The 115,343-nt window shown below is 62.5% G+C and carries 107 protein-coding genes and 1 pseudogene; 57 read left to right on the top strand and 51 right to left on the bottom strand.

The annotated features are described in order from the left end of the window. Window positions 1–95: 95 nt before the first annotated feature. Window positions 96–296, bottom strand: a complete 201-nt coding sequence (locus KP701_RS05050; RefSeq protein ID WP_215746130.1) for a hypothetical protein — start codon at window positions 294–296, stop codon at window positions 96–98. Window positions 297–504: 208 nt separating this feature from the next. On the opposite strand from KP701_RS05050, the gene KP701_RS16470 reads away from it, so the two are divergent. From KP701_RS16470 to KP701_RS05040, 3 genes are all read left to right on the top strand, one after another. Continuing rightward, complete coding sequence (locus KP701_RS16470; RefSeq protein ID WP_255314064.1) at window positions 505–630, top strand: hypothetical protein; 126 nt, start codon at window positions 505–507, stop codon at window positions 628–630. Between the two features lie 48 nt (window positions 631–678). Continuing rightward, window positions 679–1,266, top strand: a complete 588-nt coding sequence (locus KP701_RS05045) for an HD family hydrolase (protein WP_215746128.1) — start codon at window positions 679–681, stop codon at window positions 1,264–1,266. Window positions 1,267–1,420: 154 nt separating this feature from the next. Then, entirely contained in the window at window positions 1,421–4,075 is a 2,655-nt protein-coding gene (locus KP701_RS05040) for a hypothetical protein (RefSeq protein WP_215746126.1), read from the top strand. Window positions 4,076–4,081: 6 nt separating this feature from the next. On the opposite strand, the gene alr is transcribed toward KP701_RS05040, so the two are convergent. Beyond that, the gene (gene alr, locus KP701_RS05035) at window positions 4,082–5,185 is read right to left on the bottom strand and encodes an alanine racemase (protein ID WP_215746125.1); all 1,104 of its coding nucleotides are present in this window, start codon (window positions 5,183–5,185) and stop codon (window positions 4,082–4,084) included. A 239-nt stretch (window positions 5,186–5,424) separates the two neighbouring features. Here alr and KP701_RS05030 point away from each other — a divergent pair, with 239 nt between their 5' ends. The 5 genes from KP701_RS05030 (at window position 5,425) to spt (ending at window position 11,305) form a co-directional block, all read left to right on the top strand. Beyond that, the gene (locus KP701_RS05030; protein ID WP_215746123.1) at window positions 5,425–6,792 is read left to right on the top strand and encodes a lipopolysaccharide biosynthesis protein; all 1,368 of its coding nucleotides are present in this window, start codon (window positions 5,425–5,427) and stop codon (window positions 6,790–6,792) included. Beyond that, the gene (locus KP701_RS05025; RefSeq protein ID WP_215746121.1) at window positions 6,789–7,919 is read left to right on the top strand and encodes a sensor domain-containing protein; all 1,131 of its coding nucleotides are present in this window, start codon (window positions 6,789–6,791) and stop codon (window positions 7,917–7,919) included. The genes KP701_RS05030 and KP701_RS05025 overlap by 4 nt, the downstream gene beginning before the upstream one ends. Then, window positions 7,919–9,730: a fatty acyl-AMP ligase gene (locus KP701_RS05020; RefSeq protein ID WP_215746119.1), complete on the top strand. Its 1,812-nt coding sequence runs from the start codon at window positions 7,919–7,921 to the stop codon at window positions 9,728–9,730. Before KP701_RS05025 ends, KP701_RS05020 begins: the two co-directional genes overlap by 1 nt. A gap of 130 nt (window positions 9,731–9,860) precedes the next feature. Further along, on the top strand, window positions 9,861–10,115 hold the full coding sequence (locus KP701_RS05015) for an acyl carrier protein (RefSeq protein WP_011253570.1): 255 nt from the start codon (window positions 9,861–9,863) through the stop codon (window positions 10,113–10,115). Continuing rightward, window positions 10,112–11,305, top strand: a complete 1,194-nt coding sequence (spt, locus tag KP701_RS05010) for a serine palmitoyltransferase (RefSeq protein WP_215746117.1) — start codon at window positions 10,112–10,114, stop codon at window positions 11,303–11,305. Before KP701_RS05015 ends, spt begins: the two co-directional genes overlap by 4 nt. Window positions 11,306–11,348: 43 nt before the next feature. On the opposite strand, the gene KP701_RS05005 is transcribed toward spt, so the two are convergent. Both KP701_RS05005 and KP701_RS05000 read right to left on the bottom strand, forming a co-directional pair. After that, on the bottom strand, window positions 11,349–12,287 hold the full coding sequence (locus KP701_RS05005) for a hypothetical protein (RefSeq protein WP_215746116.1): 939 nt from the start codon (window positions 12,285–12,287) through the stop codon (window positions 11,349–11,351). Further along, window positions 12,280–13,227, bottom strand: a complete 948-nt coding sequence (locus KP701_RS05000) for a diacylglycerol kinase family protein (RefSeq protein WP_215746114.1) — start codon at window positions 13,225–13,227, stop codon at window positions 12,280–12,282. Before KP701_RS05000 ends, KP701_RS05005 begins: the two co-directional genes overlap by 8 nt. A gap of 139 nt (window positions 13,228–13,366) precedes the next feature. Between KP701_RS05000 and KP701_RS04995 the strand changes: the two genes are divergently transcribed. From KP701_RS04995 to KP701_RS04970, 6 genes are read left to right on the top strand one after another with little or no spacing between them, the layout of a single operon-like run. After that, window positions 13,367–14,308 (top strand): metallophosphoesterase, encoded by a 942-nt coding sequence (locus KP701_RS04995; protein ID WP_252345408.1) that lies wholly within the window; start codon window positions 13,367–13,369, stop codon window positions 14,306–14,308. Further along, window positions 14,305–15,459: an LptF/LptG family permease gene (locus KP701_RS04990; RefSeq protein WP_215746112.1), complete on the top strand. Its 1,155-nt coding sequence runs from the start codon at window positions 14,305–14,307 to the stop codon at window positions 15,457–15,459. The genes KP701_RS04995 and KP701_RS04990 overlap by 4 nt, the downstream gene beginning before the upstream one ends. Continuing rightward, window positions 15,456–16,565, top strand: coding sequence for an LptF/LptG family permease (locus KP701_RS04985; RefSeq protein ID WP_215746110.1), 1,110 nt, complete (start codon window positions 15,456–15,458; stop codon window positions 16,563–16,565). Before KP701_RS04990 ends, KP701_RS04985 begins: the two co-directional genes overlap by 4 nt. After that, window positions 16,562–17,377: a sterol desaturase family protein gene (locus tag KP701_RS04980; protein WP_215746108.1), complete on the top strand. Its 816-nt coding sequence runs from the start codon at window positions 16,562–16,564 to the stop codon at window positions 17,375–17,377. Before KP701_RS04985 ends, KP701_RS04980 begins: the two co-directional genes overlap by 4 nt. Continuing rightward, window positions 17,374–18,129, top strand: coding sequence for a nucleotidyltransferase family protein (locus tag KP701_RS04975; protein WP_215746106.1), 756 nt, complete (start codon window positions 17,374–17,376; stop codon window positions 18,127–18,129). Before KP701_RS04980 ends, KP701_RS04975 begins: the two co-directional genes overlap by 4 nt. Then, window positions 18,126–19,196: a glycosyltransferase gene (locus KP701_RS04970; protein WP_215746104.1), complete on the top strand. Its 1,071-nt coding sequence runs from the start codon at window positions 18,126–18,128 to the stop codon at window positions 19,194–19,196. Before KP701_RS04975 ends, KP701_RS04970 begins: the two co-directional genes overlap by 4 nt. Before the next feature lie 20 nt (window positions 19,197–19,216). Here the strand turns inward: KP701_RS04970 and KP701_RS04965 are convergent, their stop codons facing one another. Next, window positions 19,217–20,107, bottom strand: coding sequence for a hypothetical protein (locus KP701_RS04965; protein ID WP_215746102.1), 891 nt, complete (start codon window positions 20,105–20,107; stop codon window positions 19,217–19,219). 82 nt (window positions 20,108–20,189) lie between these two features. On the opposite strand from KP701_RS04965, the gene KP701_RS04960 reads away from it, so the two are divergent. The 3 genes from KP701_RS04960 to KP701_RS04950 all read left to right on the top strand — a co-directional run bounded on the left by KP701_RS04960 (window position 20,190) and on the right by KP701_RS04950 (window position 22,498). Next, window positions 20,190–20,729 (top strand): MmcB family DNA repair protein, encoded by a 540-nt coding sequence (locus KP701_RS04960; RefSeq protein ID WP_215746100.1) that lies wholly within the window; start codon window positions 20,190–20,192, stop codon window positions 20,727–20,729. A 9-nt stretch (window positions 20,730–20,738) separates the two neighbouring features. Beyond that, on the top strand, window positions 20,739–21,527 hold the full coding sequence (locus KP701_RS04955) for an inositol monophosphatase family protein (RefSeq protein ID WP_215746098.1): 789 nt from the start codon (window positions 20,739–20,741) through the stop codon (window positions 21,525–21,527). A gap of 86 nt (window positions 21,528–21,613) precedes the next feature. Then, window positions 21,614–22,498, top strand: a complete 885-nt coding sequence (locus KP701_RS04950) for a lipid-binding SYLF domain-containing protein (protein WP_215746097.1) — start codon at window positions 21,614–21,616, stop codon at window positions 22,496–22,498. A 35-nt stretch (window positions 22,499–22,533) separates the two neighbouring features. Here KP701_RS04950 and mltG read toward each other — a convergent pair whose 3' ends face one another. The 7 genes from mltG to KP701_RS04915 all read right to left on the bottom strand — a co-directional run bounded on the left by mltG (window position 22,534) and on the right by KP701_RS04915 (window position 28,908). Further along, window positions 22,534–23,583: an endolytic transglycosylase MltG gene (mltG, locus tag KP701_RS04945; RefSeq protein ID WP_215746095.1), complete on the bottom strand. Its 1,050-nt coding sequence runs from the start codon at window positions 23,581–23,583 to the stop codon at window positions 22,534–22,536. Window positions 23,584–23,600: 17 nt separating this feature from the next. Next, window positions 23,601–24,887, bottom strand: coding sequence for a beta-ketoacyl-ACP synthase II (gene fabF / locus KP701_RS04940; RefSeq protein ID WP_215746093.1), 1,287 nt, complete (start codon window positions 24,885–24,887; stop codon window positions 23,601–23,603). A 124-nt stretch (window positions 24,888–25,011) separates the two neighbouring features. Continuing rightward, window positions 25,012–25,251: an acyl carrier protein gene (locus KP701_RS04935; RefSeq protein ID WP_011253554.1), complete on the bottom strand. Its 240-nt coding sequence runs from the start codon at window positions 25,249–25,251 to the stop codon at window positions 25,012–25,014. 220 nt (window positions 25,252–25,471) lie between these two features. Continuing rightward, window positions 25,472–26,212 carry a 3-oxoacyl-[acyl-carrier-protein] reductase gene (gene fabG, locus KP701_RS04930; RefSeq protein ID WP_215746091.1) on the bottom strand — a complete coding sequence of 247 codons (741 nt, stop codon included), beginning with the start codon at window positions 26,210–26,212 and terminating at the stop codon, window positions 25,472–25,474. Window positions 26,213–26,224: 12 nt separating this feature from the next. Further along, window positions 26,225–27,169 carry an ACP S-malonyltransferase gene (gene fabD, locus KP701_RS04925; protein WP_215746089.1) on the bottom strand — a complete coding sequence of 315 codons (945 nt, stop codon included), beginning with the start codon at window positions 27,167–27,169 and terminating at the stop codon, window positions 26,225–26,227. A 72-nt stretch (window positions 27,170–27,241) separates the two neighbouring features. Continuing rightward, entirely contained in the window at window positions 27,242–27,988 is a 747-nt protein-coding gene (locus tag KP701_RS04920) for a hypothetical protein (RefSeq protein WP_215746087.1), read from the bottom strand. Window positions 27,989–28,029: 41 nt separating this feature from the next. Further along, window positions 28,030–28,908, bottom strand: a complete 879-nt coding sequence (locus tag KP701_RS04915; RefSeq protein ID WP_215746085.1) for a bifunctional 2-polyprenyl-6-hydroxyphenol methylase/3-demethylubiquinol 3-O-methyltransferase UbiG — start codon at window positions 28,906–28,908, stop codon at window positions 28,030–28,032. A gap of 246 nt (window positions 28,909–29,154) precedes the next feature. Between KP701_RS04915 and KP701_RS04910 the strand changes: the two genes are divergently transcribed. Further along, the gene (locus KP701_RS04910; RefSeq protein WP_215746083.1) at window positions 29,155–29,934 is read left to right on the top strand and encodes an acetoin reductase; all 780 of its coding nucleotides are present in this window, start codon (window positions 29,155–29,157) and stop codon (window positions 29,932–29,934) included. Window positions 29,935–29,976: 42 nt separating this feature from the next. Here the strand turns inward: KP701_RS04910 and KP701_RS04905 are convergent, their stop codons facing one another. The 4 genes from KP701_RS04905 to KP701_RS04890 all read right to left on the bottom strand — a co-directional run bounded on the left by KP701_RS04905 (window position 29,977) and on the right by KP701_RS04890 (window position 34,504). After that, a complete protein-coding gene (locus KP701_RS04905; protein ID WP_215746081.1) occupies window positions 29,977–30,702 on the bottom strand; it encodes a glycine betaine ABC transporter substrate-binding protein in 726 nt (241 codons plus the stop codon). Window positions 30,703–30,777: 75 nt separating this feature from the next. Next, the gene (locus KP701_RS04900; RefSeq protein ID WP_215746079.1) at window positions 30,778–32,874 is read right to left on the bottom strand and encodes a M13 family metallopeptidase; all 2,097 of its coding nucleotides are present in this window, start codon (window positions 32,872–32,874) and stop codon (window positions 30,778–30,780) included. A 72-nt stretch (window positions 32,875–32,946) separates the two neighbouring features. Further along, window positions 32,947–33,624 carry a Dabb family protein gene (locus KP701_RS04895; RefSeq protein ID WP_225197760.1) on the bottom strand — a complete coding sequence of 226 codons (678 nt, stop codon included), beginning with the start codon at window positions 33,622–33,624 and terminating at the stop codon, window positions 32,947–32,949. Between the two features lie 58 nt (window positions 33,625–33,682). Next, complete coding sequence (locus KP701_RS04890) at window positions 33,683–34,504, bottom strand: acyl-ACP desaturase (RefSeq protein WP_215746077.1); 822 nt, start codon at window positions 34,502–34,504, stop codon at window positions 33,683–33,685. A 103-nt stretch (window positions 34,505–34,607) separates the two neighbouring features. On the opposite strand from KP701_RS04890, the gene bioB reads away from it, so the two are divergent. The 4 genes and pseudogenes from bioB (at window position 34,608) to KP701_RS04870 (ending at window position 39,365) form a co-directional block, all read left to right on the top strand. Then, a complete protein-coding gene (gene bioB, locus KP701_RS04885) occupies window positions 34,608–35,648 on the top strand; it encodes a biotin synthase BioB (protein ID WP_215746076.1) in 1,041 nt (346 codons plus the stop codon). A 124-nt stretch (window positions 35,649–35,772) separates the two neighbouring features. After that, window positions 35,773–37,074, top strand: a complete 1,302-nt coding sequence (locus tag KP701_RS04880) for an Hsp70 family protein (protein ID WP_215746074.1) — start codon at window positions 35,773–35,775, stop codon at window positions 37,072–37,074. A gap of 275 nt (window positions 37,075–37,349) precedes the next feature. Further along, window positions 37,350–38,926: pseudogene (locus KP701_RS04875) on the top strand (carbohydrate porin). Between the two features lie 157 nt (window positions 38,927–39,083). Then, window positions 39,084–39,365: a hypothetical protein gene (locus KP701_RS04870; RefSeq protein WP_252345406.1), complete on the top strand. Its 282-nt coding sequence runs from the start codon at window positions 39,084–39,086 to the stop codon at window positions 39,363–39,365. 59 nt (window positions 39,366–39,424) lie between these two features. On the opposite strand, the gene KP701_RS04865 is transcribed toward KP701_RS04870, so the two are convergent. Genes KP701_RS04865 through KP701_RS04845 form a run of 5 tightly spaced genes read right to left on the bottom strand, consistent with a single transcriptional unit; the run spans window position 39,425 to window position 45,131 of the window. After that, window positions 39,425–40,327 carry a hypothetical protein gene (locus KP701_RS04865; RefSeq protein ID WP_215746070.1) on the bottom strand — a complete coding sequence of 301 codons (903 nt, stop codon included), beginning with the start codon at window positions 40,325–40,327 and terminating at the stop codon, window positions 39,425–39,427. Then, window positions 40,324–41,280, bottom strand: a complete 957-nt coding sequence (locus KP701_RS04860; protein WP_215746068.1) for an MlaD family protein — start codon at window positions 41,278–41,280, stop codon at window positions 40,324–40,326. Before KP701_RS04860 ends, KP701_RS04865 begins: the two co-directional genes overlap by 4 nt. Further along, the gene (locus KP701_RS04855) at window positions 41,280–41,999 is read right to left on the bottom strand and encodes an ABC transporter ATP-binding protein (RefSeq protein WP_215746066.1); all 720 of its coding nucleotides are present in this window, start codon (window positions 41,997–41,999) and stop codon (window positions 41,280–41,282) included. The genes KP701_RS04860 and KP701_RS04855 overlap by 1 nt, the downstream gene beginning before the upstream one ends. Beyond that, the gene (locus KP701_RS04850; RefSeq protein WP_215746064.1) at window positions 41,992–42,816 is read right to left on the bottom strand and encodes an ABC transporter permease; all 825 of its coding nucleotides are present in this window, start codon (window positions 42,814–42,816) and stop codon (window positions 41,992–41,994) included. Before KP701_RS04850 ends, KP701_RS04855 begins: the two co-directional genes overlap by 8 nt. Then, the gene (locus KP701_RS04845) at window positions 42,813–45,131 is read right to left on the bottom strand and encodes a cache domain-containing protein (protein ID WP_215746062.1); all 2,319 of its coding nucleotides are present in this window, start codon (window positions 45,129–45,131) and stop codon (window positions 42,813–42,815) included. The genes KP701_RS04850 and KP701_RS04845 overlap by 4 nt, the downstream gene beginning before the upstream one ends. Window positions 45,132–45,407: 276 nt before the next feature. Between KP701_RS04845 and KP701_RS04840 the strand changes: the two genes are divergently transcribed. Together KP701_RS04840 and hisI are read left to right on the top strand one after the other, a co-directional pair. After that, window positions 45,408–46,220 carry a folate-binding protein gene (locus tag KP701_RS04840; RefSeq protein WP_215746205.1) on the top strand — a complete coding sequence of 271 codons (813 nt, stop codon included), beginning with the start codon at window positions 45,408–45,410 and terminating at the stop codon, window positions 46,218–46,220. Continuing rightward, on the top strand, window positions 46,217–46,627 hold the full coding sequence (gene hisI / locus KP701_RS04835; RefSeq protein WP_215746061.1) for a phosphoribosyl-AMP cyclohydrolase: 411 nt from the start codon (window positions 46,217–46,219) through the stop codon (window positions 46,625–46,627). The genes KP701_RS04840 and hisI overlap by 4 nt, the downstream gene beginning before the upstream one ends. Here the strand turns inward: hisI and KP701_RS04830 are convergent. The 3 genes from KP701_RS04830 to KP701_RS04820 are packed head-to-tail and all read right to left on the bottom strand — an operon-like array spanning window position 46,615 to window position 49,342. After that, window positions 46,615–47,379 (bottom strand): ribonuclease T2 family protein, encoded by a 765-nt coding sequence (locus KP701_RS04830; protein WP_215746059.1) that lies wholly within the window; start codon window positions 47,377–47,379, stop codon window positions 46,615–46,617. The two genes, hisI and KP701_RS04830, sit on opposite strands and share 13 nt — an antisense overlap. Then, the gene (gene fghA / locus KP701_RS04825) at window positions 47,376–48,224 is read right to left on the bottom strand and encodes an S-formylglutathione hydrolase (RefSeq protein ID WP_215746057.1); all 849 of its coding nucleotides are present in this window, start codon (window positions 48,222–48,224) and stop codon (window positions 47,376–47,378) included. Before fghA ends, KP701_RS04830 begins: the two co-directional genes overlap by 4 nt. Before the next feature lie 2 nt (window positions 48,225–48,226). Next, on the bottom strand, window positions 48,227–49,342 hold the full coding sequence (locus KP701_RS04820; protein ID WP_215746055.1) for an S-(hydroxymethyl)glutathione dehydrogenase/class III alcohol dehydrogenase: 1,116 nt from the start codon (window positions 49,340–49,342) through the stop codon (window positions 48,227–48,229). A 180-nt stretch (window positions 49,343–49,522) separates the two neighbouring features. Here KP701_RS04820 and KP701_RS04815 point away from each other — a divergent pair, with 180 nt between their 5' ends. The 5 genes from KP701_RS04815 (at window position 49,523) to KP701_RS04795 (ending at window position 54,065) form a co-directional block, all read left to right on the top strand. After that, window positions 49,523–50,398 carry a bestrophin family protein gene (locus tag KP701_RS04815; protein WP_215746204.1) on the top strand — a complete coding sequence of 292 codons (876 nt, stop codon included), beginning with the start codon at window positions 49,523–49,525 and terminating at the stop codon, window positions 50,396–50,398. A gap of 80 nt (window positions 50,399–50,478) precedes the next feature. After that, window positions 50,479–51,066 (top strand): CarD family transcriptional regulator, encoded by a 588-nt coding sequence (locus KP701_RS04810; protein ID WP_024716784.1) that lies wholly within the window; start codon window positions 50,479–50,481, stop codon window positions 51,064–51,066. 173 nt (window positions 51,067–51,239) lie between these two features. Next, on the top strand, window positions 51,240–52,040 hold the full coding sequence (locus KP701_RS04805) for an SDR family NAD(P)-dependent oxidoreductase (protein WP_215746054.1): 801 nt from the start codon (window positions 51,240–51,242) through the stop codon (window positions 52,038–52,040). Window positions 52,041–52,046: 6 nt separating this feature from the next. Beyond that, window positions 52,047–52,427 (top strand): response regulator, encoded by a 381-nt coding sequence (locus KP701_RS04800; protein WP_215746052.1) that lies wholly within the window; start codon window positions 52,047–52,049, stop codon window positions 52,425–52,427. Window positions 52,428–52,436: 9 nt separating this feature from the next. Next, window positions 52,437–54,065, top strand: a complete 1,629-nt coding sequence (locus KP701_RS04795) for a tetratricopeptide repeat protein (RefSeq protein WP_215746051.1) — start codon at window positions 52,437–52,439, stop codon at window positions 54,063–54,065. A gap of 3 nt (window positions 54,066–54,068) precedes the next feature. Here KP701_RS04795 and KP701_RS04790 read toward each other — a convergent pair whose 3' ends face one another. Together KP701_RS04790 and KP701_RS04785 are read right to left on the bottom strand one after the other, a co-directional pair. Beyond that, window positions 54,069–58,214, bottom strand: a complete 4,146-nt coding sequence (locus KP701_RS04790) for a translocation/assembly module TamB domain-containing protein (protein ID WP_215746049.1) — start codon at window positions 58,212–58,214, stop codon at window positions 54,069–54,071. Next, window positions 58,214–60,373 (bottom strand): autotransporter assembly complex family protein, encoded by a 2,160-nt coding sequence (locus KP701_RS04785; RefSeq protein WP_252345404.1) that lies wholly within the window; start codon window positions 60,371–60,373, stop codon window positions 58,214–58,216. Before KP701_RS04785 ends, KP701_RS04790 begins: the two co-directional genes overlap by 1 nt. A 305-nt stretch (window positions 60,374–60,678) precedes the next feature. Here KP701_RS04785 and KP701_RS04780 point away from each other — a divergent pair, with 305 nt between their 5' ends. From KP701_RS04780 to KP701_RS04725, 12 genes are all read left to right on the top strand, one after another. Next, entirely contained in the window at window positions 60,679–61,635 is a 957-nt protein-coding gene (locus KP701_RS04780; RefSeq protein ID WP_215746045.1) for a 1-acyl-sn-glycerol-3-phosphate acyltransferase, read from the top strand. A 297-nt stretch (window positions 61,636–61,932) separates the two neighbouring features. Beyond that, the gene (miaB, locus tag KP701_RS04775) at window positions 61,933–63,306 is read left to right on the top strand and encodes a tRNA (N6-isopentenyl adenosine(37)-C2)-methylthiotransferase MiaB (protein ID WP_371818896.1); all 1,374 of its coding nucleotides are present in this window, start codon (window positions 61,933–61,935) and stop codon (window positions 63,304–63,306) included. Next, a complete protein-coding gene (locus KP701_RS04770) occupies window positions 63,300–64,481 on the top strand; it encodes a PhoH family protein (protein ID WP_215746043.1) in 1,182 nt (393 codons plus the stop codon). Before miaB ends, KP701_RS04770 begins: the two co-directional genes overlap by 7 nt. After that, the gene (gene ybeY, locus KP701_RS04765) at window positions 64,450–64,956 is read left to right on the top strand and encodes an rRNA maturation RNase YbeY (protein WP_215746041.1); all 507 of its coding nucleotides are present in this window, start codon (window positions 64,450–64,452) and stop codon (window positions 64,954–64,956) included. The genes KP701_RS04770 and ybeY overlap by 32 nt, the downstream gene beginning before the upstream one ends. Then, a complete protein-coding gene (locus KP701_RS04760) occupies window positions 64,953–65,900 on the top strand; it encodes a hemolysin family protein (RefSeq protein WP_062456716.1) in 948 nt (315 codons plus the stop codon). The genes ybeY and KP701_RS04760 overlap by 4 nt, the downstream gene beginning before the upstream one ends. A 55-nt stretch (window positions 65,901–65,955) precedes the next feature. After that, on the top strand, window positions 65,956–66,591 hold the full coding sequence (locus tag KP701_RS04755) for a thioredoxin domain-containing protein (protein WP_215746040.1): 636 nt from the start codon (window positions 65,956–65,958) through the stop codon (window positions 66,589–66,591). Then, window positions 66,592–67,227 (top strand): thioredoxin domain-containing protein, encoded by a 636-nt coding sequence (locus tag KP701_RS04750; protein WP_215746038.1) that lies wholly within the window; start codon window positions 66,592–66,594, stop codon window positions 67,225–67,227. A 34-nt stretch (window positions 67,228–67,261) separates the two neighbouring features. After that, window positions 67,262–71,797: an AAA family ATPase gene (locus KP701_RS04745; RefSeq protein ID WP_215746036.1), complete on the top strand. Its 4,536-nt coding sequence runs from the start codon at window positions 67,262–67,264 to the stop codon at window positions 71,795–71,797. 112 nt (window positions 71,798–71,909) lie between these two features. Further along, the gene (locus KP701_RS04740; protein ID WP_215746035.1) at window positions 71,910–72,596 is read left to right on the top strand and encodes a metallophosphoesterase; all 687 of its coding nucleotides are present in this window, start codon (window positions 71,910–71,912) and stop codon (window positions 72,594–72,596) included. 10 nt (window positions 72,597–72,606) lie between these two features. Continuing rightward, a complete protein-coding gene (locus tag KP701_RS04735) occupies window positions 72,607–72,942 on the top strand; it encodes a chorismate mutase (protein WP_062456796.1) in 336 nt (111 codons plus the stop codon). Beyond that, the gene (locus KP701_RS04730) at window positions 72,942–73,451 is read left to right on the top strand and encodes a histidine phosphatase family protein (protein WP_215746033.1); all 510 of its coding nucleotides are present in this window, start codon (window positions 72,942–72,944) and stop codon (window positions 73,449–73,451) included. The genes KP701_RS04735 and KP701_RS04730 overlap by 1 nt, the downstream gene beginning before the upstream one ends. A gap of 91 nt (window positions 73,452–73,542) precedes the next feature. Further along, window positions 73,543–74,838 carry a citrate synthase gene (locus tag KP701_RS04725; RefSeq protein WP_215746031.1) on the top strand — a complete coding sequence of 432 codons (1,296 nt, stop codon included), beginning with the start codon at window positions 73,543–73,545 and terminating at the stop codon, window positions 74,836–74,838. A gap of 16 nt (window positions 74,839–74,854) precedes the next feature. On the opposite strand, the gene KP701_RS04720 is transcribed toward KP701_RS04725, so the two are convergent. After that, on the bottom strand, window positions 74,855–75,091 hold the full coding sequence (locus KP701_RS04720) for a hypothetical protein (RefSeq protein ID WP_215746029.1): 237 nt from the start codon (window positions 75,089–75,091) through the stop codon (window positions 74,855–74,857). Between the two features lie 207 nt (window positions 75,092–75,298). Here KP701_RS04720 and KP701_RS04715 point away from each other — a divergent pair, with 207 nt between their 5' ends. Then, a complete protein-coding gene (locus KP701_RS04715) occupies window positions 75,299–76,045 on the top strand; it encodes an orotate phosphoribosyltransferase (RefSeq protein ID WP_153429790.1) in 747 nt (248 codons plus the stop codon). Window positions 76,046–76,107: 62 nt separating this feature from the next. Next, window positions 76,108–76,890: an aspartate/glutamate racemase family protein gene (locus tag KP701_RS04710; RefSeq protein ID WP_252345413.1), complete on the top strand. Its 783-nt coding sequence runs from the start codon at window positions 76,108–76,110 to the stop codon at window positions 76,888–76,890. A gap of 44 nt (window positions 76,891–76,934) precedes the next feature. Here KP701_RS04710 and KP701_RS04705 read toward each other — a convergent pair whose 3' ends face one another. Then, on the bottom strand, window positions 76,935–77,990 hold the full coding sequence (locus KP701_RS04705) for a polyprenyl synthetase family protein (protein ID WP_062456704.1): 1,056 nt from the start codon (window positions 77,988–77,990) through the stop codon (window positions 76,935–76,937). Window positions 77,991–78,140: 150 nt separating this feature from the next. On the opposite strand from KP701_RS04705, the gene KP701_RS04700 reads away from it, so the two are divergent. Next, a complete protein-coding gene (locus KP701_RS04700) occupies window positions 78,141–78,983 on the top strand; it encodes a tRNA1(Val) (adenine(37)-N6)-methyltransferase (RefSeq protein WP_215746026.1) in 843 nt (280 codons plus the stop codon). Between the two features lie 18 nt (window positions 78,984–79,001). On the opposite strand, the gene KP701_RS04695 is transcribed toward KP701_RS04700, so the two are convergent. Continuing rightward, entirely contained in the window at window positions 79,002–80,021 is a 1,020-nt protein-coding gene (locus KP701_RS04695) for a ribonucleotide-diphosphate reductase subunit beta (RefSeq protein ID WP_215746024.1), read from the bottom strand. Between the two features lie 25 nt (window positions 80,022–80,046). Then, window positions 80,047–81,900 carry a ribonucleoside-diphosphate reductase subunit alpha gene (locus KP701_RS04690; RefSeq protein WP_371818895.1) on the bottom strand — a complete coding sequence of 618 codons (1,854 nt, stop codon included), beginning with the start codon at window positions 81,898–81,900 and terminating at the stop codon, window positions 80,047–80,049. Between the two features lie 461 nt (window positions 81,901–82,361). On the opposite strand from KP701_RS04690, the gene KP701_RS04685 reads away from it, so the two are divergent. Continuing rightward, the gene (locus KP701_RS04685) at window positions 82,362–82,793 is read left to right on the top strand and encodes an OsmC family protein (protein WP_215746021.1); all 432 of its coding nucleotides are present in this window, start codon (window positions 82,362–82,364) and stop codon (window positions 82,791–82,793) included. A gap of 24 nt (window positions 82,794–82,817) precedes the next feature. Here KP701_RS04685 and aroC read toward each other — a convergent pair whose 3' ends face one another. Together aroC and fabI are read right to left on the bottom strand one after the other, a co-directional pair. Next, window positions 82,818–83,900 carry a chorismate synthase gene (gene aroC / locus KP701_RS04680; RefSeq protein WP_215746019.1) on the bottom strand — a complete coding sequence of 361 codons (1,083 nt, stop codon included), beginning with the start codon at window positions 83,898–83,900 and terminating at the stop codon, window positions 82,818–82,820. Window position 83,901: 1 nt separating this feature from the next. Then, the gene (fabI, locus tag KP701_RS04675) at window positions 83,902–84,753 is read right to left on the bottom strand and encodes an enoyl-ACP reductase FabI (RefSeq protein ID WP_011253503.1); all 852 of its coding nucleotides are present in this window, start codon (window positions 84,751–84,753) and stop codon (window positions 83,902–83,904) included. A gap of 144 nt (window positions 84,754–84,897) precedes the next feature. On the opposite strand from fabI, the gene KP701_RS04670 reads away from it, so the two are divergent. The 8 genes from KP701_RS04670 (at window position 84,898) to KP701_RS04635 (ending at window position 92,267) form a co-directional block, all read left to right on the top strand. Further along, window positions 84,898–85,440, top strand: a complete 543-nt coding sequence (locus KP701_RS04670; protein ID WP_252345402.1) for a hypothetical protein — start codon at window positions 84,898–84,900, stop codon at window positions 85,438–85,440. A 129-nt stretch (window positions 85,441–85,569) separates the two neighbouring features. Beyond that, on the top strand, window positions 85,570–86,172 hold the full coding sequence (pdxH, locus tag KP701_RS04665; RefSeq protein ID WP_215746017.1) for a pyridoxamine 5'-phosphate oxidase: 603 nt from the start codon (window positions 85,570–85,572) through the stop codon (window positions 86,170–86,172). Window positions 86,173–86,220: 48 nt separating this feature from the next. Continuing rightward, entirely contained in the window at window positions 86,221–87,105 is an 885-nt protein-coding gene (locus KP701_RS04660; protein WP_215746016.1) for a universal stress protein, read from the top strand. 42 nt (window positions 87,106–87,147) lie between these two features. Beyond that, window positions 87,148–87,876, top strand: a complete 729-nt coding sequence (locus KP701_RS04655) for a polysaccharide lyase family 7 protein (protein ID WP_215746014.1) — start codon at window positions 87,148–87,150, stop codon at window positions 87,874–87,876. Between the two features lie 70 nt (window positions 87,877–87,946). Further along, window positions 87,947–89,827 carry a glycosyltransferase N-terminal domain-containing protein gene (locus KP701_RS04650; protein WP_215746012.1) on the top strand — a complete coding sequence of 627 codons (1,881 nt, stop codon included), beginning with the start codon at window positions 87,947–87,949 and terminating at the stop codon, window positions 89,825–89,827. After that, a complete protein-coding gene (gene lpxK, locus KP701_RS04645; protein ID WP_215746010.1) occupies window positions 89,824–90,807 on the top strand; it encodes a tetraacyldisaccharide 4'-kinase in 984 nt (327 codons plus the stop codon). Before KP701_RS04650 ends, lpxK begins: the two co-directional genes overlap by 4 nt. Continuing rightward, a complete protein-coding gene (locus KP701_RS04640) occupies window positions 90,804–91,718 on the top strand; it encodes a lauroyl acyltransferase (protein WP_215746009.1) in 915 nt (304 codons plus the stop codon). Before lpxK ends, KP701_RS04640 begins: the two co-directional genes overlap by 4 nt. 165 nt (window positions 91,719–91,883) lie before the next feature. Next, on the top strand, window positions 91,884–92,267 hold the full coding sequence (locus tag KP701_RS04635) for a hypothetical protein (RefSeq protein WP_024716772.1): 384 nt from the start codon (window positions 91,884–91,886) through the stop codon (window positions 92,265–92,267). Between the two features lie 86 nt (window positions 92,268–92,353). Here the strand turns inward: KP701_RS04635 and KP701_RS04630 are convergent, their stop codons facing one another. After that, window positions 92,354–93,676, bottom strand: a complete 1,323-nt coding sequence (locus tag KP701_RS04630) for a penicillin-binding protein activator (protein ID WP_215746007.1) — start codon at window positions 93,674–93,676, stop codon at window positions 92,354–92,356. A gap of 149 nt (window positions 93,677–93,825) precedes the next feature. On the opposite strand from KP701_RS04630, the gene rsmI reads away from it, so the two are divergent. After that, the gene (gene rsmI, locus KP701_RS04625; RefSeq protein WP_215746201.1) at window positions 93,826–94,659 is read left to right on the top strand and encodes a 16S rRNA (cytidine(1402)-2'-O)-methyltransferase; all 834 of its coding nucleotides are present in this window, start codon (window positions 93,826–93,828) and stop codon (window positions 94,657–94,659) included. 4 nt (window positions 94,660–94,663) lie between these two features. Here the strand turns inward: rsmI and KP701_RS04620 are convergent, their stop codons facing one another. The 4 genes from KP701_RS04620 to KP701_RS04605 all read right to left on the bottom strand — a co-directional run bounded on the left by KP701_RS04620 (window position 94,664) and on the right by KP701_RS04605 (window position 98,469). Then, the gene (locus KP701_RS04620) at window positions 94,664–95,290 is read right to left on the bottom strand and encodes an outer membrane lipoprotein carrier protein LolA (RefSeq protein WP_215746006.1); all 627 of its coding nucleotides are present in this window, start codon (window positions 95,288–95,290) and stop codon (window positions 94,664–94,666) included. Window positions 95,291–95,293: 3 nt separating this feature from the next. After that, window positions 95,294–96,250, bottom strand: coding sequence for an iron exporter MbfA (mbfA, locus tag KP701_RS04615; RefSeq protein ID WP_041112190.1), 957 nt, complete (start codon window positions 96,248–96,250; stop codon window positions 95,294–95,296). A gap of 27 nt (window positions 96,251–96,277) precedes the next feature. Further along, window positions 96,278–97,654, bottom strand: a complete 1,377-nt coding sequence (locus tag KP701_RS04610) for a glutamate--cysteine ligase (protein WP_215746003.1) — start codon at window positions 97,652–97,654, stop codon at window positions 96,278–96,280. A gap of 74 nt (window positions 97,655–97,728) precedes the next feature. Continuing rightward, window positions 97,729–98,469, bottom strand: a complete 741-nt coding sequence (locus tag KP701_RS04605; RefSeq protein WP_215746200.1) for a 16S rRNA (uracil(1498)-N(3))-methyltransferase — start codon at window positions 98,467–98,469, stop codon at window positions 97,729–97,731. 35 nt (window positions 98,470–98,504) lie between these two features. Here KP701_RS04605 and ubiA point away from each other — a divergent pair, with 35 nt between their 5' ends. Further along, window positions 98,505–99,422 carry a 4-hydroxybenzoate octaprenyltransferase gene (gene ubiA, locus KP701_RS04600; protein ID WP_215746002.1) on the top strand — a complete coding sequence of 306 codons (918 nt, stop codon included), beginning with the start codon at window positions 98,505–98,507 and terminating at the stop codon, window positions 99,420–99,422. Next, the gene (locus KP701_RS04595; protein WP_215746000.1) at window positions 99,419–100,087 is read left to right on the top strand and encodes a methyltransferase; all 669 of its coding nucleotides are present in this window, start codon (window positions 99,419–99,421) and stop codon (window positions 100,085–100,087) included. Before ubiA ends, KP701_RS04595 begins: the two co-directional genes overlap by 4 nt. Here the strand turns inward: KP701_RS04595 and KP701_RS04590 are convergent. The 5 genes from KP701_RS04590 to KP701_RS04570 form a co-directional block, all read right to left on the bottom strand. Next, the gene (locus KP701_RS04590; protein ID WP_215745999.1) at window positions 100,056–101,444 is read right to left on the bottom strand and encodes an MFS transporter; all 1,389 of its coding nucleotides are present in this window, start codon (window positions 101,442–101,444) and stop codon (window positions 100,056–100,058) included. The genes KP701_RS04595 and KP701_RS04590 overlap by 32 nt on opposite strands. 4 nt (window positions 101,445–101,448) lie before the next feature. Continuing rightward, entirely contained in the window at window positions 101,449–102,861 is a 1,413-nt protein-coding gene (locus KP701_RS04585; protein WP_215745998.1) for a sugar porter family MFS transporter, read from the bottom strand. Between the two features lie 130 nt (window positions 102,862–102,991). Continuing rightward, entirely contained in the window at window positions 102,992–104,377 is a 1,386-nt protein-coding gene (der, locus tag KP701_RS04580) for a ribosome biogenesis GTPase Der (protein ID WP_215745996.1), read from the bottom strand. Between the two features lie 4 nt (window positions 104,378–104,381). After that, a complete protein-coding gene (locus tag KP701_RS04575) occupies window positions 104,382–105,794 on the bottom strand; it encodes a PQQ-binding-like beta-propeller repeat protein (protein ID WP_215745994.1) in 1,413 nt (470 codons plus the stop codon). After that, window positions 105,794–106,474: a tetratricopeptide repeat protein gene (locus KP701_RS04570; RefSeq protein WP_371818890.1), complete on the bottom strand. Its 681-nt coding sequence runs from the start codon at window positions 106,472–106,474 to the stop codon at window positions 105,794–105,796. The genes KP701_RS04575 and KP701_RS04570 overlap by 1 nt, the downstream gene beginning before the upstream one ends. A gap of 187 nt (window positions 106,475–106,661) precedes the next feature. Here KP701_RS04570 and KP701_RS04565 point away from each other — a divergent pair, with 187 nt between their 5' ends. After that, window positions 106,662–106,964 (top strand): hypothetical protein, encoded by a 303-nt coding sequence (locus tag KP701_RS04565; protein ID WP_215745990.1) that lies wholly within the window; start codon window positions 106,662–106,664, stop codon window positions 106,962–106,964. Between the two features lie 24 nt (window positions 106,965–106,988). On the opposite strand, the gene KP701_RS04560 is transcribed toward KP701_RS04565, so the two are convergent. The 9 genes from KP701_RS04560 to KP701_RS04520 all read right to left on the bottom strand — a co-directional run. Then, window positions 106,989–107,384: a hypothetical protein gene (locus tag KP701_RS04560; protein WP_252345400.1), complete on the bottom strand. Its 396-nt coding sequence runs from the start codon at window positions 107,382–107,384 to the stop codon at window positions 106,989–106,991. A gap of 45 nt (window positions 107,385–107,429) precedes the next feature. Continuing rightward, on the bottom strand, window positions 107,430–108,749 hold the full coding sequence (locus tag KP701_RS04555; RefSeq protein ID WP_215745988.1) for a dihydroorotase: 1,320 nt from the start codon (window positions 108,747–108,749) through the stop codon (window positions 107,430–107,432). Between the two features lie 49 nt (window positions 108,750–108,798). After that, the gene (gene asnB / locus KP701_RS04550; protein WP_215746198.1) at window positions 108,799–110,559 is read right to left on the bottom strand and encodes an asparagine synthase (glutamine-hydrolyzing); all 1,761 of its coding nucleotides are present in this window, start codon (window positions 110,557–110,559) and stop codon (window positions 108,799–108,801) included. Continuing rightward, a complete protein-coding gene (locus KP701_RS04545; RefSeq protein WP_215745987.1) occupies window positions 110,559–111,608 on the bottom strand; it encodes a glycosyltransferase in 1,050 nt (349 codons plus the stop codon). The genes asnB and KP701_RS04545 overlap by 1 nt, the downstream gene beginning before the upstream one ends. A 36-nt stretch (window positions 111,609–111,644) precedes the next feature. Then, window positions 111,645–112,565 carry a glycosyltransferase family 9 protein gene (locus KP701_RS04540; RefSeq protein WP_215746197.1) on the bottom strand — a complete coding sequence of 307 codons (921 nt, stop codon included), beginning with the start codon at window positions 112,563–112,565 and terminating at the stop codon, window positions 111,645–111,647. Then, window positions 112,565–113,251 carry a DNA polymerase III subunit epsilon gene (gene dnaQ / locus KP701_RS04535; RefSeq protein ID WP_215745985.1) on the bottom strand — a complete coding sequence of 229 codons (687 nt, stop codon included), beginning with the start codon at window positions 113,249–113,251 and terminating at the stop codon, window positions 112,565–112,567. Before dnaQ ends, KP701_RS04540 begins: the two co-directional genes overlap by 1 nt. Further along, the gene (gene coaE / locus KP701_RS04530; RefSeq protein WP_215745983.1) at window positions 113,248–113,853 is read right to left on the bottom strand and encodes a dephospho-CoA kinase; all 606 of its coding nucleotides are present in this window, start codon (window positions 113,851–113,853) and stop codon (window positions 113,248–113,250) included. The genes dnaQ and coaE overlap by 4 nt, the downstream gene beginning before the upstream one ends. Continuing rightward, window positions 113,850–114,689 carry a shikimate dehydrogenase gene (locus KP701_RS04525; protein ID WP_215745981.1) on the bottom strand — a complete coding sequence of 280 codons (840 nt, stop codon included), beginning with the start codon at window positions 114,687–114,689 and terminating at the stop codon, window positions 113,850–113,852. The genes coaE and KP701_RS04525 overlap by 4 nt, the downstream gene beginning before the upstream one ends. After that, window positions 114,686–115,343, bottom strand: a 658-nt coding sequence (locus KP701_RS04520) for an N-formylglutamate amidohydrolase (RefSeq protein WP_215745980.1), incomplete at its 5' end; no start/stop codon positions are given. The genes KP701_RS04520 and KP701_RS04525, both read right to left, overlap by 4 nt.

The following is a 115,343-nucleotide window of genomic DNA, read 5'->3' as shown; positions in this document are numbered from 1 at the left end:
ATTCAGCGACAGGCCGGCCGGAAGGTCAAATCCGGCAGTTCCATGCCTTCAGGTGCGGGGACGTGCCTTTGCCCGGCACGTCCCGGAGGACGCTGTTACCAGCCGCCCTGCCGCCCCTGACCGCCGCCCATTCCCTGACCACCCATACCCTGGCCGCCCATGCCACCCTGACCATAACCGCGGTCGTCGCCACGATGATGGTGATGCCCACCGCGGCGGTCATCATAAGGGCCGTAACAGGCGGTCAGCGACAGGGTCAGACCGGCTCCGAGAGCCAGAGCAAGAATCTTTTTCATGAGATGCTCCATCAGCAATGCTTCGGTGCCGAGGATGACCGATGAAATGTGGTATTCTCAAGGACAGGAACGTAACGGACAATGACAGCGCCGGATTTTGCGGGGATATTCCGGCAGACGGATGCTTGGAAATGCTATAACCGTTCGCGAACAGAAGTCCTGTTGACTGGCGCTCCCGGACTGCACTTCTTTTCAGGAAAGAGGTTTCATGGCTCAGTTGATGGTGAAAATCTTCAAGTCCATTCAGGAGGGGCCCGGTTTTCTTGTGTTGCTCGGGCTTCTGGTCGCTGCGGTCTTTGTGGGATATGAAGTCCTGCATGCGCTGGTCGGATAAGGCCTTCGCCACCGCCGCGATGCGCATCGCCACAGACAGGACCCCAGCATGACAAAAGGCGATCTTGAAAAGCGTCTCGACTTTCTCCGGGAAGCGTCGCGCCTCAAGGACATCCTGAGGCGGACCTACACCCATGGTGGCCAGACCGAGAGCACGGCGGAGCATACATGGGCGCTCTGCCTGCTGGTCATGACCTTCGCCGACCAGCTTGAGGGCATCGACCTTCTGAAGCTGCTGAAAATCTGCATCCTGCATGATCTCGGGGAAGCCATTCACGGTGATGTGCCCGCGATTTCGGTACACGCCTCAGCCAACAAAGCCGCGCAGGAGCGCGAGGATCTGCTGACAATCATGGCACCGCTGCCTGACGAGCTTCAGGCCGAGTTTCTGGCGCTGTGGGACGAATATGAAAATGCAGCCTCTCCCGAAGCCCGGCTGGCCAAGGCCTTCGACAAGATCGAGACCATCAGCCAGCACAATGCCGGTCTCAATCCGGATGATTTCGACCATACGTTCAATCTGACCTATGGCCGCAAATATACCGATGCCACGGAACTGACGCGCCGGATCCGTGCCATTCTCGATGAGGAAACGCGACGGAACATGATGCGAAGCCGGAACATGGTTCCGGGCTGAACGGCCCTTTATGCTCGACATCGTAACATAAATCCGCCAGAAACGGCTCCAAATGGCCTTCCACTGTTACGCTATCTTTGCAGATTCGTGACATTCTGCATCGGATGCAGACGTTCCAGGCCCGCACCAGACACAGGAGCCGGCAGACGCGCGCATGCCAGATCATGACCTGAAAACCCCAGCGGCACCGGCACGGCCGGGGCTGCGTCCGGCTCTCGGTCTTGTCTGGGGCCTCGGCAGCCTCCTCTCCGCCCCTTCCGCGCTCGCGCAGACCGCTGCGAACACCCTCGCCACGCCGTCCACCACCCAGAACAGCGCGGCAACCGTGACCACGTCCACGACGTCCATCAATGGCGGCGAGCAAATCGAGGTCAAAGCCCATAAACCCGCCAGCGCCGTGCTGGGGGATGCCAAGCCGATCATGCAGATCCAGGCCGATGAAATCCGCTCTTATGGCGTCGATACCGCAGCGGATCTGCTGACGGCCATTGCGCCGGAAACCCGTTCAGGGCGCGGCGCGACCGGCAACACGCCGGTCGTCCTGCTGAACGGCAAGCGCATTTCGGGGATGCAGGAAGTCAATGACCTTCCCTTCGAAGCCATCGCGCGGGTCGAAATCTTCACCGAGGAAGAGGCCCTGCGCTACGGCTATCCGGCCGACGAGCGCGTGGTGAACATCATCACCGTGAAGAATTTCCGGGCCGTGCGGATGCGGGCCTATGGCAGCACATCCACGGATGGCGGCGGCGATGATGGCGTTCTGGGCGCCAGCTTCACAAAGCTCTCCGGAGACCGGCGGATCAATCTGAGCGCGCGCTATGAAGCACAGGCGCGTCTTCTGGACAGCGACCGCGGCGTCACGCCCCCTTCCGCCAGCAGCCTCTATTCCAATGCCGGCAACGTCACATCCACGGATGGCGGCAGTCTCGATCCGGCGCTTGATGCGCTCGTCGGGCAGAGCGTGACATCCGCGGGTGTGCCATCGCTCGCATCGGGTCAGATCCCGACCCTTCAGGATTTCACGACATATGCCAATGCACCACATGCCAGTTCAGACGCCTCGGATTACAGCCTTCAGCCCAGAACGCATGAACTGAACCTGAACGGTGTCTATGCGGACCAGATCTTCAAGAGCGTCTCGGCCTCCTTCAACGCCAGCTACACCCACAGCAATTCCGAAAGCCTTCAGGGACCGGCGCGTGGCATCCTGACCCTCCCGTCCGGCAGCCTTTACTCGCCGTTCTCGCAGGACACGCTTCTGTACCGGGACTACACCAACGTCTCTGCGCTTCAGCAGAGGTCCCATACGGATTCCGTTCATGCCGGGCTGAATTTCAATGGCGACGTGGGGAACTGGAAGTGGAACAGCACCGGGAGTTTCGACCGCTCCACCACCGTGACCAACAGCCAGACCGGCCTTGATCTGAGCGCGGCCCAGACGGCGCTGACGGAGGGGCTGGTCGGCTTCGACCCGTTCTCGGAAGTGGACCGCAACTGGCTGAACAGCCGGCTGGTCAATCAGGGCCATACCACCGGCACGACCGGCAAGATCAGCGGCCTGGTCTCCGGCTCACTTTTCTCCCTCCCCGCCGGAGATGTCTCGACCAGTATTGCACCCACCGGCACCCTGACCGAACAGAACGCGACCTCCATCAGCCAGGGCAAGCTGCAGCGCACCCATATCAGCCGTGATGTCGGCACCCTTCAGATCAACGGCGACATTCCCATTGCCAGTGCGAAAAAGCATGTCCTGTCATTCCTGGGAAAGCTGGATGCGAACGTCAACGGTGCCGTCAGTCAGGTATCCCATTTCGGAACACTCGGGACGATTGGCGGAGGCGTGACGTGGGAGCCCGTCCCCTGGGTCCAGTTCCCCTTCTCCGTGACGGACCGGACAGAAGCGCCCAGCGCCACCAGTCTGGTCGCCCCGCAGATCGAGACCCCCAACGTCACGACGTATGATTATGTCACGGGGCGCTCCGTACAGGTGACGACCATCTCGGGGGGCAACCGGAACCTGCGCGCGGCGGACCGGCACGAGATCAGCATCGGCACGATCCTTTCCCCGACCTTTCTGGAAGGAGCCCGGCTGCACGTAAATTATGTCCGGGACCGCAACCACAACCCGGTCATAAGCCTGCCGACTGCAACGGCCGCCATTGAGGAAGCCTTCCCGGACCGTTACCAGCGCAATTCGGACGGGATCCTGGATGTCGTCGATATCCGTCCGGTCAATGCGCTTATGGAAAAGCGCAATGAATGGAATGCGACCTTCTCGTTTTCCAGACCACTCGGGAAGAAACCCGAAGGAAAAGGCGGCAAACATGGCGCTGGCGGCCGCTATTACATCGTTCTGACGCAGGTCTGGCGCCTCAAGGACACGGTACAGCTCCGGTCGGGCCTGGCGCCAATCGACCTGCTCAATGGCGGGACGATCGGCGGCACCGGAGGTCAGCCACGCCATGAAGTCGAGCTTCAGGGGGGCGTGTTCAAGAACGGTCTGGGCTTCCGTCTGGTTACCAAATGGCAGTCGGCAACCTCCACCCTCGCCAGCACCCACGCCAACAGCCTGTTCTTCAGCGATCTGGCGACCGTGGATATGACGGCCTTCGCCGATCTGGGAGAAATCCCCCGCTGGCAGAACCGGAACTGGGCCAAGAATTTCCGGATCATGGTCTCGGTCAGCAACCTGTTCAACAGCCGCATCCGCGCCCGCAACGGCTCGGGCATCACACCCGCCGGCTATGAACCAGCCTTTCTCGACCCGCTCGGACGGACCATCTCGTTTTCCATCCGCAAATCGGTCTGACCGGGCTCAGTCATCCGACACATAGACGCGGTGGAAACGGCTTCCCAGCGCCGTCAGGACCTCATAACCGATTGTCCCTGCCGAACGCGCCAGCGCATCCACATCCTGCGCCGGCCCCAGCACCGACAGCACGTCCCCCGCTTTCAGACCGGCAGGAGCATCGCTCAGATCCACGGAAATGCTGTCCATAGAAACGCGCCCAATGACCGGAAGCCGGGTCTGGCCGTACCAGACAGCCCCGTGCCCGGCCTGAGCGCGGAAGAAGCCGTCCGCATAACCAAGCCCCAGGGTAGCGATCCGTGTGGGTTTCGTGGCTGTCCAGCCCAGCCCGTATCCCACACGGTTTCCGGCCTGCACCGTCCGGATCTGCACGATCCGCGCATCGAGCGAGACAACCGGCTTCAGGACACGGTTCCCTTCGAAAGGCGCGATCCCATACAGGGCAGCCCCAGGACGGATCAGCTCGAAATGATAGTCCGGGCCAAGAAAAATCCCCGAAGACGCCGCCAGAGACCGCGGCACGCCCGGAAAGCCAGCGGCCATTTCCACAAAGCGCTTCCGTTGCATCGCGTTGGCAGGATTGTCCGGCGTATCCGCGCAGGCCAGATGGCTCATCACCAGTTGCAGGTTCAGCCCTTCGAAAACCGAACGGTCCTGAAGGTCCTGATCACTCAGACCAAACCGGGACATCCCGGTATCGAACTGGAGTGCCGCAGGAAAGGCACAGCCCTTTTCGCTGCAAAGCCGCTGCCAGCTGTGAACCTGTTCGAGATCGTTGAGAACGGGACTCAGGCCATGGGCCTGCATGCTGTCCTCACAGCCCGGCATGAAACCGTGCAGCACGAAAATGCGGACTTCAGGAAGCGTGGCCCGCAAGGCGATCCCCTCGTCGAGATGCGCCACGAAGAATGTTCCCGCCCCGCGTGCGGCCAGAACGGGCGCCACACGATCCGCGCCCAGCCCATAGGCATCGGCCTTGACGACGGCCGCACATTCCGCGCCGACGCCAAGAGCGGCAACGAAATCGTAATTTTCTGCGATGGCCCGCAGGCTGACACCCAGCCAGGCTCCGGCCCGTGCCGATGCTGCATCCTGGAAAACTGTTTGCATGAGGCTGCCCAAAAGACTGCAATGCTTTCTTATGGCACTCCAGTCCCACGAAGCAATGTCATGCCCCTCTTTTCACACCGGACTTTTCACATCGGGAATTCTGCGCAACAAGACGCCATGCGCTGCATGCGAATGCAATCTTCGGTCACAAAAAGTGAGTTCAGATTTCCGGGGAAACGCCTATTTCTGGTGCCCAACTGAGTTAACGGCAAGACTGTCACGAAAGTTTCCATAAATTGATGTCAGACGACTCATCGTCTTCTCAGGCTGCAAGACCCGGCGGTGTCCAGCGCGTCATAAGCAATCTGGGCGTCCTTCTGGGAGGGCGCGCAGTCAACGCTCCGCTGAGCCTCATCCATATCTGGATGGCGACCCATCTGCTGGGGAGCTACAGCTTCGGACTCGTCGCGATGATGTATGCCTTCGCGCGGACGATGGGCGACATCGTGGATTTCCAGTCTTGGCAGACCGTTCTGCATTATGGTCTGCGCCCCCTAACGCAGGGTGATCGTCGCGGTTTCCAGAAAATCGTCTCCTTCAGTCTGCTGCTGGACAGCGTCGGCGGTCTGCTGGGTTTTGGCGGGGGCGTCCTCATCAGCCTTCTGGCCATGAATCTTCTGGGCTGGCCGCCTGAGATCCACGTCATCGGCGTCGTCTACTGCATCTCCATCCTTTTCATGGCATCTGCCACCGCAACGGGCCTGCTGAGGGTTTTCGACCGATACGACCTGCTGGCCGTACAGGGCACCGTGGCCACCATCGTCCGCGTGATCGGTACGGCCTCGATGGCTCTGGGCTGGGCGTCCGTGACGGCACTTGCCAGTGTCTGGATCGCAGCGGAAGTGGCAGCCTGGGGCACGATCTTTTTCATGGCGGCCCGCGAGATGTATCGCCGGGACCTGATCCGCGGCCTCTTCCATGAAATGCGCGCTATCCTTCCCGAGATCCTGAACGGACAGTTTTTCCGCACCTATCCGGGGATCTGGCGTTTCGCGCTCAATACGAACCTCAATTCCACGCTCGCCCTCGCTTTCGGGCATATCGGCACCCTCGTGGTCGGCGCCTTTGTCGGCCCGACGAGCGCCGGCTATTACCGGATCGCAAGCCAGATCGCGGCAGGGATCGCCAAGCCCGCAACCCTGATCCAGACAACCGTCTATCCCGAAATGGCCCGGCTGTGGCGCGACAGGGCCATGAACCGGCTCTATCGCCTGACAGGCCAGATTGCCCTGATGGCTGGCGGAATCGGAACGGCCCTGCTTCTGCTGACACTGTTTGCCGGACGCCCGCTCCTTCAGCTCTATATCGGCCACAAGGGCGCAACAGAAGCCCTTCCCGTCACGCTGTGGCTGCTGGCCGCTGAGGTGGTCACCGTCTGGGGCCTGCCGCTGGAGCCGCTCCTGTTCACGACCAACCGCTCCGGCGCCGCGATCGGAGCCCGTATTCTGGAATGTACCTTCTTCCTCCCGGCCCTGGTGATGATGGTTCGCCATTACGGTCTGAGCGGCGTCGGGCCGGCGACATTATGTGGCGTCACCCTTCTGATCACGATCCAGCTTGTCTTCGTGATCCGCACGGCCCGCAGTCCGCAGGGGCTTGCGGCATGAAGGTGGCTTTTCCCCTCATCGGCCAGCGTCACCAGACCCTGCACGCCCTGCCGATCGCGCTGGAAGTCTCCGCGCGTCATCCGGACGTTGCGGTCCATGTCTCGTGCCTGACCGTGAGCCATCTGGAACTGGCACGCTCGCTGGCCACGCTCTATCCGGAAGCCCGGGTGCAGTTCGACCTCCTCCCGATCTCTCCCAAGCTCCGTCGCCGGATCGAACTGCACGGGCTTCGGGTGGTGGACCGCCTGATCGGGCTTTTCGCCTCCCGGCATTATTTCCGGACCTTCGATGCGATCATCGTGCCGGAAGCAACGTCCCTGCAGCTCCGCCGCATGGGCGTAGGGCGGCCGAAGATGATCTGGACGGGCCATGGCGCCGGTGACCGGGCGATCGGTTTTGCCCGGCATCTCGGAAAGTTCGATTTCCTGCTGGTTCCCGGACGCAAGGTGGAACAGCGCATGCTGGAAAAGGGCATCATCCGCCCCGGCGCCTACCATCGCGGCACCTACGCCAAGTTTGATCTCGTGCGGCGCATGGATGCGAAACGGCCGAAACTCTTCAACAACAACCGGCCGACGATCCTGTATAATCCGCATTTCCTGCGCCGCCTGTCCTCATGGCCGGAAATGGGACATCAGGTCCTGCAGTTCTTTGCCACGCAGGATCGCTACAACCTTGTTTTCGCACCACATTTCCGTCTCTTCGACAATCACCGCGAAGAGGGGGAAGCCCTGAGGCGCCAGTATGGACATCTGCCGCACATGCTGATCGACCCGGGCAGCCACCGGAGCATCGACATGACCTACACGATGGGGGCAGACCTCTATCTGGGTGATGTCAGCAGCCAGGTGGCCGAGTTCATGATCCGCCCGCGCCCTTGTCTCTTTCTCAACGCCCACCATGTCAAATGGCATGGAAATCCGGACTACCAGTTCTGGACGCTGGGGCCAGTGACGGAAAATGTATCGGATCTGGGCTCCAAGATAGAGAATGCTTTCGAAACGCATCCTCGTTTTCTTGAGGCGCAGCGCCAATATGTATTAGAGACATTCGAAACACTGGGCGATGAGCCCACTGCCCCCGCTGCCGCGGATGCAATTGTCGATTTTCTGAAAAGGGCTGCCTGATGTCAGGTAATCCAAACGGAGCTAGTCCAGGTTTGACCGAGGCCAACCAGAACCCAACCGCCAATCCCGTTCCGACGCCAAGCCGCTCCGGCCTGGAAAGACGTTACGGAGATTTCCCCAGCTTTGCGGCCGCCCTTGATTATGCGGCCCAGGGTGAGAGCGGATTCAACATCTATTCCGGCCGGGGGCAGCTTCTCGAGGCATTGCCATACCGCCTGCTGCGCGAGCAGGCCCGTTCCATGGCCTGCCGCCTGCTGGGTCTTGGTCTGGTCCCAGGCGATCGCGTTGCGATCGTGGCGGAAAGCGATGGCGACTTCGCCCGGATCTTCTTCGGCTGCCAGTATGCCGGTCTGGTCCCGGCGCCGCTCCCTCTGCCGGTCGCTTTCGGCGGACGCGAGGGCTATGTGACGACGCTGCGCGGCATGATCCAGAGCGCCGCGGCCCGCGCCGTTGTGGTGCCCGACGTGATCGGAAGCTGGACGGCGGATATCGTGGATGGTCTCGATCTGGTCTTCGGCGGCTCGCCGGCCGATCTGTACCGTCACGCCGAAGCCCGCGTAGAACTGCCGGAAATCTCCCCGACAGCCCTGTCCTATCTGCAGTTTTCGTCGGGCAGCACACGCTTTCCGATGGGTGTTTCGGTCACGCAGGCGGCCGGCATGGCCAATGCCCGCGCCATCGCCCGTGACGGTCTTCACGTCTACCCGGCCGAAGACCCACGCGATGACCGCTGCGTCTCCTGGCTGCCGCTCTATCATGACATGGGGCTGGTCGGCTTCTTCCTGACGCCCCTGACCTGCCAGCTTTCCGTCGATCTGCTGCCCACCCGCGAATTCGCGCGTCGCCCGCATGTCTGGCTGGACCTGATTTCCCGCAACCGCGGCACAATCGCCTACAGCCCCTCCTTCGGCTACGAACTCTGCGCCCGCCGCAGCGGTCAGGCCGATCTGGACCTGTCGTGCTGGCGCATTGCCGGCATTGGCGGTGACATGATCCGCCATCATATCCTCGAAGGCTTTGCCGAGCGTTTCGCATCGAACGGTTTTCGGGCCACGTCCTTCGTCGCGAGCTACGGCATGGCCGAGGCGACGCTTGCCATCAGCTTCGCCCCGCTCGACACCGGCATCCAGACCGACACAATCGATCTGCGCCGCCTTGAGAAAGACGGTATTGCCGAGCCGTCCAATGATCCGTCCCATCCGCTGCGGACCTTCGTCCTGTGTGGCGAGGCCCTTCCCGATCATCAGATCGAGGTCCGCGACGCTGCAGGACATGATCTGGCAGACCGACAGGTCGGCACCGTCTATGTCCGTGGACCGAGTCTCATGTGCGGCTATTTCCGCCGTCCCGACGAGACCGAAGCCGTCCTCGATGCAGATGGCTGGCTGAACACGGGCGATCTTGGCTATCACCTCAATGGCCAGATCGTCGTCACCGGCCGCGCCAAGGACCTGATCATCATCAACGGCCGCAATATCTGGCCGCAGGATCTGGAATGGTCCGCCGAAAGCGAAGTCCCTTCCTTGCGTTCGCGTGATGTTGCCGTCTTCTCCGTGGATGGCGACGAAGGCGAGAAGATCGTCGCACTCGTCCAGTGCCGCGCGACCGAGGATGAGAGCCGCAACCAGCTTCGCGACGAGGTCACGAGTCTGTTCCGCCGCCAGCACGGCGTGGATGTCGACGTCATTCTTGTGCCGCCCCGCACACTTCCCCAGACCTCGTCGGGCAAGCTGACCCGCGCGAAGGCCAAGACCATGCTGCTCTCCGGTCAGTTCGAGCAGCAGCCCGAAACCACGTCTTCGGTCGCGTGATACTCCACCGGCCCCGGCTGCCCGAGCGCCTGAAAAGGCAAAGGGGTGGCGAACGGGGCCGGTTTGGAGCATAAGGCTTGCCCAAGATTGCACAGACCCAAGCGTACACAGACATCGAGAGTTGAAGTCCATGACTGACAGCGTCGCCGGTATTTCCGGAATGATCATTGAGAAACTGCTTGCCAATCCGAAAGTTCCCCGGGACATCGATGGCAACAGCAAGATTGTCGAAGACCTGGCCTTTGACAGTCTGGCCGTCATGAACTTCGTCATGGAAATCGAAGACGAGCTCGACGTCTCCGTACCGCTCGACAAGCTGGCCGATATCCGCACCATCAACGACCTTGCCGGCTGCCTGCACACGCTGAAGGTCGCCCACGCGTGACGGATATTTTCGCCAAGCACCACGGCCTGCGCGAGGCCTATGAAGGCCTTACGGCCGCCTCCCCGCGCAACCCGTTCGAGGTCGTGATCGAGCGTCCGATCTCCGCAAGCGTCGGGATCATCGAAGGCCGCGAGACGCTGCTCTTCGGGACCAACAACTATCTTGGTCTCAGCCAGTCGAAGAAAGCCATCGAAGCAGCCGTGGAAACGGCCGAGACGATGGGCGTTGGTACGACGGGCTCCCGCATTGCGAACGGGACCTTCGGTCTGCACCGCAAGCTGGAGGCAAAGCTCGCCGAGTTCTTCCGCCGCAAGCACTGCATGGTGTTCTCGACCGGATATCAGGCCAATCTGGGCACGATCTCAGCTCTGGTGAACAAGGACGACGTCCTGCTGCTCGATGCGGACAGCCATGCCAGCATCTATGACGGCGCCAAGCTGTCGGGCGCGCAGGTCATCCGCTTTCGCCACAACGATCCGGTCGATCTGGAAAAGCGTCTGGCACGCCTGAAGGACCATCCGGGCGCCAAGCTGATCGTGGCCGAGGGCATCTATTCCATGACGGGCAATGTCGCCCCGCTGGACAAGTTCGTCGACATCAAGACACGCCACGGCGCGTATCTGATGGCTGACGAAGCCCATTCGTTCGGTGTTCTTGGTACGCATGGCCGTGGCGTTGCCGAAATGCAGGGCTGCGAGGACGGGATCGACTTCGTGGTCGGGACCTTCTCCAAGTCTCTCGGGACTGTGGGCGGCTACTGCGTCACGAACCATGATGGCGTGGACCTGATGCGCCTGTGCTCGCGTCCCTACATGTTCACGGCGTCCCTGCCTCCGGAAATCATCGCAGCCACCATGGCGGCGCTTGAAGACATGCAGGCCCGCCCGGAACTGCGGACAAAGCTTCAGGAAAACGCTGCCCGTCTGCATGCAGGGCTCCAGAAGGTCGGCCTCAGAACGGGCGAGCACGTCTCCCCGGTCGTCGCCGTGACGCTGGAGACCGTGGATCAGGCCGTGGGTTTCTGGAACGCACTGCTGGAAAACGGGGTCTATGTGAACCTCTCGCTCCCGCCGGCGACGCCTGACAACCGGCCGCTCCTGCGCTGCTCGGTCATGGCGGCCCATTCGCCTGAGGAAATCGACCGCGCCGTTGCCGTCTTCGGCGAAGTCGCCAGACATTTCGGGCTGTAATCCATAAAAAAAGGGGGGATCCACCGGATCCCCCCTTTTTGATTCAGGCTTTCGAACGCGCCAGAAGGTCCCGCGCACGCCACAGAAGCCGGGGCAGCATCACAAGTGGGTGCCGGCTCTCGAAGGGCGACAGTTGCATGTCAAAACCCGTATGGCGCTGGATCTTCCAGGCCAGATAGGACGCGCCGTTTTCAAACGTGAAGGCGGCCTTCAGCAGCCTGGTCACATTGCGTGGGCGTCCGGATATCTGGATCAGCGCCCAGCGACGGGCCGCTTTCCGGCGAAGTGCCGCGTCAATGACGGGTTCAAGCCTGTCCCCATGAGCCGAGAACTGAAGACGTCCCCGCGTCCACCCCAGGGTCAACAGGGCAGCGTAACGCGCCTCCTGCCCTTCAAGAATGCTGTTGCCCCGTCCCTTCTTCTCGACCCGCAGTTCGGACGCATAGGTATGGGCAAAAAGGGTCTGCCAGAACTCCAGTGCCGTCATGGACACATCGCCCAGAAGAGCCGCCCAGCAGGCCGCCGTCGTCACACAGCCTGCGATCAGGGACAGAATGACATCCGCGCTTTGCGGATCCCGAACCCAGACCAGCCGTACCGGCTGGCAGAACCGCGCCCAGATTGTCGTGTCGAGCGCGCCGAGGCCCGTGCGGGCTTCGAACTGCGCCCGTGACAGCACCGCGATCTTTGCTCTCAGAACCCGGCCGTCATGACGGAATTCGGAATAACGGACATTGGGCGGCAGGACGAGATTGCCGGTCCGGGCCACCAGTCCCCCCGCAAAACCTGCTGCGTTTTCGGTAATGATATAGAAATCGAGAATACCGTCCGGATCAGCTTTGCGCAGAAGCGAGCCATAGAACAGTACGCCCAGCGGCATGACGGGACAGGCACGGGCCAGCGCGTCGGCAAAGGCAACCACGCCCGGATCGACTGGTGTCGTCAGTTCGCCGATCAGGCGCTGTTCGAGCACATCAGGCATGCAGGAACCGGAAGCGGGACGCACGCTCCAGACGCAGCACACCGCCCGGTGCCGCGCTGAAGACCTCGCCATCGAGCACGAAATCGCTTTCCGTCACCAGCGTCATGTCGTCCGTCCGCCCACTGACATAATCCGGGTGACGACGCAGCCAGCGAGGTGCGCGTCCACACAGAAGGGCAGCCGTCGCCCGGAGCAGACTGTCGGGCCAGGCGCTGACATCCAGATAGCGCAGTCCTTCGACATTGGGCTCTGCATCCCAGAAAGGCCAGATCCCGCGCGACAGGTGCGAAAGCCCTGTCGTCAGGAACATGAAGCTCTGTCCGTCATAGACATGGCCACCGGTCTCGATCCGCAGCGGATCGCCCCTGAGCCATTCCTCGCGGCTTTTGCGGAACATGAGGCTGACGAATGTCGACAGCAGCGTGATGCCCACCGCAAGATCATGGGGCGCGAAACGCAGGACGGTCGGTGAATGGGCTATCCGGACGGCACGCGCATATCCCGCACATCCTCCGAACAGGCCAAGCACTGGCATCCGGTCAGTTCCGGGCCAGGACAGACGGATGGGCGTTCGCACGCTGGAACGCAGGTCACCCTGCCGCAGACGCTGGATCGCCTCCATCCCGCGCAGGCCAAAACCGACGTCCCCGGCAATGAGGTTCGTGTTGCCAGACGCAAGGACCACGATATCCGGAAGCCTGTCCGCAGGGTAAGCGCGTGCAATGGCGGTCAGGGCCGTGCTGACCGTCCCGTCGCCGCCATCGATGAGAATGGTGTCGATCCCACGCTCATAAAGCTGGCGGACATGTTCGGTTGTCCCCTCCCGAGTATCGGAAGGCACGAAATCCTTCCCCAGAAGGGCCTGGGCCTCGACAGCAAAACTGGAACCGTTCCGGCGGTTTTTCCGGCTACGGGCATTATGGATCAAGGCAATGCGCACTAGGTGAGGCAATCTTCGTATGGCGTTCGGCTATGCGGGCGGGTCTAGCACGGCTATGATGGAACTGCCAGAACATGGCATCCCGGCGCGTCTGGATGCCAGCTTCTGACGTGGATACTGACAAGGCCCTTTTCTGATCATGACCCCTGACCTGCCCGCAGATCCCATCTCGTCGCGGCAAACGTCCCCTGTCATCACGCCTACGCCCGCTGTCACCCCCACTGTCACCCTGGCCCATATTTCGGACCCGCACCTGCCCCCGCCCCCGGTCCACTGGCGTGAGGCGCTTAACAAGCGCGCCCTGAGCCTTCTGTCATGGAAGAAGCACCGCCGGTACGTCCATCTCGAACAGACCTGCGCAGCGCTGGTGAAAGATATCGGGCACTCGGACGTGGACACCATCCTCGTCAGCGGGGACCTGACCAATTTCGGAACGCCCGACGAATTTGCCGCGGCCGCCCGCTGGCTCGATGCCCTGCCGGCTCCCGCGCTCGTGATTCCCGGCAATCATGACTGCATGGTCCGTCAGCCGGCCTCGGCCGGTCTGCACCAGTGGGAGCGCTGGTCGGACCAGCAGTATCCATATGTCCGCATCCAGAACGGGGTTGCGATCGTCGGCGTCAATTCCGGCATCCCCACAGCGCCGTTCATGGCCTGCGGGCGCGTCGGATACCGGCAGCGTGCGCGGCTTGAGGCACTGCTGGAAGAGCTTGGCCGGGAGGGGCTGTGCCGGGTCGTAATGATCCATCACCCCCCCCGGCGCGGGCTCGTGCCCTGGCGGAAGTCCCTGCTCGATCACCGCGAGGTAGCCGCCGTTTTCAGGCGGGCCGGAGCGGAGATCGTGCTGCATGGACACTCCCACGACGCAACGCTGACCCATATCGCCGGCACGGACATTCCGCTGCTTGGTGTGGCGTCCGCCTCGCTGACGGATGAACGCCCGCACCGTCAGGCCTGCTGGAATCGCCTGAGCATCCACCCATATAGGAAGGGCTGGACAATCACTCTGGCACGTCACCGGCTCGATGGCTCCGTCAGTGAACGGGCGTCATGGAACCGCTCGGGAAGGACAGAGGCGTGAAACAGCGGGCCCATATTCTGGACCGGTATCTGCTGACACAGATGGCACCGCCATTTGCGATCGCTCTTCTGGCGATGCTGGTCGCGCTGCTGCTGGAACGGCTGCTGTCGCTCTTCGACTATCTGGCCTCGGCAGGAAGTTCGCTCGGAACATGTATCGCGCTCCTGACGGATCTTCTGCCCCATTATTTTGGTATCGCCCTGCCCGCGGCGCTGTGTATCGCGGTGTTCCTCACCATCCGGAGCATGAGCGACAACAACGAAATCGACGCGCTTCAGGCCGGGCGCGTCTCGCTGATGCGAATCAGTCGCCCTTTCATGATCGTAGGCCTGCTTCTCGGGGCGGCCAGCGTATTTCTGTACGGCTATATCCAGCCCGTGGCCCGCTATGACTATCGCGCGGGCTTCTATTTTGCCGAGCATACCGGCTGGGCCCCGCATCTTCAGGCGGGAATGTTTGCCTCCACGTCCAGCAAGGCCGTCATGACGGCAGACAGTGTCAGCCATGCCGGCACCCGCCTCAGACGGGTCTTCATCCGGGAAGTGAATGCCAATGGCGTGGCCCACATCATCACGGCCCGGACGGGCGCGCTGACCATTTCGGAAAAGACCCGCAGCACCCGCCTCGACCTGTGGAATGGGGAAATTGTGGATGATCCGTTCCAGGCCACCAAACCCCACAAACCGACCGTGACCCATTTCGAACACGTCGTCCGCGTTATCGATCGGCCCAACAAGGAAACCTCCTTCCGCTCCCGCGGGGCCGACGAGCGCGAGCTGACCCTGTTCGAACTGGCGCATGACCTGCGTTATGGCCTGCCCGGCATCGAATACCGCACACTCCGGGCCGAAATGGATTTCCGTATGGCCCGCGCCATCGCCATTCCGTTCATTCCGCCCCTGGCTGTTGCGCTGGCCATCAGCGCCCGGCGAAGAAAATCCGTCTGGGGGCTGATTGCGGTAGCCGTGATCCTGATCGGCTTCGACCAGACACTCATGTTCGGCCACAGCCTTGCCTCGACCGGACGCCTTCCCATCTGGCTGGCGATCTGGGTACCGGAAGTCGTGTTCTGCGTCGGCTGTCTGGCGGCCCTTCTGCGCCGTTCCCGTGGGTCCTGGCGGCGGCGCAAGTTCACAAGGGCGCCGGCATGAACGACTCCACACCTTCCATGCCGCGCCATGTCCTCATCAAGGCGCTCAACCGTGCCCTCCTGGGACGCTTTTTGCTGTGCGGGGCCGTCCTCGTCTCGCTGCTGGAAATTCTGGCGCTTCTTGAAAAGACGACGCCGATCCTGAACCGGCATCTCGGCGTTCGGGGCATCCTGACCTTCGCCTTCCTGCACCTGCCTGCCCTGAGCATCGACATCCTGCCACTCGCCTTCATGGTGGGCACGCTGTTCCTGCTCACGCAGATGACCCTGTCGAGCGAAATCTCGGCCCTGCGGGCGGCCGGGCTTTCTACGCCCGCGCTGTACCGTCTTCTCCTGCCCGCGGTGCTGATCGCGGGGATCGGGGGAACCTGCGCCCAGTACTGGCTTGTCCCGGCCTGCGAGAACGCCCTCACGACATGGTGGAACCGCACAGATCCGCTCGCGGGGCAGGACGGGCAGCCCGAAGACAATATCCTGTGGTTTCGGGCGGGCCCCACGCTGGTCCGGATCGGGCAGATCGCCCAGGGCGGCACGTTCCTGCGGGACGTGACGATCTATCACCGTGACAGCACGGGCCTGCTGACCGGCACCGAGCACACGAACGTCCTGACATACCGCAATGGACAGTGGCATCCCGATGGGGCGCAGGATCTTTCCCTGTCCGATGACAAGTCGTACGTGAATGTTACAAAGGGCGACAGCACCTTCGTCATCCCGGCCACTCCCTCGGTCATCATGACGCTCTCGCAGAACGGAGCGACCGTCACGCCGGGGCAGGTCAGCGCCATTCTTCACAAGGGCGCACCTGCAAGTCTACCCCGGGCCACGTATCGTATGGCCCTCTTCAGCGGAATGATTTTACCTGTCGAAATTGCAGTAATGCTTCTATTGACGCTCCCGGTGATCTATATCCCTCCCCGTGCAGGACTTCGAAATCCGCTGCCGGTGTATGTTCTGGCCGCTGGAATGGGTTTCGTCATCCTGCAGGGAATGATTTCCGCACTTGGAAACGCGGGGACGCTGCCAGCTCCGCTGGCCGTCAGCGTCGGACCGCTCCTGGGTACCCTTCTCGGGCTGACCTGGCTTTTGCGGATGGAGGAACGATGAGCAACTTCAAGGCGCCCTGGCGCAACATGTCCGCCATCAGGACGGGTCGCAGCTTCGATCTGGGAAAGATGAACCTCCAGCAGCTGTGGTTCGCCTATCTGACCTATCCGACGATCCTGCTCTATTTCGCGCTGATCGCAGTGTCCGCCTGGGCCGCCCTGCATTTCTCGACCGCGCTCTGGGTCACGCTCATCCCCGTTCCCGTCGTGATCGTGGTCTATCCGCTGGCCTGGTATGCGATCCACCGCTTCATCCTTCACGGGCGCTGGCTGTACCGCAACCACTGGACCGCTTCGCTGTGGAAGCGCATCCATTTCGACCATCATCAGGACCCGCATCTGCTGGACGTCCTGTTCGGCTCCCCGCTGAACACGGTGCCCACCATGGCGATCATCACAATGCCCATCGGCGGGCTGATTGCCGGCTGGAGCGGGGCGTTCTGCGCGCTTTCGACAGCACTGGTCATGACCTGCATCTACGAATTCTTCCATTGCATCCAGCATCTGGCCTACAAGCCGCGCTGGAAATGGGTGGCGGACATCAAGCAGCTTCACGTCCTGCACCATTTTCACGATGAGGACGGCAATTACGGCATCACGAACTACGTGCCGGACCGTCTGTTCAGCAGCTTTTACCGCGAAGCCCGCGACCGGCCCCGCAGCAAGCATGTCTTCAACCTCGGTTACGATATCGAGGAAGCCCATCGCTATCCGTGGGTTATGGATCTGACGGGCTCCCCCCCGCGTGACCGTCCCGACGGCGCACGTCCGGCATCCGCCCGCGCCGCAGCAGACCGTAACCGCGCGGCATGACGCTTCCGGTTCTGGTTCTCGCCGGGTCCCGGGACGGCGAGAACGATGTCCTTGCGAAACTCGGTCAGGTTTCCCACAAGGCGCTGCTTCCCGTTGCCGGTCAGCCCATGCTGGCCCGCGTGCTCGATACAATTGCCCGCACCCCCGGCCTTGGCCCCGTCACGATCAGCATCGAAAATCCCGACTGCATCAGGGATCTTGCCGGTGACGCCACAATTCTGCGTTCCGCCCCCTCTCCCAGCGAGAGCGTTGCCGAAGCCATTGCCCGGATCGGCACGCCCTGCCTGGTCACAACGGCAGATCACGCACTTCTACGGCCGGAATGGATTCAGGAATTTCTTGCAAAAGCACAGGGATGCGACCTTGCAGCGGCTGTAGCACTGCGTGCAACGGTCGAGCGCGACGTGCCCGGCACGAAACGGACCTATATCCACCTGTCGGACATGAGCTTTTCCGGCTGCAACCTGTTTCTGATCGGCACGCCGAAGGGGCGGAATGTCATCGAACTGTGGAAGCGCCTTCAACAGAACCGCAAACGCCCGCTCCGCATGGCCCTGACGCTTGGGATCGGCACCCTGCTGCGGGCCGTGACCCGTACGCTCGATCCCACGGCCCTGTATCGACGCATCCGGACGCTGACGGGCGCAAATGTACGTCTGGTAACACTTTCGGACGGGCGCGCGGCCGTGGACGTGGACAAACCCTCGGACCTGACGCTAGCTGAAAAAATCCTGGCCCAGACGACACCATGAAAATCGCCTACATCATCAATTCCCTCGAATGTGGCGGCGCGCAGCTTCCCATTCCGGACATCGTATCCGTTCTGAAGGCCCGCGGCGGGGATGTGACCGTCTTCGCCCTGGCCCGCAAGGACGGCCTCGCCATTCCGCTGATCGAAGCCGCCGGCATCCCCGTGCGCGTCCGGGAAGGCACGACGCGGGATCATATCGCTGCCTATCGCTGGCTGCGCGACGAGATGGAGGCGTTTCAGCCGGACCTGATCTGGACGTCGCTGAGCCGTGCCACGCTTCTGGGACAGCTGGTTGCGCTGCGTCACAAGACTCCGACAGTACACTGGCAGCATTGCGGGCGCCTGAAGACGGTCAATGCCTTCCTGCTGCGCCTGTGTCGCCCCTACACGACGCTGTGGGTTGCCGACTCCCAGTCTGTCATCACCTTTGCCGGCAAAGAACTCGGCATCAGTGACAATTTCGTCGCCTGGCCCATTTTCCGCGCCGATCCGGACGCTCCTGTGGCTACGCCATGGAAAGAGGAGGAGGTCGTGCGCGTCGGGTCACTGGGACGCCTGAACCCGGTCAAGGCGTATGACATTCTGTGCGAGGCCGTGGCTCTTCTGAAAGACCACCCCGACCTGCCGCCGTTCCGTCTTCAGATCGCAGGCGATGGTCCCGAACACGCAGCGCTTCAGGATCGCATCACGGCCGGCAACCTGCCGATCGACCTGCTGGGCTACGAGTCAAAACCGTTTGATTTCCTGAAGACGCTGCATCTTTACGTTCAGTCGTCGCACTGGGAGGGCATGTGTGTCGCGGGGCATGAAGCCATGTCCTGTGGCCTTCCGGTTGTCGCCACCCCTGCCGGAGAACTGCCATCGAGCATTCTCGACGGTGAGACGGGACGTATCGTGCCCTTCGACAATGCCCCTGCCCTTGCGGCAGCTCTGGCAGACCTGATCGGCAGACCGGCCGATCTTGCGGCGATGGGCGCCCGTTCCCGCCAACGGGTACTGGAACGCTTCGGGCCTGAAGCGTTCGTCAGGAATGGCAATGCCGTGCTGAATCGCATTCCGGGTTTCTGAACGCCCGGGATACGCGCTTCTCAGGCGCCGAAGATCCGTCGCTTCAGGTTGAGCAGGTCCCGTTTCGGCCCGATCCCGATTTTCTTGACGTCAATCAGCGTCACCTGCCCGGCTGCGGACAGGGTATGCATGCCGTCCGGATACCGCTTCCGCAGAGACGCCGGGATGGAAATCGACAGGCCGGGTGTGACTTTTGGCAGACCCCGCTCCAGCCCTTCGATTTCCAGCAGCCGGATCCCGCGACCATAGGTTCCACGACAGTCCTGCGTAGGCAGGAAGATCTTTCCATCCACAAGAACCGGCGTGCCCCCGGGACGGGCCCCTGCCCGGTCGTTCAGGAAAAGCCCGAGGTTTTTCCATGGTCCCATCAGGGTATCGGCCACGGAAATGTTCAGAAGGCTCTGCCGTTCGTCCCTGTTGCCCGCAGGCGTCCAGAACATCCACCAGCGATCGGCATAATGAAATGGCGTGGCATCGATCGCGGCTTCGGGGAAATCGAACGCCTCGACCCGCTCCCACTCACGCGGAAACGATTTTGCCCGATAGAGCGAAAGACGGCCCGAAGCGCTGGCCTCGGGCAGCATGTAGACCTCGCCCTCATGCGCGAACACGAACGGGTAGGAGAGATGCCAGGGCTCCTGCAGAACGGTTTCGCGCGACAGTAGCCGGCCCGTCCCGTCATAGATCAGGACCTCGATCGTTCCCGTGGGTTTGCGGTAATCGAAGGCCTCGGCAAAGACATGCAGCTTTCCGTCGCGCCAGAATCCGAACGGATCGGCCAGGAAACAGTGATCCCCGATATCGGGCAGAGTCGTGATGGGAAAGCCGTTCAGACTGGCCGCTTCGACCACCTCAGCCAGAGGCGCGTGAACGATGGCGCATCGCCAGTGATCCGTTCGCAAAAATGGCATGAGGCACTCTCCCGTAAAAATACAGCTTCAAAAAAAACCTGCCGGGGCAGACGTAGAGCGCAGATCGGGGCAGGATGGAACCATGAGTACGGTTCTTGCCGAAAATCCCGCTGCAACATCCTGTGGCCTGCCGGAAATGCAGCTGACCATCCGGCGCGCCGTCCTCGGATTGTGCCGGACAATGAACTGGGCCGCCATCAATGAATTCGCCCTTCCCGCCGCAGGACGCCGCGCGGACATCATGGCGCTTCTGCCCGATCATTCCCTGACCTGCATCGAGATCAAGTCCGGCCTGCGCGATTTCCAGACCGATCAGAAATGGCCCGAATACCGGGACTGGTCCGACCGGCTGTTTTTTGCGGTGGATGACGGTTTTCCGCTGGACCTCATTCCGCCGGATGTGGGCCTGATCGTCGTCAGCGTCAGCACCGTCCCCGCTGCCCTGCGCGACAGTATTCTGGCAGAGTGCACGATCATTCGGGAGCCCGCGCTCCATAAGCTGGCTCCCGCACGGCGGCGCACGCTGCTGCATCTGTTTGCAACTACGGCCGCAAGCCGTCTCATGAGCCTTGAAGACCCCGCCATTACGGCATCCCTCCGCGCTGCACGGCGCACAGACTAGGACAGTTCCATGACCTTCGATCCGATTGCCGTCCGCCTCGAAGCCGCCCGCTCAGTCGTGCGGGACGCAGCCCAGCTGGCCCTCGCCCTGCGTCCCGCTCCCGGTGGCCCGACCGGAACCCTCAAGGGCCGGCAGGACTACCTGACCGAGACGGATGGCGCCGTCGAAGCCTTTGTCAGCCGCCGCATCCAGGAGCTTTTCCCCGAGGATGGCTTTCAGGGTGAGGAAAATGGTGCGACGCGTCAGGGCGGCTTCCGCTGGGTCGTGGACCCGATTGACGGCACATCGAATTATGCCCGTGGACGTGACCGCTGGTGCGTCTCGCTCGGCCTGCTGGACGGAGACGAACCCGTTGCCGGCGTGATCGATGCTCCGGCGCTTGGCGAAGTCTTCACGGCCCAGAAGGGCAAGGGCGCGTTCCTGAACGGCAAGCCGATCAAGGCGTCCCCCATCACCAACACGCAGGAAGCCATGATCGAGATGGGCTGGTCCGCGCGCGTGACGACCGAGACCTTCAACGAGAAGATTGCCGCCATCATGGCGCTCGGCGCGATGCCGCGCTCCGGCGGGTCCGGTGCGCTCGCACTGGCTGATGTGGCCTGTGGCCGTTCCGACGGCTATCTGGAAATCGTCATCCAGCTCTGGGATGTGGCGGCGGCTCTGATCATCCTTTCGGAAGCAGGGGCTGCGGTCTCGCCTTTCCTTCAGACCGGTGGCCTGACGGGCGGGGCGACCATTCTTGCCGCCGCGCCCGGCATTGCGAAGGCGCTCTCTGCGGCTGTTGACGTGGAAATCTGACATTCCCTCCCCCCGCACTCGTGATTTGGCCGCATTTGGCGCATAGTGCGGGAACATTCCTACGATGACTGCAGAAGGTATCCTCCATGACCCTGTCAGGTCTCCTGCGTACGACAGTGCTCGTCGCTTCGGGTTGCACCGCCCTGTCCGCCTGTTCCGATGCGCCTCAGACCACGGCCAGCCAACAGCAGATCATTGTCGATCGCGCCACGCTGGCGGTTCAGGATCTCTTCACGGGAACAACAGCACAGTCCCGCTCCCAGAAGCTGCTGGCAGAAGCCAAGGCCGTCATGGTCTGCCCGTCCGTGCTGAACATGTCCTTCGGGATCGGCGGTTCCGGGGGACGCTGCGTGCTTCTGAGCCGCGACGCCCGCGGCTCATGGTCCGACCCGGCATTTTACCGTCTGGGCACAGCGTCGATGGGACTTCAGCTTGGCGTGCAGAGCACGGAAACGATCCTGTTCATCATGTCCCAGCGCGGCATCCAGGCCATTCTGGACAGCCAGTTCAAGTTTGATGCCTCTGCGTCCGCCTCCTTCGCCAGCATCGGCTCGGGGCTCGAAGACAGCACGGCTGGCGCGCACAACACCGACATCTACGCCGCTCAGAAGAACGAGGGTCTGTATGCCGGAGCTGCGCTGGGTGGTTCCAAGCTGACCGTCGATAGTGGCGCCAACCGGGCCTATTACAACCAGACCGTCGGCCCCGAGGACATCATCGTGACGATGCGCGTCAACAACCCGTCCGCCGACCCGCTGCGTCGCGCTCTGATGTCCGTGGCGAAGCTGCCCACCAGCAGCGCAGCCACAGCGACGTCCCGCGTGTCACAGGCGGCCACCGCCGCACGCACGTCCGCCACGCAGGACGTCGTCGGCAACAACCCCTACCCGGCGACCTATGACGCCACTCGGCCGTATTCGGCACAGGCGTCCAGCGTGCAGAGCCAGACTCTCGCTCCGCTGAAGCACTGAGAGCATTGCGCCCGTCCTCTGCGGAGGACGGGAGTTCAGTTCTGGTTCTGAGGTGTCGCTGACAGATGTGCGTGGTAGGCCCGGATGTTTTTATCCTGATCGGCGAGCGTCTCGGCAAAATTATGCCCACCCGTCCCCGTCGCCACGAAATACAGCATCTTCCCATCAGCCGGATGCGCTGCGGCGTCCAGTGAGGTCGGCCCCGGCGAGCAGATGGGACCGGGCGGCAGTCCCGCCTGAAGATAGGTGTTGTAAGGCCCGGGGGTCTGCAGATCCTCATGGGTCAGCGGTGCGTCCAGTGTTCCGGCTCCATTGCTGAGCCCGTAAATGACGCTCGGATCCGTCTGAAGCCGCATACCCAGTTTCAGGCGGTTCAGGAACACGCGAGCCACCATCGGCCGCTCGGACGGCACGGCCGTCTCACGCTCGATCAGCGATGCGAGAACCAGCAGTTCCTGTGGAGACTGGATCAGCCCGTCCAGCGCTTCGACATTGCGACCGTCCCAGGCTGCGGCGAGCTTGACCGCCATCATTTTCTGCAGTTTTTCGGCCAGAGCCTGCCGCGACGTCCCCCAGACGTAAGAGACCGTCTGGGGAAAAACGCTGCCTTCGGCAAGTGTGGGCAGATCGCCGCTCAGCGCCGGAGCCTTGTTCAGAATGGCCGCGATCCTGAGGGCCGTCAGTCCCTCGGGCACCGTAAGCTGATGGGACACGGGCTTTCCGTGACGCAGGATCTCAAGGGTATGCGCGACCGAAACGCGGGCCGGAAACTGGAGTTCAGCCGCGTGGATCTGACCATCGCGATGCGTCAGGAACGCGGCAATCCGGAAAAACGTGCCCGATGCCCAGGTCGGGGAGAGGATCCCGTCGTCCTGAAGCGCCTTTGTCACACGGGCATTGTTGCCGTGCGGAATGACGAAAATCTTTTCGTCCTGAAGAGGACCGGGATCGGTGTAATGACCGTAACCTGCGGCCAGTCCTGCGACGATGAGCAGTGGCGCTCCGAAGAGCGCCAGCTTGCGGCCAGCCTTTGGCGGAAGAACAAGCTTCCGCGGTTCCTCGCCGTCCGGCTGACCTTCAGACATTGAAAACGAACCCTTCCTCAGTCCTTGAAGCGCTTGAGGATGATGCTCGCATTCGTGCCGCCAAAACCGAAGCTGTTGGACAGGGCAACGTCGATCTTGCGCTGCTGGGCCACATGCGCCACGCGGTCGATGACGCTTTCACGCGCCGGATTGTCCAGGTTCAACGTGGGCGGCACGATGCCGTCACGGATGGCCTGAAGGCAGAAAATCGCTTCAACCGCACCGGCCGCACCCAGAAGATGCCCAATGGCCGACTTCGTGGACGACATGGCCAGACGCTTGGCGTCATCGCCGAAGAAGCGCTCGACCGCATCAAGCTCAAGATCATCGGCCATGGTGGAGGTGCCGTGGGCGTTGACGTAGTCGATGTCGGCCGTGGTCAGGCCACCGCTGTTGCGCAGGGCAGCCTTCATGGCGCGGAACGCACCTTCATGGCCTTCGGCCGGGGCCGTGATGTGATGGGCGTCACCGGACATGCCGTAGCCGCCAATTTCACCATAGATCTTCGCACCACGGCGCTTTGCGTGCTCGAGTTCCTCAAGCACGACCACACCGGCACCCTCACCCATGATGAAGCCGTCGCGGTCCTTGTCCCACGGGCGCGAGGCTTTCGTCGGATCATCGTTGGAGCCGGTGGAGAGCGCACGGGCCGAGCAGAACCCGGCAATACCGAGCGAGCAGATCGCGGCTTCCGCGCCACCCGCCACCATCACGTCCGCGTCGCCATACTGGATGAGGCGCGAGGCATCACCGATGGCGTGAACGCCGGTCGCGCAGGCCGTCACAACAGCATGGTTCGGTCCCTTGAACCCGTAGCGGATCGAAAGGTGACCGGAAATCAGGTTGATCAGGGCGGAGGGAATGAAGAACGGCGACAGACGGCGGGCCTTGCCGCTCGAAACCGTCAGGGAGCCGTCATAAATCGTCTGGAGACCGCCGATACCCGAGCCGATCATCACGCCAGTGGCGCAGCGACCGTCCTCGTCCTCAGGCTTCCAGCCTGAATCCTCGACAGCCTGAATGGCTGCGGCAAGGCCCAGATGGATGAAGCGGTCCATCTTCTTCTGGTCCTTGACCGGCACCCAGTCGGACAACGTGAGACCGCCTTCCGCCGTCGGGCCGTCCGGAACCTGTCCGGCGACCTGGGCAGGAAGTTCGGAGGCATCGAAATGCGTGATCCGGCCAATGCCGGACTGTCCTTCGATCAGCCGCTTCCATGTCAGTTCCGCGCCCACAGCCAGTGGGCTGACAACACCGATACCGGTTACGACGACACGCCGCCCGTTAGTTGCAGTCCCGCTCATCGATGCCTCTTGTCTCACGTTATGTCCGGGTCTTGCAGCCGGGCCTCAGGAAAAGACCCGGCTGGTCTTCCGCCTCGTATGACGAGACGGGAATCCGGAGCCGGAAAACCGGCTCCAGTCAGCCTCAGGCTGCCTTCTGCTTCTCGATGTAGTCGATGGCATCCTTGACGGTTGCGATCTTCTCAGCTGCATCTTCCGGGATCTCGACGGAGAAGGCTTCTTCGAAAGCCATGACCAGCTCGACCGTGTCGAGGCTGTCAGCGCCCAGATCGTCGATGAACGACGCGTCCGGCGTTACCTTGCTTTCGTCCACACCGAGGTGCTCGACAACGATCTTCTTTACCTTGTCAGCAATATCGCTCATCTGTTCGTTCCTTATGCCCATCCGGGGTCTTTGCCCGTCCGGTGCGTTACATCAAAACTCGTACTGCCATCTGCCAGTCCGGAAGCCCGGAGGTTCCTCCAGCGCAGGACCGCCCCCTTCGCAGGGGAGGCGTTGCCGCCGGAAGAACCGGACATCAGCCTTCAGCAGGCCGGGCAAAGCAGCGCGCGATTAGCATGCTTTAACCAAAAAGGCCAAGCATTCAGACCATCGCCATGCCACCATTGACGTGCAGGGTCGTACCCGTGACCCATGCTGCCTCATCGGAAGCCAGATATACTACTGCGGACGCCACGTCACCAGTATTCCCCATCCGACCGAGCGGAATGGAGCCAACCAGCTTCTCGCGCACGGTTTCCGGCAGCACATCCGTCATCGGCGTTTCGATGAAACCGGGCGCCACGACGTTGACCGTGACGCCACGCGGACCGGCTTCCTGCGCGAGCGACTTGCTCATGCCCACGATGCCGGCCTTGGCAGCGGCATAGTTGGCCTGACCGGCATTGCCCGTCGTTCCCACCACGGACGCAATGGAAATGATCCGCCCCGCCCGACGGCGCAGCATGCCCTTGAGCGCAGCGCGGGCCAGACGGAACGGGCTTTCCAGATCCACGGTCAGCACCTGCGACCAGTCGCTGTCCTTCATGCGGATAGCGAGCGTATCACGCGTCAGACCCGCATTGTTGACCAGAATGTCCAGCGGCGCACCAGCAACGGCCTCGGCCTTGGCAACGAGGCCATCAGCCTCGGCCGGGTCGGACAGGTTGGCGACGGCGATATGGGCGCGCTCGCCCAGGCTGTCAGCCAGTTCCTGAAGAGCGGCTTCGCGCGTACCGCTGAGCACGACCATCGCACCCTGCGCATGAAGCTGACGGGCAATCGCAGCGCCAATGCCGCCGGATGCACCCGTGACGAGAGCAGTCTTGCCGGAAAGAGAGAACATGATCGGTTGTCCTTACAGGGTCTTGAGCAGGGCTTCGATTTCAGCGGGCGTCCCGGCATTGCTGGTCGCCAGTTCCGGAGCAATGCGACGCGCCAGACCACACAGGACCTTGCCTGCGCCAAGCTCGTGCATGTTCGTCACACCCATGGCCACCATCGTCTGCACACTTTCGCGCCAGCGTACGGTGCCCGTCACCTGTTTGACCAGCAGATCGCGGATCACGGCAGGGTCAGTGACCTTGGCGGCCGTGACATTGGCGATAACAGGAACGGACGGTGCATTGAGGGTCGCAGTCGCCAGCGCCTCTTCCATTTCACGGGCCGCCGGAGCCATCAGCGACGAATGGAACGGCGCGGAGACCGGGAGTTTCACGGCACGCTTGATGCCATGCTCCTTGGCGACGACGATGGCACGGTCAATGGCGCTCATCACACCGGAGACCACGATCTGGCCACCACCATTGTCGTTGGCGATTTCCAGCGTCTCACCCTGGGAGGCTTCATCGCAGATCGAACGGGCCTGTGCGGCATCAACGCCCAGAAGAGCGGCCATGCCGCCCTCTCCTGCCGGAACCGCACGCTGCATGGCCTGTCCCCGCAGGCGCAGCAGACGCGCACCTTCGGCAATGCCCAGCGTGCCCGCAGCAGCCAGAGCGGAATACTCACCCAGCGAATGACCGGCCACCAGAGCCGCCTTGTCCGCCAGTTTGAAGCCACCTTCGCTTTCCAGAGCGCGCACAGCGGCAAGCGAGACTGCGAACAGCGCCGGCTGGGCGTTTTCGGTCCGCGTCAGTTCATCCGCATCGCCGGAGAACATCAGGCGTGAGAGATGATCGCCGAGGGCCTCGTCCACTTCCTGAAAAACGGCGCGGGAGGATGCAAAAACCTCATTCAGGGCCTGACCCATCCCGACGGACTGGCTCCCCTGTCCCGGAAAGACGAACGCGTGAACCGACATGGATCCCCCTGTTGGCAGTGAATTTAAGGTTCCGCGTGATGCGTCCTTGCGGGCCATCTGTCAAATCCCGCGTCATTTTTTACGTTTGAGCGTAAAGAACTCGTTCGTCGGCACCTTCACGCGGATCATGGAAAATGGCCGGTCGGAGCGGAATACCGTGCCGTCCTGATAGTCCTGCGGCCGGAGAATGAAAGTGTAGGGCACGGCTCCCTGATTATCGACCAGAAGCCGCGCCGTCCCGTTCTCCACCGCTTCAAAACGCGCCCCCGGAGCGACGTCGACCTTCAGGCGATGGGCGTCCGGAGCCAGAAAGGCGAGGATCACACCAAAGAAGTCCCGGATGGAAGCATTGATTTCGCCAAGCCAGCCTTCAGCCTGCGCCTTCGTGAAAGACGGTGTCGACAGGGGGGCAACCTCGATCGCCAGTTCAAGCTGGACTTTCCGGCCCGGCGGCAGGGTTAGCAGAACGGGCGGATTTTCGGCCAGAAGCGCATCGGAGCGGGGAAAATGCATGTCCCGGTCCTGCCCTGCGAAGAGCGGAATATCACCGCCTTTGGTATGGAGCACGACATGCGCTTCGGACGGCACGGCATGATCGGGCAGGATGTCACCCAGAAAATGCAGCGACAGATCCTTTCGTGCACGTTCGGGCAGGCGATCGAACCGATCATAGACCCAGTGGATACCCTTGTAGCTGCCGACACGCATCGCATGCTGCCCGGTGACAGTCACGGTCTCTGTCGTCTGGGCAGGTGCAGCGGAGAAAGACATGAGCACAAGAGCTGCGAACAGGGCTCCACCGATGTTGGCTTTTCTCAAACCTTTCTCCTCACGTCCCGCCGCTTCATGACAAATAATGACTACCCGATCTTCTGCATCACGATCAGGACCTGTGGCAACCGCACGGGGTTGTCCATGTATTCGATCAAACGGAACAGACTGCCCCAGGCCTTGATGATGTAATTGCGCGGAATGATCGCCTCGCCATAATGCGACTGGGGCTGCGGCGGTTTCGAGGACGCCGCATGGAGGAAGCGCCCGGCTTCGAATTCCGCATTGGCGCGGGCCTCGTCGATGAAGCTGTCCGCGCAGACTTCATGCCAGGGGTGTTCAAGCCGGATGCCCGACGCCCGCTTGAGCCTCTGCTCGGCGCAGAAGGCGATGAACCTGCGGCTCTGCGTCGTCATGACCAGCATACCCCCCGGCTTGAGCAGACGATGGAACTCCCGAACCCAGTGTCCAGCCAGAAATTCGTCCAGATGCGAAAACACGGACCATGACGTGATCAGGTCAAAGCTTTCGGACGTCAGGAGCATCGGCGGAACCAGACCGCTTCCCAGGAAATTGAGCGCAGGATTGGCCCGCCGCGCCGCCATGAGGAAACGGTCCGTGGTTTCCGCACCGTACAGATTGGCCGGCCGGATATCCTTCATGAACAGCCGCGCGATGCGTCCCCAGCCACAGCCAAAATCCAGCAGCGTCGTCTCGGGGCGAACCGGCCGCCCGGCATAGGCGCAGTACGCCTTGATTTCCCGAAAAAAGACGTGCGCCTCATGGATGGAAATTTCCCCATGATGCCCATGAATTTCCCGCTGAAGATCATCCGGCGGAAATGAGGGCATCGTCACGCCCTGGATTTCGGGGATATGGACGGACGACACCAGAACCTGAAGCCATTCCTCGTCGCTGATGCCACCAAAGGTCTCAAAAACGGCGCCAATGCTGTCCGGGTGGTTCATCAAGTCCTGCCGAGGCTTCTTCGTAACGTTTATTTAACGCATCCTCGCAGGCACGGACACAGATGACCAGAGCAGGTTTATGAAAATTATCCTTACCCAGGACAGCCCCCGTCCCCTTTGACACAATCCTGTGTCAGGCCTGCCGAGCAGGCGATTTTTTGTGGAATACGGAAAGCAAAGAGCCGATGGTTCCCGCCGTCATGGCAGTCAGATGCCGATGACGGACAATCGAAGGATCTTTTTTCAATGTCCCTTTCTGGAAAAATCGCCGCCGTCACGGGTGCAGCCCAGGGTATCGGCAAGGCCATTGCACTTCGTCTGGCCAAGGACGGCGCGGATGTCATCCTGCTCGACGTCAAGCAGGACACGCTTGCCGAAACCGCAAAGGAAGTTGAAGCCCTCGGCCGGCGCGCTGTGGCCCTGACGGCCGATATCAGCAACCGCGACCAGTTCCGCAGCACACTGGCCGATGCCGCAAAAACGCTCGGCGGCCTGGACATCATGGTCAACAATGCGGGAATCTGTCAGGTCAAACCGGTTCTGGACATTGAGCCTGCGGAAATCGAGAAGATCTTCAGCATTAACGTTCAGGGCGTGCTCTGGGGCATGCAGGCCGCTGCCGGGATTTTCAAGGAGAAGGGCACCAAGGGCAAGATCATCAATGCCTGCTCGATCGCCGGGCATGAAGGCTATCCCCTTCTGGGCGCCTATTCTGCAACCAAGTTTGCTGTCCGAGCCCTGACGCAGTCGGCCGCCAAGGAACTCGCGTCCTCGGGTATTACCGTCAATTCCTATTGTCCCGGCATTGTCGGAACCGACATGTGGGTCACGATCGACAAGCGCATGGCCGAAATCACCGGCACGGAAATCGGCGCGACCTACAAGAAATATGTCGAAGGAATCGCTCTTGGCCGCGTGGAGACGGCGGACGATGTGGCGGGCTTCGTCGCCTATCTGTCCAGCAGCGACGCCGATTACATGACGGGTCAGTCCGTCCTGATCGACGGTGGTCTCGTTTTCCGCTGAGATCATAAAAAAGGGGGCCGGTTTCCCGCGCCCCCTTTTTTATCAGCGACCGATCAGACGGCCGCGCTGCCAGGCTTCGGCAGCCCCTTCCGGGTCCTGCCCTTCAACGGAAATGACATAATCCAGGGCGCTCATGACCCTGTTGCCGAGCATCATCTCCGAAAGCTCGTCGAGCAGATCGCTGTCCGCCTGACGGGCCACGTCTTCACGCATGATCATCCGGGCCGACATTTCCCCGCCCAGCAGATGGGCCGGATCCTCGATCACGGTCAGCAGATCCGTATGGAAGACCGCATGAGGCTGTGTCGCCACGACCAGCGGCTTCTCCCCGGCATCGCGGGCCTTTTCCAGACGCTCGATCAGCGCCCCTTCCCCGATGCTTTCGATCGGCAGTACCGAGAGGGCCGGAAGCTGCTTGAGGGCGTCTTCCAGCGCCTGACGGCTGTCATCGCTGACGATGATGCGGTCCACATCCGCGGATGTCAGCGTCCCGACGGCAGCCAGCGGCGAGAGGGCCGCAAAACTGACGACAGGCTGGTACAGATCGCCCAGAACCCGACGCCCCGGACCGGCAAACTTTTCGTCCCGCGGAAACCATGCGGAGACGAGAAGATCGACTTCCGCCCCTTCGAGAGCGTCCTCGATGTCATCGGGGTCCAGATCGACATATTCGACCTCGACCTCATAAGCCTCAAGAACGCGCGCGACCGCGCTGGCACAGCCCGCATGCAACGAGGTGTACAGATGGCCGATCGTCATTTGCGTCATGAGAATGGGTCCGCCAGGTAGAAAAAGTGAAACGTGAGACCGTGATTAGGCCCCACGTTCCGATTTGTCACGACCTTACCAGATCTTTACGCGCTGATCCGGTGCCAGATAGAGCTTCTGGCCGGGCTTCACGTCGAACGCATCATACCAGGCATCGATGTTGTGAGCCGGAATGTTGACGCGCGTGATGGCCGGGGCGTGCTCGTTCGACAGCATCTGCTGACGCAGCGCATCCGGACGGTCCTTCTCACGCCAGACCTGGGCCCAGCCGAGGAACACGCGCTGATCACCCGTCAGACCGTGCACGACGGGCGCGGGCTTGCCGTGCAGCGAGTCATGATAGGCCTGCAGGCCGAGGTTCAGCCCGCCGGAATCCGCGATATTCTCGCCCATGGTCATCTTGCCGTTCACATGCGCGCCCGGAAGGACTTCCTGTGCGTCGTACTGCGCACCCAGACGATCGGCCAGCTTCTGGAAGGCATCCGTAGAGGCCTTGGTCCACCAGTCGCTCAGGCGACCATGCTCGTCGTAATGACGCCCCTGATCGTCGAAACCATGGCTCATTTCGTGACCGATCACACCACCGATGGCACCGTAATTGACGGCAACGTCGCCCTTCGGATCGAAGAACGGCGGCTGAAGGATCGCGGCCGGAAACACGATCTCATTCATCGTCGGATCGTTGTAGGCGTTCACCGTCTGCGGCGTCATACCCCATTCGTCACGGTCAACCGGTTTGTCGAGCTTGTCCAGATCGTGCTGCCAGTTGAACGCTACGCCACGCACGGCATTGCCGTAGACATCGCCCTTGCGGATCTCGAGCTTGCTGTAGTCCCACCATTTCTTCGGATAACCGACCTGAATGGCGAAATGGTCAAGCTTGTTCAGCGCGGCCTTGCGCGTCGGCTCATCCATCCAGCTGTTGTGCTCGAGGCGCTCGTGGAAGGAGGCCTTTACTTTCTGCACCAGATCCGTGATCTGCGCCTGTGCGGAAGGCGGGAAGTAGCGCGCGACATATTCATGGCCCAGAGCCCAGCCCAGAGCACCGTTTGTCACGCGCACGGCGCGCTTCCAGCGCGGAGACTGCTGCGCCACGCCCGACAGCGTATGGCTGTTGAACTCGAACGACGCATCATAGAACGTGCTGGACAGATAGGCAGCAGCATTGTCGCCGAGGTGGAAGGCGAGCCAGGCACGCAGCGTTCCGATATCCGCATTCTTCAACACCGTGGCCATGGCCTTGATCCCGGCCGGCTCACGCACGTCGATCTTGCGGTTTTCCAGCCCTTCGGCCGGCAGACCGGCACTGATCAGGAACGTGGCCCAGTCGAAGTCCGGAGCAAGCTTCTGAAGCTCGGAAACCGGCATCGGATTGTAGGTCTTGATCGGATCACGGGTCTGGTCACGCGGGACTTCGACCTTGGCCAGTGCCGTTTCGAGATCGACGACAGCCTGAGCGTTCTTCTCGGCGTCCGACCAGCCCTCAAGCGTCAGCATCCTGGCGATATAGGCCTGATAGGCCTTCTTCTTGTCCGCCAGCTTGGGGTTTGTGTAGTAGCTCGTATCGGGCAGGCCGAGACCGCCACCGACACCGATGCTCATGCCCTGATCAAGCATCAGCATGTAATGCTCGGGGTCCTTCTGGTCCTGCTCCACACCGATCTGGAATGTCGTGAAAGCCATGGATTTGAGCGAGGAACCGAATCCCGCGGCCAGACCCTTGCCGTCATTGACGTTGCGGATCTTTTCCAGATCGGCAGCGAGCGGCTTGGCACCCAGGCGATCCACGGCCTTCTGGTCCAGGAAGCTGGCATAATAGGTGCCGATCTTGCCCATGTCATCCGTCGGCTGGTCAACGGACTTCTTTGAGGCTTCGTCAAGAATGGTCTTCTGACGCGACAGGGACAGCTCGTAGAGAATACGGAACGGGCCGTAGCTGCTCATGTCGCCGGGGATCTTGAGGTTCTTGAGATAGGTGCCGTTGGCATACTCGAAGAAATTGTCGCCCGGCTGGACAGCGCGGTTCATTCCGGCTTCGTCAAAGCCCCAGCCCGCATTGTATCCTGCAGCCTGCGCGCCAGAGACCATCAGTCCTGCTGCCAGGGCAAACAGGCTGGCTCCGTGTTTCAGAGCGTGTCGTGACGTAAGGAATCGTTTCACATTAAACCTCATTCCAGAGTGGTGCCCCCTAGAATGAGGTATAAAATATCATTTCGTCAAAAGGACGGAACGTAAACCGCGAGATCAGCGGTTATGCGTGGCTTTCTTCGCCTTTGCGCCCGTCCCGGCAGGAGTGACTTCAGCCGCAACCGTGTAGTCGAACACGACAACCTTCTCGAGATAGGGGGCTGCAAATTCCTTGAAGGCTTCATGGGCCGGGTCAAAGAATGCAGGATCCGTTACAACAGGTTTACCGACATAGTAGTTGCGGTCGCCTTCCGAGCGGAACGTCACGAGGAACGCCTGCTGCAGGCCGGCGTCCGCCCCTTCCCCGCTGCTCTGAAAGCCGGTTTCGATGCTGGCGACGACCTGCTTTCCGTCCATACGGCGGCTGTCCTGCACCAGATGCAGGAAACGGCCCGAGACTTCGGCACGCTGGGCGGTCGTTGAGTCCTTGGTGTAGCGGAACATCACCATGTGCCGGACCGGACCGACATGCCAGTCCGGCGCCGTGAACTGTGCGTAGCCGACCTGCTTGGCAAGCTGCTGGGCGGACAGGGTGGCGGGGCTGAGCATGTCGGTCTTGACCGGTCCGGATGAGGCGATTGGAAGCGAATACGGATCCGCTTTTGCGGCCGGAAACTGATACAGTCCGACGGTACAGAGCGCCAGAGTGGCCCCATAGACGGCACGACGGGAGAAAAGGGCGGAAACGGTCATCTCGATCTCCGGACGCAGGGTGGGAAAACTGCTGCCTTTCATGGCACAACCGCCCTGTTTCGTCTTCTTTTTTCAGTATCCCAATGTTTCGTGTCCGGACTCAGGCCTCCACGGCCTTCTGGAAGACCTTCCGGCGCCACTGCATCAGACGATAGACCAGGTTCGCGGCCAGCTTCTGCCAGCGCGAATGCGGCGTGAAACCGATGGTCTTGAAGATCATCGCCGTCACCCGGTCGATATGCTTGGGCTGGTAGAACCCCATGGCCTTGGACATGTAGGCCGCGATGCAGCGCTGGTGATCGTAAGCCATGCCCGGCGGCTCGTTGGTGGTATGGTAGGCGGATGCCAGCTCGTCGTCCTCGCTCTCGGTCACGCGGCCCAGAGCAATGCGGGTCCGGGCCCAGACGCCGAGCTTCTCGCGCTTCAGGTAGCGGTGCATGTGATCGTAGAACAGCTTGAAATGCCGGTATTCGTCGGCTGCGATCTGCTTGCAGATGGCCTTGAGCAGCGGTTCGTCCGTCGCATCGGCCAGCGCCGTGTAGAACGACGACGTGCCCGTCTCGACCATACAGCGCGCAATCAGCTCACCCGTACGGGAGCCACGGATAGACGCATCCACATCCGCGTCTATCTTGTAGGACGCACGATAGCGGTCGAACGCCTTTTCATAATCCCAGGACGGATCAGCCAGCATGGCCCAGCGGCCGAGCGCGTCCCCGTGCTGCACTTCCTCGACGGCCCAGTTCTCGGCGGCCTTGCTGAAATCCGGATCGCCCACGAAGACGCGACGGAGATACTGGGCGTAATCGAGACCGTTCTTTTCCACCACGGAAGCTGCCTTCACGAGGGGGATGATCTCGGGATCGACGCGGGATGGATCAAAGGAGTTCCAGTCCATCTGATCGATATGCCAGTGTTTCATTCTGCGACCTCGTCCGTTTTCCGGCTCATCAAGAGTGACGATGAGATGACACGATGGGACAATTTTGGGTAGGTGTGATGCAGCAACCCTTGGAGATTGATCCGTGACGGCCACCACCACGACCAAGCCAGACGTCCGCCACGACTGGACCCGCGACGAAGTCGAAGCCCTTATCAGCCTGCCTTTTCCGGAGCTGATGTACCGCGCACAAACCCTGCACCGCCGGTACTTTGACCCCACAAAAGTGCAGATTTCCACGCTTCTTTCGATCAAGACGGGGGGCTGCCCGGAAGACTGCGCCTATTGTCCGCAGAGCGCGCTGCACGAAAAAAGCGTCAAGGCCGAGCGCCTGATGGCCGTGGAGTCCGTCATGAAGGAAGCACGCGCTGCCAAGAAGGCGGGTGCGGGCCGATTCTGCATGGGAGCCGCCTGGCGCACGCCGAAGGATCATGACCTCGACACCGTCTGCGAGATGATCGAGGGCGTGAAGTCCCTGGGGCTGGAAACCTGCGTGACACTCGGGATGCTCGACACCCAGCAGACCGAGCGCCTGAAGAATGCGGGGCTGGACTACTATAACCACAACCTCGACACGTCCGAGGAGTTCTACGGCTCCATCATTTCCACCCGCACCTACCAGCAGCGCCTCGATACGCTCTCGAACGTGCGCGACGCGGGCATCAATGTCTGCTGCGGCGGAATCGTGGGCATGGGCGAGGACCTGTCCGACCGTGCGGGCCTGCTCATGACGCTCGCCAACCTGCCCAAGCACCCCGAGAGCGTTCCGATCAACCTGCTCGTCCGGGTCGAAGGCACCCCGCTGGGTGAGGCCGAAGCCGTCGATCCAATCACCTTCGTCCGCATTATCGCCACGGCCCGCATCATGATGCCGGAGAGCCATGTCCGCCTCGCCGCAGGCCGCGAAAACATGACGGACGAAGCGCATGCCCTGTGCTTCCTAGCGGGTGCGAACTCGATCTTCTGTGGCGAGAAGCTTCTGACCACGCCGAACCCGGCCGAACACCGGGACCGGCAGCTCCTCTCCGCGCTTGGCATGTCGCCCATGGTGCAGTCCGAAGCCGAGATGGGCACGCTTCGCCCAGCCGTGACGGAAGAGACGGTCTGCGAGATGGCCGTCTCCTGATCCTCGGTCCACGCGTGATAAGGGGAAGCGTTCGAAAGGGCGCTTCCCCTTTTTTATGCTTGGCCTTTGCCCCCTTCTTCCCTAAACCCACGCCCTTTGCCCAAACCGGAAGAAAGCAGAACCAATGACGACGCCCGGACACAAGCAGACCAAAATCCGCGTCGGAATTGACTTCGGCACCACCAACAGCGTGGTCGTGATCGCCGATGAAAACGGCAACACGCACCCTGCCCGCTTCGTCTTCACGGATCATGCGACCAGCGAAACCTGCCGCACGCTGCTCTGCCTGTGGATGGATCAGGACGGACGACGCCGCGTCATGAAGGATGCGATTGGGCTGGACGCTATCGAGGCGTATCTTGACGATCCGGCCGAGAGCCGCCTCATCATGTCGATGAAGACCTATCTCGCGCAGGGGTCTTTCCGTGAGACGCGGGTTTTCAGCAGCGTCATGACGCTTGAAGCCCTGATTGCGCGCTTTCTGACGTCGCTGATGGACAAGGCCGGGCTGAACCCGGGCGATGTGAGTGCTACGATCGGCCGTCCCGTACGCTTTGCGGGCGAACTGGCCGATGATTCGCTCGGTGTGGCCCGTCTGCGCGCGAGCTTTCTGGAAGCAGGCTTTCCCGAACCCAATATCGTTCTCGAACCGGAGGGCGCAGGCTGGCGCTTCATGCAGCGCCTCGACAGGCCCGCCACGGTTCTCGTCGGCGATTTCGGCGGCGGTACCAGCGATTTCTCGGTCATGCGCTTCGATCCGCAGGGCAGCCCCCGCGTCACCACACTCGGACATTCAGGTGTCGGCATTGCAGGTGACCAGTTCGACTACCGCATCATCAGCCATGCTGTCGCGCCGGCACTGGGGCGTGATGCGACCTATCGCGTCATGGGCGGCCAGCCCCTGCCCGTCCCGGCCGAATGGTTCGCAAGCCTCGCCCGCTGGCATCGCCTGTCGCTGATGCGCACGCCCCAGACCCTGCGGGACATCGCGGACGTCGCCAAAACATCATCCGAACCGGAAAAGCTCCGCAGTCTGCTGCGCCTGATCGAGGATCAGGAAGGCCAGAACCTCTATCGCGCGGTCGGACAGGCCAAGAGCGACCTGTCGCGTCAGGACAGCACCGTCCTGCGCTTCATTCACCGTGACCTGAAGATCGAAGAGACCATCACCCGCGCGGATTTCGAAAACTGGATCGCGCCTGATCTGGCGCGACTGGACGACGCCATCGAAGACGCCATGGTTCAGGCCAGGCTTGGGCCGGACGATATCGACCGGGTCTTCCTGACCGGGGGCACATCCTTCGTGCCCGCTGTCCGCGATCTGTTCGACCGTCGTTTCGGCGCGGAGCGTGTGGACGGCGGATCGGAATTCGTCTCGGTCGCCGAAGGCCTGGCCCTGATCGAGCGCGACCGCCATCAGGCCTGAACAGGTCCTGATCCAGTCAAATTCCCCCTGAAGCCGTACCAGCCCGGTCTTCGGAAAATCTGCGTCAGCCATCCTGCAAATTACGGAATGGCGACGCAAATCCACGACAATAAATTATACTTTTTTATTTAGTGAAGAAAATTCCGGATTATGTGATTGGGAATTTTCTTCATTAAGGACTTTACCTTTCCATGAAACGCCACAAACGCACCATACACGTTCATTGGTCATTCTATATTCGTGCAATATAATTAAAATAATACGTCATATTTACCATGATCTCAGGAAAGAATACCAAGATGTCTTGTAAGTATTTTTTAAAAATATTCCTGCAGATTAATATTCTTTCGGCTGTTGGCACTTTTCCACTCACCGTTCATGCTCAGGCCGCAGTCGCTCCACAGAGCGTTCCCCCTCCGACGCCTCGCCAGTTGCCCTCCACGGGCTCGGCAATCGCCCTGCCACCCGTCCCCAAAACCCCGGCTCACCCTCCGCATCCGCCCGCGCCATCCGCCGACCATCTGGGCGCGATTTTCGATACGGAGAGTATTTCGTCGCTGCTCAATCGCAATGATGACGCCCTGCGACGCAGCGATCTCACCGCCGGTTATTACGTACCGGCGGAAGCCTTCGGTCATATTGCGCCCCAGCTCTCGCCTTACCGGAACTGGCTGGCAGAGCGCGGCTTCAGCTTCGAGTTCTCCTACAAGGGAGAAGCCATGGCGAATGTCGGGGGCGGTATCAGCAAGGGCATGTCCTACGCCCATGAACTGACCTTCAATACGCGATGGGATCTGGGCAAGCTGCTCGGACTGGATGGCTGGATCCTGCATGCCGTGATGATGGAGCGTGCAGGCCGCGAAGTGTCCTACGACCATGTCGGGGAACATCATGTCCTGCTGAGTGAGGTCTACAGCCTCTCGGGCCATGCGGCGGCCCATCTGGCGGACATCTATCTCGAAAAATCGTTTTTCAACAACCGTCTCAACATCAATATCGGCCGCATCACGCTCACGCATACCTATGCGACGTCCGTGCTGCTCTGCACGTTCATGGTTCAGTGCTCCGCACCACCCGCCATCAAGGCCGACGAGGGCTGGAGCGTCTATCCGAAAGCCAACTGGGGCGGCACGCTGCGTTTCAAACCCACACGGGACCTGACCCTGCGAACCGGCGTCTACAGGGTCGGCGCGCTGACGGAAAATCCCAGCGGCTGGGCCTGGGGCAGTGAACACTCAACCGGTGTCATGCTTCCGATCGACTGACCTGGGAGCCCTTTATCGGTCCAGATAACCTTCCAGGCCATTACAAGCTCGGCTTCGCGCATGACACATCGCCTTATGCCGATCGCCTCGGGACCATTCCGGCGATGTTCGCGAAGGAGGTCTTCCATGACGCCACCAAACCGCGCGATACGTTCTATATCGAAGCGGACCAGATGGTGTATCGCAAGGGCGGCCAGCACCAGATGGCGGGCGGATACATCCTCGCCGGCTATGTACACAACACGCCCAGCGTTTCGACATTCTCGGATCAGGTCTATGTCGGCGCATCGCTGCTTGGCATTATCCCCCGTCGGCCATTCGACCGGTTCGGCGTGATGTATTCCTATTATCAGATGAGCCCGGCCATCACGGTCGGTCAGCGCCTGAGACAGCTGGCGGGCATGTCCATGGGGGCTTTCGTCAACGGCCCGCAGACCCATTCCGCCATTCTGGAAGCCTATTACGGCGTCCCCATCCGGCCGGGTCTCGTGCTGCAGCCCGAGTTTGAGTACATGATGCGTCCCGGCCAGACCTCGGTTATTCCGAATGCGACACTGGTGGGCCTCAAGGTTCTCGGGAACCTGTAATATTAAGTCATGGATAACAAATACGTTACTTTAGTTTTAACAGAAACGTTATTCTACATCATAGTAATTACCCGTTCGTGATTTGGATCAGAATATCCATTTACATAACCTGAAAGCCCACAAGGATTACAGCCAAGGGACTTTCAGCATGAAAACGATGCTTGCTTCTTTTTTCGTTCTTGGACTTCTGGGCGGCACGGCTCTCGCGCAGGAGCCCAAGGTTGAGAATGCTGTCGCCAGCACCACTTCAGGCGAGAAGCCCCGGGCCACACAGGCGGCAGACCGCACGAACAGCGAGACCTGCAATCAGGTCTGGGTCAACACCGCGACGCATGTCTATCACGTTCAGGGCAGCTTCTGGTACGGCGCCACGGCCCACGGGACGTATATGTGTGAAGCGGACGCCAAGCGTGCAGGCAACACCCGCGGCCAGTTCTGACAGACGTTACCAAAAGGCTACAGGCCTCATGAACTATGAGGTCTGTAGCCTGTGATCGTTCAGTCGGATGCGCCGAGACCTGACTGGTCGACCGGGGTTCCATGAACCTGGACCGTAACCTTGCCGGGTTCCGCCTTGTCAGAGGCGGTCTCTTTTGGCGCGGCCCCATCGTCTCCAGCCTGCTTTTCTGCCACCTGCTCGCTGATTTTTTCCTGCTGCCGAAGGGCCGCAGCCTGTGGTTGATGCCCCGCCACCTCGGCCGCATCGGCCGCCAGAGTGAGCGCCCGGCGCATCCCGCGATAATCCAGCGCGTCACGGCGGCTTTTCACAACCGACAGGGCCTCGCTGCCGGCCAGTTCAGGCTGGCCGCGCAACAGGTTCAGACGGGCCGTCAGTTCCTGCCGGTCAACCTGCGCGCTGGTTTTACGGAAGGCCGCCAGATCATTCACGCGCTGGGCCAGAACCGTATCCTGCCTCAGATCCGCTGCGATCAGACCTGACAGGTAAAGCGCCCGTTCACGGATTCCCATATCCGGAGACTGTAGCGCGCGATCCACAGCCTGCGACGCGAACACCGTGTCATGAAGCCTGTACAAGGCGGCCGCTCGGATCACGGCCAGATCGGACGTATCCGATACACCGCGCAGGCTGAGCGCGGCTTCGGTCTCGTTAAGACTTTGCAGGGCTTTCTGCGGCTCGTCTTCCGCCAGCAGGACCGTCGCCAGATTGAACCCGGCTTCGTGAATGGACGCCGCGTCATCCCGCATCAGGGCGCGATCCATCGCGGTCCGGTACTGGGCCTCAGCCTGTGTGGCCTGACCGATCCCATAGACACTCTTGCCGGTATCCATGGCATCTTCATAAGGCTGATCGGGCTTTGGCCCCTTCGTCGCGGTTGAAGACGAGCAGCCGCCCAGCGTCAGGACCATCAGGGCCGTGCAGGCCAGAAAAACCCGCTTCATGGCCGCACCGCCTGCGCCGGCAGACGACGCGAGGGCTCCTTCCGGCTGCCCCCACCGCCCAGCAGCCACAGCCCGCGCAACTGATCCGTCAGTTTTCGCAGACTGCTCGCACTCGCCTCGGCCTGAGCCAGAAGAGCCGGAAGCTGCGCCATGGCCGTATTGGCATGCGCCACGGTCTGCTGAACCTGCGGCATGCTCTGACGCAGGCTGGCCGTCGCGGCCCTGGCATTGGCCATCGTTCCGTCAACCTTCGTCATGACGCCCCCCGCCTGTTTTTCAATGGGTCTGAGATCCGCGATGACAGTATCGAGATGCGCCAGCGCGGCATTGGCCTTGTCGAGCACGTCATCCTTGACCAGCAGTCCGCCGATCGTGCCCTGCCCCTTGCGCATGTCGGTCAGCATGTCGTTGACCTGGGTCGTAATGAGCTGGACGTTGTTCATGGCTGGTACGAGCTTGTTGCGAAGATCCGTGACGGTCTGGGTGATCACATCTGCCGGATTGGCCTCGACCGTCGCCTGAAGGACCGCGTAATCCCAGTCGAGCGGCTTGCCCTTGCCCCGGCCCAGTTCAATGTAGCTTGCGCCCGCCACGATCAGGCGATGGCGGATGATGGCCGTACTGTCCTGCCGAATGAAATTGGCAAACTGCGGGTCCAGATCTCCTTCCGCATACATCCGGCCCGTCTCGTTGAGCTTGAGGCGCCGGATTTCGCCCGCATGGACGCCCATGACCTCGATATCATTGCCGATCGCAAGCCCGGCCACGCCGCTCTCGGGCAGCACGAAATGCAGTTTCTTTTCCGGCGTCAGCCACTGGCGCAGGAAACCGGCCTCCACAACGGCGACCGAGAACATGACGATCGCGGCAAGGACAAGCAGCCCGACCCATTCATCCGCATAGCGGTTCTGAAAGAGCGGACGGGCGGTTTCGGTCTGGCGCACGCGAAACATCAGGAACCTCGCATCGAAAACAGTCCGTCATCATAAAGGCGCAGGCGGATGGTGGCATCGGACGCATAATCCCCCCACCCGCTTTCATCCGGAGCCATCCACACAACCGCGCATCCCCGGTCCCGCAGATCGGTCACGAGAGACAGAAACGCATTCATCAGACCGGCCGAGGCCCCTTCCATCGGATGCTCCAGCAGCAGAAGCGCCGGCTCCCCCATCATGGCCCGCACACAGGCCGCGCGCTGGCGGTCCATCGCCGACAGGCGGTTCGGCGGGATCACCGGAAGGCCAGGCAGGCCGAGCCGGACGGCAAGATGCACGGCCTGGGACTGAAGCCTGTCGATCGGGATACGTGTATGGTGCAGTTGTGGCCACAGGATGTTCATGTGCATCCCGTACAGGTCCACCCATCCGCCCGTCATCACGACCCGTCCGATCCGACCCCGCAGCGCGTTGCTGCGCCGTTCATCGAGATCGGCCCAGTCCAGCCCCATGCAGCGGACATGACCATCGCCCAACGGAATGAGACCAACGCACATATCGGCGAAAAGCGCCGCCTGCCCCATGTCCCGGCACTCGATCAGGGCGCATTCGCCGGCATTGAGACGCAGGTTGTAGCGGCTCGACACCAGCCCGCTCTCATCGAACTGCGGCTTGGCATCCAGCAGCTCAAGCCGGGCATCCAGCGTATTCGGGAAAACATCGTCAGTCTCAGCCATCGAAGCACACGCTGAAAACGACGTTAATGACCATGATGGACAGCATCCCGCGCGCAAACCCGCGCGGTAGCATGCTCGACAGGTCGTCCTCGGTGGTGACATCCATGCCGGACAGGCACGAACACACGCCGACGGCATAGCCGCTGAAAATGAATTTGGCCGGAATCACAAAATAGTCGATCGGCTTCACGCTGCTGACCACCTGATCCAGAAAGGCCCAGATCGGCATCGTGATCGCATCTTCGACACGACAGACGGCATAGCCGACCAGAAGGGCCGTCATGCTGAAAATGACGCCAAGCGTGAAGCCGCTGATCGTCATGGCGAGACTGCGTGGCAGCAGGAACGAGATGAACGGGTCGATCCCCATCCCGGTCATGGCGCGCATCTGCCCCCCCGTCGTGAGCGTGCCGAGTTCGGTGAGCATCAGCATGCCAGACCGTCCCAGCAGAATCACGCCCACCAGAACCGGCGCGATCTCACGCACCAGAACCGTGGAGAGGATGGAGCCGGTCATCTGTGCCATGCCCGCGAAACCGAGCCAGTAGACGGTCTGCGCCACAATGCCGAAGCCCGTCAGCGCCGCCGTCACCAGCGTACTGAGAATGCCGCCACCCACCGCCTGATGCAGGGAGGCCCAGAATTCGATCCGCACCGTCCGCCGCCAGGTCGTCAGCCGCGTCGCCTCGCGCATGATGCCCCAGCCAGCGCCGATCATCATGAGCGTAAAACGCATCTGCGTGCGGGAAAAATACCCCAGATGCACCAGCATGCTCCGGACCATCGTGATCCGGTCGAGATTGCGCAGCCCTTTCATCGGCGCCCCGCCAGAACAAAGCTGCGGGTAATCCCGCTATGGGGCAGGTAGAACATCCCCCTCTCCCGGAAGAGGAAATGTTCCCGCAGGATCATGTAGGCCTGTTCGGACACCTGGATCGTTCCTGCATCCGGCGCGCTGCCGGTCAGAAGTTCGGCGCCATTGAGCGCATCGCCCCAGATGTTGAAGACCGAAGGCCCTTCTCCGAGTTCCGAAGCCATGACCGAGCCGACATCCATGCCGATCCGGAACACGGGATCCAGATCCGCCTCGGCCAGCGAGGACAGGCACGCCTCACGGATCGAGACCGCCGCATCCGCCAGCCGGACAGCCGCTGACGGGTCCGGCGTCTGCGAACAGCCGCCCACGAGGACGAGCCGGTTGCTCACCACCTGAACGGAGAACAGCCCGCTGTCACGCGCGATTTTCTGGATTTCCAGACTGAGCGTACGGATGACGTTCATGGCGCGCGAGATACTGTCACGGTCCGGCGCATAGGGGTCCACGAAGGAAATGACCATGACTGGAACCTGCGGATACACACCCGCCGCAACCGGCTCACCGGCCGTGGCAGAAGGCTCCAGAAGAAAGCCCTCGTCAAACCGCGTGTCGTGCTTTTCGGTCGGTATCGCCAGACCGGACGCCCCCTCACCCCCCGCCGCATCGAACGGCTTGGCAAAACGCAGGGCCACGATGGACCCCACGATGGCGATGATGTGCTCCATCGTCTCCGGCTGCCCCGGATCTTCCAGCACGATCGCGCCAACAGTCTTGTGCGCATTGCGAACCGGCTGGAACAGCAGCGTATTCGCCCCCACAGCCCGCATGATGACACGCTGGAAGTTCTGGGTGCGCTCGTCCTGCGAGGCATCCGCGATCGAAAGTGTATGTCCCTCGTCCAGAGCCTCGAACAGCTTGCCATTGTCCCGCCGGCTGAGCTCGACGCCCGTGCTGTGCACGTCGCGCGACGGATCAAAAGCATCTTCGCACAGCAGGCGGTCCCCGTCCGGCAGCAGGCGCCACAGACTGGCACGCCGCGCGCTAGTCCGGGCCGTCAGGGCCTCGGTCAGGATCGGCACTTCGTGCGCGGAATCAAACAGGTCCGGCGTGCTGGCAATTTCCAGCAGCGAGGCATTTTCCGCCTTGACCTGATCCCGCCCCCGCTGAAGCCGCTTTCTCAGACGTTCCACATGCCGCCCCTGCGCGACCAGCGCGAGCGCGAGCACCGAAGCCAGTCCGACCACCAGCAGAGAAAATCCGATATTCTGCCGCCGCGCCGTTTGCGCGAAATCGGCAAAATCGCTTTCCGGCGCATTCAGCAGCAGCACCCAGTGCCGGTGCACAAACGGCAGTTCGGAGGCAATCGTGACGTAATTCTTGCCCCGCGCCTGCACCACGCCCGTGCCCGGTCCCTTGATGCGAAAGCGGTTGAGAGCGTGGATAAAGACGGGCTGCGTCTTGGGATCGAGGAACACATTCCCCGGATCGAAGGTTTTTGGATCCTGCCCGGCCGCGACATTGTGCCCGGCGATAATCTGGCCGTGCATATCCACGATCACCGCCTGTCCACTGCGCCCGACCTGAAGTTTATTAAGGAACGAGGTCAGCTGGTTCAGCGAAATGTTGATCGCAAAAACCGATTTATGCCCGTCATGCCCGTCAAAAGCGAGCGAGGCGGTGATGATGAACTGATGCGTCGAAATATAGGCGTAAGGGTCGGTCCAGTGGAGCTGCCGTTCCGGGTCATTCTGATGCTTGACGGCTTTTGCGAACCACGGGCGCGTGACGACATTATAGCCCTCTGCCGGATCCGAACTCTCGCCCGTAACGTTGCCGTCCTTGTCCGTATAGACGTGGTGATAGACCTGCCTGCCATCATCGGTCTGGAAATGGGTCTGCTCGAACCCGTCCTGACCGTGGCGCGTGATCATCCAGAACTGTCCCTGATCATTCGCAATATAGAAGCTGTCCACCTGCGGCGTATGCGTCAGGATGGAGCGGCCATAGAGCATGAACGTGTCAGGCGTAGCGTTGGTCAACGGATCGCGGAACATGTCCTGTGCGATCAGGGCACCGATGGAGGCCGGGGCCAGATAGTCGCTGACCTCCTGCGTCACATAGCGCTGCTGGCTGCGCAGAAGATCGTTGGACAGCGCAATCGCGCCCTTGCGGGTCGTCTGGTAATTGTGAAGGCTGATGCCTGTAATCGCGGCGATGACCAGAAGCACGCCCACGAGAGGCCCCAGGATCTGGAAGATCCTTCGCCGGTCACTGGCAGGGCTCTGGGTTGGGTCCACGATTTCTGCGGCTGACAACGTTCTTTCACTCCGAACAGAGACGGGGTCGCGGAACAGGGCCATACTACCGCGATAGGCCAATATCCTCCGACTATTAACAGACTGCAACCCGCAGCCATGAACTGAAACACGGCTGCACGTCCGAAGTTTACTGTTTCCACATAATCCGCTCAGAGGTTTTCCGCGCATTCCATCCCGACGCAGAGATGGCGGAGGACGGATTTGCCCGCTATGGTCGGGCACTTTTCCAGCAGGGTGGTTTTGCTGGAAGCCGTCGGAACAGCGGTGTCTTACATGCACGAATATCTTTCTCACCGCGCCGTCCTGTCATTTACGGGAACGGACCGCGCCAGCTTTCTTCAGGGGCTTGTCACCAACGACGTCCAGAACCTGACGGACACGACAGCCGTCTGGAGCGCGCTGCTCACACCGCAGGGACGCTGGCTGAGCGAATTCTTCCTGTATGCCACGCCCGACCAAATCCTGATGGACTGTCCAGCCGATCACGCGGAGATGCTCGTCAAGCGCCTCTCCCGCTTCCGTCTGCGCGCGGACGTGCAAATCGAGAACTCACCCTTTCAGGTCATCACCGGCGCGGAAGACCGTGCAGTTCCGGAAACCGTCCTCACGAGCGCCCCGGATCCGCGCTGCGAGGGGGCCGGATGGCGGGCGGTCCTGACGGAACCCGCCCAGGGCGGTGAGACGGCCGCAGCATTTCTGGAACGGCGCCTGACGCTGGGTCTGCCGGACGTTATGGATTTTGAAAGCGAGCAGACGCTGGCGCTTGAAGCCGATATGGACCTGCTGCATGGCGTGTCCTGGAAAAAGGGCTGCTATATGGGGCAGGAACTCACCGCCCGCACCCATTACCGCGGCCTCGTCAGGCGCCGCCTCCTGCCCGTCGCGCTGTCGGAGGGCACGTTCCGCGCCGAGGGCGGCGTCATCGTTTCCGGTGAGCGTGAAGTGGGCGACATCCGCTCCCGCAGCGGCAATCGGGCGCTTGCCATGCTGCGACGTGACGCATGGTCCGCATCGGACCTGACATGCAACGGGCAGCCGCTTTCTGTAGTCTGGCCCGTCTGGTTTCCTGAGGAGATGCGTGCGTGACCTATGTTCCCCCCGCCCCGTCCATCGTCGATGACATCATCGCGCAGGCAAAGTTCGATGCGAACGGCCTGATTTCCGCGCTCGCGCAGGCGCCGGACGGCGTGGTGCTGATGCTCGCCTGGATGAACGCGGATGCCCTGCGCGAGACGCTTCTAACGGGCCGGGTCTGCTACTGGTCCCGCAGCCGCCAGAAGCTGTGGCGCAAGGGCGAGACCTCGGGCCAGCAGCAGAAGCTCATCGAAGCCCGGCTGGACTGCGATATGGATGCCGTTCTCATGATCGTCGACCAGACCGGCGTGGCCTGCCACACCGGTCGCCGGAGCTGTTTCTATCACGGGGTAACGCCGGACGGACTGCGCGACACCTCGCAGCCCGAAATCAGCGCCGAAGAGCTTTACGGTCGCTGATCGACCGCAGACGGCGCCGTCCAGCCCGGCACAAGGAACGTAGCCGGGCAGCCGTTCTGGTCATCGGGTGAGGACAGATAGGCCCCTTCATAAGGGAAGCGCGAAAGCTTCTTCGGGTCCAGCGTGAACCAGAGCTGCGTCAGCACCATCTGGCCGTTATGGGCCGGTTCGCAGCGGACCTGAAGGGCCCGGCTGTCCCGGACATTCATCAGGCGTGCGAAGGTGGCCAGCATGTCATCGCGGTTGACCTGAAATCCGGCCTGCTGCGACAGCCACAGTCCGAACGCCGAAGCTGCGAACCGGTCCCGCATTTCCATGGACGTGATGAAGAAGCGATCCGCATCATAGCCAAAGCAGCGGGCGTGCTTGGTGTATTCATGCACGTAAAGCGGCTTCTTCAGATGCGGCACGACACCGCGCAGCGCCTCGACGGTTGTCGGCAGGAGCTGCGGCGGCGTGTCATTGTGATCATAGAGATCACAGCCCTTGGACCACCATTCCTGCACCGGCACACCCTGCGCTTCCAGACTGTGCGGTTCGGAGGCCCAAAGCCCGTGCAGACCGATCGAGATGCGATGCGTCTGGTCCCATTCACATCCGCCGCCCGTGGCACAGAAACCCGGCTGCCAGGTCAGGGCCAGCGTGTCATGCCGGAAATCGGTATGGGCCGTGGGCGTGATCGAAGGCCCGGTCGGAGCCTGCGAGACACAGCCTCCCAGCAGGAAAAGAGCGACAAGAACGGAACGCTTCACGCGGAAAGCCCTTTGGCATGGTGGATCAGGTGGTCCGCGATGAAACTCTGCACGAACCAGTAGGAATGGTCATACGCGGCATGGCGGCGGAGTTCGAGGGACTGTCCGCCTTCCTTTGCTGCACCCTCCAGCGCCTCGGGACACAGATCCGCCAGATACTGGTCCATCAGCCCCTGATCCACGAGGATGGTGGACGGATGGGTGTGCTTCGCGCGCAGCAACAGCGTCGGGTCGCAGCTCTGCCATTTCGCCGGATCGCCGCCGAAATACGCATCAAACGCCTTCTGCCCCCAAGGTACGATGCTCGGATGGCAGATCGGCGCAAAAGCCGAGATGGTCTTCCAGCGATCGGGATATTTCAGAGCCTGAAGCAGCGCCCCCATGCCGCCCATGGAATGTCCCATGATGCCGCGCCGGGTGCCGTCCAGCGGATAGAGCCGCTCGGTCAGGGCGGGCAGCTCCTCGCCGACATAGGTCTCCATCCGGTAGTGATGGCTCCAGGGTTCGGACGTAGCGTCGATATAGAAGCCGGCCCCCGATCCCAGATCGTAACTGTCGTCCTCGCCCTTTATGCCCGTATGGCGCGGGGACGTATCCGGGGCGACGAGCGCGATGCCATGTTCGGCAGCAAAGCGGATGGCGTTGGCCTTGATGAGGAACGTCTCCTGCGTCGCGGTCAGCCCGGCCAGCAGATGAATGACGGGGACCTTCTGCCCTGCCAGAGCCTCTTTCGGCAGGAAGATCCCGAATGTCGCCGGAACGCCCAGAGCCTCGGAATTGTGCCGGATGAACCGCACGGAGCCGTCAAAACAGGCGTGATGCGCCAGAACCTCAATGTCGGACACGCTCAGTACTCCACGACGGTGCGAATGCTCTCACCCCGGCTCATCATGTCGAAACCCAGATTAATGTCAGCGAGCTTGAGCTTGTGTGTGATGAGGTCGTCGATGTCGATCCGGCCTTCCATGTACCAGTCCACGATCTTCGGCACATCGGTGCGGCCGCGCGCGCCACCAAAAGCAGAGCCGATCCAGCGGCGTCCCGTCACAAGCTGGAACGGCCGCGTGCTGATTTCCTGCCCTGCCCCGGCCACACCGATGACGCAGGACACGCCCCAGCCACGATGCGCGCTCTCCAGCGCCTGACGCATCAGCGTCGGATTGCCGACACACTCAAATGTGTAGTCCAGACCACCACCGGTCATCTCGATCAGATGTCCGACAAGATCCCCGTCCGGCCCGAGATCCTTCGGATTCACGAAATCCGTCATGCCGAACTTGCGCGCGATCGCCTCGCGCTCCGGATTGATATCGATGCCGATGATCCGGTTCGCACCAACCATCTTTGCGCCCTGAATGACGTTGAGACCGATGCCGCCCAGCCCGAACACCGCAACCGTCGATCCCGGCTCGACCTTGGCCGTGAACAGCACGGCGCCAATGCCGGTCGTCACGCCACAGCCGATATAGCAGACCTTGTCGAACGGCGCGTCGGAGCGGATCTTCGCCAGTGCGATTTCCGGCAGGACGGTGAAATTCGCGAAGGTCGAGCAGCCCATATAGTGATGGATCGGCTGACCTTTATAAGAGAAACGGGATGTACCGTCCGGCATCAGGCCCTTGCCCTGCGTACTGCGGATGGCCGTGCACAGATTGGTCTTGCGCGACAGGCAGGACGGACATTCCCGGCACTCCGGCGTATAAAGCGGAATGACGTGATCGCCGGGTTTGAGGTGCTTCACCCCGGCCCCGACTTCCCGGACGATGCCCGCACCCTCGTGCCCGAGAATGGCGGGAAACAGCCCTTCCGGGTCCTGTCCGGAGAGCGTGTACTTGTCGGTATGGCACAACCCGGTCGCCATGATCTCGACCAGCACTTCCCCGTCGCGGGGGCCTTCAAGCTGAACCGTGTCGATTTCCAGCGGTCTGCCGGCTTCGAACGCAATGGCGGCGGTCACGTCCATAACATCACTCTCCTCTGAAACGGTCCGGACAGGGTGTCGTATTAAACGGCATGGCGGCAAGAGGGTGCTGCAAAAGAAAGTAAAGTGACAGACACCCTTTGGTGTTGGCCGGGGACTGACTTCGCCGCTACGCTTCCGCGCAATTTCCCTGCACATCCCGTCATCCGAGGAGACAGCCGTTTGATCGTCAACCGTCCACATGGACTGGCCATTCTTTTCCGGGAATCCCTTCCCCCCCTGATCATCCTGACCCTGTGGGACTTCGTCGTGGTGGTCCTGTTCCAGATCTACCATCAGGACTGGATGGAACAGCCGGCTCTGCCGATTTCCCTGATGGGTTCGGCGCTCGCAATCTTCCTCAGCATGCGCAACAACGCGGCCTATAACCGCTGGTGGGAAGGCCGGACCCTGTGGGGCGCGATCACCAACAACTGCCGCTCCTTCGGCCGCGAAGCCGCAACCCTTCTGGGCGGGCGTCCGGATCTGGCCCGCGCCATGGCGGCCTATCCACATGTCCTGCGTGCTGCCCTCAGGGGTGATCCGCCCAACGAGGACACCAAGAGGCTGCTGACGCCTGAAATGTACGAAAAGGTCTTTTCCTGCTCGAACACGGCCAACATGCTGCTCTACCAGATCGGCCTGGGGGTACGGGACGAAGTCGAACGCAAGGGAATCGACGGCGCGGTGCATGGCACCGTGGACCGCATCCTGTCCGACATCGCCAACGCACAGGGTGGCCTGGAGCGGATCAAGAACACGCCGCTTCCCGCACAGTATTCCCTGCTGCCCGAGATCGCGACCCATCTGTTCTGCATCATCCTGCCGCTCTCGGCCGTTCAGACGCTAGGCTGGATCACGCCACTGGGCTCGAGCATCATCGGCATGCTGTTCCAGATGCTCGACCGCAGCGGACGCGACCTTCAGGAACCGTTCACGAAGAGCGTCCACGCCCTGCCCATGCTGACCATGGCCCGCACGATCGAGCGCGACCTCCTGCAACCGATCGGGGATCTCCCGCCCGATCCCATACAGGCCATTCACGGCGTTCAGCCCTGACGGACACAGGAGGCCCCGGTTCCCCCCCCCCTTGCGATCAGACAAGACAGCAGGGGGTTTTTCTGCTATAAGCCGGGGCTATGAACACGTTCAAAAGCCCCCAGAAGGGCGGCATGACCGATGAAATGGCTCGTGTCGCAGCCAACAACACTGCCCGTCAGACCGATCCGGAACACGACGCGGACCCGTTCCGCGAAGGTGACTCCATTGTCTACGCCGCGCATGGCGTCGGACGCGTGGACAAGATCGGCATGGTCGAAGTCGCCGATACCGTCATCGAGATGATCCAGATCTCGTTCCCCGGCAACCAGATGACGCTGCGCATCCCCCTGGCCAAGGCCCGCAAGGCCGGCCTGCGCAAGATCGTCACGCGCGACATCGTCGACAAGGCGATGACCGTCATTAAGGGCAAGCCGCATGTCAGCAAGGGCATGTGGGCCCGTCGCGCCGTGGCCTATCAGGAAAAGATCAACTCCGGTGACCTGATCCAGATCGCCGAAGTGCTGCGTGACCTGCGCCGCAACGTCGACAGCCTGGATGGCAGCTTCTCCGAGCGCAAGCTGTTCGAAGCCGCGCAGGAACGCTTCGTGGCCGAGGTCGCCGTTCTCGAAAACGTCGATCCTGCACAGGTTCTCGAAAACCTGACCAAGACCATGAAAGCCGCCTGAAGCGCGGTCAGGAGCGTAGTTTGAAAAGGCTGCACTTCTCCAATATGGATCAGGCTGTGGTTTTCTTCGCATCCCGGACGGGGTCTCTCGCGTTGGCGACACAGGAGACCCCTTCCGTGATGTGTTTTCAGTCACGGTTTCAAACCTGCATTCACAAGGAGAGGTGAGGCCAGATGCCTGCCCCTTACAAAGACCGCTTCGCCGGCAAGAAAGTCCTCGTCACCGGGGCATCCCAGGGAATTGGAGAGGCCACTGCGCTTCGTTTTGCCGAAGAAGGCGCGCAGGTCGCCCTCAACGGCCGCAAGGAAGACAAGCTGATCGCCGTCCGCGAGAAGCTGCCCAAGGTTTCCGGCGGAGAACACCCGATCGCCACGGGTGACATTTCCAAAGAAGACGACGTTAAACGCCTGGTTGCCGAGAGCATCAAGGCCATGGGCGGTCTCGACGTTCTGGTCTGCAATGCGGGCTATCAGATCCCCTCCCCCTCCGAAGACATCAAGCTCGAAGATTTCGAGGGCGTGATGGCCGTCAACGTCACGGGCGTGATGCTGCCCTGTCGTGAAGTCATCCGCTACTGGCTGGAAAACGGCATCAAGGGCACGATCATCGTGAACTCCTCCGTTCACCAGATCATCCCCAAGCCGCATTATCTGGGCTATTCCGCGTCCAAGGGCGCCGTCGGCAATATCGTCCGCACGCTGGCGCTGGAATATGCCAGCCGCGGCATCCGGGTGAACGCCGTGGCGCCCGGCGCCATCGTGACGCCGATCAACATGTCCTGGGTCAATGATCCGGAGCAGTACAAGGCCGTTTCAAGCCACATCCCGATGAAGCGCCCGGGCGAGAGCCGCGAAATCGCGGACGCCGTCACCTTCCTCGCCGCCGAGGACAGCACCTACATTACGGGTCAGACCCTGTATGTCGATGGTGGTCTGACCCTGTATGGCGATTTCGAAAACAACTGGTCCTCGTAACCCTTTATGGCCCCTTCCCTTACCGTTCTGCTGATCGAGGATGATTTCCTCATCCGGACCTGCCTGGCGGAGTTCCTGCTCGACAGCGGCCTGACGGTCAGGGAAGCGGACAACTGCGCCGAAGCCCGCGCCATTATCGGCGCGGAGCCGAAGCTCGACGCCCTCGTGGCGGACATGACCCTTCCGGACGGGGATGGCATGACCCTTGTCCAGCCAGCCCGTGAACGCTGGCCCGATCTTCCGGTCATCTATATCGGCGGCCATGGCGACCTGCGGCGTGACGAGACCTCCGGCGATCCCGCGCGGGACCGTTTCATCTCGAAGCCTTATACGCTAGCAAGCATTCTGGAGGCCCTTCTGGACATGACATTGGGGGCCTCGGACTAGGAGATCCGCATGTCTGCCAGTCTGGACAGACCAGCCCCTGATGATCCGGCCCTGACCTCCGGAGAAGATCAGCCTACATCAGCCAGCCGTCTGGCCCGGGCACAGGATGCCCTCGCACGCAGGAACCCCGGAGAAGCACTGGCCCTCGCAGGCCCCTCCGCAGACGACGCGACTGAAATCCCGGCCCTGCATTATGTCCGGGCCCGCGCGCTGTTTCAGCTTCACCGCTATGCCGAATGCGCGGAAGAGCTTGAAAAAGCCAGCGCCAATGTCGGCCCCCATGCCATTGCCCTGCTGCTGGACGAAGCCGTTTCCATGCGCCGGCGGGACGATCTGCTGCCGCTGCTGGAAATCTGCCGAAAACGCAAACCCGATGATGCCCGCCTGATGGATGCCGAGGCGACGGTGCTGATCCAGCTCGCACGCTTTGACGAGGCGGAAATCCTGCTGCGCCAGAGTCTGCACCGCCGTCCTGACAACCGCAGCACGCTCAACCTGCTCGCCCTTCTCCTGACGGAAACGGGCCGTTTCGAGGGGGCGCTCGCGGTCATGAACGACCTGCGCGAGAGCGATCCGCAGGACTGGGAACCGATCTGCAACATGGCCTGCATCCTCAGCAGCCTCGGGCGGATGGAAGAAGCAGCCAACCTCTACCGGCAGGCGGTCCCGATGGCGCCGAAAGATCCGCGCCTGCGCCTGAATCATTCCATCACCATGCTCAAGAGCGGACGCATGGCGCAGGGCTGGGCGGAACATGAATGGCGCTTCGGGCTGCCGGGCCATACCAGCATGCCGCTGGACCGCCTCCTGCCCAACATCTCCCCATCGCTTGACCTGAAGGGCAAGCGCGTCCTCGTCACGCAGGAGGAGGGTCTGGGTGATACGCTGATGTATCTGCGCTACATCCCGCCCCTCGCCCGGACAGGCGCCATCGTCCATATCTGGGGCACCGAGACACTGGCGGCGATCTGCGAACGTGTCGCCGGGGTTGCGGAAGTGCAGTTTGGCGGCGAAACGCCGGAATATGACTATCACTGCCCGTTCATCAGCCTGCCCCGTGCCTTTTCCGGCACGCCGGATGCGATGGGAGCGCCCGTTCCCTATCTCAGCGCGGACCGGCGGAAAGCCGAGATGTGGCGACAGCGCCTGCAGGACAATCACAAACTGCGGGTTGGTCTGGTCTGGGCCGGAGCGGCTCGTCCCGAGGACACGGCGGCCTTGATGGTGGACCGCCAGCGTTCCATGCCACTTTCCACCCTTGCTCCACTGGCCGACATTGAGGGCGCGAGCTTCTATTCCCTGCAGAAAGATCGCCCGGCGGAACAGATCCCCGATTTTCCGGGCAAACTGATCAATTTCATGCCCGAATGTCACACCATGGACGACACGGCAGCCCTGATGGTGAACCTCGATATCATCGTCTCGGTTGATACGTCAGCCGTTCATCTGGCGGGCGGACTGGGTAAGCCAGTCATTATGATGGACCGCGTCAACAACTGCTGGCGCTGGCTGCATGGACGTGAGGATACCCCTTGGTATCCGCAGATGACGATCATCCGCCAGACCCGTTTTGCGGACTGGTCGGACGTCGTGGAGCGCGTAAAACGGCGCCTCGAAGACGCCGTTGCCGCACACTAAAGCTCAGTAGCTGTAGCCGTAGGACAGGCCGATGCTCGATCCCGGATCATTTTCCGGCGTCGTGAAGCCCGTGACCTGACCGCCGGTGCCGACCGTGGTGTTGAACTTCAGCCGTTTCGTCAGGTCGATCTGCACCTGCGCCTGCGTGCCGGAGCCGGATGTCGCCTGTTTGGCGCCGACATAAACGCCTTTCATGACGTATTTGCCGGCCTCGACACTGGTGCCTCCATTATCCACGCCGCTGCCACCGCCCACGGCCAGACGGTCCAGCCCCAGCAGGTTGCGGACCTTGCTCAGCGGATCGAAGGCCGAGCCACCCGCAAGCTGCACCACAGCCGCACCAAGCTCAGCAAGCTGCGTGGTGGATAGAGAATGGCTGTCAGTACCGAACAGCAGAATGGACAGGACCTGATCGCGTGGCAGGCTGGGCGTGGAAGCGAAATCGATCTTGGGTGCGCTGGCATAGCCCGTCACCAGAAGGCTGGCGAGCGTCCCGCTGGCGTTGCGGTCGGCCCGGAAATCCAGGGTCGGATCAAGCTTGTGGTTCACGCCAGAGCCGTTGAACGCTACGCGCCCGTTGGTGAAGTTGAGGTTGATCCCGCCCAGGTTGAAATTGCCGCGTTTGAGATCGAAGCCACCGCTGACCGCAGGTTCCGCGCTCGTACCCCGAACGCGCAGACGGCCCTGCATTTCCGCGAAGACGCCATGACCGCGCACGAAGAACTCGCCCGGCGAAATCACGTCCACGCCAAGCCCGATGATCAGGCTCGAGCCGGAACTGGCGGCCAGCTTCTGTCCCGGACGGATGACATCAAGCTGCGGGACGGAGGCGGGCATGGAGTCCGGAATATTGATCGTGGCGTTGGGAATGTTGACTTTCCCGTCCACATCCAGCCGCGTCGTAGCCTGTCCGTGAATATGCAGGTCCGTATTGATCGTCGCGGTCAGCAGGTCACTCGAGACAGGCCGGGCCTTTTCGGACGTAATGTGCAGATCGACCGGAAGATCAGGCCGGAAAGCTCCGACTGTTCCTTCCAGAACGATCGTTCCCGGACCGGCATGGGCGACGATGTGGTTGACGGCAATGCTGTCCCCGGAAGCGACAAGCGCACCATCGATGTGATTGAGATGCACGCCCTGCGCGTAGTGATCGAAGGAGGCATTCTCCAGCGTGATCTGTCCCGTCGCCTGCGGCTGGGCGGCCGTTCCGGCGACATTGAGGTTGATGCCGACCTTGCCGGCCATTCCCATGCCGCTGGCCCCGAGAACAGCATTGCCCACGGACAGATCAACATGCCCCGTGGTCGCAAGCGCCATCGCACCCGTGCTGGAAAGCGGCGCTGTGCCCCGCACGGCCAGCGCGACGGACGGACCGGCGCCGAGGGTCGCATCGACCTTCGCGGAGCTGCCGGCGAGACCCACATTGGCCAGGATCTGCGCAGCCGGAAGGGACGCCGCAGGCCCGGTCCGCATCCGCAGGTCACGCCCGCTCAGCGAGACCGTGCCCGTCGGCGCGGCCAGCGTCCCGCCGAGTTTGGCGTTAAGCGAAATCGCACCTGTGGCCGACAGATCGGGCGCGAAGGGTTTGGCGATCGCAGGCGTGATGTGGTCCAGACTCGCCGTCAGGGCGAGCGCCGGTTTTAGCGTTCCCGCCACATCGATCGTCGCAGGTGCGACACCCTGCGGGGCTACCGTTGCCAGAAGATGATCTACACCCATCGTCTTGCCGAACGACACCACCGCGGGCCGGCTCAGGCGCAGGCTCTCGCCCTTGGCCAGCGCCGTCAGCTGCCCGAGGCGCACCGTCTTTTCGGGAACGTTCAGCACAAGCGCCGTGTCGATATTTGCCGGAGCGTCCATCACGTTCTGGAAGGCTGCATTCAGGGCAATGGCCATTGCGGTCTGCGGGCCCTTGATCGTGGCATGCGCCTTGCCCGTCATGGCCTGATAGCGCATCCCGGCCAGATCCAGCACGAGGGACGGCTCAGGCGCGTCAATGGGATTGGTGATGGTGCCGCTGACCTTCAGGGACTGGACGGCGGCCTGCGCCATCGACAGCATCCCATCGAGCCCCAGCCTGACGACAGGCGGCGCGCCTTCGGCTTCCGTCGTGTGCAGGCCCAGCGTCAGATGGCCTGAAATCGCCTGCCCGATCAGACGCCGGAAATCGCCCAGATTACGGATCGAGACGTCCAGATCCCCGAGTGGCACCTTTGCCCCCTTGGGCAGGCGAAGTTTGCCCTTCCCGCTCAGACTGTTCCAGTCCAGCGTGTTGAGATCCAGATGGTACGCGCCTGCATCGTCCTGCTGAAGGGCAGTGTCGAGCACAAGCGGTGCATGATCCAGCGTGCCCTTGGCGGTCAGTGTTCCATCGGGATGGGACGGCAGATGCTGGAAATCCGCATGAAGCTCCACCGGCCCCTTCGCAACCTGTTTCGTGCCGAAATCCCCGTTCAGGTCGGCCTTGACCGCCAGATCATCGGTCGGGCCATCCGCCGTGGCCGTCAGCGTCGTATTGCCAAGAATGGCGGGACTGGCTTTTGCAAGATCGGGGAGCTGGACAGAGGCTTTTGTCTGCATCCGGTTGCCATGGGCCATATCGATCACGGACGACACCAGCATATGCAGGGCCGCCCCATCCAGCCCGAAGCTTTTCAGCGTCAGGATATTGGCGGGCGATTTCGTCAGATCGAGCGAGAACGTACCCGTCTTGCCGATCAGGTTCACGGCCTGTGCCTGACCGCCCGTGATCGCGAGCGTCCCCGTGCTTTTCAGCGTCAGGTCATCCTGCTTCGCAACCGGCATGGCAAAATCAGCATGCAGCCCTGCACTGCCTTTGAGGTCCGTACTGCCCATGGCGGCCAGCGGATGCAGGTCTGGCAGGTCGAGATCCAGATGCCCTTTCGCCGCAGGCTTCAGATCCGCCGTGGCCGCAGCATGGAGCAGCGGATGATCCAGCTTCGCCACGATCGGCGAGGATGGCGCCAGCGGGTGCGCCAGAACATCCAGCGTCAGGGGGGCCGCGGCCAGAAGTGTTGGCTGGGAGCCCGGAATCCGTAAGCCATCCAGCGTGGCAGTCAGATGGCCGGTCGTATCCTGTGCCGGAACCCCTTCCACACCCTCGAACTGCGCATGCAGATGCCCGATGGCCGCACCTGCCGCCGTCAGGGAATCGATATCCAGAACGCCCTGCCCGTTCGGCGCCGTCAGCGGACCATGCAGATCTGTGTCCAGCGCGATCGTATTCCACGCAATGCCTGGTCGCAGCGTCATGGACGGCGCATTGGCCTTCACATGCAGATCGCCGACAAGGGTCAGCAGGTTCATCGTCCCGCTGGCGGAAGCCTTGATCGGACCTGCACCCAGCCCGAAATCCAGTACCGCGGCCGTACGCGGCCCGTTGAGGTTCAGGTGCAGATCCATCGGATCGAGCTGCGGCATCTGCCCGAGTGTCGTAGTAAAACCGTTATCGCCTTCTTGAAACCGTACCCCGACTGCAATGCGCTTCTTCGGCGTCTGGACGTTCAGTGTCAGACTGCCCGGCTGATCGAGCCGTTTCAGGGCCAGCGCCACGTCCATGACCGGCAGCGTCTTCACCGTAACACCATCCAGAAACGGCGCGATGCTATGGATATGCGCATGACCGTCCAGCGAGAAGGCAGTCGGCGTAACGGTATAGTCCGGCCCGATCTCCAGGCGCCCGACATGCAGCGACGCCAGATCGACACGCAGATGCAGCTTCGACGGCGCGGTGCTGGTGGTCGTGGGCTTTGTGGGCGTCGTATCCGGAGCTGAGACCATCTTGCGCAGGACGGCGATCCGCGAAGCGCTCAGAGTCGTAATCCTCGCATCCAGATGCAGCAGCGACAGCGGCGACCAGCGCAGATCGGCATTGTCCAGCTCGATCCAGGGGCCTTTCGTATCCTTGATCAGCAGTTTCGCCACCGCCAGATGATGCGGCAGGAAGCCCGAAAGCCCGGAAATCTCGACCATGCCTCCCGTCAGCGGGCCGATCTTCCGCTCGATCAGGCGCTGTCCGGGCGAGATGTTGATCCCGACCAGAACACCCGTAACTGCCACGGCCACGAGCCCAGCAGGCACGATGACCAGACCGGCCGCAACACGGAGAAGAATCCTGCGAACACGCATCAGAACGTCTCCCCGAGGCCGAAATACAGTTCCCATTTATCGCCGTAAGCCGGACGGTTCATCGGCAGCGCCACATCCACGCGGATCGGCCCGATCGGCGTGAAATACCGTACGCCGCCGCCATAACCGACCCGCAGCGTGCCCTGTCCCGGCCGCGATCCCGTGCCGACCTGACCGGCATCCACGAACCCGGCAAAGCCCAGATTCATGGGCAGGCGCTGACGGAACTCGACGCTGCCTGCATCCATGGACGTGCCACCGATGCCGTATTTCGTCTTGCCATATTGCGGCCCGACACCCTGATAGCGGAACCCGCGCACGGTGGCCGGACCACCGGCATAGAGCCGCTGATCGGGGGGAATCTGGTAGGTGGACGCGCCCTGCACCGAACCCACGATGCCACGCACCGCAATCACGCTGCGTCCGGGGCGCGAAATACCGAGATGCTTCAGATCGAAATAGGTCGAGACCTGCGCTGACAGCAGCGTGAAGAAGGACGATCCGCTCTCAAGCGATTCCGAAGGTGTCACCGAAAAAGAGGCGCGGACGCCATGCGTCGCCGGATCGATCGGGTTGGAGAGCTGGGTGTTGTCGAATGTGGCGTTCAGGGGGGCTGCGATGATGAAGTAGCTCCGCGTATCGCCGAACTGCTGGATCTGTTCCTGCTCCCCCATCACGCCGCCCGAGATGTTCCAGTATTTTCCGACATGGCGGTTCAGCCCCGCGCGGCCGATGATGGCGGTCTGGTGATAGGAATAGAGAAGCTGGCGGATGCCTTCGAGACGCACGCTCAGGTTCTGCCCCTTGGACAGGAAATCCGGCTTCATGAAGTCCGCATAGACGTCATAACCCAGCCCCTGCTGGGCGGAGCCGCCAAGCCCCGTGATCAGGGCCGTCAGACGAAGCTGCTCGGCATTGCCCAGAAGGTTGTGATGCGTCCAGCTCACACCAACGCGCCCGCCGAGATCGGTCGAGTATCCGATTTCGGCAGACAGGGTCCGCCGCTTGGCTTCCTTGAACCCGAATTCGATCGGCATGGCCTGAAGGATGCCGGGCATGAGGGTACGCGAAGGCGGAAGGGTAATGATCGGCGGGGCATTGCGGACCTGAACGGACGCAAAAACGCCCGTACTCGCCAGATCCTGCCGCGCGGCTTCGATCCGGGAAGGGCGATAAAGCTCGCCTTCCTTCAGTTCCAGCCGGTTCATGAGATAGCGCTGTCTGGTATGCACCAGCCCCGTCATGCTGATCGGGCCGATCACCACCTTTGGCCCGCGGTTCACCCGGAACACGATATCCAGCGTATGCGTCTGGGGCTTCAGATAGGCCAGAGGGGTCGAGACACTCGCCGTGGCATAGCCTTCTTCCTGAAGCTGGTTGAGCAGGCTGTTCTGTGCGGCCAGGACATCCGCCGCAACGGCAGGCTGCCCCGAAGTCAGGCCGAACGCCTTGCGCTCTTCGGGCAGGAGCGTGACGGGTTGCGCCTGGGCAATCGCCTGCTCGGATGTCGCGGCAACTGTTGTGGTCGCGGGTGTCGGGGACGCAGTTTTCTGGTCCGGAGTCCCGCTGGCGGACGTTTTTGCAGCGGATGTTTTCACAACGGGCGCTTTCAGCGCAGGCTGCGACATGGCGGATACCGTGGGTGTCGTCGGAGCAGGTGCTGCAACGGATGCGGCGGGGGCTTCCTGTGGCGGCGTGGTCAGCGCCACATTTCCCAGACTGAACCTCGGCCCGATCGTGGCCGAAATCGTAATCGCGACCTTCTGGTTCTTGCCGAGCGCCTTAAGAATATCCGGGAGGGACGGATCCCTGCCATCCACGGTCCGCGCACCCGCCTTGACGCTGATCTTCACAGACCCCGCATAATATCCCTGCGATTCAAGCGCGCTGTTGACGCGATCATAATCGCTGCGGATCCGCCCGGCGAGCGCATACGCTCCGACGGTGTGGGACGTCTGAAGGGATTTGAGCTGCGAGGATGCGGCGATCGCTGCGTCCAGATCCGCCTGTTTCGTCGGCGTCAGCGTTACGGCATAGGGAATGGCAGGATCGGACGTGCCATCCGTCACCGGCTTTGTATTTGCCGCCGCTTTCGACGCCTTCGCTTCTGCCGGCAAGGGCGCGCAGAACACCGTCACGATGCCCAGAATGCAGGACATCGAAGCAACTGACACAGAAAAAGAAACTGGGCTGCGGCCTGACTTCACCGTGCGTCCTGAAATCCGTCTTGAGGGCATTTCCGGCCTTGTGAAAACCGGAACACGAGAGCGCAGACCGAACAAGGCGGCTGCTACCATCCGAGGAACCTTGCACGGCGCTCCCTGTCAAGTCCTCCCGGACAGGAGCGGTCCGGAAAACTGCCCTGCACCGGCAGCGCCCAGCAGACAACCCGACAGGCAGGCCGACAAACAAGCCAACAAACAAGATTGTGTCCCCCCCGCGAAAACCGTATCACTCAGCACCCATGTCCCATCGTGATGCCAAGACCCCGAACGGCCGGCGCGGTCACAACCGCCCTGTCCTGGAGGGAAAACCCGACTTTCCGGCCTCCCGGCCGACAACGTCGACCACCCTGTACAGCCGCCTGCGCTGTGCCGGGCGCCTGTCGCTTGTCCTGATCTGGGCGTTCTGGGCGTGCAGCATGCAGGCGATCCTCGTGCGTCTGCCCGGGCGCCTCAAAATCATGATGCCCCGCATTTTCTGGAAGGGTGTCTGCCGGATTCTCGGCATCCGGATCAGGGTCATCGGGCACAGTGCCGGAGGCGTGCGCACGGCACGGGACGTGCGCGAAGGCAAGCGGCCGGTCGTGTTCGTGGCCAATCACTGCTCCTGGCTGGACATCGCCATCATCGGAAGCACCCTGCCCGTCGTGTTCGTGGCCAAGGGCGAAGTCGGCAAATGGCCCCTCATCGGGACAGCCTCGCGACTGGGCCGCACCATTTTCGTCAGCCGCAACCGTCAGGAAACCGGACGCGAGCTTCATGACATGGCTGCGCGCCTGTGGGATGGCGACGATATCGTGCTGTTCCCCGAAGGCACATCTTCGGACGGCTCGCGCGTCCTGCCGTTCCTGTCCTCGTTCTTTGCCGTCGCCAAACCCGGCCGTCTGGAACAGGTCGGCATGCCCAAGGCCCCGCCTGTCCTGATCCAGCCCGTCTCCGTCGTCTATGACAGCCTTGAAGGCCTGCCGGTCGGTCGGAGCCGTCGGAACGTCTTCTCATGGTACGGCGACATGGACCTTGCGCCGCATCTGTGGTCCTTCGGCCAGTGGCGCTCCATGGGCGCGTCGCTCATGCTGCATGACCCGATCACGCCGGATGATTTCCGCTCCCGCAAGGATCTGTCCCGCGCCACCTTCGAAGCCGTCAACAACGGTGCCGCAGAGCTGCGTCGCGGTGAGCCGAAAGTGACCGGGTCCTGAAAATCTGCGCCAGAACCGGGCGAACAATCAGGTTTATCTTGACTTGAAGCCTGCCCCCGCGTCACCTTCGGAGCACGACACGACAGCAATCCGGCTTTCGTGTCCGGAGGTGGTGATACCCATTCAGGCCCGTCTGACCATCCGTCGGCCCATCGCATTCGGGACGCCGTTCCCCGGAACAGGCTTGACCGCGCGGATGCCTACCCCGATGTGTGTGCCTGATTCTGCCATTCCCGGACCGAGACCTTGACTGCCTCCACTTCCCCAGCCGTGCCTGCCTCTTCCGACACCGCGCCCATCGGACATGCTCCACGGGGCCTTCATGTCATTACATGGGGCTGCCAGATGAATGTCTATGACAGCGCACGCATGGCCGATGTCCTGCGCCCGCTGGGCTATGGACCGGTTGAGCGGCCTGAAGACGCGGACATGGTCATCCTCAACACCTGCCATATCCGCGAACGGGCGACTGAAAAGGTCTTTTCCGAGCTTGGACGCCTGCGCAAGATCCGTGACGAGCGGATGAACAATGGTGCGGACCGCACCATCATCGCTGTTGCGGGATGCGTGGCCCAGGCCGAGGGTGAGGTCATCCTCTCCCGTGCGCCCTATGTGGATCTGGTGCTCGGACCGCAGACCTATCACAAGCTGCCCGAAATGGTGGCCCGTGCGGCACGCGCCGGTGGTGCTGTGATCGAGACCGACTTCCCCGTCGAGCAGAAGTTTGACTTCCTGCCCACAGATGCCGCTCCCCAGACGCAGGGCAATCTCACGGCGTTCCTCACCATTCAGGAAGGCTGCGACAAGTTCTGTTCGTTCTGCGTGGTGCCCTATACCCGTGGCGCGGAAACGAGCCGCCCGGTCGCTTCGGTGCTTGCCGAAGCGCGCCGGATGGCGGAAAGCGGCGTGCGCGAGATCACGCTGCTCGGACAGAACGTCAATGCCTATCACGGCGATGATGGCCAGGGCGGAAGTGCGACGCTGGCGGGGCTGGTCGAACAGCTCGCACAGATCCCCGGTCTGGGCCGCATCCGCTACATGACGTCCCACCCGCGCGACGTGGACCAGAGCCTGATCGACGCGCACCGGGACAACCCGGCGCTCATGCCGTTCCTGCATCTGCCCGTGCAGAGCGGCTCGGACCGGATCCTCAAGGCCATGAACCGCGGCCACACGGCGGACGAATACCGCGAGAGCGTCCGCAAGCTGCGCGAGGCCCGTCCGGATCTGGCTCTGTCTTCCGATTTCATCGTCGGCCATCCCGGCGAGACGGAAGAGGATTTCGAAGCGACCATGCAGCTCGTGCGCGATATCGGTTTCGCCATGGCCTACAGCTTCAAATATTCCCCCCGTCCCGGTACGCCGGCTGCCGGCCAGCCAATGCAGGTCCCCGAGGACGTGAAGGATCGCCGTCTGGCCGAACTACAGGCACTTCTGCGCGAGCAGCAGGACGCCTTCAATGCCGACATGGTCGGAACGGTGCAGGAAATCCTCGTGACGAACCGGGGCCGCAAGCCCGGGCAGATCGCTGGGCGGTCGCCTTATCTGCAACCCGTTCATTTCGACGGACCGGATCATCTGATCGGGTCCACCGTCAAGGTCGCCATCACCACGCGCCGCACCAATTCCCTGGGCGGCACTCTGATCCGGGAGACAGCCTCCGCTTGCTGACAACGCACCCGACCCGTCCCGTCGCCACCAGCAGTGGCTCCGAAGGCAATCGCACCGTTGCCCTTCGCTTCAACGACAACATCCTGCTCCAGCGCCTGCTGGGGGACCATGACCGGCATCTCGTCCGGCTTGAGGAAGGATTCGACGTCAAACTGTCCTGCCGTGGCAACAAGATCGCCATTTCCGGAGAGACGGAATCGGTCGGCCGTGCACAGGCGGCCATCATCGCGCTGTACAACCAGCTCGAACAGGGTGGCACGATCGATGCCTCGCAGGTCGATGGCGTGATCCGCCTGACGGCCCTGCCGAGCCGCCCGGAACGCCCGGTCGACACAAGGCAGGCCCGCCCTGTTCCCGAAGAACGTCCGCGCGGCAACAACGGTCATCGGCGTCCGGAAAAGGGTCATGGCAAGCCACAGAACATGCCCACAACGGCCTTCGGGGACCTGCCCGCCATCAAGACCAAGCGCGGCGTCATCGCACCCCGCTCACATGGTCAGGCAGCCTATATGGAAATGCTGGCCAATACCGACATGGTGTTCGGCATCGGCCCGGCCGGTACAGGCAAGACCTATCTGGCCGTGGCACAGGCCGTGGGCATGCTCCTCGCCGGACAGGTCGACCGGATCATTCTCTCGCGTCCGGCCGTCGAGGCCGGCGAGCGCCTCGGCTTCCTGCCCGGCGACATGCGCGAAAAGATCGATCCCTATCTGCGTCCGCTCTATGACGCCCTGCATGACATGATGCCGGGCGATCAGGTGGTGCGCCGCATGGGGACGGGTGAGATCGAAGTGGCGCCGCTCGCTTTCATGCGCGGCCGTACCCTCGCTCATTCCTACGTCATTCTGGACGAAGCCCAGAATACGACCGCAGCCCAGATGAAGATGTTCCTCACCCGCATGGGCGAAGGCACACGCATGGCCATTACGGGCGATCTGAGTCAGATCGATCTGCCGAATGGTGTATCATCCGGTCTGCGTGAAGCGGTCGAGACCCTTGAAGGCATCAAGGGAATCGGCATCACGCGCTTTTCTTCCGAAGATGTGGTGCGCCATCCGCTGGTTGCCCGTATCGTCGATGCCTATGAACAGAAAGCGCCAGCCCCCCGGGACGTCTTCCGGAACAGGCTGCGCCGGGAAAACAATGGAACCTCCAAGTCGACACGCCGGTACTGACATCATTATCGAGGACGCGCGCTGGCGCGCCTCGGTTCCGGGGACGGAGCGTGCAATCCGGCGCGCCCTCGTCGCGGTCGCCCGTCAGGGTGGACCCGACTTCACGCAGTCTCCGGCTCCTTCGATCCTTCTGGCGACAGACCGGATCGTCAAGCGCCTCAATGCGCGCTTCCGGGACAAGAACAAGCCCACGAACGTCCTGACGTTCGAGCCGCTTTCGCCCGTGCATGGCGGAGACATCGTGCTGGGTTATGAAACCGTGCGCCGCGAAGCCGCGGCTGCCCGGCGCTCGCTGCGGGCGCATCTGTCGCATCTTGTGGTGCATGGGGCACTGCATCTTGCCGGTTACGATCATCATCATCCCGGCGAGGCCCGGGAAATGGAAGGAATTGAGACCCGTACCCTGCGGTCCCTCGGTTTTGGGGATCCTTGGCGCCAGGGAAACTGGCAGCAGGCTGGGAGTGTCCGGATATGAGTGACGATTCACACGACCGCCCGACCGAAGAATCGGGCAAGAGCCGCCCTTCCCGCGGCCTTTTCGGACTTTTCAACCGCCGCGGACGCGATCAGGGCCTGCGCGAGTCCATCGCCACCCTCGTTCAGGAAGCCGGACAACCGACCGAGGATGCCGGCGACGAGCCGGAACTCGACCGGCAGGAACGCGCCCTCATCATGAACGTGCTGCGTCTGCGGGACATCACGGCGGATGACGTCATGATCCCGCGCGCGGACATCGTCGCCATGCCCGAGGCCCTCCCCTTCAACGAAGCGCTGGACCTGATGCGCCGGGAAAACCATTCCCGCCTTCCGGTCTATCGCGACCAGCTCGATGACATCGCGGGCATGATCCATGTGAAGGACCTGATCGCCTATGTCGGCGATCCGGAAGCCTTCGACATCCGTCCTCTGCTGCGCCAGCCGCTCATGATCGCCCCGACGATCCCGGTACTGGACCTGCTCCTCCAGATGCGTCAGCGCCAGATGCACATGGCGCTCGTCATCGACGAATACGGCAGCATCGACGGTCTGGTGACGATCGAGGATCTGATCGAGACCATCGTGGGCGATATTTCCGACGAGCATGACGATCCGGTCACGACCATGTGGGTGGAACGGCCGGATGGCTCGTTCGACATCGATGCCCGCCTGCCCGTCCGGCAGCTTGAGGAACGGCTTGGCGCCGTGCTGACGGATGCCGAACGCGAGGCCGAGATCGAGACGGTCGGTGGGCTGGTGTTCCGTCTGGCCGAGCATGTCCCGGCCAAGGACGAGGTGCTGACCCATGAAAGCGGCCTGGAATTCCGGGTACTGGACGCGGATGCCCGGCATATCCGTTCCCTGCGCATGCGGGTTCCGGAAGGCTGGGAAAACAAGCCTCTTCCCGCTCTCAAGACGCAGGAAGATGACCGGGGCTCTTGACGGAGCCCCCGGTTCATCGTTCGAGTATCACATCGTTTCCAGCGGAGCCCCGCCCATGTCTGCCGACCAGCCTCTCGGCCGCCGTACCCTTCTCGCTTCCGGAATGGCCCTTGTGGCCAGTTCGGCCGTGCCGTTTGCACGGGCGGATGACCTGCCCGCCAGCGATCCGCGCATGGGGCCGCGGGTCATCGGCTCTCCGGATGCAAAGGTGATCGTGGACGAGTGGTTCTCGCTGACCTGTTCGCACTGCGCCCATTTCGCGCAGGAGATCTTTCCCCAGATCCGCAAGAACCTGATCGACACGGGAAAGATCCGCTACCGCTTCCATGACTTCCCGCTCGATCAGGTCGCCCTGCTGGCATCCATGGTCTCACGCTCCCTGCCCGCCGAACGCTACGAGCCCTTCGTGACGGATCTGCTGGTCCATCAGGACGAGTGGGCCTTCGCCCAGAACATTGACCCCGTGGCGGAGCTGAAGAAGCGCGCAGCGCTGTTCGGCGTGAGTGCTGCCGAATTCGACAAAATCAATGCCGATAATGCCCTGCGCGAGTCCATTATCAACAGGCAGGACCGTGACGGCGCTTTCCTCCAGATCCAGGGCACGCCATATTTCCGCATCAATGATGTTCCCGCGCCCGACGTGGTGGGGAGCTATGATGATTTCGCCAAAGCAGTTGCAAAGGCTTCCTGAATGACCCGTCTTTCCCTTTCCCGCCGCTTTTTCGTCTCTGCCGCGCCGGCTCTCGCCGTGGCCGGAACTGCCGCCGGCACGGCCCGCGCGGCTGGTACAGGCTCGACCGATGCCCGGCTGAGCCCGCGTATCATCGGCAACCCGGATGCCAAGGTCCTGGTTCAGGAGTGGTTCTCCCTGACCTGCACGCACTGTGCCCATTTCGCGACGGAAGAGTTCCCCAAGATCAAGGAACAGCTCATCGATACCGGCAAGATCCGCTATCAGTTCCATGATTTCTGCGGCGATCGCGTCGGCCTGACGGCGGCCATGGTGGCCCGTTCCCTGCCGGAAGAGCGTTACGTCCCCTTCCTCGAAGCCCTGTTCTCCAGCCAGATGCAGTGGGCCTTCGCTGCCGGGGGCGATCCGATGCAGCGCCTGCAGCAGATGTCCGCCCTCGCCGGCGTTTCGGCTGCGCAGTTCGACGCCATCAGCAAGGACAACGTGTTCGCCGAAGCCCTGTTCGATCAGGTGAAGAAGGATTCGGACACCTACAACATCCAGGGCACGCCGTATTTCCGCTTCAACAACACGCATTACGACCAGGATCCGGAAACCTACGAAAAGTTTGCCGATCTCGTCGCCAAGGCATCCTGATCCCAGAACATAGGACCAGTATTTCCATACCCTGATGTCGAGCCGCGCCACGACGATCGACCGCCTGAGCATTGGCGGTTTCAAGAGTTTCGCCGATGAGGTGCGTCTCGATATCCTTCCGGGCCTGACGGGGATCATCGGGCCGAACGGCTGCGGCAAATCCAATGTCGTCGAAGGCCTGCGCTGGGCCATGGGCGAAACCTCCGCCCGCGCCCTGCGGGGCGGGGAGCTTGATGACCTGATCTTCGCGGGCACCGGCGCGCGCTCGGCCCGCAATATCGCTCAGGTCACACTTCATCTCAGCAATGCGGCCGGTCTGGCCCCGTCCCCGTTTCAGGACGCGGACGAACTGGAAATCAGCCGGCGTGCAGAGCGTGGATCGGGTAGCGAATACCGCATCAACGGCCGCGTCATGCGTGCGCGTGATGTGCAGACGCTATTTGCGGATCTGGCATCCGGCGCCCGCAGTTCCGCCATCATCAGCCAGAACCGCGTCGGCCAGCTTATCGCGGCCAAACCTGAGGAACGGCGCCTGCTGCTCGAAGAGGCCGCGGGCATCACCGGCCTGCACGCCCGGCGTCATGACGCCGAACTCAAGCTGCGCCAGACCGAGACGAACCTCTCCCGCGCCGAAGACCTGCGCCTTCAGCTTGAGGAACGCCTCGAAAGTCTTGAAGGCCAGACCGTTCAGGCCCGGAAATACCGCGAGATTTCCGAAAAAATCCGCCAGACGGAAACCGAGCTTCACGCCCTGCTCCATGCCCGCGCCAATCTGGCTGTCCAGCGCAGCCGGGACGATCTGGCAAAGGCCCGCGAGGATCTGAAAAAGGCCGAGCAGGCCGCAGAAGACGCCGCTACGGCTGAGTTCGAAGCCCGCAAGGCTGCCCCGCAGGCCCGCGAGGAAACGGACCGTCTTCGCAGCGCTCTGGAGCGGCTGAAGGTCCAGTCCGAAATCCTGAAGCAGGATCTCGACCGCGCCCGGCAGACCGAGTCCGACACCCGCCTGCGCCTTGAACAGGCCGAAGGAGACCTGACCCGAAGCGAAGCCAGTCTGACGGCGGACCGGGAAGCCCGGCAGAATGCCACGGAAGAACGTGCAGGCCTTGAAGCCGAGATGGCCGCCCTGCCCGGCCTGCGCTCATCCTGCACAGCAGAGTGCGAACGTCTTGATGCCCTCGAAAAGGAGCAGGCCCTCGCTCTGGAAAACGCGACCCGCCTGCGTGATGCCGAAGCCATCCGCAGAGACGGCGTCATGGAAGGGCTGGATGCCCTGACCCTTCGTCTGAATGCGGAAATCGGCGCGCTGGACGCTCTGGAAGCGGAAATCGCCGCACTGGATCAGGCGACACCCGATCACGACACACTGGAGACGCTGCGCCAGAAAGCCGCGTCGATGCAGGAACAGTCGCAGCTTGCCCGCCGTCGGGAACAGGACTGCACGACTGCGTTGCAGGACGCGCGTCTCAAGGCCGAACTGGACGGACGGGCGCTCGCTGAAGGCAGAAGTCGCCTCGAAGCACTTCAGGCCACGGAAGCCGATCTGGACAGACGCCTTCAGACAACACAGACTCAGATCACGCAGGACCGGGCCACACGGGATGCCGCTCAGGCCGCACTGCTGACCGGGAACGCAAGAGCCGAGCTTGAAGCGGCCCGCGACAGCACGGCACAGGCGCTGACCGAAGCCCAGGCGCGGGAAAATCACGCCAGGCAGGAGCAGGAGCGGCTCGGTGCCCTCTGGCTGGAAGCCCGGGCGGCAGCGGAAGAAGGCACGCAGCGTCGCAAGGCGCTTCTCCGAACCGTCGAACAGGCTCGGCAGGCCCTGGATCAGGCACGGCAGAAAGCTCAGTTGGCCACTACGGCAGAAACAACGGCCCGCGCCGGCCTTGTGCCCGAACAGGCCGTTCAGGATGCCAGCAATACCGTCACGCAGGCCGAAGAACGCCTGACGGCTCTGCAAAAAGCCCTCACCGAGGCGGAAGACACACTGGGAGAGAGGCGCGAGCAGGAAACGCAGGCCCGACAGGCCCTGTCTGCGCTGGAAACGCTTATCCTGCGCACAAAGGGCGAATGCGAGGGGCTGGAGCAGAGCCTCAACGCCGTTGCCGCCCAGCCTGAGCCGCTGGAAGACGCGCTGGACCTCCCGGCAGACATGGCCCGTGCCGTCGCGGCAGTACTGGCGGACGGGCTGGACGCGTCCCTTGCCCCCGAAAACGTTCCCGCCGACCGGCGCTGGCGCTCTCTGGACCGGCTGACCGTCGCTGAACTGGCGGGCTGTCGTCCGCTCTCAGACCTTGTTCAGGCCCCTGCGGCGCTGCAACGCTGTCTGGACGCCGCATTCCTGCTTGAGGATGCCAGCGCCGGACCGGACCTGCAGAAAACCCTTCACCCGGGACAGGTTCTGGTCTGCCGCAGCGGCGCGCTCTGGCGCTGGGATGGATTTACCCGCTCTGCCGATGCCCCGGATGCCGGAGCCGCCCGGCTGGAGCAGCGACGCCGTCTGACGGAAGCCCATGCCCTGCTTCAGTCCCATCAGGCCGATCAACCCCGCCTGAGCAAGGCCTGCACCATAGCCATCGAGGCGCGCGAACAGGCCGAAACCGCACTCGCGGCCCTGCGCCGCGACCGCACAGCGCTGGAGCCGCAGCTTACCGAAGCCCGGACCGTGGCATCGCGGATCGAGCAGAAAGCGGCCTTGGCCCGCACCCAGTGGGAACAGGCTGCGGAACGCCTGAAGGACGCCGAATCCGCACTGGAAACCGCCGGGAATGCAGCCACGCAGGCCGATGCCGAACTGGAAGCCCATCCCGCTCCCGACGACCTGCTGCTCAGGGCGCAGACCAGCGCTCAGGACGCTGAAAACGCCCGCAATGCCCTGCGAGACGCCAGCAGCAAACTTCAGGATGTGCGGATTGCCGCGGACACCGCAGCACGCGCCCTGGATCAGGCCCTTCTGCGACATGACAGCACGCTTACCCGCCTGCGGGATCTGGATGAGGGGCTGACGCGGCTGGAGCAGGAGCATGAGCGTCTGACGGCCCAGCGTGTTGCGCTCCAGCAGCAGGATAACCGGCCCGATATCCCCGCACTGGAAGCCTCTGCCCAGGCCTCGCAGAAGGTTTTCGATCAGGCGCGTTCCTCTGCCGAGATCGCATCGCAGGCGGCACGGGAAAGCCGCGAAGACGCCGCCCGGCTGACGCGGGAGCTTCAGGCGCTCGACCAGTCCGCCACAACGGCCCTCGCCCGGCGTTCCGCGCTGGAGCCGCGTCAGCGGGAGCTGCACGCCCTCGTCAGCCGCCTGCGTGACGATCATGCCAGACGAACGGCCGAACTGGCCGAGAGGCCCGATCCTGCGATGCTGGAACAGGCTGTTCTGGACGCCACGACGCTCCTTCACGAAACCCGCCATCTGCTGGACGCCGCCCGGACCGAAAGCGGCCGCCTCTCTCTTGAAGACGTCCGTCTGACGGGCGCGCTGGCCGCGGTTCGCGCCCGGCTTGAGGCACTAGGCACCCGGATCGCCGGCGAAGAAGCCAGCCTTGCGCATCTGAGGAGCCGACGGGACGAGCTGCGGGACAGCTTTCAGACGCACAGCGCAGTGCCTGCCGAGCTGGAACGGAAACTTTCCGGTCATGACCAGACCCTGACAGATGCCCAGAACGCCTATGACGCGGCACGCGCCCGGGATGAAGCGGCAGGTGCTGCCGGGTTGGAAGCACAGGAGCAGCGCCGCAACGCCGACCTCGCACTCGCGGCAGGACGCGAAGCAATCGCACGCCTGACCGAACGCGCCGAGCAGGCCGTCGCCGCCCGCGAGCGCCTGCTGGCCGACAGCGAACCTCCCGAAGGCGGGGCACAGGGCGCTGCTTACCCGTCCGACCTTTCCGAACAGGCCGAGACCTCGACCCGCCGCCGCCTTTCCCGCCTGACCCGCGAGCGCGAAGACCTGGGTGCGGTCAATCTGCGGGCCGAAGCCGAGTTCGAGGAAGCGCGCGAAACAGCCGAGACCATCGCCCGCGAGCATGCCGAACTGACGGCGGCCATCAACAGGCTGCGCGGCGGGATCGGCACGATCAACCGCGAAGGGCGCGAACGCCTGCAGGCGGTCTTCTCGGAAGTGGACCGGCATTTCCAGTCCCTGTTCGCACGCATGTTCGGCGGCGGACGCGCGCATCTGGGCATGGTCGGCAGCGACGATCCGCTGGAAGCCGGGCTGGAAATCTTTGCCCAGCCGCCGGGCAAGAAGCTCTCGACGCTGTCCCTGCTTTCCGGTGGCGAGCAGGCCCTGACCGCGCTTTCGCTGATCTTCGCGACTTTCCGCTGCAACCCCGCGCCCATCTGCGTGCTCGATGAAGTCGATGCGCCGCTGGATGATGCGAATGTCGAGCGTTTCTGCTCCCTGCTGTCCGACATGACGAAGGAAGCCGGCACGCGCTTTCTGGTCGTGACGCATCATCAGCTGACCATGGCGCACATGGATCGTCTTTATGGTGTCACGATGCAGGAACGTGGTGTAAGCCGGGTCCTGTCAGTCGATCTGGGGGGCGCCGTCGCGCTTGTGGACGGCTGAGGTCAATTTTCTCAAACAGATAAATTGACGTTGGACCGTTCTGGCCCTTTGATAGAAGGAAAACCGGAAAGCACGCGCCATCTTTGTTGATCCACCCCTTCCCGACCCCGTCATGATGCGAATCCGTGAACACGGCATCCGCGTGGTGGGAGACGTGCATGGTGATTTCAACGCTTTCCGCCATGCCACCGCAACCGACCGCTTTGTCATCCAGCTCGGAGACCTCGTTGATCACGGCCCCGACAGCGCCGGCGTGATGGAACTGATGCTCGAACTTCTGGAGCAGCAGCGTGGACTGTTCATTCTCGGCAACCATGACCGCAAGCTTGGCCGCGCCCTCGAAGGCCGGCGCCTGAGGCGCGATCCGCCGCTTGAGGAAACGCTCCGCCAGATTTCGCTGCCGGAATATGAGGGGCTTCCCGAACGCGCCTACAGGGCCATCGATCAGGCACCCACATGGCTGCGGATCGGCCGCTCCCTGTTCGTGCATGGCGGATTTCATACGGCCATGCTCTCGCATTCCCCTGTGCCGGGTCTGGGCGAGATGTCCGCGCCGCTGTCCCGCGCTCTTTTTGGTGAAACCACCGGCCGCATGCAGCCGGATGGCTATCCCGAACGCCGCCTGACCTGGATCAACCGCATCCCCGAAGGGATGACGGTCTATGTCGGCCATGACCGCCGCTCGACCGACGGACGCCCCTGGCGCCGGACGGGTCGTCTGGGTGGTACGGCCGTCTTTACCGATCTCGGTGCCGGAAAAGGTGGCCATCTTGCATGGATCGATCTGAATGAGCCCTAAGCCCTCCAACATGCCTCACACATCCAAGCCGGTTGGCTCCGATCCTGCCCTGGCCGAACTCGAACGCCTGCGCGCAAGCATCGACAACATCGATGCCGCCCTGATCCACATGTTGGCAGAGCGCTTCCGCTGTACGCAGGAAGTGGGGAAGCTCAAGGCCCGCGCCCATCTCCCGCCGGCCGACCCATCCCGGGAGACACGCCAGATCGAACGCCTGCGCCAGCTTGCCCGCGATGCCCATCTGGATCCGGATTTCGCCGAGAAGTTCCTGGCTTTCGTCATCCGGGAGGTCATCCGCCATCACGAAGCCATCGCCGCAGATGCCCGCCGGGCATCGGAAGGCTGATGCGCCGCCTCCTGCTTCTGCGCCACGCCGAGGCCGTCCCCCATGTCCTGACGGAGAAGGGTGACCGCGCCCGTGCGCTTACACCGAAAGGACAGGAGCAGGCCGCCAGCATTGGCAGACAGCTTTCCACGCTGGACCTGCCTTCCCCCATCCGGATCCTGTGCAGCCCAGCCATCCGCACCCGACAGACCGCGCAGGGCGTTCTCGCCACTTCTGACACGGCCGCATCACTCGCAATCGAAGACAGTCTGTATTCCGCAACGGCTGCCGATCTTTACGGCTTCATTCACGCCACGCCGGAAACCGTCGAGAGCCTGCTGATCGTCGGCCATAACCCGACCATCGGCGACTTTGCCTGCGATCTTCTCGGTCCTGCCCTTCAGAGCGCCCGGTTTTCCACGCTCTACCGATCTTATCCCCTAGCTGGCCTGACGGTTCTGGGCGTTCCGGGGCAGTGGTTGGATGTCCGACCGTCCACGATCCAGCCCATTACGCTCCTCCAGCCCTGAAAGAGCGTCCAGAGGGTCTCTCTGGACATAAAAAACCTTTCAGAGATAAAACAAAACAACATTCTTACATTTCAGGCGGGTGATCAGCTGCATGTCCGAAAACCGTTCCGCAACCTTTGGTCTCGATGGCCTCAGCCGTCAGTTTCCACTTCTGGAAGGAACGATCGGTCCGGACGTCGTGGACATGCGCGCCCTGTCCCAGAAAACGGGCGTCTTCTCCTTCGATCCGGGACTTGGCAGCACCGCGACCTGCACCAGCGCCATCAGCTATATTGACGGCGACAAGGGCGTCCTTCTGCATCGTGGCTATCCGATCGAGGATCTGGCCCTCAACGCCAGCTTCACCGAAACGGCCTATCTGCTGCTTTATGGCGAGCTGCCGACAGCCGCGCAGTATCAGGCGTTCCGCACGGACATGAATACACACCGGCTGCTGAACGAGCAGATCCGGAACTTCTTCAACGGTTTCCGCCGCGATGCGCATCCCATGGCGATCCTCTGCGGAACGGTCGGTGCGCTCTCGGCCTTCTATCATGACGGTCTGGACATTTCGGAGCCAAAAGCCCGGGATCTCTCGGCCCGCCGGCTGATCGCCAAGGTCCCGACCATCGCAGCCTGGGCCTATAAATATTCCATCGGCGAACCCTTCATCTATCCCGATGAAGAAATGTCGTTCTCCGAGAACTTCCTGCACATGCTGTTCGCCCGGCCCGGCAACCATTACCGCGTCAATCCCGTTCTGGCCCGCGCGATGGACCGCATCCTGCTGTTGCATGCCGATCACGAGCAGAACGCATCCACGACAACCGTCCGCCTTGTGGGTTCAACCGGCGCAAATCCCTATGCCTGCATTGCCGCCGGCATTGCCGCCCTGTGGGGGCCTGCACATGGGGGGGCCAACGAGGCCGCGCTCGGCATGCTGGAAACCATCGGCACGCGCGAGGGCATCCCGGCCTTTCTCAACGAAGTCAAGAACCGCGATTCCGGCGTGCGCCTGATGGGCTTTGGCCATCGCGTCTACAAGAATTTCGATCCGCGCGCGAAGATCCTTCAGGCGACGTGCCACGAAGTCATCGAGGAGCTTGGCCTCAAACGCGACCCGCTTCTGGATCTGGCGATGGAGCTGGAGCGCGTGGCGACCGAGGACGATTATTTCGTCAGCCGCCGCCTCTATCCGAATGTGGATTTCTATTCCGGACTGATCCTGAAGGCTCTCGGAATTCCCAAGAGCATGTTCACGGTACTGTTCGCAGTCGCGAGGACAGTCGGATGGGTCAGTCAGTGGAAGGAAATGATCGAGGAACCGTCCGTTCGCATCAGCCGCCCGAGGCAGCTTTATATCGGTGCGGCAGAACGGAGTTTCGTCCCCATGAGCGAGAGGCGCTGAAGCGCCTCCGCAAAGTTCAGCAGTCGCAGCCCGGGGTCTGGCCACGGGCCTGACGGACGACGTGATGGTCGATCCATTCGGCCACGAGGCGGCGTGCTTCCTTCACGGAAGATTCGGGATGGTGGATGCGATACAGCGTCGTGCAGGCCGCAAAGGCCTGCATGTCCGGCTGGCCGACTTCACGCAGTTCCTGATAGGCCGTCACAACAGCACGTTCGCATTTCCGGCCGATCCGACGGGTCTCTATGCTCACTTCTGTTCCTGCCGTAAATGAGAATGAATATCGATATCTCTCCCTAGAACTCCGGACGCTCCCATGCAAGCACGAAGATCGATGGGACCGATGACACTGACAGGCGCGCGATAAAGTTCACACAGCCCGGAGGCGGAACATATTGCCCCTACCCTTCCCGACGACAGCCCGGTAAACCACGAGAAAACGACGTCAGCGGAGACAAGCATGACCCAGTTCGCCGAAAGCCCGATGGCGGGCCGCACCCAGTGGGACCGTGACGCGGCCCTCACCACGGCCCGTATCCTGCTTGAGATCAAGGCCATCAACTTCCGTCCGGAAGAGCCCTACACCCTGACGTCCGGCTGGAAGTCCCCGGTCTATATCGACTGCCGCAAGATTATTTTCTTCCCGCGTGCGCGCACCAAGATCATGGAACTGGCCGTCGAGAAAATCGGCCGTCACATCGGCTATGAAAGCATCGATGCCGTCGTGGGTGGCGAGACCGCCGGTATTCCGTTCGCCGCCTGGATCGCGGACCGGATGATGACGCCGATGGCCTACGTCCGCAAAAAGCCCAAGGGCTTCGGCCGCAATGCGCAGATCGAAGGCGATGTGCCTGAAGGCATGCGCACCCTGCTGGTCGAGGATCTGACGACGGATGGTGCGTCCAAGATCCGATTCGCCAATGCCCTGCGTGACGCAGGCGCCATTGTGAACCACACTTTCGTCGTGTTCTTTTATGGCGTGTTCCCCGGCGCTCACAAGACGCTGGCGGACATGGACATCTCGCTGCATTCGCTCTGCACCTGGTGGGACGTTCTGGAAGCCTGTGCCGGTGGCGACTACTTCTCCGAAAAAGACAGCGCTGAAGTCCGCCGCTTCTTGGAAGACCCATGCGGCTGGTCCAGGAAGCATGGCGGCGTGAGCAGCGCGGAAGAGGCGCTGGCTCTCAAGGCCAAAGCCGAAGCCTGATGACCACTGGCGCATCTGTGCCAGCTGGCCGGAGTCTGGTTTTTGACTCCGGCATTGGCGGGATGGGTGTCGTGCAGGCCCTGCGCGACCTCCTCCCCGCCCTGCATATCGATTATCTCGCCGATACGGCCCTGTTCCCGTACGGCGAACAGCCTGACGATCTGCTGACCTCCCGGATTGTCAGCCTTCTGGTCGCAGCCTGCGAGCGTCTTCAGCCCGACGTTCTGGTTATTGCCTGCAACACCGCCAGCACGATTGCCCTGCCTGCCCTGCGGCAGCGCCTGAACATTCCCGTAGTCGGCTGTGTACCACCGATCCGCTGGGCCGGGCGCGTTTCCGAGAGCCGGGTCATCGGTCTGCTGTCGACGTCGGCCACGGCGAGACGCCCTTACATCCTCCAGCTTCATCGCGATTTTGCGCCTGACTGCCGCCTGATCACCCATGGTGCACGCCGGCTGGCGGATCTGGCAGAGCGCGCCTTTCTGGGTGAGGTCATCGCAGATTCAGACGTACAGCACGAACTGACCTGCCTTTTCAGTCAGCCTCATGGCGACGAGATCGACACCGTGGGCTTGGGCTGCACACATTACACATTCCTGATGGATGCTTTCGAGCGCCTGTCTCCCCCTGGCATCACCTGGCTGGACCCCGCCCCCGCAGTCGCACGGCAGGTCCAGACTGTCCTTCAGAAGGCACCCTGCTCCTCAGCACCGTCCCGACCCGGCAGGCTTCTGATGACCTGCGCACCACAGGACGCCGCAAGGTTGAAAGCTGCAGCGCAAAGACTCGGTTTTTCGCAATGGGATGTGTTTGCGGCTCTCGCACCTAGCATGGTGGAAGCCTGAAAAAAACGCCCTGTCCACTCAGGAACAGGGCATTTCAGAGCGCCTCAGCGTGCGCGATCGACGGTATACTGGACCGTCTCCGTCATAAGACGACGCAGTTCACTGTCCGGGAAAATCGACAGCGCATCGACAGCCTCGGCAGCATAGGCCTGCGCGCGAGCGATCGTCGTTGCGATGGCACCGGTCTTCTCGATCAGGGCCAGGGCATGCGGCAGATCGGCTTCCGTCTGCTCACCCTTTTCAATGACCCGCTCCCAGAAAGCGCGATCTTCGGGAGAGCCGGCTTCGTAGGCAGCCAGAACGGGCAGCGTGATCTTGCCCTCGCGCATGTCATCGCCGACCGTCTTGCCCAGAACCTGCTGGTCGGCCGCATAATCCAGCGCATCATCGACCAGCTGGAACGCCATGCCCAGATTGGTCCCGAAACGGTCCAGTGCGAGCTCTTCCGCTTCCGGCCGATCCGCGACAACCGCGCCAACACGGCAGGCCGCAGCGAACAGGGCCGCCGTCTTGCCATGGATGACTTCAAGATAGCGATCAACCGGCGTGGACAGGTCGTTCTGCGTGACCATCTGCAGAACTTCACCTTCGGCAATGGTTGCCGAAGCATCGGACAGGATCGCCATGACCTTAAGCGACCCGTCCGCCGTCATCAGCTGGAACGACCTCGCAAACAGGAAGTCGCCCACCAGAACGGAGGCCTTGTTGCCGAATACGGCGTTGGCCGAGGCCAGCCCCCGACGGAGGTTGCTCTCATCGACCACGTCATCGTGAAGCAGTGTGGCGGTATGGATGAACTCCACGCAGGCGGCGAGGCCGACATGACGCTGGTTTTCAGGAGTCGACTGGTAGCCGCACAGACGGGAGGAGGCGAGTGTCAGCAGGGGTCGCAGACGCTTGCCGCCAGCTGCGACAAGATGGGCGCCAAGCTGCGGAATGAGCGGGACCGGGCTCTCCATCCGCGCGATGATGGCACGGTTGCAGGCCTGCATGTCCTGTTCCAGGTAGGCGGACAGAGCGGAAAGGGCGCTCTCGCCCCCTGCATCCCTGACCACAGCTTTCTCAACGGTCGCAGAAACGTCCGGTGCGGCAGAATCCAAGGGTGATTACTCCAGTTCCCGCAACGGACCCGGAGACTGGCCCAGGACCGCACGGGCACGATATGATGTGGCGTAGCCCCGTTCTTTCTCTCCTGTCGCAGGAAGAACGAACGGACCATGTAACGCCGGACGACAGGTTGGGAAGATCATATGAGCGGCAGCAGGAAGACGGTCAACCCATTGCCCCCGCCGCAGTCCTTTATCGGGAACCTGTCTGTCCCTCCTGCCCCCGCCCGGGAAGCGGGTTTCCTGATGGGCGGGCGGGTGCGTTACGACCAGTTCGCCAAAGGCTACAGGACCGGCCTTGAGCCTGTCCTCATGGCGGCCTCGATCCCCGCAAGACCTGGCGAAACGGTCCTGGAAGGCGGCTGCGGCGCAGGAGCTGCCCTGCTCTGCCTCTCGGCCCGTATCCCAGATGTGCATGGAGTCGGGCTGGAGTCCGATCCTGAGACACAGGCCCTGGCCGAACAGAATATCCGCAACAACCTGCTTTCGGGCGGCATCCCTAAACTCCGGATCCTTCAGGCCCATCTGCCGGCTATCCCCCAGAGCCTCCGTGCTCTCACACCCACTGCGAATGGCCGCTTCCATCACGTCATGGCCAATCCGCCGTGGCACAGCCCTTCAGGGACACCGTCGCCCGACAGCCGACGCCGTCTGGCCCTGAGCGCGGAGACAACTGCACCAGAAGAGTGGATCCGCGCCCTGACGAAATGGGTCCTGCCGGGCGGGACACTGACCTTTGTCCTGTCCACCGCCGTTGCGGACCGGGCCTGTCAGACCCTGCTGGAAAATGGATGTGGTTCGATCCAGTTCTATCCCTTCTGGCCTAAGGCGGGACGTGAAGCGAAGCTGGTTCTGGTCCGCGCGGTGCATGGAGGCCGTGGCATTTTCCGACTGCGAGCCGGGCTGATCCTCCACGAAGCAGACGGCCGCTTTACACCTGCGGCCGAGCGCGTCCTGCGCGACGGGGAAGCCCTGCCCGAGGATTAGGCTTCCCCCTATCGGGTCTTAGCTGAAGACGTTGCCTTCGAACGCTTCTTCCCAGGTCCCGGACGTGGACGCACGAGAGTATTCGGTCGAACGGTTCTCGAAGAAGTTGGCATGTTCGACAGCATTGAGCATGTCGTCGATCCACGGCAGCGGATTATTTTCCTGCCCATAGACCGGATCAAGACCAAGCTGCGTCAGGCGACGATCGGCAATGAAGCGAATGTAACGTTTCACGTCCTCGGAGGACATGCCCTCGACCGGCCCCATTTCGAAGCACAGATCGATGAACGCATCTTCATGTTCAACCGTGGTCTGGCAGATCTGCGTCAGTTCCTCACGGAAATCAGGCGTCCAGATTTCGCTGTTTTCGCGAACGAAAGTCCGGAACAGGCGGATCATGGACAGGCAGTGCAGCGTCTCGTCACGCACCGACCAGGACACGATCTGCCCCATGCCCTTGAGCTTGTTGAAGCGCGGGAAGTTCAGCAGGATCGCGAAAGATGCGAAAAGCTGAAGCCCTTCCATGAACGCCCCGAAGGCTGCCATCGTCTTGGCGATTTCACGCTTGTTGTCGATGTTGAACGACTGCATGAAATCGTATTTGTCCTTCATCTCCTTGTACTTCAGGAAGGCCGAATACTCGGTCTCGGGCATCCCGATGGTATCAAGAAGATGGGAATACGCGGCGATGTGGATCGTCTCGATGTTCGAGAACGCCGACAGCATCATCAGCACTTCGGTCGGTTTGAAGACCTGGCTGTAATACTTCATATACGCGGAGTTCACTTCCACGTCCGACTGCGTGAAGAAGCGGAAGATCTGCGTCACGAGATGACGCTCGGCTTCCGTCAGCGTCCGGTGCCAGTCCTTCACGTCATCAGCCAGCGGCACTTCCTCCGGCAGCCAGTGGACGCGCTGCTGGGTCAGCCAGGCATCATAGGCCCAGGGATACCGGAAGGGCTTGTAGACCGGGTTGGCAGTCATCAGGTCGAAATGCTGCTCGCCCTGAGAACCGGTTGTCGGGGTCGTGTCGCTCATGATTGCGTCCTTTCGCATCCCGCCATTACTGGCAGGACAGGCACTCTTCGTAATCGCCGCTGCTCATCTCGCCGCGCGGAGCGGCCTGAGCCGTGGCTTCGTATTTTTCGTCTTCCAGAATGTCGCTCTTCACCGCGAGGTTGGACACGGCATCCGCGCGCTGCACGGACAGGGAGCGGCAGTAGTACAGGGACTTCAGGCCCTTCTTCCACGCCTGGAAATGGATCTGGTGCAGGTCCCGCTTGTGGACGTCGGCTGGCAGGAACAGGTTCACCGACTGCGCCTGGCAGATGAACGGCGCACGATCGGCAGCATGTTCCACAACCCAGCGCTGGTCGAGTTCGAACGCCGTCTTGAAGACGTCCTTCTCGTCCTGCGTCAGGAAGTCGAGGTTCTGCACGGAGCCCTTGTTCAGCGTGATCGCCGACCAGACTTCGTCCGTATCATGACCGCGCTCTTCCAGAATTTTCTTCAGATGGCGGTTGCGCACCGAGAAGGAACCCGAAAGCGTCTTCTGCAGGAACACATTCGCGCTGATCGGCTCGATGCCGGGGCTGGCATTGCCCGTGATGATGGAAATCGAAGCCGTCGGTGCAATGGCGAGCTTGTGTGAGAAGCGCTCCATGAAGCCATACTCGGCAGCATCGGGGCACGGACCCCGCACTTCCGCCAGATGCTTCGACGCGGCATCGGCCTGCTTGCGGATGTGTTCGAAAATCTTCCGGTTCCAGACCTTCGCCATCACGGACTCGAACGGAATCATCCGGGCCTGAAGGAAGGAATGGAACCCCATCACGCCCAGGCCAACCGAACGCTCACGCGCGGCGGCATACTTCGCACGCGCCATGTCGTCGGGTGCACGGTCGATGAAGTCCTGCAGCACGTTGTCAAGGAACAGCATGACGTCCTCGATGAACTGCGGATCATCCTTCCACTCGTCCCAGGTCTCAAGATTGAGCGAGGACAGGCAGCAGACGGCCGTGCGGTTCTTGCCGTGATGATCGATTCCGGTCGGCAGCGTGATTTCGGCGCAGAGATTGGACGTCTTTACTTCCAGCCCGGCCAGCTTGTGATGCTCCGGACGGGCGCGGTTCACATGGTCGGAATAGATGATGTAGGGCTCGCCCTGCTCCATCCGCGCCGTCAGGATCCGGATCCACAGACCACGCGCCGAAACCTTGCGGATCGTGCTGTGATCCTTCGGGGACAGCAGCGCCCATTCCTCGTCATTCTCAACCGCACGCATGAAAGCGTCCGTCACGAGCACGCCGTGATGCAGATTCAGGGCCTTGCGGTTCGGATCACCACCCGTCGGGCGACGCATCTCGACGAATTCTTCCACTTCCGGATGCCAGACCGGCAGATACACCGCCGCCGAACCACGACGGAGCGAACCCTGCGAGATGGCCAGCGTCAGGCTGTCCATGACGCGGATGAACGGGATGACGCCGGACGTCTTGCCATTGCGGCCGATATTCTCGCCGATGGAGCGCAGATTGCCCCAGTAAGAGCCAATGCCGCCACCCTTGGAGGCCAGCCAGACATTCTCGTTCCACAGCCCCACGATTCCCGAGAGGCTGTCCTCAGCCTCGTTCAGGAAGCAGGAGATCGGCAGACCGCGCTCGGTACCGCCATTGGACAGCACAGGCGTCGCGGGCATGAACCAGTGCCGGGAAATGTAGTCATAGATCCGCTGCGCATGGCCAGCATCCGCGCCGTAATAGGAGGCCACACGCGCAAAAAGCGCCTGATAGTCCTCACCCGGCAGCAGGTAGCGGTTGTTCAGAGTCGCCTTGCCAAAATCCGTCAACAGGGAGTCGCGCGAACGATCCACCCGCACGGCATGATGGCCCGGAAGCTGCACGACATCGTCAAACATGTCCGCGGAATCGGCATCACCCGGAAGCGGTGCTTCACCGATGGGATGGTCGAGCGGCGGACGCACGTCATGCGCGCGATCAGCCTTTTCGGACACGTCCATCGTCACGTCATGAAGGGTCATCGCTCTCTCCGCCGGGCATCTATTTTTGAACTCTTGAGCACTCATTTCCATCACTCCGAACCCGACCGCAAGCACGAAGTTCGCTTGCAAAATCGGAAGAGCTGTGAATTGAACCTATCCCATATCTAGGGCACGGAATGGTTAATGTCCCTATATATAGTGCTGATCGCAGAAAACTGCCGCTACCTCACTGTTATCCCCAGACTTCTCCTCTCCCCTCACGCCCAGGTGTGTGCCCCGGGTCACAGGATGGAGAAATTTCGTGATCGCCAGTCCGGGCAACGATCCATAACGGACCACGTTTGAGAGAGGACCCTAACATTCCGGAGCATTGACCCATGACCATCAAGAAGACAGCCTCAGCCCACTGGACCGGCGGTCTCAAGGACGGCAAAGGCACGATTTCCACGCAGAGCGGCGCCCTGCAGAATCAGCCCTACGGCTTCAATACGCGTTTCGAAGACAAGCCCGGCACGAATCCCGAAGAGCTGCTCGGCGCGGCCCATGCCGGCTGTTTCACCATGGCGCTGTCCATGATGCTCGAGCAGGCTGGCTTCAAGGCCGACTCCCTGGAAACGAAAGCCACGGTGTCTCTGGACAAATCCGGCGAAGGCTTCGCCATCACCCAGTCTCACCTGACCCTGCGTGGCAAGGTTCCCGGTGCATCGGAATCGCAGTTTCTGGAAATTGCCAACAAGGCCAAGGAAGGCTGCCCGTTGTCACAGGTCATCAAAGCCAAGATCACCCTTGATGCCACATTCGAAAGCTGAGGCGTCTGTACCGAAGGCTGGGGCCTAACGCCCCCAGCCACACTGCGCATGATCGCGCAGCAGATGGTCGGCCAGCACACAGGCCATCATTGCTTCAGCAACCGGCACGGCCCGGATGCCGATACAGGGATCATGCCGCCCCTTCGTCATCACTTCGACAGACTCGCCGTCGCGCGTAATGCTCGGAACAGGCGTGAGGATCGAGCTGGTCGGCTTGATCGCAAAACGGGCCACAATGGGCTGTCCCGTCGAGATCCCGCCCAGAATGCCGCCGGCATGGTTGGATGCGAACTGCGGTCCCGGCGCAATCGGATCGGCATTCTGTTCACCGCGCAAAGCAGCCACAGCAAAGCCGTCCCCGATTTCGACGCCCTTCACGCCATTGATACCCATCATGGCACCGGCGAGATCAGCATCGAGCTTGCCATAGACCGGCGCACCGAGTCCCGCAGGCAGGCCTTCCGCCACGACTTCGACAGTCGCCCCGATCGACGATCCATCCTTGCGAATGGAGTCGAGCAGCGCCTCCCACGGCCCCACGGAGTCCGCATCCGGGCACCACAGCGGATTACGCTCGACCTCGTCCCAGTCCCAGCGGGACGGATCGATGGTCTGACCACCGATTCCCGTCAGGGCGGCACGGATTTTCACGCCCTCACCCACCAGCGTTCTGAGCAGCACACGCGCCACGGCACCCGCCGCAACCCGCATGGCCGTCTCGCGTGCCGAAGACCGTCCGCCCCCGCGATAGTCGCGGATGCCGTATTTCATGTCGTAGGCGATATCGGCATGACCGGGGCGATAGCGGGTTGCGATATCGCCGTAATCCTTCGACCGCTGATCAGTATTCTCGATCATCAGCGAAATGGGCGTGCCGGTCGTCTGGCCTTCAAACACGCCTGAGAGGATCCGGACCTGATCCGGCTCCCGACGCTGCGTGGTAAAGCGGGACTGCCCCGGACGACGACGGTCGAGCCAGGGCTGGATGTCCTCTTCGGACAGCTTCAGGCGGGGCGGACAGCCATCGATGACGCAGCCAATGGCCGGTCCGTGACTCTCACCCCAGGTGGTGACGCGAAAGAGCTTCCCGAAGCTGTTGTCCGACATGTCAGTTCCCGGAACCGACCGCTGCGATATCCGGAGCATCCGGGTTCTTCATGCCGACCGTGTGGTAGCCACAATCCACATGATGGATCTCGCCCGTCACACCGCTGGACAGGTCGGAGAGCAGGTACATGCCCGAACCGCCGACATCCTTGAGGGTCACGTTGCGCTCCATCGGAGCATTGAGCTGGTTCCAGCGCAGGATGTAGCGGAAATCGCTGATCCCGTTGGCGGCCAGCGTCATGATCGGGCCCGCGGAGATCCCGTTCACGCGAATGTCGTCACGGCCCAGATCGGCAGCCATATAGCGCACGGAGGCTTCCAGAGCCGCCTTGGCCACGCCCATTACATTATAATGCGGCATGACGCGCTCGGCACCGAGATAGGTCATGCTCAGGAACGACCCACCCGGATTCATCATTGCGGACGCACGGCGTGCGACGGCCACGAAGGAATAGCAGGAGATGTCCATGGCCTGCAGGAACGCATCACGCGGCGTGTCGATATAGCGGCCGCGAAGATACTGCTTGTCGGCGAAAGCGATGGCATGGAGCACGAAGTCGATCTTGCCCCAGCTCTTTTCGATCTCGTCGAACGTCGCGTTGATGGCGTCGTCATTGCTCACATCGCACGGCAGGACCAGCGAGGAACCCACGCTCTCAGCCAGCGGACGGACGCGCTTGCCCAGCGCCTCGCCCTGATAGGTGAAAGCAAGTTCCGCACCCTGTGCGGCACAGGCGCTGGCAATGGCCCAGGCAATGGAGTGCTTGTTGGCAACACCCATGATCACACCGCGCTTGCCCTTCATGAGCGTGCCGGTCACTGGAGCCGGGATGTTGTCTTCCGTTTCAGACATGGTGATTTCCTGAATCGCGTTGGCGTATTGAGGGCCGTGGTTGCACAAGCGCCCGTTACAGACAAGACTTTGCGACGATTGCGCCGTTTTTTGCCCCCTGACAGGGCATTAAGGCATCACTCCGCCGCTGAGGATTTTCTGCCCATGCGTTCGAAATCCGCCTGCGCCACCAGGGAAGCGTTCGATTTTTCCGAACGACACTCCATTCTGATCCGCGCCAGACCCGCCACCGTCCTGAACGGCGTGCGGCACTATCGCCTGGGGGACGATGCGCTCCTCCGCCCCGCTCTTTACCTGCGTGGACTGCCTGCCCGCCTGCTGCGCGCGCCCTCTCCGCCGCCTCTGGAGCTTCAGGACTTCACGCTCCTTTCCCAGACCAATCGCAGTCTGATCTACGGGCTGAAAGGCGCTTTCTGGCAGACGAATTACGGCCTGCGCCGTTTTGACACATCCATGGAATTTCTCGGCGACAGGGATGCTTCTGTTGCAACCCTGATCCTGTCTTTTATGACAGGGCCAGCCACGCGGGGACGGACGCGTCTTGTTACGCAGACACATATTCTGTGCCCCACTTCCCATGTCCGGCGGTGCTTCCTGCCCTACTGGCTCGTGATCCGCCCCGTCAGTGGGCTGCTGCGACGACGCATGCTGTCCCAGATCAAGGCGCGATGTGAGCGGAGCACCTAAACTGTTTCCATAGCGGGCCGGATGGCTGGAACGTGCCATCCGCGTTATGATCTTCACACTGGCGAGCCGGTCTGCGTCGCTCCTGCCGCGTCATGCCTGTTCCGCCAATCCAGTTACAAGGAGACTCCCATGTCCGACATCCCCCTGATTGACCTGAAGGCCGATCCCTTCGCCCTGTTTGCGGCCTGGATGTCGGATGCCGAGAAATCCGAGCCCAACGATCCCAACGCCATGGCCGTGGCAACCGCGACGCCTGACGGACGGCCATCCGTCCGGATGCTCCTGCTCAAGGGTGTGGATGAGCGTGGCTTCGTTTTCTATACCAATCTGGAAAGCCGCAAGGGACGCGAACTGCTGTCCAACCCGCATGTCGCCCTGCTGTTCCACTGGAAATCCCTCCGCCGCCAGATCCGGATCGAAGGCCCGGTCGAAGCCGTCAGCACCACCGAGGCTGATGCGTATTTCGCAAGCCGCTCGCGCATGTCCCGCCTTGGCGCCATCGCGTCCGACCAGTCGCGCCCGCTGGATGACCGCAGCACCTTCGAGGAACGCCTGAAGGCCGTGGATAGGAAATACGGCGACGGTCCGATCCCCCGTCCCGCCAACTGGTCGGGCTTCCGCGTTCTGCCCGAAGCCATCGAATTCTGGCAGGATCGCCCCTACCGCCTGCATGACAGAGCCGTGTGGACCCGTGACGGAAACGGATGGAACGTCACGCGACTTTATCCGTAAATACATCATAACGACGTTCTGCAGATTTTGGCCGGGGAGCCCTGACCCATGCTTATCGACATCAAGAATATCCTTCTCCCCCTGAACGGCTCCGGTGACCTCGAAGCCGTTATGTCGGTCGCGCTGGATTTCGCGCGCCGTTTCGATGCCCATCTGTCCGCTGTCGTGGTCGGCTCGGACCCGTCCGAAGTCGCGACGCTGGCTGGCGAAGGCATCTCGGCCGGCATGGTCAATGAAATGATCGACACGGCCACGACCGAGGCCCAGCGCCGCGCGATCTCAATCCGCAAGGCCTTCGATGCCTTCATCCACGAGCATGGCATCCGCCGCGTCGAGCCCTCGAAAATCGGCTCGTCCGCGGGCGATGGCGTCAGTGCCAGCCTTGATGTCCTCAACGGGACAGAGCACGATTCCCTGACGTGGCGTTCGCGCCTTGCCGACATGACGCTGGTCCCGAACCTCGCCAAGGACGGTGATCCCCGCGCCTCCGAAACGCTGCATGCCATCCTGTTCGACAGCGGACGCCCGCTCGTGATTGCCCCGCCAGCCCCGCCGAAGACGGTCGGCAAGCGCATCGCCATCGCCTGGAACGGCACACCCGAAGCCTCGCTGGCCCTGCGCTGCATCCTGCCCTGGGCTCACAAGGCCGAAGGCGTGCAGGTCCTGACCTGTCAGGATTACCAGCGTCGCGGACCGGGCGCGGATGAAGTCGTGACCTATCTGCGGATGCACGGCATTTCTGCCACGTCCCGCGAGTTCGAGGCCGTCAACCGTGACATCGGCGCGGGGCTCCTGAAGGCGGCCACGGAGTTCAATGCCGACATGCTCGGCATGGGCGCCTATTCCCACTCCCGTCTGCGCCAGATGATTCTGGGCGGTGTCACCCGCCACATTCTGGAACAGGCGCAGCTCACCGTTCTCATGAGCCGCTGAAACGCCTTGTTCACACCTGCCTGCCGATCTGAAGGAACCGCCATGTCCCTGTCCCGCCTCCTCTGCGTAACCTGCCTGACCCTCGCAATGGCAGGTACCGCGCTGCTCCCAGCATCGGCCATGGACACACGCTCTGCGCCACAGGCAGGCAGCTTCACCCTTCAGGAGCCGCAGGCACGACTGAAACTGCGCCTTGTTCCGGGCACCACGCTCGCAACCGGCTATCACAGCCCGTTCTATCAGCAGAACCCGGCAACAGGCGCCATCACCCTGCGGACGGACGGGCTTCAGCCTGCCATCCGGGGGCAGACGGCCCCCGCGACGGTCCTGCGTGAAGGCACGGCCTGGTATTTCCAGCAGACCCCGGCCGACATGAACGCCAGCCTGCATATCGATACCTGGCCCAGCGACCAGCGCGTCATCATCGGCCGCATCCAGAGCCCGCATGGCCCCGTCGTGGAACTCGTCGCAAACGGCCATCGCTCACAGGTAACCGTCACCGTCCATGATGGCAGTTCGACCCGCAACATTGTCGCCGGGACGATCTATCCGGACCGCAATGTCAGCTATGCCATCTCCTCGCGTCCCAACGGAACGCTCGTCGTTGTCGTCAACGGCAGTCGCAGCGTGCTCGCAATGCCCGCGGCCGCGACGGCGCCTGTCATGTGGTTCGAAGCCGTCGCCGGCCAGACCGGATGGCACATGCCCTGCCACGGCGACATGGCGCAGGTGACCTTCACGTCCCTGGAAGTCCGTCATCCGGCGCCGTGACGGGCAGAACCTTACGGGAAAGCCTTTCCAACCTTTGCCGCCTGTAACGCCGCGTGCTACCCGACACGGCATGACCCTGTTTCCGCGCCTCCTGCGCCTGTGGCTGGGAACCTGCCTGCGCACCACACGCTGGCAGGTCAGTGGCTCACCCCGCGCCCTCGAAACCCTGACAACCCCGGCGCAGGGTACGGTCGTCGCCTTCTGGCACCGCTCGCTGACACTCAGCCCGGCCCTGTGGTTCTGGGCGCGGACACTGGAACCCCGTCTGGAACTGCGGGTACTGATTTCCCGCAATCCGGACGGAATGCTGATCGCCGATGTCGTCCGCCCGTGGGGCATCATCGGCATCCACGGATCTTCCAGCAAAAAGGGCAAGAACAAGGGTGGCGCGGCCGTTCTGCGCACGGCGCTGAAGGAGCTCGAAGCCGGCTCCATAGTCGCAATCACACCCGACGGACCGCGCGGCCCCGCGGAACTGGTCCAGCCCGGCGCCGTCGCCCTGTCGCGTCTCGCGCGCTGTGCGGTCGTTCCTGTCGGGATGGCCAGCACGAGTCTGCGCCTGCCGTCATGGGACGGACTGGTTTTTCCGCTGCCGTTCGGACGTGGCGCCCTCATCATGGGCGAACCCCTGTTCCAACCCGATGCTGCACTCCTTCAGAATGCCCTGAACGACGTCTCGCTGCGCGCCGAGAGCGTGGTGCGGCACCGGCAGTCCAATCTGGCGGACCGTCTGTGGCGTGTGGCCGGAACCCTCATGGCCCCGGCCCTGACGGTGATGCTGCGCATCCGTCTGCATCGCGGACGTGAACTCCCCGGCCGTCTGCGCGAGCGCATGGGACTGGAACGCACGGGACCACGACGGGGCCACCGCCCCCCGGGGCAGCTTCTGTGGATCCATGCCGCCAGCGTCGGTGAGACGCTCTGCGCCCTGCCCCTGGCCGAAGCCCTGCTCGAGGCCCGGCCCGAGATGCGCATTCTTTTTACGACCGCAACCGTTACTGGCAGCGAAATCGTGGCCCGGCATCCACTCTACGGGCAGCGGATCATCCACCGCTTCATCCCCCATGACGTACCACGCTGGCTCAGGCGTTTCCTGAACCTCTGGCAGCCGGAAGGCGCCATATTCGTGGAAAGCGAACTCTGGCCCGGCATCATCGCCGCCTGTTCGCGCCGCGACATCCCGGTCATGCTCGTCAACGGGCGTCTGTCGGACCGTTCGGCCCGTCTGTGGACCCGTCTGGGAGACCCGGCGCGCCGCATGATGAAGCGCCTGTCCTGGGTGGCAGCCCGTGGCCCCGAAGACGCAGCCCGCTTCCGGGCTCTGGGGGCTCTCCCGGTCTATGAAGATGGCGACCTCAAGCAGGACGCCCCGCCACTGGCCTATAACGAGACGGAATATGCCCGGCTAAAGAGCCTGATCGGCGACCGTCCGGTTTTCGTCGCCGCGTCCACCCATCCGGGCGAGGAAGAACTTGTCCTTCAGGCCGCTGAAAGAGCCCGCAGGCTCCAGCCCGATCTGCTGACCATCATCGTCCCGCGACACCCCGCCCGTGGTGCGGAGCTGGCAGCCCGCTTTGACCTGCCCCGCCGGGGGGCCGGTCAGGATCCAACCCCGCAGACACCGATCTGGCTGGCCGACACACTGGGCGAACTGGGGCTGCTCTACCGTCTGGCAGACCGCTGTTTTCTGGGCAATTCCCTTGCCGGAAAGGGCGGCGGCCACAACCCGTTCGAGCCGCTGCGTCTGGGCATTCCCACAGCTACGGGGCCGAAAATGGAGAACTGGCGGGAGGCAATGGCTACTGTTTCTGATACAATCCATATCGTGAACGATGTGGAGTGTCTGACACGATGGCTCGAATCCCCTCTCCCGCCCGTCAGGACAACGGGATTGCAGCGCTTCGTGGTGAGCGTCCTGCGGGACCGCATCCTGAAAACGGTTGAACGATGACGCGTCGCCCACCCCGTTTCTGGCTGCGCCCCACCCGCAGCATCGCCGCCCGTCTCCTGCGGCCGTTTTCCTTCATCGCCACAACACTCACCCGCCGCCGCCTCAGACAGCCGACCTTTCATGCCTCCGTTCCGGTCCTGTGCTGCGGCAACATCACCACGGGCGGCACCGGTAAAACCCCCCTCACCCTCGATCTCGTGCAGCGTCTCAGGGAGCGCGGCCATTATCCCCATATCCTGAGCCGGGGCCATGGTGGCCGCGAACGTGGCCCGATCGGCGTCAATCCGAGCCGCAGCACGCCCCGCGACGTGGGCGACGAACCGCTTCTCCTCGCACAGAGCGCCCCGACCTGGATCGGGGCCGACCGTGCCGAAACCGCCCGCCTCGCCATCTCCCAGGGCGCGGACTGCCTCGTCATGGATGATGGTTTCCAGAACCCGACACTGCATCAGGACGTCTCCGTTCTTGTCGTGGACGGCGTCACGGGCTTCGGTAATGGATGCGTCCTGCCCGCAGGTCCCCTGCGCGAACCGGTGGCCGATGCCTTTGCCCGCGCCCAGGCAGTCGTCGTCATGGGGGATGACCGGCACAACCTGATCCCGACGTTCCCGCCACATCTCCTGACCGCGCAGGCCAGACTGGTGCCCGGCCCCGAAATCCGGCCCCTTCAGGGACGGCGTATTGTGGCATTTGCAGGCATTGGTCGACCGGAAAAATTCTTCGACATGCTCCGGGACGCAGGCGTGGCCCCCATCCGTTCGCTTCCTTTCCCCGATCACCATTTCTATACGCCCCGTGACATCCAGCGTCTCGAAGCCCTCAGTCGGGAATCGGGGACCACGCTGGTCACGACCGCCAAGGACGCCGTGAAACTCCCATTCCCATTCCGTACGCAGGTGAAGGTCATCGGCGTAGAGCTGCTCTGGGCCGACCCGAAATCCCCCGAACGCCTCCTCGATCTGCTGTTTTCCGACACGTGACGTCTTTCCTGTATCGCGCGGAAACCCTTCTGGTCCGTGGTCTTCTGGCCGCGATCCGCGCCCTCCCGCCCGCAGCCTCTTCCAGTCTGGGCGGATTTGTAGCGCGTACGGTCGGACCGCTGCTGCCCGTCTCGAAAGTCGCAGACCGGAATCTTCAGCTCGCCCTGCCGGAATATGACGCTTCCGCGCGTCGTCGCATCGTCCGCGACTGCTGGGAAAATCTGGGGAGCACGGTAGGTGAGTTCCCCCATATCAGCCGCCTGAAACAGAACACGCCCTCCGGTGCAGGATGGAGCGTCGAAGGCGCGGAGCATCTCGAAGCGGCCAGAGCCTCGGGTCGGCCAGTCATTTTTTTCTCGGGCCATATCGGCAACTGGGAACTCATGCCGCCCGTCGTGGCACGTTACGGCATGCCGTTTGCGTCCTTCTACCGCGCGGCCAGCAATCCCGGCGTTGACCGTCTGATCCACAGGCTCCGGCAGGACGCGATGGGACAGGATGTGCCCATGTTCCCCAAAGGCGCGAAAGGCGCGCGTGCAGCCCTGAGATATCTGTCCAAAGGCGGGAATCTGGGCGTGCTGGGCGATCAGAAAATGAATGACGGGATCGAGGCCAGGCTCTTCGGTCGCCCCACCATGACGGCCTCCGCCGCAGCCGTGTTCGCCCTGAGGCATGACGCCCTGATCGTGACCGGACATGTCCGCCGTGATGGTCCGGCGAGACTCGTGCTGGTCGTGGATGCGCCCTTCATGCCGACGAAAACGGACAACCGTGCCAAGGACGTTCTCGTCCTCACGCAGTTGTTCAATGACCGTCTCGAATCATGGATCCGCGATATTCCGGGTTCCTGGCTCTGGCTGCACCGCCGCTGGGACAAATCCCTGTACCGGAATATGACAACACAGTGTTAAGCTATGCACTGAGAGCATGGCAGATTTGTCACAGTAGGGATGGTTTATGTCGCAAAACCGTCTCCAGACGTTATTAAAGATTGTGAAACGTGCCTTGCGGACCCTAGCCTGAACTCATCACCACGACCCGGGTGCCTTGCCCGGCTTTATGATGAGGACTTCCTGATGGCGCAGGTGGCTCACCTTCACGACCTCTCTCATGGCCGCAACGCGAGCAACATCGTACCTCTGCGTCAGGGCCTTCTCCCCCGTCACCGCGAGTACCTGCTGCGCTGGCTGGAAGCCGGACAGCGGATGGGTGTCTTCGATGCCGAAATTGCTCCGGCCGCCCATGACACCGTCAATGTGGATGGCACGGCCCCCGTCGATCATGTTCTGGTCTGGGTCCGCGAAAACCCCGATCCGGCCTATATGCTGCGACCCCAAGGCATGCGCTGGGTGCTGATCGACCAGATCCGTGACCACGAACTCGGAAGCTACGCCAGCTTCGAGCTCGCCCTGCATGTCATCCGCCCGGTTCTGCCGCTCGCCGAAACCTGCGCTGCCTGACCCTGCGCCCGGATTTCCTCGACCAGACACAAAAAAAGCGCGCCGTTCAGAAAACGGACGCGCTTTTCTTTTGAAAAAAGATCGTCTCAGCTGGGACGGATCGCCACATCCCGCGAAGCCGGCACAACGATGCGGGCACCACCGCCGCGCTGGATCTGATAGATCGCCAGTGCCCGAGTGACATGCCCGTCCGGCCTCAGGCGGAACAGCCCGTCCACACCCATGTAACCATCTGGCCGCGTCAGCGCTTCGGTCGTCACACCACCCTGACGGATCAGGCTTCCCGCCAGAGCCGCAGCGTCATAGGCGAAATCCGTGACGGGTGACGGCGCCTGCTTGTACAGAGCCCGGTACTGCGCGACATAGCCCATACGGTCATGCGCATCCGGCGCTGCATACCAAGCGCCGTGCAGCGCACCGAGCTTGCCGTCAAACGCCTTCCACAACGCCGGCCCCATGATCTGGACCTGCGACGAATCGATATGATCCGCCTGAAGCGCCGTAATGACACGTCCCAGTTCCAGCCCCGTATCAGCCAGCACCAGCGCATCGAATGGCGGCGGCGGAACCGGTACGGCCTGAGGTGCCGGCGTCGGAGTTGCGGCTGGCATGGCTGGCGGCGTCGCGCCCGTTTCTGCCGCCCCTGTCGGGTTGGCCGCAGTCTCACCCGTCGGATCGATCGCGGATGGTCCAGCCGGGACATCTGCAGGCGCAGGCGCCGGAGCGACGGGCTGGCGCGTCTCGATGGCGGAGAGGGTCTTCAGACCGTCATCAATGTTCTGCGCGTCCATCGTATGGAACACGATCTGCGGCTCCTTCAGCCCCGCATCGCGGCAGGCCCGTGCCAGACCGTCACCCATCGCATGTCCGAAGGCGTTGTCCGGCAGGAAAGCTGCGAAAGTTCTGCGTCCCGTCGCCCGGGCGGCATCCACCATCCGGCGCACCTGCTGCTCCGGCGTCAGGCCCATGACCCACACGCCCGGACGGGCCTGTGTGGAGTCGCTGGTGAACGCCAGCTCCGGCTTGCCCGCATTGACGGCGAGCGGTGCCGAGGCAGACGTTTCCGTCGCGGTCAGGGGACCCAGCAGGATGGCATCACCACGTGACAGCGCATCCCGGGCCGCCTGCTCGGCCCCACCCGGCGCATTCGTGTCATGCACGTCCAGCGCAGGCGATCCCTGGGCCGAAAGGGCCAGCTTCGCCGCATCGCGCATCCGCAGACCATAAGCGGCATTGCGCCCCGTCAGCGGCAGGATCAGCCCGACATCATGTGCGCCCGGACCTCCCGAAACACCCGGAATGCCGCCCACACCCGGCACGGAAGACGACCCGCCACCCGAGCAGGCGGCAAGGGTCAGGAAGGTTCCCGCGGCAAGGCCGGTGCTTACACCCTTGCGCAGACGGCTCAACGGGCGACAATGCGCCCCTGAGTTTGTCACCGAGGATGCAGATGTCCGAAAAGTCATGTTCCGCTGAAACTCCCTTGAGCGATGCGGCTGAAACGTTACCGGCCGCCCCCCTGCCAGCGCAGGGCCAGGCCGAAGGTGGATGTCTGATATTGGTTGCAACGCCGATCGGCAACCTGGCCGATATCAGCGAACGCGCGATCGAGGCGCTGAATACCGTGGACGCGATCCTCTGCGAGGACACGCGCGTCACGGCAAAGCTCCTGCTTTCGCGCAATATTGCCACACCGACCCGAACACTGCACGACCATAACGAACAGGACCGTACTCCGTTCCTGATCGAAAAACTCCAGCAGGGCGCCCGCTATGCGGTTGTCTCCGATGCGGGCACGCCACTGGTTTCCGATCCCGGTTACCGGCTGGTCCGTGCCGCGATTGCCGCCGGCATCCATGTCACGGCCATTCCCGGCCCGAACGCCGTTGTCACGGCCCTGACGCTGTCTGGCCTGCCGCCCCTGCCCTTCATGTTTCTGGGTTTCCCCGCGCCCCGAAGCGAAGCCCGCAAGACCGGTTTCGCCACCCTGCGCGCTGCCGAGCAGGCCGGCCTGCACTCAACCCTGATCTGGTACGAAGCTCCGCACCGCCTGATCGAAACACTGGAAGACCTGATCGACGTTTTTGGTCCGGACCGTGAAGCCGCAGTCGGCCGAGAACTCACCAAACGCTTCGAGGAAATGGTACGCGGCACGCTGACAGAGGTTCTGGAACATTTCCGCACAACCGCACCGCGGGGCGAAATCACGCTCCTGATCGGACCATCTGCCGAAGACGACAGTGGCGCTGCCGATCTGGACACGCATCTGCGCGAAGCCCTGACGACCCATTCGGTCAAAGACGCCGCCGCCTTGGTGGCGGGAATCGTCAAGCTGCCCAAACGCACGGTCTATGCCCGGGCGCTGGAGCTTTCACGTGAACTGAAGGACTGAGGCCTCAGTCTGCCTTGGGAAGTACGAACAGGGATTGAGGCACGTCCCCGCCCAGACGCACATCGGACAGGGCAATCGTGGTCGTGCGTCCCTGCGCATCCACGACCGTCCAGCCCAGAAGACCAAGCGGCGCATCGGACAGGACGAGCGTCAGGGTGCCTTCTCCGGCACTCTGCGTCCGCACAAGCTGCACCCGGATCTGCCCGTTACTGTGTTCGAAGCCCGTTACCGTCACATCGCCTGACAGCTTGAGTTCCGGACGCAGCAGAAGCCCGAGTGGCGTGCGATCCAGCGGAATGGTCGTCACCTGATCGACGCTGCGATCCTGAAACACCACGCGCCCGTCATTGGCGACCAGCAGCAGCGGGCTCGGCTTGTCGTAATCGAAACGCATGCGGCCCGGCCGGTCGAGCGTGGCTGTCCCAACCGTCGTGCTGCCATCCGCCGCCGTCTGCCTGAACCGCGCCTGAAGCGTCGTGACCTGCCCAAGAGTGTCCTCAATCCGTGAAATCCAGCCCTGATCCGCAGGACGAAGCTGGACAGGAGTCGCCTGTGCGAAAGCCACGGATGGCTGAGCAACAGGCAGCAGGGCCACCAGAGCGGCAGCGCAGAAAAAAGAACGGTTCATCATGTCTCAGGAACTGCCAATCAGCACACCGGTTGCAAAAACAAGAGCCCCGCCAAGGAAGACCTGCACCATGGCCGATCCGAACGGCGTGTCCTGATACCGCCAGCGCACCCAGGAAATCAGCAGAAGCTCGATCGCCACGGCGATGATCGCGACACCAAAGGCAAGATGGAAATCCGGCACGAGGAACGGCAGCGTATGCCCAATGCCACCTCCGAAAGTCATGGCGCCACAGATCAGGCCACGCAGTAGTGGAGCCCCACGCCCGGACAGCTTGCCATCATCCGCCAGAGCCTCAGCCAGCCCCATGGAAATTCCGGCCCCCAGCGACGCCGCAAGCCCCACCAGAAACGCCGCATGCGGGCTGTGCGTCGCAAAGGCGGCAGCAAAAACGGGCGCCAGCGTCGAGACCGAGCCATCCATGAGCCCGACCAGCCCGGGCTGCACGACACGCAGCACGAAATCCCGGCGACTGTGCTCATCCTCGCGGTCACGGGTGTTATCGTTCAGATGCGCATCTTCGAGGCGACGCGCCTCGCGCTGATGCCGGTCTTCCTCGGTCGCCAGATCGCCCAGCAGCTTGCGGATTTCCGCGTCATTGGTCTGTCCGGCGGCCTGACGGTAAAACCGCGCCGCCTGCCGCTCCATATCGGCGGCCTGCGCCCGGATCGCCTCAATCCCGCGATTCTGCATCTGCCAGGCCGATTTGCGGGACGGAAATCCCTGCACATCCTGCCGCCGAACCAGTGGAATATGATTACCAAACCGCCGGACGAACAGATCGATCAGCGCCCGGCGATGATGGTTTTCCTCTTCCGCCATATCCTGAAAAATAGCGGCACTGTCGGGATAATCTTCCGCCAGCATCTGGCCGAAATCCGCGTAAATATGACCATCCTCCTCCTCGCTGGCGATGGCCAGCGCAAGGATTTCGCGTTCGGTCAGATCGGAAAGTTTCGTCACGTAGGCAGCAGATCCCGTCTCGTAAAATCAGATGGCGGCTTCGGTAAAGAGCGGTTTCACGCTCTGCCCCCAGGCGCCGTTATACAGATCCAGCCAGTACTGTGCCTGATTCGGACCGCCATCAGCAATCAGATGCAGCGGATCGAGATAACCGGCCTCATTGCGCACACGGGCCCGCAGACCCTGCTCGGCCAGCTGAACCACACGCTTGGCAAACGGTTTCAGACCACCCGGGAACGCGGCATCCAGCCCCAGACTCGGCACCTCGGCCCGAAGCTTCTGATATACGCTCCAGGGCTGCTCACGCACCAGCTTCTCTGCCGCTTCCAGCGTGGCAGGATCGTAAAGCAGGCCGACCCACAGGGCCGACTGTGCCACCATCATTTCCAGCTTGCCCGCGTCCGCACCACGCATTTCAAGGAACTGCTTGAGACGTACATCCGGGAACACCGTCGTCAGATGGTCTTCAAAATCGCCCACCGTCGGCGTCAGGCCCTTCAGCGGTTCCTGAACATCGCCCGCCAGCCAGCGTCGGAAGGAGCAACCGGCAACGTCGAGGTTCTTCCCCTCCCGTGAGACGAAATACATCGGCACGTCCAGCGCCCAGTCCACATACTGTTCGAAACCGAACCCGTCCTCGAAGAATACGGAAGGCTGTCCTGAACGCTGATTGTCCGTATCGGTCCAGATCCGCGCCCGGTTGGACAGAAGACCATTGGCCTTGCCCTCGACAAACGGAGAATTCGCAAAGAGCGCCGTCGCGATAGGCTGAAGTGCCAGAGACACGCGCATCTTGCGCGCCATGTCGGCTTCATCGCTGAAATCGAGATTGACCTGAACCGTGCAGGTCCGCGTCATCATGTCGAGACCGAGCGAACCGACCTTCGGCATGTAGTTGCGCATGATCGCATAGCGGCTCTTGGGCATCCACGGCATCGCATCACGCGGCCAGAGCGGCTGAAAGCCGAACGGTAGAAAACCAAGCCCAAGTTCCGCAGCCGGACCACGAACCTGATCGAAATGCGCCTGCATCTCCGCTTCCGTTTCCTGAAGCGAGACAACCGGTGCGCCCGAAAGTTCGAACTGTCCGGCCGGCTCAAGCGAGATCGCCCGCCCGGCCTGTGCGTTCTGGCCCTTCAGACCGATCAGGTTCTCGCCATCCATGATCGGCGCCCAGTCCGGACCCTGAAGCTTCTCCAGCAATGCGCCGATTCCGCGCGGCTCGTAAGGCGGGGGCGACAGGGGTTCGCGGCCGTCATCAGCGTGGGGAAGGACGAAACCGAATTTCTCGTGTTCGGTGCCGATCTTCCATTCCGATTTCGGTTTGCAACCACGCGCGATAGCCTCGACGAGCTGCGCCCGGCTTTCGATCGACGCAGTATTGGACGTGCCGGGATTGGACATGGCGTTTTGGCCTCGGTCTGAATTCGTTGTTCGACAATGATTGAACTGTAGCAGGTCCGTCGGTCCTGTCACCCTCACCGGCCGCTGGCAAGCGCCAGACGGGACAATCCGGCGCAGACCGCCGTCTCTGCCCGAAGCACCAGCGGCCCGAGGCTGAGCGAATGAACGGCCTTATGGGAACGCAGGGTCTGGACCTCCGTTTCCGAAAATCCCCCCTCCGGCCCGATCAGCAGCGCAGCCGCCTCGGGCCGGGCCTCTTCTCCCGGTCGCCGTTCCAGCGCCGCATAAAGTGGCCGGTCCTCGGACCACGCCGCCAGCACTGCCTTCAGAGACTCCGGCGGCAGGATCTCCGGAACATCCAGCCGCTCGCACTGCTCGGCCGCTTCGGTCGCAATGACCGACAGTCGCTCCAGATTGAGCCGATGGGTATTGGTCCGCTCCGTCACAACCGGACGAAAGCGCGTCACGCCGAGTTCGGTCCCCATGCGGATCACAAGCTCCGTCGCATCCCGCTTGAGCGGCGCAAACAGCAGTTCCACCCCTTGCGTTGATGCAGGAGCGCGCTCGCAGCGATGCAGCAGGACACTTCCCTTGTCTTTTTTCAGAGCCGCGATCTCTGCCACCCATTCCCCATCGCGTTCATTGAACACCCGCACAGCGCTTCCCACGCCCTGCCGCATGACGTTGCCCAGATAATGCGCCTGCCCGGGAGGAAGCGGGACAGTCTGGCCTTCCGCGAAGGCTGTTTCAGACGCAGGGACGTAAAGACGGGGGTCGGATCGGCTCATCCTTTTCCGATAGCGCGCCTCGCCCATTGACGGAAGCATGTCCGCACAGCATCACATCTCCCATGAGCCAGACCCGCGCCCATACCGATATCCAGCTGACCGGCCGCATTGCGCGCCTGCACGAGCCATGGCGCTCCTACGCCCTGCTTGCCCGTCTCGACCGGCCGGTCGGAACATGGCTCCTGTTCCTGCCCGGCGTGTGGGGCCTGTTCCTCGCACCCCATGCGTCGCTTCAGACGCGCCTGATCGACACGGCGCTGTTCGCGTTCGGCTCGCTTGTCATGCGTTCGGCCGGCTGCGTCGTGAACGACATCTGGGATCGGGACATCGACGCCAGGGTCGCCCGCACCGCAGGCCGCCCCCTCGCCAGCGGCGCGCTGTCCCTGAAACAGGGTCTGCTCCTGCTGGCCGGGCTACTGCTGATGGGGCTGGGCGTGCTCGTTTGCCTGCCTCCCGTCTGCTGGGCCCTCGCCCCGCTCGCGCTCCTGCTCGTTGCCCTGTATCCAGCGGCCAAGCGCGTCACATGGTGGCCGCAGCTCGTCATGGGATTCACCTTCGGATTCGGCGCACCGATGGGATACGCAGCCGCAGCCGGAACGCTCGATGGCAACGGCCTGCTGCTCTATGGCGCCGTCATTCTCTGGCAGCTCGGATTCGACACGATCTACGGCTTTCAGGACATGGACGACGACGCCCGCATCGGCGTGCGTTCCACCTCCCGCCTGATGGAAAAGAACGCCCGTCCGTTCATTGCCACCTGCTACAGCCTCATGCTTCTGGCACTCGCGCTCGTCGCCATCCATGCTCATCTGCACTGGATTTTCTGGCCGTTCCTTGCCCTTGCAACAGCCATGCTGCTCCAGCAGGTCCGCGTGCTGAACCCTTACGATGCCCCGGCCTGTCTCAGGGAGTTCCGCCGTAACGTCCCCATCGGATTTGTGCTGGCCGCAGGGTTTGTCGCCGCAAGACTTTTCGGATGAGCACGACCCTGAGCGATACCGCAGGCTTCATCCGCGACAATACCGCCATCGCTCACGCCACACTGGTGCCTGAGATTTCCCTGCATCTGGCGACCGAAATCACACCCATCTGGCAGGCCAGCGAAGCCTATCTCGAACAGATCGGCATCGAACCGCCTTTCTGGGCCTTCGCATGGCCCGGCAGCCAGCTCATCGCGCGCTTTATTCTCGACAATCCCGGGCATGTCCGGGGACGCCGCGTTCTTGATGTGGCCTGCGGATGCGGTCTCGCCGCGATTGCGGCCGCCCTGTCCGGTGCGTCCGAGGTGCAAGCCAACGATATCGATCCCATGGCACTGGAAGCCACGGCCCTCAATGCGCGCCTCAACAGCGTCACCATCGCCCCTGTTCCCGGAGACCTGATCGGAACAATTCCCGACTGTGACCTGCTGGTCATCGGAGACGTCTGTTACAACGAGGCCATGGCGGCGCGGATCGTACCCTGGCTACTGGACTGTTCGAAAACCTGCGAAGTCTGGCTCTGCGATCCGGGGCGGCATTACGCGCCGTCAATGCCGCTCGAAGTCCTGACCCGGCAGACCGTTCCCGTCACGCAGGAGCTGGAAAGCGCGGACCAGCGCGCCACCACGCTCTTCAGCCTGCGAGATATTTCCGCCCCAGGCTGAGCGCGGATCCCGTCAGTGCCGCCAACATCGCGGCCCCCAGGCAGATGAAGGCCGGATGGGGAAAAACCGTAAACAATCCTGCCACGAGCAGAGCCCCCGTTGTCTGACCGCCCAGTCGCGCAACGGAGAGCATACCGCTCGCCCCGCCCTCACGGCCCGGAGGCGCGGTCACCATGATCGCGCGGTTATTGGGCGGCTGGAACAGCCCGAACCCGCATCCGGCAAACAGCGTCCGCCAGGCAATGGCCCAGTTGCCGGCATCGGTCGGCAGAAACCACAGCAGACAGAATCCACTCGCCGTAATGAGCAGACCGATCGAGGACAGCACCGACGCCGGGAAACGGTCCGCCAGACGGCTGACCACAAAGGACATCGTCGCCACCCCGACAGCCCAGGGCGCAATCAGAAGACCGATCGTCCCGGGCCCGCGGTGAAAAGCGGTCGCCAACGTGAATGGCATCGCCACGATATAAAGATTGGAGGCCACAAACCCCAGAAATCCAACCAGACAGGCCAGCAGGAAGGGCCTTCGCGCGAGCAGATCAACCGGTACGATCGGCTCCAGCCTCTCGCGCTGGTAATGCAGCAGCATCGCCCAGCAGAGTACACCCGCGACCGTCACGATGCCGCCCGACAGGAAATCGGCGTGCATCAGCCCGTCCAGACCAACACCGGTCAGCGCAAACGAAGCCACGGTCAGAAGCGAGCCGACCATATCGGTCGGAATATCGCTTCTCGGTGTCTGCGGGAGCGCCGCATGGGCCAGAGCCAGAGCCGCCACCGCCAGCGGCAGGTTGATCCAGAAAATCCAGGGCCAGCTCGCCACGGACAGGATGAGCGATCCGAGAGACGGCCCAAGAGCCACGCCGAGGCCCACGAACAGCCCGTTCAGGGCAATCCCGCGTCCCAGCTCCTTATGCGGGTAGATGAAACGGACGAGCGCAATATTCACACTCATGATACAGGCCCCACCCATACCCTGCAGCGCCCGCGCGAGCGTCAGCTCCAGCAGGTTCTGTGACAGCGCACAGGCGACGGATGCGATCAGGAACAGGAAAATCCCGAATTGGCTCAGACGCGCGAAACCGACACGCGCGCCCAGAGAAGCCAGCGGCAGAAGGCATGACAGATTGGCCAGCTGATAGGCATTGACGACCCAGATGGCCCGTGAGGAAGATGCATGCAGGTCCTGCGCGATCAGCGGCAGGGCCACATTGGCGATCGCATAATCGAGAACCGACAGAAGGAGCGCCAGAAGCACGGCCGACATCGCCTTGAGGCGCTGGGCTCCATACAGCCCGGCATGGCGTCTAGCGTCGTACTCTTCTTGAGGACCGTCTTCCGTCGTCACCGTCATTCTCTTACCGCCCCAGATCACGCAGGCGCGTGCCTGCAAAAAGATTGGCTTCCAGCCTCTCGAGCGAGACGCCTTTCGTTTCGGGGACGAACAATACGGTCACAATAATGAAAAGACCATTGAAGACGGCAAACATCAGGAACGTCGAGGAGGCTCCCATCATCGCCATACCCAGCGGAAACATGTTGGAAATGGCCCAGTTCGCGGCCCAGTTGGTCACTGTGGAGCAGCCGATCCCGAAATCCCGCCCCCGCGTCGGCTGAACTTCCGAGCACAGCGTCCAGACCAGCGGCCCTTCACCAATGGCAAAACCCGCGACGAACAGGAGAACGAATCCACATAGCAGAAGCTGCAGCCCGAAGCTCTGCGCACCGATGGCCAGCAATGTCCCCACCCCTGCCAGCGAAAATGCCGCGATACCGCAGCTGAGGATCAGCAGAGGACGCCGGCCCCACCGGTCGACGCAGGCAATCGCCACCCCGGTCAGCGCCATATTCGTCAGACCCACGAGCGTGGTCGCCCAGATGGACGCGTTCGTCCCGAAATGCGCCGCCTGAAAGACGCGCGGGGCGTAATACAGAAGCGCGTTGATTCCCGAGAGCTGCTGCATGATCTGGAGCAGCATGCCCAGGAAGACGGTCCGGCGGAAATTGGGGTTGCTCCTGAAAAGCCCCAGACCGGCATCACTGCTCTTCTGCAGGCGCGACTGGATATCGACCAGTTCCGCTTCGGCCACTTCCTCATCCGAGCGCAGGCTCTGCAAAACGCGCCGTGCACGCTCCTTTTCCCCCCGCATCATCAGCCAGCGCGGGCTGTGCGGCAGGATCAGGACGATCCCAAGAAAGAAACTGGCCGGCACCGCCATGACACCGAGCATCCAGCGCCAGTGGCCGCCCGAAGCAAGAAGGCTGTCAGAGACAAACGCGAGAAAAATCCCGAGGGAAACCATGAGCTGATAGAACGAAATCATGGCGCCGCGGACGGACTCGACCGTGATTTCGGAGATGTAGAGCGGGGCGGCAAAGGCAGCCACACCGACTGCAAGCCCAAGGAAAAGCCGCCCGACGATCATGACTGCCGCCCCGGGCGCCAGGGCGCAGAGCAGTGTTCCGAGCAGGAACAGGATCGCCGCCCCGAGCATGGCGCCCGTGCGGCCGAACCGGACCGAGATCCGCCCGGCAAACAGCGACCCGACTGTCGCCCCGGCCATCATCGACGAGACAATCCAGCCCTGAAGGGCATCACCGGCATGGAAATCGGTTGCAATGAACGGAAGCGCACCGGCAACGACGCCGGTATCAAGGCCGAACATCAGTCCGGCCAGAGCTGCCAGAATACCAAGGGTTGTCGCCCGTGCCGTGCTGCGGGGCTGTTGCGTGGACGGCCCCTCACTGGAAGACGAAGCAATCCCAACCATATCCGTAGTCACCTCCCCCGAAACACACCCTTCTTCAAGGGGACAGGACCGAACGTTCCGAAACCGGAAGCAGCCGGTCCTGTATTAATGATCGATCAGGGGTGTGGTCTATATCCAAACGAACAGAAAATCACTTTTCCGCGTAAGGATTTTTCGTTCCGCGCAGCTGCAGACGCACCGGAACCCCCGGCATGTGGAACGTTTCACGCAGTCCGTTAACCAGATAGCGCTTGTAGGAATCCGGAAGCTGCTCCGCCCGCGTGCCGAACAGCAGGAATGTCGGCGGGCGCGCCTTCACCTGCGTCATGTAACGCAGCTTGAGGCGACGGCCGTCCACGAGCGGCGGCTGATGACGCTCGAGCGCATCCTCGAACCAGCGGTTCAATTCACCTGTGGAGACACGCGAGTTCCAGATCTCATAAACCTCCCGAACGGCCGGAAGGAGACGATGCACGCCCGCTCCCGTCAGCGCGGAGAACGTCACGACCGGAATGCCACGAACCTGGGCCAGCGAGATTTCCAGCCGGTCCAGAATCGCCTTCTTGGTCGCGTTCCGGTCCTCGACCGCATCCCATTTGTTCAGCGCGATGACGCAGGCCCGGCCCTCACGCTCGATCAGACGGCCGATCTGGAGATCCTGCTCATGCACGCCAAGCGTCGCATCGATCACCAGAACGACCACTTCCGCCATCTTCAGGGCTTCGATGGAGGCCGAAACCGACATTTTCTCAAGATGCTGCTCGACGCGGGCACGCTTGCGCATCCCCGCCGTATCGACCAGGCGGATCTCGCCATGCTCGTCATGCAGGGTCACAGCAATGGAATCGCGCGTCAGACCAGCCTCGGGGCCGGTGATCATGCGCTCTTCGCCCAGCAGACAGTTCAGCAGCGTGGACTTACCCGCATTGGGACGACCGATGATCGCCAGACGCAACGGTCCGGCCGGACGCTCGTCTTCCCCGTCTTCACCTTCGGATTTTGGCGCCTCACGACGTCGGGACTTTTCCGCAGGCGGCAGACGCTCGGCAATCTCACCCATGAGATCGGCAATGCCCTCGCCATGTTCGGCTGACAGCGCCAGCGGCGTTCCGAGGCCAAGGGAATAGGCTTCAAGAGCTGCGTTCGTCCCAGCCTGCCCTTCCGCCTTGTTGGCGATCAGCAGAACGGGGCGGTTCTGACGCCGAAGCCAGCTTGCGAAATGCGCATCCGCAGGCGTGATGCCAGAACGCGCGTCGATGCAAAACAGCACAAGATCAGCCATCGCGACAGCAGACTCGGACGAAGCCCGCATCCGCCCGTACAACGTATCCGGTGCGGCTTCCTCCAGTCCGGCCGTATCAATCAGCCGGACCCGGCGCCCGCGCAGAAGGGCTTCGCCCTCCTTGCGGTCGCGCGTAACGCCCGGCATGTCGGAAACGATCGCCTGACGGCGACCGACAAGCCGGTTGAACAGAGTGGATTTCCCGACATTCGGGCGCCCGGCGATAACAACAACGGGCAGGTTCTCAGAGGTCATTCGTTCAGCCATAAGCCCGCAGAACGGCGTCCTGGGACAGGGTCAGCACATGACCGTCACAGACGATCGGCTGAACCTGACATGGGGCGGGGGTCTTACGGGTCAGTTCAAGTTTCCCGGTCACGGCATTCAGGACAGCCATGCCTTCTTTCGGAAAGGTGGAGAAGCAGATCAGCTTGCCGTTCACGAGAAGCGGCCCCACCCAGGCAATCGCATCCTTTTCCACGTCAACGCGGATGAAGCGACGCAGCTGGGTGATCCAGCGCACATGCCCGGACAGACGATCCAGACAGGCGATCTGCTGATCCGTGGACAGGACATACATCCAGTCGCCACAGATCGCCATAGGGCTCTGCCCGCTGACCTCACGTTCCCACAGGCGCCGGCCCGACCGCATGTCGATCGCCACCAGCACGCGGGACATGGACACAGCGTAGGCCGTCCCGTCCATGATGACCGGCGCGCCGCGGATGCAGGAGAAGTCGAGCATGGCGCCCATGCCGTTGGAACCGCCGAGACTGTCACTCCAGACCATCTCGCCCGACGCCGCACGCAGGGCCACCAGATCGCCGCTGCCAAAGCCCGCGAGGATGACGCCATCCACGAAAGCCGGGGCTGACTGTCCGAAAATCACAGTGTCGGATGCGGTGGCCTGATACGTCCAGACCTGATGACCGGTATTGGCGTTCAACGCGATCAGACGCTCGTCAATCGTTCCGAAGACCATGAGGCCCTCAGCGATCGTCGGTGCGGAGCGGCCCGGCGTCCCGGTGCTGACACGCCACTTCACCTTGCCGGTCAGGGCTTCAACGGCCAGAGCCTGAGCCACACCGTCCACGATGTAGAGCGTATCCCCCTCAAGGGCGAGACCGCCGCCGATATTGGTCGAACGGCTTCTGGCCGTGGCAGGCTGACGCGTCCAGACATGACGACGCTCCGGCCAGGTCCAGGCTTTCACCACGCCCTGCGCATCCGTCGTGTAGATATGACCATTGCCGATAACCGGCGGCGACTGGATGGCGCCGCGATTGGTCGGCATGATCGCGATCATCGACAGGAAGCTGGACGGATCGGTCTGCGCCCCGACCGAATGACTCCAGGCCAGATCCGGACCATTCCACGCCGCGTTCACGGCGACATGGGACGGGCGGCCCCCTTCCTGCAACCATTCCCGCACCGGCTGGACCGGACCGAGGTTGATCGGCGTATGATCGTCATGATCGACCGTCAGCCCGGCTCCCGTAGACAGGACGTCCACGCGATGACCGGCCAGAGGCGGCTTCTTGTCGTCTTCGAACAGGCTGCACCCGCCCAGAACGGCCAGAGCACTGCCCGAGCAGGCCGTCCGCAGAAGACCACGGCGGCCCATGGAGCGGTTCATGGAAAGGGAAGAGCGGGAAAGAACAGGACGGCGCATCAACCGGCGTCTCCAAATGTCTCGAGCAGGGCCTGTGCACGTGCACGCACCCCTTCGGTCGCGTTTTCACTGCCAACGATCTGCGTCAGGATGCGCCGGGCTTCCTTCTGCTGGTCCGCCGTCGCACCGGGACGCAGGTCAAGCGCAGCAAGACCTTCCTGTGCCAGAGGCGCCCAGGCACCACCGCCCTGCGCCAGAGCTTCATAGCCCGGACGGAGCGTCTTCGGATCGGCCGTCGCGGTCCGGGCGTTCAGGCTCATGTAGCGCGCCATGTCCCGCAGGGCTGGATCGGCAGCGTTATCATCCGCCACGCCCTGCCATGTCTTCAGGGCCGCGTCCGTCTGATGGGCCTGGCTCTGCAGATCGGCCAGACGCAGCGCCGCATAGGAGCGCACGCCTACCGGGCCATGCTGCGCCAGATCCTGGAAGGTCGCGGTGGCCTTCTGGGTGGCCGCGGCGTCATGCTTGGGATCGGACAGCGCCGTCATGGCGGTAAAATACCGTGCCGATGCCGCCTGCTGTGCTGCATGGCGCGCGTGACTGTTCCAGCCCCACACACCACCACCGATGGCTCCAATCACGGCCACGACGCCCACCACGGCGCCAATGCGCCGTGCCATGGCCCGCAACCGCTGCGCCTGCATTTCTTCGTTCACCTGCGTGATGAAATCGTCTGCCACCTGGTCCCCTGCTGGATCGGTCTTCAAACTGTTTGCGCGACCATACAGGCGCCGCACCGTCGCGGCAAACGCTTCACACATCCGAAGGCTGGCTGAAGCAGCCCATGACTGTGAAAAACGGTATCACGGCAGAAAATCCGGCCGACATTCAGACTTCCTTAACAGCTCCGGAAGCATCCTCACGGCCATGAAAAAGCCCGTCCCGCTCCTGCTGCTTCCCCTGGTGTTCTGCGCGCTTGAAGGCTGTGCGCCGGATCGCATCGCTTCTGCCGTCACGGGGAAGGACTGCAACACGGCCTATCTGTACGATGACGAAAGTTTCTGCGCCCGGCCGGTCGGGCCGCCTCCACCGCAGCCCTACTGCACCACGAGCTTCGAGGGCACGACCTGCTGGGCCCGCCCCGATCTCATGCCCAATGTCGCCCGCCAGACCTATGGCGGCCCGACATCCCTGACTCCGGCTCAGAATCAGGAACGCATGGGGCAGTAAGAATCGCGGATTATTTTGAGAGCGTCAGTGATGGCCCAGTTTGCGGCTGGCAGCGGCCAGATTGCTGGACAGCGTCTGAAAGGACGCCGCGATATGGGACTGAACAGCCGCGCTACCCGCATGGACATGGGCAATCCGCGCGCTTGCTTCCTGGCTGATCGCCGTCTCTTCCCGGTTAGCCTGGGCTGAGACACACGCATTGTAAACGCGGGCCGCCTTTTCATAAGCCGTCACGCGATCCACGCTCTCGTTATACTGCGCGACTGTCGCAGCTTTGACCGCAGGTGCCTGAGGTTCGGCACCACATTTTGAAGCGGTCCATGCCGCCTCAGCCGCACGGAGCGACCCGGCACCGGCGATCCCAGCAAAAACCAGACCAAACAGCGCCGCCTTACGGATGGCGGCAACGCAACGTCTCATACAGCTCCCTTTCCTGTTCGAAGCGTTGCGCGCCCTACGCCCAGATCAAGGCGCAAATTTGGCAGGCTGCCCAGTCGGACCACCGGAAACCTCATTGTCCTGCATCACGACCGTTCCACGAACGATCGTCGCCATGGGCCAACCCGTCACACGCGTTCCGTCAAACGGCGTCCAGCCCGCCGGCGTGACGATCCAGTCATTCGTGATCTCGCGCTCGGTCTTCATGTCCACGAGCGTAAAGTCGGCATCGAATCCGACAGCCATGCGCCCCTTCGTCTGCAAGCCGTAAACCCGTGCCGGCCCTGCCGCCATCAGATCCACCAGACGCGACAGCGACAGACGTCCCGCATTCACATGATCAAGCATGACCGGCACGATCGTCTGCGTCCCCGTCAGACCAGCCGGGCATTTCGGCCAGGGAAGCTGCTTGGCCTCCAAAGGATGCGGCGCGTGATCGGACGAAACCACGTCCACCCGACCATCCCGCACGGCCTGCCAGCTGGCTTCCCAGTGTGACCGATCCCGCAGTGGCGGGTTCATGACGGCCAGACCACCAAGCTTCTCGTAACATTCGGGTGCCACCTGCGTGAGATGGTTCACCAGAACCTCGACGGTGGAAATGTCGCGATAATCGGCCAGATAGTCCAGCTCTTCCGCCGTCGAGACATGCAGGATATGCGCCGGACGGTTGGTCTTGCGGGCCAGCGCCATGATGCGGCGGGTGCCAAGGAAGGCACATTCCACATCCCGCCACACACTATGCGTCTCGTAAGGCTGCCCCTCATGGAACATCGGCTTGCGGGCCTGAAGGCGGTATTCGTCCTCCGAATGATAGGCCACGCGACGATGCCCCGAGCGCATGACCGCTTCGAGCCCCGCATCGTCCTCGATCATCAGATTACCCGTGGACGACCCCGCAAAAACCTTCACCGCACACACGCCCGGCTGCTGTTCCAACGTTGCCAGATCCGGCGTGTTCTCCCGCGTCGCACCGACATACATCCCGACATCCACATGAGCCGTCTTGCGGATATGATCGCGCTTCCAGTCGATCATCGTCACGTCCGTCACGCTCGGAGACGTGTTGGGCATGTCGAAAACCGTCGCAATACCGCCCAACGCCGCAGCCCGCGTCCCGGTCTCCAGTGTCTCGACCTCGGGCTTGCCGGGATCGCGCAGGTGAACATGCGCATCAATCAGGCCGGGCAGGACATGCAGGCCACGCGCATCGATCACCCGGTCTGCTTCATCCGCCGATCCGACAGACAGCGACGCCACCTTCCCGTTGCGCACACCGATATCCGCTTCGCCCTCGCCCCAGGGAAAAACGCAGCGCCCGCCGCGGATGATCAGATCGTAATGCATGTTCCGTCCTTGCAAATCAGTAAGACACTCAGGCCCAAAATCGTTTCGCTCATGAAGCGCGTGCGAGAGTTTCGAACGTATCCCCTTCCACGGGAACCCCTTCGATATGATGACGGTGCCACAGCGCGAAAAACAGCAGCGTCCACGTCTGCCGCGCCACACCGCGCTGACTGGCCCGGGCAAAAAGACGCTCCACGTCGACTGCGGGCATCATCGCCCGGATGCAGGGCTGACGTGCGACCAGCGGCCCCAGACGGTGCGCCTGCTTCTCGATCCACGGCCCGACCGGTACTGTAAAGCCCTGCTTCGGCGCGAATGGACGCGCCTGTGGCAGCGCATCCTGAAGCCAGCGCCGCAGAAGCCATTTGCCGTAACCATCCCGCACCTTGAAGTGTTCTGGCAGTGGCCAGATCGCCTTGGCCACCACTGGGTCCAGCAGCGGCGTACGGCCCTCGACCGAATGCGCCATGAGGCACCGGTCCAGCTTAAGCAACAGGTCGTTGGGCAGCCATTCCGCAATATCCAGCGCCTGCGCACCTTCCAGCCCCGAAACCCCGAGAGCCAGTTCCGTCATGGCAATCCCGCGCCGCCACTGCCGCCCGTGCTCTGCAAAACGCCTGCCGAATGTTCCGGACCGGTACGGCGCACGACCGCCCTTCCACCAGGGCTTCATGACGCGCCGATAGCGGCCATAGCCCGCAAAAAGCTCGTCCCCACCCTCACCACTGAGGATGACAGTGACATCCTTCCGGGCCTCACGCGCCAGAAACCATGTCGGGATGGTGGCATAATCGGCGGCAGGATCATCCATGCACGCCACGATGGATGGCAGCTCGCGCCAGACCATGTCTTCCGTCACGGTGAGGACATGATGCTCAGCCCCGACAGACGCCGCCAAGGCTGCGGCATCAGCGGACTCATCCGCTTTTCCGGCATCGAAGCGCGCTGTCCATGTACGCGGATGCGGCAGTCCGAGACGATGCGCAGCTGCCAGAATGACCGAACTGTCGATCCCGCCCGACAGAAACAGCCCGAGCGGCACATCCGCCCGCAGATGCGCCGACACGCTGTCGAGCAGCGCCGTATCCAGCCGCTCCAGCGCCTGCTCATCGCTCAGACGGGCCGGAACCGTATCCCGCGCTTCATGCAGAACATGCCGCCGCCGCGATTCCACGATTCGCCCATCCACGATCCGAAGCGTCTCACCGGGTAGAAGTCGGCGGATACCCTCAAAAATGATGTCCTGCCCGGTCGTAAACTGTAGCTGCATCAACTCGTCGCGCGCACCTTCCCGAACGCTGCGCTGACCAAAACCCCCCGCCAGCAGCGCCTGCGGCTCGGAGGCAAACGCGATACCACCCTCATAGGCCGCGATATAAAGCGGCTTGATGCCGAACGGATCGCGCGACAGCACCATCTCATGCCGCCCGTGCTCGTTTTCGACGATCGCAATGGCATACATGCCCCGCAGTTCATGCGTGTATCCCGCACCATCATGCAGCCACAGATGCAAAGGCGGTTCGCAGTCGCTGTGGGTCTGAAAACAGGTTTTGGGAAAGCGTCTGCGAATGGCCGGGTCGTTATAGATTTCTCCGTTCGCGATCAGGGCCGCCGCGCCAAGCCTGAACGGCTGCGCACCGCCCGCAATATCAACGATGGACAGCCGGCGGTGACGCAACGCCGCCCCACCCAGATCCAGCCGCCCTTCCCCATCCGGCCCGCGATGGAAAATGGCCTGCGACATGCGCTCCAGCGCGTTCTGATCGGGATGATGCCCCGGCAGGCAGGAAAGACCCGCAATTCCACACATCAGGCCCGCACTCCGTCCAGAAAAGCCGACCATCGCGCCATGACAACGTCCTGGGCAAACTCCCGCTCGAACCGTGCCCGCCCGTTTACGGAAAGAGTCTGCGCCACACTCTCATCGTCCAGAACGTTCCCGATCTGCGCTGCAAGATCGCGCTCGTTCTCGACCTCGGACAGCAGACCGTCCTGTGTCCCTTCAAGAATTTCCTGCGGCCCCTGAATATTGCTCGCCACAACCGGCACTCCAGCGGACAGCGCCTCGATCACGACGTTACCCAACGGCTCGATCCGGGACGGACAGACCAGCACATCACACGCCCGCAACCAGGGCCCGCTCTGCGCGATCCAGCCGGGAAGATGCACCCGATCCGCAACATTTTCCGCCTTCGCCAGCGCCTCAAGCGCAGGACGCTCCGGCCCCTCGCCCGCAATGACCAGATGCACGCCCGGCAGATGCTTCATCGCCCGGATCAGCACATCGAAGGCCTTGTTTTCATGCAAACGTCCCAAGGCGAGAACGAACGGCACACCAAGAGACAAAAACTCCGGCCGCTGCGGCGTCACGGACGAAAAATCCGTCGCGAAATTGGGCAGATGATGCACACGGTCTGCCGCCCAGCCCTGCCCCCGCATCCACTCCACCAGACCGCGCGTATTGCCGATCAAATGGTCGCAACGGCGATAATTCGACAGGTCGTAGTACCCGCCCAGACGCCCGGCGATCTGCCACGGTCCTGAGGGCACCAGCCGTGCAGCCCGGCTCATCCACGCGACGACCACATCCGGCCTGAACGCTTTGAGACTGCGCCGCAGCCCCGGCGTGGTCCGCAGATCCAGCAGCCCGCCAAACCGGAAGGACTGCGTCTCAACGCCCGCTTCCTCAAGCCGTGCGACCCGGCCTTCATCCTGCCGGATCAGCGCCTGAACGGGGCGACCGTCGCGCATCTGGGCCATTGTCAGACGCTCGAAGAACAGCTCCGCGCCGCCCCTCGGAGCCCCAGCCATCACATGGGCCACACGACCCCGGTATCCATTGGACAATGCAGACTTCATGTTTCTTCTATCGGCCATGACCGACAGGGCATCAAGTCAGTCCGAACGCCCGCTCGAAACACACACGTCTTTTTCACGCAGGATTTCTTTCGCAGCCTTCAGCACAGCCGCAACCCCCAGGCCTTCGATGGGCGCATGCCCCTCCGGCCCCGGCGCCTCCACGAACCGTGCAAGCCGCCCGGCCGGTGCATATTCCGAGGCCCGTGACGGCCCGAACAGCCCCAGCGTTGGCGTCCCGGCGGCCGCGGCCAGATGCATCAGTCCGGAATCATTACCAACGAACAGCGCACAGCGCTGAAGCAGAGCAGCCACCTCGCCTAATGAGCGGTTTCCGCCAAGGTCCAGAGCATCCGGCAGCGCCTTCAATACCGGGTCCGCCCGCGCGCGCTCCCCCTCGCCGGGACCGTAGAACACAACGGGATGCAGATTTTCCGCCTTCAATGCATGCGCCAGTTCCACGAACCGCTCGGACGGCCAGATCTTCCCGTCCCAGTTCGCCGTCGGTCCCAGTGCCAGCCAGCGTCCCTCGGGCAAGGCCGCAACAGCCTTCGCCCGCTGCGCTTCCGAGATCCAGACACGCGGCATGGGCATCCTGCGATACCCAAGCGCCTCTCCAAGCTGCTCAACCCGCCGCCCCGGACGCCGCCCGCCGCGCACAATAATCCGCCGCCGCGCCCGCAATGTCAGTCCGATCAGCGAACCGCGCAGATCCACGACCATGAACCAGCGTATCCGACAGCAGGCGCGCCACAGATCAATCCAGTGCCGGTCATGGCGGCGCTTTTCCATGGTAATGATGCGCTCGCAACGCGGATCGGCCTCGAAAAGCCCTGCCGCCACCGGCCCACAGACCACCGTGAACATGGCCGCCGGATAACGCTTCTGCAACGCGCCCAGCACACCGGTGGAGATAACCGCATCGCCTAGGCGGTTGGACGTGATGAACAGGATCCGCATCATTCGCGATGCCACACCGCATCCTTTATGGTGCTGACAAACGCCTCATGTGCCTGAAGCTCCTCCACAGTCGGAGGCGCCATTTTCCGCGGCTTGCGGTTGGCGAGTGCATTGATCCCGTCCGTCATGCTACGGCTGCGAGCCGGCCCCGCGAGCCCCAGTCCGCGCTGACGGCCGCCCATGAGTTCGACATACACTTCCGCCAGAAGCTTGCAGTCCAGCAGCGCGTTATGGGTCCCACGCTGCGACAGATCGATGCCAAAGCGCCGGCACAGCGCATCCAGGCTCGCAGGAAGGCCCGGATATTTCTTCCGCGCCATTTCCACCGTATCGATGGCACGACTGGCATAGTCGAGAGGCTCGCGACCGCAGGCTTTCAGCTCCGCATTGACGAACTTGAAATCGAAGCGGGCATTATGCGCGATCATCGGGCTGTCCCCGATGAACTCCAAAAACCCGTCCGCCACCTCGGAAAATACCGGTTTTCCTTCCAGATCCTCGATCCCGAATCCATGCACCTTCGTCGCCTCGGCCGGAATGTCGCGCTCGGGATGGATCAGGACGTGATAGGCCTCACCCGTCGGCAGATCGTCGATCAGTTCGAGGGCCGCGATCTCGATGATGCGGTCGCCCATATCCGGATCAAAGCCCGTGGTTTCCGTATCGAACAGGATGGATCGTTTCATGACGCCTCACGAAGCCGGTGCAACAGGACATGGACCTGCCTGACGGCCTGCCCACGCGACAGGCCGGTTCGTATCACGATGTCGGCTCGGCGTCTGCGCTCATGGTCGCTCATCTGCCGCGCCAGCAATCCTTTGGCATCCGCCACGCTCATACGCCCCCCACTGCGACCGCGCTGCCAGATACGGGACAGGCGCGTCCCCATCGGAGCTTCAGCCACCACCACCACATCGCAACGGCGGTCCTCGCCAATTTCCATCAGTAACGGAATATCCAGCACACAGAACGGTTCATGTCGCGCCCGGCACTGCTTCAGAAACCGCTCACGCTCGGCCCGAACCAGAGGATGCATGATGGCTTCCAGACGCTTCAGCGCCTCGGGACGTCCCCGCACGGCTTCACGAAGCGCCGCACGATCCAGACGGCCCTCGACCACGGTTCCGGGAAATGCCTGCCCGATCAGGGACAGAGCTTTTCCCCGTTCGCCCTGAAGCGCCCGGACACATGCATCCGCATCAAAAACCGGCACACCTTCCCGACGGAAAAGCCCGGCGACCGTACTTTTCCCGGCTGCCATGCCTCCGGTCAGACCAATGATCTTCACGCGTCAGTGCGCAGGCTCGCCGCCAGCAGATCGAACGTCGTCTGATCGGCCTGCGGATCAACGCCAAACCATGCCCGAAACCCGGCCCGCGCCTGATGAACCAGCATCCCCAGACCATCCACCGTCCGCAGTCCACGCGCCTGAGCCGCCAACAACAGCGGCGTCTCGCGCGGCGTATAGACGATATCCGTCACGCACAGGCCCGGCGCGGCCTCACGAAGCGCCGCATCCCAGTCCAGACCAGCTTTGCCGCCCATGCCCATCGATGTGGCATTCACCAGCAGCGAGCAGCCCGACAGCAGCGATGGCCATTCGTACCAGGCCACGGCCTCGCCACCACCCAGCGCCTCGACCAGTGCTTCCGCCCGCTCCAGTGTCCGGTTGGCGATCACGACCTCGCAGCCCCGGTCCAGAAGCGCTGCCGCAACAGCCCGCGCCGCACCACCTGCGCCCAGAACCATGGCCCGACCGGCAATCGCCACATCATGCGCACTCAGATTGTCGCAGAACCCCGTACCATCCGTGCAGTCACCGATGATCCGTCCCGCCACGAAACAGATGGTGTTTACCGCTCCCGCCCGTTTCGCAGTCGGGGTCAGTTCATCACAGGCCAGCATCGCCGCTTCCTTGTGCGGGATGGTGACATTCACGCCCTGAAAACCGGCCGCTGCCAGTCCGCGCAGAGCCTGATCGAAGCCGTCCGGGTGGGTCGGCAGCGGCACATAAGCGCCGTTCACGCCATTCACCCGGCACCAGTGATTGTGCATCAGCGGAGAACGGGAATGCTCCACCGGCCATCCCATGACGCCTGCCAGTTTCGTGTGACCGTCAATCATGCACCCCGCCCTTCTACCAACTTCTCCCAGACCTTCGGCAGCAGCGCCGCCAGACGCCGGGCCCACTCCCTCTGTCCGGTTTTTTCGGCAATCAGGTCCTGCCGGATCTCGATTTCAAGATACGGCAGCCCCGCCGCTTCCGCATGCCGGGGCACCGTATAGTCGGACGTATCCGTCAGAACGTAAGGCTCATTATCGCCCACACACAGCGTCGTGTCCTCGCGCAGAAGGTCCAGTGCAATCGAGGCCATGCGGCTGTCCTGATTGTGAAGGATGCCGATCTGCCAGGGGCGGTCCCTGCCGTTCATCTGCGGCGTAAAACTGTGCAGCGCGATCAGTGCGGTCGGACGCGGCCCGCGCTCAACCAGAACCTCGGCAATCGTGTCATGATAGGGATGCAGGATTTCCCGCTCCCGCTTCGCCCGGCACGTTTCCTGCGCTGCCTGATTGGCCGGAACCGGCGTCCCGTCACTCACAAGCGGCATGGACGTCGGATGGCCCGGCGCGCGGTTGCAGTCGATCACGAGGCGGGAATAAACCTGCTCGATCAGCGCCGCCCCCAGCAGTTCATGCAGGACGCGCCCCACCCCCACGATGCCGATATCCCAGGCGATGTGCCGCTGCCAGTCCTCGGTCTGCACCCCCATATCCTCC

The sequence above is a fragment of the Gluconobacter sp. P1C6_b genome (assembly GCF_018811945.1).
Lineage (GTDB): Bacteria > Pseudomonadota > Alphaproteobacteria > Acetobacterales > Acetobacteraceae > Gluconobacter.
Note: the sequence above shows the minus strand (reverse complement) of the source record. Positions and strands in the feature narration are given on the sequence as shown.

Bases quoted from the DNA above. Each gene is read 5' to 3' on its own strand.
- KP701_RS04820 (WP_215746055.1), bottom strand. From the start codon at position 49,342: ATGGACGTGACCGCCGCCATTGCGTTCGAAGCCGGCAGACCGCTGGAA.
- KP701_RS16470 (WP_255314064.1), top strand. From the start codon at position 505: ATGGCTCAGTTGATGGTGAAAATCTTCAAGTCCATTCAGGAGGGGCCC.
- KP701_RS04900 (WP_215746079.1), bottom strand. From the start codon at position 32,874: ATGAGGTTTAATGTGAAACGATTCCTTACGTCACGACACGCTCTGAAA.
- KP701_RS04740 (WP_215746035.1), top strand. From the start codon at position 71,910: ATGATGCGAATCCGTGAACACGGCATCCGCGTGGTGGGAGACGTGCAT.
- KP701_RS04750 (WP_215746038.1), top strand. From the start codon at position 66,592: ATGACCCGTCTTTCCCTTTCCCGCCGCTTTTTCGTCTCTGCCGCGCCG.
- KP701_RS04950 (WP_215746097.1), top strand. From the start codon at position 21,614: ATGACCCTGTCAGGTCTCCTGCGTACGACAGTGCTCGTCGCTTCGGGT.
- KP701_RS04710 (WP_252345413.1), top strand. From the start codon at position 76,108: ATGGGTGTCGTGCAGGCCCTGCGCGACCTCCTCCCCGCCCTGCATATC.
- KP701_RS05020 (WP_215746119.1), top strand. From the start codon at position 7,919: ATGTCAGGTAATCCAAACGGAGCTAGTCCAGGTTTGACCGAGGCCAAC.
- KP701_RS04790 (WP_215746049.1), bottom strand. From the start codon at position 58,214: ATGCGTGTTCGCAGGATTCTTCTCCGTGTTGCGGCCGGTCTGGTCATC.
- KP701_RS05005 (WP_215746116.1), bottom strand. From the start codon at position 12,287: ATGCCTGATGTGCTCGAACAGCGCCTGATCGGCGAACTGACGACACCA.
- KP701_RS04985 (WP_215746110.1), top strand. From the start codon at position 15,456: ATGAACGACTCCACACCTTCCATGCCGCGCCATGTCCTCATCAAGGCG.
- KP701_RS04605 (WP_215746200.1), bottom strand. From the start codon at position 98,469: ATGGGCGAGGCGCGCTATCGGAAAAGGATGAGCCGATCCGACCCCCGT.
- KP701_RS04585 (WP_215745998.1), bottom strand. From the start codon at position 102,861: ATGGTTGGGATTGCTTCGTCTTCCAGTGAGGGGCCGTCCACGCAACAG.
- alr (WP_215746125.1), bottom strand. From the start codon at position 5,185: ATGCAAACAGTTTTCCAGGATGCAGCATCGGCACGGGCCGGAGCCTGG.
- KP701_RS04690 (WP_371818895.1), bottom strand. From the start codon at position 81,900: ATGTTTGACGATGTCGTGCAGCTTCCGGGCCATCATGCCGTGCGGGTG.
- KP701_RS04760 (WP_062456716.1), top strand. From the start codon at position 64,953: ATGAGTGACGATTCACACGACCGCCCGACCGAAGAATCGGGCAAGAGC.
- KP701_RS04755 (WP_215746040.1), top strand. From the start codon at position 65,956: ATGTCTGCCGACCAGCCTCTCGGCCGCCGTACCCTTCTCGCTTCCGGA.
- KP701_RS04725 (WP_215746031.1), top strand. From the start codon at position 73,543: ATGTCCGAAAACCGTTCCGCAACCTTTGGTCTCGATGGCCTCAGCCGT.
- KP701_RS04890 (WP_215746077.1), bottom strand. From the start codon at position 34,504: ATGAAACACTGGCATATCGATCAGATGGACTGGAACTCCTTTGATCCA.
- KP701_RS04935 (WP_011253554.1), bottom strand. From the start codon at position 25,251: ATGAGCGATATTGCTGACAAGGTAAAGAAGATCGTTGTCGAGCACCTC.
- KP701_RS04975 (WP_215746106.1), top strand. From the start codon at position 17,374: ATGACGCTTCCGGTTCTGGTTCTCGCCGGGTCCCGGGACGGCGAGAAC.
- KP701_RS04695 (WP_215746024.1), bottom strand. From the start codon at position 80,021: ATGAGCGACACGACCCCGACAACCGGTTCTCAGGGCGAGCAGCATTTC.
- fabI (WP_011253503.1), bottom strand. From the start codon at position 84,753: ATGTCTGAAACGGAAGACAACATCCCGGCTCCAGTGACCGGCACGCTC.
- KP701_RS04540 (WP_215746197.1), bottom strand. From the start codon at position 112,565: ATGCGGATCCTGTTCATCACGTCCAACCGCCTAGGCGATGCGGTTATC.
- KP701_RS04595 (WP_215746000.1), top strand. From the start codon at position 99,419: ATGAGCACGACCCTGAGCGATACCGCAGGCTTCATCCGCGACAATACC.
- KP701_RS04970 (WP_215746104.1), top strand. From the start codon at position 18,126: ATGAAAATCGCCTACATCATCAATTCCCTCGAATGTGGCGGCGCGCAG.
- KP701_RS04955 (WP_215746098.1), top strand. From the start codon at position 20,739: ATGACCTTCGATCCGATTGCCGTCCGCCTCGAAGCCGCCCGCTCAGTC.
- KP701_RS04895 (WP_225197760.1), bottom strand. From the start codon at position 33,624: ATGAAAGGCAGCAGTTTTCCCACCCTGCGTCCGGAGATCGAGATGACC.
- KP701_RS04555 (WP_215745988.1), bottom strand. From the start codon at position 108,749: ATGCATTACGATCTGATCATCCGCGGCGGGCGCTGCGTTTTTCCCTGG.
- fabF (WP_215746093.1), bottom strand. From the start codon at position 24,887: ATGAGCGGGACTGCAACTAACGGGCGGCGTGTCGTCGTAACCGGTATC.
- KP701_RS04685 (WP_215746021.1), top strand. From the start codon at position 82,362: ATGACCATCAAGAAGACAGCCTCAGCCCACTGGACCGGCGGTCTCAAG.
- KP701_RS04655 (WP_215746014.1), top strand. From the start codon at position 87,148: ATGTCCCTGTCCCGCCTCCTCTGCGTAACCTGCCTGACCCTCGCAATG.
- KP701_RS04745 (WP_215746036.1), top strand. From the start codon at position 67,262: ATGTCGAGCCGCGCCACGACGATCGACCGCCTGAGCATTGGCGGTTTC.
- KP701_RS04525 (WP_215745981.1), bottom strand. From the start codon at position 114,689: ATGATTGACGGTCACACGAAACTGGCAGGCGTCATGGGATGGCCGGTG.
- fabG (WP_215746091.1), bottom strand. From the start codon at position 26,212: ATGTTCTCTCTTTCCGGCAAGACTGCTCTCGTCACGGGTGCATCCGGC.
- fabD (WP_215746089.1), bottom strand. From the start codon at position 27,169: ATGTCGGTTCACGCGTTCGTCTTTCCGGGACAGGGGAGCCAGTCCGTC.
- ubiA (WP_215746002.1), top strand. From the start codon at position 98,505: ATGAGCCAGACCCGCGCCCATACCGATATCCAGCTGACCGGCCGCATT.
- KP701_RS04855 (WP_215746066.1), bottom strand. From the start codon at position 41,999: ATGGCTGAGACTGACGATGTTTTCCCGAATACGCTGGATGCCCGGCTT.
- lpxK (WP_215746010.1), top strand. From the start codon at position 89,824: ATGACGCGTCGCCCACCCCGTTTCTGGCTGCGCCCCACCCGCAGCATC.
- aroC (WP_215746019.1), bottom strand. From the start codon at position 83,900: ATGTCGGACAACAGCTTCGGGAAGCTCTTTCGCGTCACCACCTGGGGT.
- KP701_RS04805 (WP_215746054.1), top strand. From the start codon at position 51,240: ATGCCTGCCCCTTACAAAGACCGCTTCGCCGGCAAGAAAGTCCTCGTC.
- KP701_RS04610 (WP_215746003.1), bottom strand. From the start codon at position 97,654: ATGTCCAATCCCGGCACGTCCAATACTGCGTCGATCGAAAGCCGGGCG.
- KP701_RS05050 (WP_215746130.1), bottom strand. From the start codon at position 296: ATGAAAAAGATTCTTGCTCTGGCTCTCGGAGCCGGTCTGACCCTGTCG.
- KP701_RS04870 (WP_252345406.1), top strand. From the start codon at position 39,084: ATGCTTGCTTCTTTTTTCGTTCTTGGACTTCTGGGCGGCACGGCTCTC.
- KP701_RS04880 (WP_215746074.1), top strand. From the start codon at position 35,773: ATGACGACGCCCGGACACAAGCAGACCAAAATCCGCGTCGGAATTGAC.
- KP701_RS04865 (WP_215746070.1), bottom strand. From the start codon at position 40,327: ATGAAGCGGGTTTTTCTGGCCTGCACGGCCCTGATGGTCCTGACGCTG.
- pdxH (WP_215746017.1), top strand. From the start codon at position 85,570: ATGTCCGACATCCCCCTGATTGACCTGAAGGCCGATCCCTTCGCCCTG.
- KP701_RS05030 (WP_215746123.1), top strand. From the start codon at position 5,425: ATGTCAGACGACTCATCGTCTTCTCAGGCTGCAAGACCCGGCGGTGTC.
- asnB (WP_215746198.1), bottom strand. From the start codon at position 110,559: ATGTGTGGAATTGCGGGTCTTTCCTGCCTGCCGGGGCATCATCCCGAT.
- KP701_RS05025 (WP_215746121.1), top strand. From the start codon at position 6,789: ATGAAGGTGGCTTTTCCCCTCATCGGCCAGCGTCACCAGACCCTGCAC.
- KP701_RS04800 (WP_215746052.1), top strand. From the start codon at position 52,047: ATGGCCCCTTCCCTTACCGTTCTGCTGATCGAGGATGATTTCCTCATC.
- KP701_RS04780 (WP_215746045.1), top strand. From the start codon at position 60,679: ATGTCCCATCGTGATGCCAAGACCCCGAACGGCCGGCGCGGTCACAAC.
- der (WP_215745996.1), bottom strand. From the start codon at position 104,377: ATGACCTCTGAGAACCTGCCCGTTGTTGTTATCGCCGGGCGCCCGAAT.
- KP701_RS04730 (WP_215746033.1), top strand. From the start codon at position 72,942: ATGCGCCGCCTCCTGCTTCTGCGCCACGCCGAGGCCGTCCCCCATGTC.
- KP701_RS04810 (WP_024716784.1), top strand. From the start codon at position 50,479: ATGAACACGTTCAAAAGCCCCCAGAAGGGCGGCATGACCGATGAAATG.
- KP701_RS04965 (WP_215746102.1), bottom strand. From the start codon at position 20,107: ATGCCATTTTTGCGAACGGATCACTGGCGATGCGCCATCGTTCACGCG.
- KP701_RS04980 (WP_215746108.1), top strand. From the start codon at position 16,562: ATGAGCAACTTCAAGGCGCCCTGGCGCAACATGTCCGCCATCAGGACG.
- KP701_RS04565 (WP_215745990.1), top strand. From the start codon at position 106,662: ATGAAAAAGCCCGTCCCGCTCCTGCTGCTTCCCCTGGTGTTCTGCGCG.
- KP701_RS04670 (WP_252345402.1), top strand. From the start codon at position 84,898: ATGCGTTCGAAATCCGCCTGCGCCACCAGGGAAGCGTTCGATTTTTCC.
- KP701_RS04905 (WP_215746081.1), bottom strand. From the start codon at position 30,702: ATGACGCAAATGACGATCGGCCATCTGTACACCTCGTTGCATGCGGGC.
- KP701_RS04560 (WP_252345400.1), bottom strand. From the start codon at position 107,384: ATGAGACGTTGCGTTGCCGCCATCCGTAAGGCGGCGCTGTTTGGTCTG.
- KP701_RS04575 (WP_215745994.1), bottom strand. From the start codon at position 105,794: ATGCGCCGTCCTGTTCTTTCCCGCTCTTCCCTTTCCATGAACCGCTCC.
- KP701_RS04545 (WP_215745987.1), bottom strand. From the start codon at position 111,608: ATGAAGTCTGCATTGTCCAATGGATACCGGGGTCGTGTGGCCCATGTG.
- KP701_RS04850 (WP_215746064.1), bottom strand. From the start codon at position 42,816: ATGAAAGGGCTGCGCAATCTCGACCGGATCACGATGGTCCGGAGCATG.
- KP701_RS04995 (WP_252345408.1), top strand. From the start codon at position 13,367: ATGACCCCTGACCTGCCCGCAGATCCCATCTCGTCGCGGCAAACGTCC.
- KP701_RS05015 (WP_011253570.1), top strand. From the start codon at position 9,861: ATGACTGACAGCGTCGCCGGTATTTCCGGAATGATCATTGAGAAACTG.
- KP701_RS04785 (WP_252345404.1), bottom strand. From the start codon at position 60,373: ATGTCCTGCATTCTGGGCATCGTGACGGTGTTCTGCGCGCCCTTGCCG.
- KP701_RS04715 (WP_153429790.1), top strand. From the start codon at position 75,299: ATGACCCAGTTCGCCGAAAGCCCGATGGCGGGCCGCACCCAGTGGGAC.
- KP701_RS04960 (WP_215746100.1), top strand. From the start codon at position 20,190: ATGAGTACGGTTCTTGCCGAAAATCCCGCTGCAACATCCTGTGGCCTG.
- KP701_RS04840 (WP_215746205.1), top strand. From the start codon at position 45,408: ATGCACGAATATCTTTCTCACCGCGCCGTCCTGTCATTTACGGGAACG.
- ybeY (WP_215746041.1), top strand. From the start codon at position 64,450: ATGGAACCTCCAAGTCGACACGCCGGTACTGACATCATTATCGAGGAC.
- KP701_RS04650 (WP_215746012.1), top strand. From the start codon at position 87,947: ATGACCCTGTTTCCGCGCCTCCTGCGCCTGTGGCTGGGAACCTGCCTG.
- KP701_RS04910 (WP_215746083.1), top strand. From the start codon at position 29,155: ATGTCCCTTTCTGGAAAAATCGCCGCCGTCACGGGTGCAGCCCAGGGT.
- KP701_RS04860 (WP_215746068.1), bottom strand. From the start codon at position 41,280: ATGTTTCGCGTGCGCCAGACCGAAACCGCCCGTCCGCTCTTTCAGAAC.
- KP701_RS04635 (WP_024716772.1), top strand. From the start codon at position 91,884: ATGGCGCAGGTGGCTCACCTTCACGACCTCTCTCATGGCCGCAACGCG.
- KP701_RS04735 (WP_062456796.1), top strand. From the start codon at position 72,607: ATGCCTCACACATCCAAGCCGGTTGGCTCCGATCCTGCCCTGGCCGAA.
- KP701_RS04915 (WP_215746085.1), bottom strand. From the start codon at position 28,908: ATGAACCACCCGGACAGCATTGGCGCCGTTTTTGAGACCTTTGGTGGC.
- KP701_RS04660 (WP_215746016.1), top strand. From the start codon at position 86,221: ATGCTTATCGACATCAAGAATATCCTTCTCCCCCTGAACGGCTCCGGT.
- KP701_RS05045 (WP_215746128.1), top strand. From the start codon at position 679: ATGACAAAAGGCGATCTTGAAAAGCGTCTCGACTTTCTCCGGGAAGCG.
- KP701_RS04700 (WP_215746026.1), top strand. From the start codon at position 78,141: ATGAGCGGCAGCAGGAAGACGGTCAACCCATTGCCCCCGCCGCAGTCC.
- KP701_RS04620 (WP_215746006.1), bottom strand. From the start codon at position 95,290: ATGATGAACCGTTCTTTTTTCTGCGCTGCCGCTCTGGTGGCCCTGCTG.
- mltG (WP_215746095.1), bottom strand. From the start codon at position 23,583: ATGTCTGAAGGTCAGCCGGACGGCGAGGAACCGCGGAAGCTTGTTCTT.
- KP701_RS04795 (WP_215746051.1), top strand. From the start codon at position 52,437: ATGTCTGCCAGTCTGGACAGACCAGCCCCTGATGATCCGGCCCTGACC.
- KP701_RS05040 (WP_215746126.1), top strand. From the start codon at position 1,421: ATGCCAGATCATGACCTGAAAACCCCAGCGGCACCGGCACGGCCGGGG.
- KP701_RS04590 (WP_215745999.1), bottom strand. From the start codon at position 101,444: ATGACGGTGACGACGGAAGACGGTCCTCAAGAAGAGTACGACGCTAGA.
- dnaQ (WP_215745985.1), bottom strand. From the start codon at position 113,251: ATGAAACGATCCATCCTGTTCGATACGGAAACCACGGGCTTTGATCCG.